Origin of the sequence: Streptomyces sp. Mut1 (genome assembly GCF_030719295.1) — a bacterium.
Classification (GTDB): Bacteria; Actinomycetota; Actinomycetes; order Streptomycetales; family Streptomycetaceae; genus Streptomyces; species Streptomyces castrisilvae.
This window is the reverse complement of the sequence record NZ_CP120997.1, coordinates 3,808,243-3,923,585: the sequence shown is the minus strand read 5'-3', so window position 1 is coordinate 3,923,585 and position 115,343 is coordinate 3,808,243. Positions and strand designations below refer to the sequence as shown.

General features: G+C 69.4%; 104 protein-coding genes, 1 tRNA gene and 3 pseudogenes (1 of these 108 running past the window's edge). 63 read left to right on the top strand and 45 right to left on the bottom strand.

All coding sequences use genetic code 11. The annotated features are described in order from the left end of the window. Positions 1–354, top strand: partial view of a YaaC family protein gene (locus P8A18_RS16985; protein WP_371933681.1) — the end only. It extends 699 nt beyond the left edge of the window; only the last 354 of its 1,053 coding nucleotides appear in the window; its start codon lies beyond the left edge, outside the window; its stop codon occupies positions 352–354. Position 355: 1 nt separating this feature from the next. Here the strand turns inward: P8A18_RS16985 and P8A18_RS16980 are convergent, their stop codons facing one another. Both P8A18_RS16980 and P8A18_RS16975 read right to left on the bottom strand, forming a co-directional pair. Beyond that, positions 356–1,042 carry an HAD family hydrolase gene (locus tag P8A18_RS16980; protein ID WP_306055640.1) on the bottom strand — a complete coding sequence of 229 codons (687 nt, stop codon included), beginning with the start codon at positions 1,040–1,042 and terminating at the stop codon, positions 356–358. Continuing rightward, positions 1,032–1,595, bottom strand: coding sequence for a hypothetical protein (locus tag P8A18_RS16975; protein ID WP_306055638.1), 564 nt, complete (start codon positions 1,593–1,595; stop codon positions 1,032–1,034). Before P8A18_RS16975 ends, P8A18_RS16980 begins: the two co-directional genes overlap by 11 nt. 236 nt (positions 1,596–1,831) lie before the next feature. Between P8A18_RS16975 and P8A18_RS16970 the strand changes: the two genes are divergently transcribed. Next, complete coding sequence (locus P8A18_RS16970; RefSeq protein WP_306055636.1) at positions 1,832–2,335, top strand: site-specific integrase; 504 nt, start codon at positions 1,832–1,834, stop codon at positions 2,333–2,335. Between the two features lie 272 nt (positions 2,336–2,607). On the opposite strand, the gene P8A18_RS16965 is transcribed toward P8A18_RS16970, so the two are convergent. Then, complete coding sequence (locus P8A18_RS16965; RefSeq protein WP_306055634.1) at positions 2,608–3,279, bottom strand: hypothetical protein; 672 nt, start codon at positions 3,277–3,279, stop codon at positions 2,608–2,610. A gap of 266 nt (positions 3,280–3,545) precedes the next feature. On the opposite strand from P8A18_RS16965, the pseudogene P8A18_RS16960 reads away from it, so the two are divergent. The 10 genes and pseudogenes from P8A18_RS16960 to P8A18_RS16915 all read left to right on the top strand — a co-directional run bounded on the left by P8A18_RS16960 (position 3,546) and on the right by P8A18_RS16915 (position 12,358). Further along, positions 3,546–3,900: pseudogene (locus P8A18_RS16960) on the top strand (DUF6251 family protein). 18 nt (positions 3,901–3,918) lie between these two features. Continuing rightward, positions 3,919–4,107 (top strand): hypothetical protein, encoded by a 189-nt coding sequence (locus P8A18_RS16955; protein WP_306055632.1) that lies wholly within the window; start codon positions 3,919–3,921, stop codon positions 4,105–4,107. Positions 4,108–4,185: 78 nt separating this feature from the next. Next, positions 4,186–4,527 (top strand): hypothetical protein, encoded by a 342-nt coding sequence (locus tag P8A18_RS16950; protein WP_306055630.1) that lies wholly within the window; start codon positions 4,186–4,188, stop codon positions 4,525–4,527. Positions 4,528–4,641: 114 nt separating this feature from the next. Beyond that, on the top strand, positions 4,642–6,777 hold the full coding sequence (locus tag P8A18_RS16945; RefSeq protein ID WP_306055628.1) for an FtsK/SpoIIIE domain-containing protein: 2,136 nt from the start codon (positions 4,642–4,644) through the stop codon (positions 6,775–6,777). Between the two features lie 290 nt (positions 6,778–7,067). After that, positions 7,068–7,268 (top strand): hypothetical protein, encoded by a 201-nt coding sequence (locus P8A18_RS16940; protein WP_306055626.1) that lies wholly within the window; start codon positions 7,068–7,070, stop codon positions 7,266–7,268. Further along, positions 7,265–7,954: pseudogene (locus P8A18_RS16935) on the top strand (SAM-dependent methyltransferase). Before P8A18_RS16940 ends, P8A18_RS16935 begins: the two are co-directional and overlap by 4 nt. Next, positions 7,951–8,778 (top strand): bifunctional DNA primase/polymerase, encoded by an 828-nt coding sequence (locus tag P8A18_RS16930; RefSeq protein ID WP_306055624.1) that lies wholly within the window; start codon positions 7,951–7,953, stop codon positions 8,776–8,778. The pseudogene P8A18_RS16935 and the gene P8A18_RS16930 overlap by 4 nt, the downstream one beginning before the upstream one ends. Position 8,779: 1 nt before the next feature. Next, a pseudogene (locus tag P8A18_RS16925) lies at positions 8,780–10,256 on the top strand (AICE element replication initiation protein). 452 nt (positions 10,257–10,708) lie between these two features. After that, on the top strand, positions 10,709–10,894 hold the full coding sequence (locus tag P8A18_RS16920) for a helix-turn-helix transcriptional regulator (RefSeq protein WP_306055622.1): 186 nt from the start codon (positions 10,709–10,711) through the stop codon (positions 10,892–10,894). A gap of 60 nt (positions 10,895–10,954) precedes the next feature. Further along, entirely contained in the window at positions 10,955–12,358 is a 1,404-nt protein-coding gene (locus tag P8A18_RS16915; RefSeq protein WP_306055620.1) for a tyrosine-type recombinase/integrase, read from the top strand. Between the two features lie 136 nt (positions 12,359–12,494). On the opposite strand, the gene P8A18_RS16910 is transcribed toward P8A18_RS16915, so the two are convergent. Continuing rightward, positions 12,495–12,584, bottom strand: a tRNA-Ser gene (locus P8A18_RS16910). A gap of 55 nt (positions 12,585–12,639) precedes the next feature. Further along, entirely contained in the window at positions 12,640–14,211 is a 1,572-nt protein-coding gene (locus P8A18_RS16905) for a S1C family serine protease (protein WP_306055618.1), read from the bottom strand. Positions 14,212–14,401: 190 nt separating this feature from the next. On the opposite strand from P8A18_RS16905, the gene P8A18_RS16900 reads away from it, so the two are divergent. From P8A18_RS16900 to P8A18_RS16890, 3 genes are all read left to right on the top strand, one after another. Next, complete coding sequence (locus P8A18_RS16900) at positions 14,402–15,250, top strand: glycerophosphodiester phosphodiesterase family protein (RefSeq protein WP_306055616.1); 849 nt, start codon at positions 14,402–14,404, stop codon at positions 15,248–15,250. Between the two features lie 328 nt (positions 15,251–15,578). After that, on the top strand, positions 15,579–16,073 hold the full coding sequence (locus tag P8A18_RS16895; protein ID WP_306060957.1) for an ATP-binding protein: 495 nt from the start codon (positions 15,579–15,581) through the stop codon (positions 16,071–16,073). A 118-nt stretch (positions 16,074–16,191) separates the two neighbouring features. Next, positions 16,192–17,157: a DUF5926 family protein gene (locus P8A18_RS16890; protein ID WP_018553978.1), complete on the top strand. Its 966-nt coding sequence runs from the start codon at positions 16,192–16,194 to the stop codon at positions 17,155–17,157. A 694-nt stretch (positions 17,158–17,851) separates the two neighbouring features. On the opposite strand, the gene P8A18_RS16885 is transcribed toward P8A18_RS16890, so the two are convergent. Further along, entirely contained in the window at positions 17,852–18,568 is a 717-nt protein-coding gene (locus P8A18_RS16885; RefSeq protein ID WP_306055614.1) for a bifunctional DNA primase/polymerase, read from the bottom strand. A 479-nt stretch (positions 18,569–19,047) separates the two neighbouring features. On the opposite strand from P8A18_RS16885, the gene P8A18_RS16880 reads away from it, so the two are divergent. Both P8A18_RS16880 and P8A18_RS16875 read left to right on the top strand, forming a co-directional pair. Beyond that, complete coding sequence (locus P8A18_RS16880) at positions 19,048–20,535, top strand: PP2C family protein-serine/threonine phosphatase (protein WP_306055612.1); 1,488 nt, start codon at positions 19,048–19,050, stop codon at positions 20,533–20,535. A 122-nt stretch (positions 20,536–20,657) separates the two neighbouring features. Beyond that, complete coding sequence (locus P8A18_RS16875) at positions 20,658–22,121, top strand: aminopeptidase P family protein (protein ID WP_306055610.1); 1,464 nt, start codon at positions 20,658–20,660, stop codon at positions 22,119–22,121. Between the two features lie 51 nt (positions 22,122–22,172). Here the strand turns inward: P8A18_RS16875 and P8A18_RS16870 are convergent, their stop codons facing one another. Continuing rightward, entirely contained in the window at positions 22,173–22,715 is a 543-nt protein-coding gene (locus P8A18_RS16870) for an ATP-binding protein (protein ID WP_306055608.1), read from the bottom strand. Positions 22,716–22,983: 268 nt separating this feature from the next. Between P8A18_RS16870 and P8A18_RS16865 the strand changes: the two genes are divergently transcribed. The 9 genes from P8A18_RS16865 to P8A18_RS16825 all read left to right on the top strand — a co-directional run bounded on the left by P8A18_RS16865 (position 22,984) and on the right by P8A18_RS16825 (position 32,840). Continuing rightward, on the top strand, positions 22,984–23,802 hold the full coding sequence (locus P8A18_RS16865; protein ID WP_306055606.1) for a hypothetical protein: 819 nt from the start codon (positions 22,984–22,986) through the stop codon (positions 23,800–23,802). 165 nt (positions 23,803–23,967) lie between these two features. Next, positions 23,968–24,714, top strand: a complete 747-nt coding sequence (locus tag P8A18_RS16860; RefSeq protein WP_306055604.1) for a YcnI family copper-binding membrane protein — start codon at positions 23,968–23,970, stop codon at positions 24,712–24,714. A 49-nt stretch (positions 24,715–24,763) separates the two neighbouring features. Continuing rightward, positions 24,764–25,417, top strand: a complete 654-nt coding sequence (locus P8A18_RS16855; protein WP_306055602.1) for an SCO family protein — start codon at positions 24,764–24,766, stop codon at positions 25,415–25,417. Further along, the gene (locus tag P8A18_RS16850; RefSeq protein WP_306055600.1) at positions 25,414–25,863 is read left to right on the top strand and encodes a copper chaperone PCu(A)C; all 450 of its coding nucleotides are present in this window, start codon (positions 25,414–25,416) and stop codon (positions 25,861–25,863) included. The genes P8A18_RS16855 and P8A18_RS16850 overlap by 4 nt, the downstream gene beginning before the upstream one ends. A 14-nt stretch (positions 25,864–25,877) precedes the next feature. After that, on the top strand, positions 25,878–27,815 hold the full coding sequence (locus P8A18_RS16845) for a copper resistance CopC/CopD family protein (RefSeq protein WP_306055598.1): 1,938 nt from the start codon (positions 25,878–25,880) through the stop codon (positions 27,813–27,815). A gap of 7 nt (positions 27,816–27,822) precedes the next feature. Beyond that, positions 27,823–29,130: an iron uptake transporter deferrochelatase/peroxidase subunit gene (gene efeB, locus P8A18_RS16840; protein WP_306055596.1), complete on the top strand. Its 1,308-nt coding sequence runs from the start codon at positions 27,823–27,825 to the stop codon at positions 29,128–29,130. Positions 29,131–29,189: 59 nt separating this feature from the next. Next, positions 29,190–30,125: a prephenate dehydratase gene (gene pheA / locus P8A18_RS16835; protein WP_018553966.1), complete on the top strand. Its 936-nt coding sequence runs from the start codon at positions 29,190–29,192 to the stop codon at positions 30,123–30,125. A 622-nt stretch (positions 30,126–30,747) separates the two neighbouring features. Next, the gene (gene serS, locus P8A18_RS16830; protein WP_306055594.1) at positions 30,748–32,037 is read left to right on the top strand and encodes a serine--tRNA ligase; all 1,290 of its coding nucleotides are present in this window, start codon (positions 30,748–30,750) and stop codon (positions 32,035–32,037) included. Beyond that, complete coding sequence (locus P8A18_RS16825) at positions 32,034–32,840, top strand: HAD family hydrolase (RefSeq protein WP_306055592.1); 807 nt, start codon at positions 32,034–32,036, stop codon at positions 32,838–32,840. The genes serS and P8A18_RS16825 overlap by 4 nt, the downstream gene beginning before the upstream one ends. Positions 32,841–32,932: 92 nt before the next feature. Here the strand turns inward: P8A18_RS16825 and P8A18_RS16820 are convergent, their stop codons facing one another. From P8A18_RS16820 to P8A18_RS16800, 5 genes are all read right to left on the bottom strand, one after another. Beyond that, entirely contained in the window at positions 32,933–33,625 is a 693-nt protein-coding gene (locus tag P8A18_RS16820; protein WP_306055590.1) for a hypothetical protein, read from the bottom strand. A 291-nt stretch (positions 33,626–33,916) separates the two neighbouring features. Beyond that, positions 33,917–34,636, bottom strand: a complete 720-nt coding sequence (locus tag P8A18_RS16815) for an ABC transporter permease (protein WP_306055588.1) — start codon at positions 34,634–34,636, stop codon at positions 33,917–33,919. A gap of 23 nt (positions 34,637–34,659) precedes the next feature. Next, complete coding sequence (locus P8A18_RS16810) at positions 34,660–35,571, bottom strand: ABC transporter ATP-binding protein (RefSeq protein WP_306055586.1); 912 nt, start codon at positions 35,569–35,571, stop codon at positions 34,660–34,662. Continuing rightward, a complete protein-coding gene (locus P8A18_RS16805; protein ID WP_306055584.1) occupies positions 35,568–36,476 on the bottom strand; it encodes an ABC transporter permease in 909 nt (302 codons plus the stop codon). The genes P8A18_RS16810 and P8A18_RS16805 overlap by 4 nt, the downstream gene beginning before the upstream one ends. Then, positions 36,466–37,479, bottom strand: coding sequence for an ABC transporter ATP-binding protein (locus P8A18_RS16800; protein WP_306055582.1), 1,014 nt, complete (start codon positions 37,477–37,479; stop codon positions 36,466–36,468). Before P8A18_RS16800 ends, P8A18_RS16805 begins: the two co-directional genes overlap by 11 nt. Before the next feature lie 368 nt (positions 37,480–37,847). On the opposite strand from P8A18_RS16800, the gene P8A18_RS16795 reads away from it, so the two are divergent. The 3 genes from P8A18_RS16795 (at position 37,848) to P8A18_RS16785 (ending at position 41,383) form a co-directional block, all read left to right on the top strand. Beyond that, positions 37,848–39,626 (top strand): SDR family oxidoreductase, encoded by a 1,779-nt coding sequence (locus P8A18_RS16795; RefSeq protein ID WP_306055580.1) that lies wholly within the window; start codon positions 37,848–37,850, stop codon positions 39,624–39,626. Between the two features lie 68 nt (positions 39,627–39,694). Beyond that, positions 39,695–40,669 (top strand): MerR family transcriptional regulator, encoded by a 975-nt coding sequence (locus P8A18_RS16790; RefSeq protein ID WP_371933680.1) that lies wholly within the window; start codon positions 39,695–39,697, stop codon positions 40,667–40,669. 171 nt (positions 40,670–40,840) lie between these two features. Continuing rightward, the gene (locus tag P8A18_RS16785; protein WP_306055578.1) at positions 40,841–41,383 is read left to right on the top strand and encodes an RNA 2'-phosphotransferase; all 543 of its coding nucleotides are present in this window, start codon (positions 40,841–40,843) and stop codon (positions 41,381–41,383) included. Between the two features lie 46 nt (positions 41,384–41,429). Here the strand turns inward: P8A18_RS16785 and P8A18_RS16780 are convergent, their stop codons facing one another. Further along, a complete protein-coding gene (locus tag P8A18_RS16780; protein WP_306055576.1) occupies positions 41,430–42,377 on the bottom strand; it encodes an LLM class flavin-dependent oxidoreductase in 948 nt (315 codons plus the stop codon). 202 nt (positions 42,378–42,579) lie between these two features. Here P8A18_RS16780 and P8A18_RS16775 point away from each other — a divergent pair, with 202 nt between their 5' ends. The 5 genes from P8A18_RS16775 to P8A18_RS16755 all read left to right on the top strand — a co-directional run bounded on the left by P8A18_RS16775 (position 42,580) and on the right by P8A18_RS16755 (position 46,392). Further along, on the top strand, positions 42,580–43,101 hold the full coding sequence (locus tag P8A18_RS16775; RefSeq protein WP_306055574.1) for a SigE family RNA polymerase sigma factor: 522 nt from the start codon (positions 42,580–42,582) through the stop codon (positions 43,099–43,101). 62 nt (positions 43,102–43,163) lie between these two features. Then, on the top strand, positions 43,164–43,601 hold the full coding sequence (locus tag P8A18_RS16770) for a PASTA domain-containing protein (protein ID WP_306055572.1): 438 nt from the start codon (positions 43,164–43,166) through the stop codon (positions 43,599–43,601). Between the two features lie 183 nt (positions 43,602–43,784). Further along, positions 43,785–44,102 (top strand): hypothetical protein, encoded by a 318-nt coding sequence (locus P8A18_RS16765; protein WP_306055570.1) that lies wholly within the window; start codon positions 43,785–43,787, stop codon positions 44,100–44,102. 178 nt (positions 44,103–44,280) lie between these two features. Next, the gene (locus tag P8A18_RS16760; protein WP_306060953.1) at positions 44,281–45,324 is read left to right on the top strand and encodes a hypothetical protein; all 1,044 of its coding nucleotides are present in this window, start codon (positions 44,281–44,283) and stop codon (positions 45,322–45,324) included. Positions 45,325–45,525: 201 nt separating this feature from the next. Then, positions 45,526–46,392: a Cof-type HAD-IIB family hydrolase gene (locus tag P8A18_RS16755; RefSeq protein WP_306055568.1), complete on the top strand. Its 867-nt coding sequence runs from the start codon at positions 45,526–45,528 to the stop codon at positions 46,390–46,392. A 63-nt stretch (positions 46,393–46,455) separates the two neighbouring features. Here P8A18_RS16755 and P8A18_RS16750 read toward each other — a convergent pair whose 3' ends face one another. From P8A18_RS16750 to hisC, 5 genes are all read right to left on the bottom strand, one after another. After that, a complete protein-coding gene (locus P8A18_RS16750) occupies positions 46,456–48,216 on the bottom strand; it encodes a sensor histidine kinase (RefSeq protein ID WP_306055566.1) in 1,761 nt (586 codons plus the stop codon). 60 nt (positions 48,217–48,276) lie between these two features. Then, positions 48,277–51,798 carry a thiol reductant ABC exporter subunit CydD gene (gene cydD / locus P8A18_RS16745; RefSeq protein WP_306055564.1) on the bottom strand — a complete coding sequence of 1,174 codons (3,522 nt, stop codon included), beginning with the start codon at positions 51,796–51,798 and terminating at the stop codon, positions 48,277–48,279. Between the two features lie 45 nt (positions 51,799–51,843). Continuing rightward, complete coding sequence (cydB, locus tag P8A18_RS16740) at positions 51,844–52,845, bottom strand: cytochrome d ubiquinol oxidase subunit II (protein ID WP_306055562.1); 1,002 nt, start codon at positions 52,843–52,845, stop codon at positions 51,844–51,846. 18 nt (positions 52,846–52,863) lie between these two features. Continuing rightward, positions 52,864–54,372, bottom strand: coding sequence for a cytochrome ubiquinol oxidase subunit I (locus P8A18_RS16735; protein ID WP_306055559.1), 1,509 nt, complete (start codon positions 54,370–54,372; stop codon positions 52,864–52,866). A gap of 240 nt (positions 54,373–54,612) precedes the next feature. Then, positions 54,613–55,692, bottom strand: coding sequence for a histidinol-phosphate transaminase (hisC, locus tag P8A18_RS16730; RefSeq protein ID WP_306055557.1), 1,080 nt, complete (start codon positions 55,690–55,692; stop codon positions 54,613–54,615). 371 nt (positions 55,693–56,063) lie between these two features. Between hisC and P8A18_RS16725 the strand changes: the two genes are divergently transcribed. The 3 genes from P8A18_RS16725 (at position 56,064) to P8A18_RS16715 (ending at position 59,401) form a co-directional block, all read left to right on the top strand. Further along, positions 56,064–57,176 carry a LacI family DNA-binding transcriptional regulator gene (locus P8A18_RS16725; RefSeq protein WP_026250053.1) on the top strand — a complete coding sequence of 371 codons (1,113 nt, stop codon included), beginning with the start codon at positions 56,064–56,066 and terminating at the stop codon, positions 57,174–57,176. 173 nt (positions 57,177–57,349) lie between these two features. Further along, positions 57,350–58,408 carry a metallophosphoesterase gene (locus tag P8A18_RS16720; protein ID WP_306055554.1) on the top strand — a complete coding sequence of 353 codons (1,059 nt, stop codon included), beginning with the start codon at positions 57,350–57,352 and terminating at the stop codon, positions 58,406–58,408. 180 nt (positions 58,409–58,588) lie between these two features. Next, on the top strand, positions 58,589–59,401 hold the full coding sequence (locus tag P8A18_RS16715; protein WP_306055552.1) for a hypothetical protein: 813 nt from the start codon (positions 58,589–58,591) through the stop codon (positions 59,399–59,401). 100 nt (positions 59,402–59,501) lie between these two features. Here the strand turns inward: P8A18_RS16715 and thiC are convergent, their stop codons facing one another. Then, on the bottom strand, positions 59,502–61,295 hold the full coding sequence (thiC, locus tag P8A18_RS16710) for a phosphomethylpyrimidine synthase ThiC (protein WP_306055549.1): 1,794 nt from the start codon (positions 61,293–61,295) through the stop codon (positions 59,502–59,504). 199 nt (positions 61,296–61,494) lie between these two features. Here thiC and P8A18_RS16705 point away from each other — a divergent pair, with 199 nt between their 5' ends. After that, positions 61,495–62,829 carry a YibE/F family protein gene (locus P8A18_RS16705; protein WP_306055547.1) on the top strand — a complete coding sequence of 445 codons (1,335 nt, stop codon included), beginning with the start codon at positions 61,495–61,497 and terminating at the stop codon, positions 62,827–62,829. An 80-nt stretch (positions 62,830–62,909) separates the two neighbouring features. Here the strand turns inward: P8A18_RS16705 and P8A18_RS16700 are convergent, their stop codons facing one another. The 4 genes from P8A18_RS16700 to P8A18_RS16685 all read right to left on the bottom strand — a co-directional run bounded on the left by P8A18_RS16700 (position 62,910) and on the right by P8A18_RS16685 (position 65,133). Continuing rightward, positions 62,910–63,347 (bottom strand): SsgA family sporulation/cell division regulator, encoded by a 438-nt coding sequence (locus tag P8A18_RS16700; protein ID WP_114245561.1) that lies wholly within the window; start codon positions 63,345–63,347, stop codon positions 62,910–62,912. 101 nt (positions 63,348–63,448) lie between these two features. Next, positions 63,449–64,219 (bottom strand): IclR family transcriptional regulator, encoded by a 771-nt coding sequence (locus tag P8A18_RS16695; RefSeq protein WP_306055545.1) that lies wholly within the window; start codon positions 64,217–64,219, stop codon positions 63,449–63,451. A 241-nt stretch (positions 64,220–64,460) separates the two neighbouring features. Continuing rightward, positions 64,461–64,667, bottom strand: a complete 207-nt coding sequence (locus tag P8A18_RS16690; RefSeq protein ID WP_026250050.1) for a DUF5326 family protein — start codon at positions 64,665–64,667, stop codon at positions 64,461–64,463. Positions 64,668–64,815: 148 nt separating this feature from the next. After that, positions 64,816–65,133: a cupin domain-containing protein gene (locus tag P8A18_RS16685; protein WP_306055543.1), complete on the bottom strand. Its 318-nt coding sequence runs from the start codon at positions 65,131–65,133 to the stop codon at positions 64,816–64,818. A 68-nt stretch (positions 65,134–65,201) separates the two neighbouring features. Between P8A18_RS16685 and P8A18_RS16680 the strand changes: the two genes are divergently transcribed. The 5 genes from P8A18_RS16680 to P8A18_RS16660 all read left to right on the top strand — a co-directional run bounded on the left by P8A18_RS16680 (position 65,202) and on the right by P8A18_RS16660 (position 69,603). Further along, complete coding sequence (locus P8A18_RS16680; RefSeq protein WP_306055541.1) at positions 65,202–65,579, top strand: phage holin family protein; 378 nt, start codon at positions 65,202–65,204, stop codon at positions 65,577–65,579. Positions 65,580–65,648: 69 nt separating this feature from the next. Next, positions 65,649–66,779 carry a cystathionine gamma-lyase gene (locus tag P8A18_RS16675; RefSeq protein WP_306055539.1) on the top strand — a complete coding sequence of 377 codons (1,131 nt, stop codon included), beginning with the start codon at positions 65,649–65,651 and terminating at the stop codon, positions 66,777–66,779. 249 nt (positions 66,780–67,028) lie between these two features. Next, positions 67,029–67,925 (top strand): LysR family transcriptional regulator, encoded by an 897-nt coding sequence (locus P8A18_RS16670; protein WP_306055537.1) that lies wholly within the window; start codon positions 67,029–67,031, stop codon positions 67,923–67,925. Positions 67,926–67,988: 63 nt separating this feature from the next. Then, the gene (locus P8A18_RS16665) at positions 67,989–68,468 is read left to right on the top strand and encodes an NUDIX domain-containing protein (protein WP_306055535.1); all 480 of its coding nucleotides are present in this window, start codon (positions 67,989–67,991) and stop codon (positions 68,466–68,468) included. A gap of 232 nt (positions 68,469–68,700) precedes the next feature. Next, a complete protein-coding gene (locus P8A18_RS16660) occupies positions 68,701–69,603 on the top strand; it encodes a GNAT family N-acetyltransferase (RefSeq protein WP_306055533.1) in 903 nt (300 codons plus the stop codon). 63 nt (positions 69,604–69,666) lie between these two features. Here the strand turns inward: P8A18_RS16660 and P8A18_RS16655 are convergent, their stop codons facing one another. Next, positions 69,667–70,878, bottom strand: a complete 1,212-nt coding sequence (locus tag P8A18_RS16655; protein WP_306055531.1) for an MFS transporter — start codon at positions 70,876–70,878, stop codon at positions 69,667–69,669. A 140-nt stretch (positions 70,879–71,018) separates the two neighbouring features. Between P8A18_RS16655 and P8A18_RS16650 the strand changes: the two genes are divergently transcribed. The 3 genes from P8A18_RS16650 to P8A18_RS16640 are packed head-to-tail and all read left to right on the top strand — an operon-like array spanning position 71,019 to position 73,160. Further along, entirely contained in the window at positions 71,019–71,480 is a 462-nt protein-coding gene (locus P8A18_RS16650) for a MarR family winged helix-turn-helix transcriptional regulator (protein ID WP_306055529.1), read from the top strand. 28 nt (positions 71,481–71,508) lie between these two features. Then, positions 71,509–71,961, top strand: coding sequence for a GNAT family N-acetyltransferase (locus tag P8A18_RS16645; RefSeq protein WP_306055527.1), 453 nt, complete (start codon positions 71,509–71,511; stop codon positions 71,959–71,961). 35 nt (positions 71,962–71,996) lie between these two features. Then, on the top strand, positions 71,997–73,160 hold the full coding sequence (locus P8A18_RS16640) for a winged helix DNA-binding domain-containing protein (protein ID WP_306055525.1): 1,164 nt from the start codon (positions 71,997–71,999) through the stop codon (positions 73,158–73,160). A gap of 38 nt (positions 73,161–73,198) precedes the next feature. On the opposite strand, the gene P8A18_RS16635 is transcribed toward P8A18_RS16640, so the two are convergent. The 3 genes from P8A18_RS16635 to P8A18_RS16625 form a co-directional block, all read right to left on the bottom strand. Then, positions 73,199–74,581 (bottom strand): serine hydrolase domain-containing protein, encoded by a 1,383-nt coding sequence (locus tag P8A18_RS16635; RefSeq protein ID WP_306055523.1) that lies wholly within the window; start codon positions 74,579–74,581, stop codon positions 73,199–73,201. 133 nt (positions 74,582–74,714) lie between these two features. Further along, positions 74,715–75,254, bottom strand: a complete 540-nt coding sequence (locus P8A18_RS16630; protein WP_306055520.1) for a GNAT family N-acetyltransferase — start codon at positions 75,252–75,254, stop codon at positions 74,715–74,717. A gap of 68 nt (positions 75,255–75,322) precedes the next feature. Next, the gene (locus P8A18_RS16625) at positions 75,323–76,162 is read right to left on the bottom strand and encodes an SDR family oxidoreductase (RefSeq protein ID WP_306055518.1); all 840 of its coding nucleotides are present in this window, start codon (positions 76,160–76,162) and stop codon (positions 75,323–75,325) included. Between the two features lie 91 nt (positions 76,163–76,253). On the opposite strand from P8A18_RS16625, the gene P8A18_RS16620 reads away from it, so the two are divergent. Next, positions 76,254–76,652, top strand: coding sequence for a winged helix-turn-helix transcriptional regulator (locus P8A18_RS16620; RefSeq protein ID WP_306055516.1), 399 nt, complete (start codon positions 76,254–76,256; stop codon positions 76,650–76,652). 103 nt (positions 76,653–76,755) lie between these two features. After that, positions 76,756–77,322, top strand: coding sequence for a dihydrofolate reductase family protein (locus P8A18_RS16615; RefSeq protein ID WP_306055514.1), 567 nt, complete (start codon positions 76,756–76,758; stop codon positions 77,320–77,322). 72 nt (positions 77,323–77,394) lie between these two features. Here the strand turns inward: P8A18_RS16615 and dnaB are convergent, their stop codons facing one another. After that, positions 77,395–78,855 carry a replicative DNA helicase gene (gene dnaB / locus P8A18_RS16610; RefSeq protein ID WP_306060951.1) on the bottom strand — a complete coding sequence of 487 codons (1,461 nt, stop codon included), beginning with the start codon at positions 78,853–78,855 and terminating at the stop codon, positions 77,395–77,397. Between the two features lie 477 nt (positions 78,856–79,332). Here dnaB and P8A18_RS16605 point away from each other — a divergent pair, with 477 nt between their 5' ends. Next, on the top strand, positions 79,333–80,670 hold the full coding sequence (locus P8A18_RS16605) for an MATE family efflux transporter (RefSeq protein ID WP_306055512.1): 1,338 nt from the start codon (positions 79,333–79,335) through the stop codon (positions 80,668–80,670). 139 nt (positions 80,671–80,809) lie between these two features. Here P8A18_RS16605 and rplI read toward each other — a convergent pair whose 3' ends face one another. From rplI to rpsF, 4 genes are all read right to left on the bottom strand, one after another. After that, on the bottom strand, positions 80,810–81,256 hold the full coding sequence (gene rplI / locus P8A18_RS16600) for a 50S ribosomal protein L9 (RefSeq protein ID WP_306055510.1): 447 nt from the start codon (positions 81,254–81,256) through the stop codon (positions 80,810–80,812). An 18-nt stretch (positions 81,257–81,274) separates the two neighbouring features. Then, positions 81,275–81,511, bottom strand: coding sequence for a 30S ribosomal protein S18 (gene rpsR / locus P8A18_RS16595; protein ID WP_003967857.1), 237 nt, complete (start codon positions 81,509–81,511; stop codon positions 81,275–81,277). A gap of 42 nt (positions 81,512–81,553) precedes the next feature. Continuing rightward, on the bottom strand, positions 81,554–82,162 hold the full coding sequence (locus tag P8A18_RS16590; RefSeq protein ID WP_306055508.1) for a single-stranded DNA-binding protein: 609 nt from the start codon (positions 82,160–82,162) through the stop codon (positions 81,554–81,556). 74 nt (positions 82,163–82,236) lie between these two features. Then, entirely contained in the window at positions 82,237–82,527 is a 291-nt protein-coding gene (gene rpsF / locus P8A18_RS16585; RefSeq protein ID WP_018101872.1) for a 30S ribosomal protein S6, read from the bottom strand. A gap of 278 nt (positions 82,528–82,805) precedes the next feature. Here rpsF and P8A18_RS16580 point away from each other — a divergent pair, with 278 nt between their 5' ends. The 3 genes from P8A18_RS16580 (at position 82,806) to P8A18_RS16570 (ending at position 85,562) form a co-directional block, all read left to right on the top strand. Beyond that, positions 82,806–83,120, top strand: a complete 315-nt coding sequence (locus P8A18_RS16580) for a hypothetical protein (protein WP_306055506.1) — start codon at positions 82,806–82,808, stop codon at positions 83,118–83,120. 185 nt (positions 83,121–83,305) lie between these two features. Continuing rightward, a complete protein-coding gene (locus P8A18_RS16575; RefSeq protein ID WP_306055504.1) occupies positions 83,306–84,424 on the top strand; it encodes a lipid II:glycine glycyltransferase FemX in 1,119 nt (372 codons plus the stop codon). 106 nt (positions 84,425–84,530) lie between these two features. Beyond that, positions 84,531–85,562: an alanine racemase gene (locus P8A18_RS16570; protein WP_018553901.1), complete on the top strand. Its 1,032-nt coding sequence runs from the start codon at positions 84,531–84,533 to the stop codon at positions 85,560–85,562. A 21-nt stretch (positions 85,563–85,583) separates the two neighbouring features. On the opposite strand, the gene P8A18_RS16565 is transcribed toward P8A18_RS16570, so the two are convergent. Continuing rightward, positions 85,584–87,083 carry a glycosyltransferase family 87 protein gene (locus P8A18_RS16565; RefSeq protein ID WP_306055502.1) on the bottom strand — a complete coding sequence of 500 codons (1,500 nt, stop codon included), beginning with the start codon at positions 87,081–87,083 and terminating at the stop codon, positions 85,584–85,586. 136 nt (positions 87,084–87,219) lie between these two features. Next, positions 87,220–89,961: a transglycosylase domain-containing protein gene (locus tag P8A18_RS16560; protein WP_306055500.1), complete on the bottom strand. Its 2,742-nt coding sequence runs from the start codon at positions 89,959–89,961 to the stop codon at positions 87,220–87,222. Between the two features lie 387 nt (positions 89,962–90,348). Here P8A18_RS16560 and P8A18_RS16555 point away from each other — a divergent pair, with 387 nt between their 5' ends. The 3 genes from P8A18_RS16555 (at position 90,349) to P8A18_RS16545 (ending at position 93,581) form a co-directional block, all read left to right on the top strand. Continuing rightward, positions 90,349–91,053 (top strand): PadR family transcriptional regulator, encoded by a 705-nt coding sequence (locus tag P8A18_RS16555; protein WP_306055498.1) that lies wholly within the window; start codon positions 90,349–90,351, stop codon positions 91,051–91,053. A 62-nt stretch (positions 91,054–91,115) separates the two neighbouring features. Then, entirely contained in the window at positions 91,116–92,198 is a 1,083-nt protein-coding gene (locus P8A18_RS16550; RefSeq protein ID WP_306055496.1) for an inositol-3-phosphate synthase, read from the top strand. Between the two features lie 114 nt (positions 92,199–92,312). Further along, positions 92,313–93,581, top strand: a complete 1,269-nt coding sequence (locus P8A18_RS16545) for an MFS transporter (protein ID WP_306055494.1) — start codon at positions 92,313–92,315, stop codon at positions 93,579–93,581. A gap of 274 nt (positions 93,582–93,855) precedes the next feature. On the opposite strand, the gene P8A18_RS16540 is transcribed toward P8A18_RS16545, so the two are convergent. Continuing rightward, positions 93,856–95,298 carry a CCA tRNA nucleotidyltransferase gene (locus P8A18_RS16540; RefSeq protein ID WP_306055492.1) on the bottom strand — a complete coding sequence of 481 codons (1,443 nt, stop codon included), beginning with the start codon at positions 95,296–95,298 and terminating at the stop codon, positions 93,856–93,858. A 181-nt stretch (positions 95,299–95,479) separates the two neighbouring features. Here P8A18_RS16540 and P8A18_RS16535 point away from each other — a divergent pair, with 181 nt between their 5' ends. The 3 genes from P8A18_RS16535 (at position 95,480) to P8A18_RS16525 (ending at position 101,821) form a co-directional block, all read left to right on the top strand. After that, a complete protein-coding gene (locus tag P8A18_RS16535) occupies positions 95,480–97,777 on the top strand; it encodes a DUF6049 family protein (protein WP_306055490.1) in 2,298 nt (765 codons plus the stop codon). A 49-nt stretch (positions 97,778–97,826) separates the two neighbouring features. Further along, positions 97,827–99,989, top strand: a complete 2,163-nt coding sequence (gene murJ, locus P8A18_RS16530; RefSeq protein ID WP_306055488.1) for a murein biosynthesis integral membrane protein MurJ — start codon at positions 97,827–97,829, stop codon at positions 99,987–99,989. Between the two features lie 128 nt (positions 99,990–100,117). Then, on the top strand, positions 100,118–101,821 hold the full coding sequence (locus tag P8A18_RS16525; protein WP_306055486.1) for a protein kinase family protein: 1,704 nt from the start codon (positions 100,118–100,120) through the stop codon (positions 101,819–101,821). An 87-nt stretch (positions 101,822–101,908) separates the two neighbouring features. On the opposite strand, the gene P8A18_RS16520 is transcribed toward P8A18_RS16525, so the two are convergent. Continuing rightward, positions 101,909–102,373 (bottom strand): DUF2690 domain-containing protein, encoded by a 465-nt coding sequence (locus P8A18_RS16520; RefSeq protein WP_018553890.1) that lies wholly within the window; start codon positions 102,371–102,373, stop codon positions 101,909–101,911. 143 nt (positions 102,374–102,516) lie between these two features. Between P8A18_RS16520 and sigM the strand changes: the two genes are divergently transcribed. The 4 genes from sigM (at position 102,517) to trxA (ending at position 105,663) form a co-directional block, all read left to right on the top strand. Further along, positions 102,517–103,251: an RNA polymerase sigma factor SigM gene (sigM, locus tag P8A18_RS16515; RefSeq protein ID WP_306055484.1), complete on the top strand. Its 735-nt coding sequence runs from the start codon at positions 102,517–102,519 to the stop codon at positions 103,249–103,251. Further along, on the top strand, positions 103,248–104,186 hold the full coding sequence (locus tag P8A18_RS16510) for an anti-sigma factor family protein (protein ID WP_306055482.1): 939 nt from the start codon (positions 103,248–103,250) through the stop codon (positions 104,184–104,186). The genes sigM and P8A18_RS16510 overlap by 4 nt, the downstream gene beginning before the upstream one ends. A 132-nt stretch (positions 104,187–104,318) precedes the next feature. Then, positions 104,319–105,284: a thioredoxin-disulfide reductase gene (gene trxB / locus P8A18_RS16505; protein WP_306055480.1), complete on the top strand. Its 966-nt coding sequence runs from the start codon at positions 104,319–104,321 to the stop codon at positions 105,282–105,284. A 55-nt stretch (positions 105,285–105,339) separates the two neighbouring features. Beyond that, positions 105,340–105,663: a thioredoxin gene (gene trxA / locus P8A18_RS16500; protein WP_018553886.1), complete on the top strand. Its 324-nt coding sequence runs from the start codon at positions 105,340–105,342 to the stop codon at positions 105,661–105,663. An 84-nt stretch (positions 105,664–105,747) separates the two neighbouring features. Here the strand turns inward: trxA and P8A18_RS16495 are convergent, their stop codons facing one another. The 9 genes from P8A18_RS16495 to rpmH form a co-directional block, all read right to left on the bottom strand. Next, complete coding sequence (locus tag P8A18_RS16495) at positions 105,748–106,365, bottom strand: GNAT family N-acetyltransferase (RefSeq protein WP_018553885.1); 618 nt, start codon at positions 106,363–106,365, stop codon at positions 105,748–105,750. A 164-nt stretch (positions 106,366–106,529) separates the two neighbouring features. After that, a complete protein-coding gene (locus tag P8A18_RS16490) occupies positions 106,530–107,612 on the bottom strand; it encodes a ParB/RepB/Spo0J family partition protein (RefSeq protein WP_306055477.1) in 1,083 nt (360 codons plus the stop codon). Then, positions 107,609–108,685 carry a ParA family protein gene (locus P8A18_RS16485; protein WP_078622633.1) on the bottom strand — a complete coding sequence of 359 codons (1,077 nt, stop codon included), beginning with the start codon at positions 108,683–108,685 and terminating at the stop codon, positions 107,609–107,611. Before P8A18_RS16485 ends, P8A18_RS16490 begins: the two co-directional genes overlap by 4 nt. Before the next feature lie 289 nt (positions 108,686–108,974). Next, positions 108,975–109,691 (bottom strand): 16S rRNA (guanine(527)-N(7))-methyltransferase RsmG, encoded by a 717-nt coding sequence (gene rsmG, locus P8A18_RS16480; RefSeq protein ID WP_306055475.1) that lies wholly within the window; start codon positions 109,689–109,691, stop codon positions 108,975–108,977. Between the two features lie 108 nt (positions 109,692–109,799). Beyond that, positions 109,800–110,309, bottom strand: a complete 510-nt coding sequence (locus P8A18_RS16475) for a Jag family protein (protein ID WP_306055473.1) — start codon at positions 110,307–110,309, stop codon at positions 109,800–109,802. 15 nt (positions 110,310–110,324) lie between these two features. Further along, positions 110,325–111,587: a membrane protein insertase YidC gene (gene yidC, locus P8A18_RS16470; protein ID WP_306055471.1), complete on the bottom strand. Its 1,263-nt coding sequence runs from the start codon at positions 111,585–111,587 to the stop codon at positions 110,325–110,327. A 3-nt stretch (positions 111,588–111,590) separates the two neighbouring features. Continuing rightward, a complete protein-coding gene (gene yidD, locus P8A18_RS16465; protein ID WP_078622620.1) occupies positions 111,591–111,950 on the bottom strand; it encodes a membrane protein insertion efficiency factor YidD in 360 nt (119 codons plus the stop codon). Next, positions 111,947–112,318 carry a ribonuclease P protein component gene (rnpA, locus tag P8A18_RS16460; RefSeq protein ID WP_078622619.1) on the bottom strand — a complete coding sequence of 124 codons (372 nt, stop codon included), beginning with the start codon at positions 112,316–112,318 and terminating at the stop codon, positions 111,947–111,949. Before rnpA ends, yidD begins: the two co-directional genes overlap by 4 nt. A 21-nt stretch (positions 112,319–112,339) precedes the next feature. Beyond that, the gene (gene rpmH, locus P8A18_RS16455) at positions 112,340–112,477 is read right to left on the bottom strand and encodes a 50S ribosomal protein L34 (protein ID WP_006348049.1); all 138 of its coding nucleotides are present in this window, start codon (positions 112,475–112,477) and stop codon (positions 112,340–112,342) included. Between the two features lie 381 nt (positions 112,478–112,858). Here rpmH and dnaA point away from each other — a divergent pair, with 381 nt between their 5' ends. After that, complete coding sequence (dnaA, locus tag P8A18_RS16450; RefSeq protein WP_306055467.1) at positions 112,859–114,667, top strand: chromosomal replication initiator protein DnaA; 1,809 nt, start codon at positions 112,859–112,861, stop codon at positions 114,665–114,667. Positions 114,668–115,343: the final 676 nt, after the last annotated feature.

Below are 115,343 nucleotides of genomic sequence, written 5' to 3'. Positions count from 1 at the left end.
GGCTTTCAACAAAAGCTCATTATCTATGTCCCAGACGAAAAGGGTGGTCCAGAGGCTAGGGATGGCGGGCGCGCTACGGTAAGAGCGAAGGCAACGGCGTATCGAGGGCCAGATGACTTGTTTCTTTTTCCCTCTATAGGTGCCATGCAGGAGCCGATTCATCCTCTTCTTGTGTGGTGGGCCCTCCTTTTCAGCCTTTCAATGCTGGCTCGTTACGAGCCCGAGCACTGGGCGTCCATCGTCGATATCGATCATTCTTCAGACGCGAATGCAGTGGAGCACCTGCTGGATGAGGCAGTCGCCGTGGTCCCGCACCTAGCATTGCTTGCGATTCAGGAGGTCGCTGGCCCCTAAGCTAGATTTCCAACGCGACTGTAACGCTCATCATGTTGAGGACGACTTCATCGGCCCCAGCGTCCGCGAGCGAAGTCTCCTTCGCTGGCTTGTTAGCGAATCCGATGCTTCGAGTGGCCGCTGCACGGGCCGCCTCGATATCGGTCACCGAGTCCCCGATAAGAACCATTCGCCCCGGAGTTTTACCTAGGCGCGAGGCTGCTTCGAGCAGCGGATACGGCGACGGCTTCATGAGGTCTGGCCTGAGTGTCGGCCGTCCCACGATCTGCTTCACCGCACCGGAGAGCCCGTGCTTCGTCAGGTAGACGCGTACGCATTCGGCGGAGTTGTTGCTCACGACCGCGACGTGGTGCCCGGATACGTACGCAGCCTTCAGCGCCTCTGTGGCGCCGTGGACTGGGGGTCCGGCGACCTTAACGGCGCGGACCTCCGCTTCAGTGAGTGCTGCCTCGACCGCCGCTAGGACGGCCTCTCCACCCTGTGCAGCGAGACGGTGCACCTCCATCGGATCCTCCGTGGCCCGGGCGACCTCTCCAAGGTGCGGAGCGAGGGTTGCGAGTACGTCAGCCAGTTCACGAGCCACACCCGGTGCGGGGAGCCCACGGAAGACGTCGCAGATAGGGCCGTCGAAGTCGAAGAGGACAGCATCGCATTCGGCGAGCAGACCAGCCAGGCCGTCAGAGCGCATCCGGGGTGGATTCCCTTCCGATCGATTCCCACACGCTGTCGAACCACATCTGTGCCTGCTCCACCTGCTGTGGCCCGCTCGACGAGTCGCCGTCGTTGAGGGAGTGGTGGAAGAGGATCGTGTCCTTGCCTACGAGATCAAAGATCTCGATGGCCTCGCCCTGGGCAACCACCTTGTTCGGCCGAATCGGGTAGTAGCCAAAAAACGCGTCTTCCTTATTGACGATGTAGAGCTTGAAGAACTGCGTACCGCTGTGAACATGCACGCTGACGTTGCTCTCTTGGACGAGCCCCAGGTGCTCCAGCTCGCTTATTGAGTCAGAGATGCTGCGGGTGTAGCCGACCATGATGTCGTGCATCCGTGCTCGAAGGCGCGGGTCATCGGCACCGTCCTTGCGGCGCACAGGCGCAGCCTGGGGGACGGCCATGTCCGGGACGAGAATCCGAATCCGGATGTTCGTGGGCGCAAGGCGTCCCGTGCGGATCTTGTCGAGTGGCTCTTGCAAGGCTCCGTGGAGGGTCTCGCTGGAGAATCCGGCGAAGTCGATCGTCACGCTCCGACTCGCGAATGCCTGCTCAACGTAGGGGCGCAGACCGGCCGGCCGCTCGGTCCGATGCCGGACGAAGACCCCGCTGCCCTTGCGTGAGACGACGAGTCCACCAAGGCCCCTACACCGCCAGGCCATTCGTCACCTGGGCTGTCCGCGGCAAGTTCGCCTCCGGCATCAACATCCCAGCCCGACCGCGCCGGATGTTCCAACGCCCCCTCGATGCCGATGAGCGCTGGTCCATGGCCCGCCAGCTCCTCAACGACGACTCCTTGGAGACCAAGGACCGTGTCGCCGGGCTGATGGTCCTTCTCTACGGACAGAACCTCGCCAGAGTCTGCCGCCTGACCACTGCGCACATCACCCACGATGACCAGGGTGTCGCTCTTCAACTCAACAAGACCCCGTTGAGGCTGCCACCGCCCTTGGATCGGCTCGTCCTCCAACTCGTCGACATCGCCCACAGCAACGAACACAGGGTGATGTCGAACGAGCAAAACGCACCCTGGCTCTTCCCGACCCAGCGGCCCGGGAAGCCACTGACCAGCAGACAACTCGCCAATCGGCTACGCACCATCGGTCTTCCCTCCGAAGCTGGCCGCTGCGCGGCACTCCTTGACCTGTGCGCTCAGATGCCCCCGGGCGTCGTCCAGCGACTCCTCGGTGTCAGTTCCTTCGCCGCCGAGCGGTGGGCCGCGGGAGCAGTCAGGGCTGCCTACGCTGCCGAGGTGGCCCGCCGATCATGACTCTATTCCGCGCACACCAGAATCCGAACCTACCGATACTCGCCGCCAAGGCAGGGAAGGGTGGCTACGTCGAGCACTGCACCGTCGTGCGCCACGTGGAGGCGGGCGGCACCGCCAGCACGGAGGACGCAGGACCTGGCACCGGCCGCTTTCGAACTCGATCTTCTCTCCACCAACGGCACGACTCGACTGCGCTCGTTTTTATGTGGTGAACGTGGCCGGGGGTCGCTGGATCTCCAGGACAACTGCCCTGCCTGCCACGGATGACGCTCTCAGTTGTCGCTGTCCTTGACACCTCCTCGCAGGCCCCACTCATCCAGGCCGGAGTAGATCAAAGCGGTTCGGCCTCGCGGAAAGGAGAGAGCCTCGGCCTCCCCTGTATAGACCGCCACAAGTGAGTCGGCTCCTCGCCACCAGGTGTCGGCAACACCCATCACCTCGCGCACCTGCTCGTACCCGTCCAGCACGATGCCATTGACATCGTCACCGGTGACCTTGACGATCTGTTTCGCGCACGTGGACGCGTGGTCCGTCAGCGCGAGCGACTCCACCCAGCCCTCGACGGTGGCATGAAGGGGCACCCACTGATCTGCGTGGATGCCGAACTCGCCAGACGGTCCGATCATGAACGAATAGGGAACCGCGGTCCGCTGCATCCCTGCTTCGAACCACCATCCTTCGGATGCAGAGCCTTCGGGGGAGTCCGCTTCGAGGTACCGCGGGCCGCCGTCGTACTGCGATGCGGGTGGTAGAACCAGACCTCCCCAGCGCTCTTCATAAGCCACCATCCGGTCAAGGACCGCCGCCGGGATGTCTCGCTCAAGCCACCACTGTCTGTGCTCAGCGATGGGCCGGACATCGACCTTAACGCCGTGTGCTTGAACGAACGATCGGGCCCGTCGGGTCAGGCCGTCGGGCACATCGTTGAAGAGGTTGAGATTCACCAGGGAGACGCTACCCAGTGGGCCAGGGACCCCGGCCCCCCGCCCTTTGCGCTTCCCGCAGCACCACGACCGGTCCAGCTGAGGACATCGGTCCCTGCTGCCCTATTCCGCACGCCCGAATATCCGAACCTACCGATATGGATGAACCACACCGGCCAAGCCTCCTGGGCCAAGCACGGCGGGGCCGCGCACGTCGATCAGACCGCTCACATCCTCGCGCTCGTCCTCGCCGCCCTCGCCCTGGCGGCCTGACCGGAAGGACCGTCATGGACCACCTGCCCGAACCCCGCCGGCCGTCCGTCGTGCACCTCCCGGACGGAACCTCCGCCTACACCGACCACCTCCCCGCCACCTACCAGCCCACCAACACGGCACCGCAGGTCACCCACGTTCACCAGGCACCGCCGGACCGGACGGTGCAGCGCCTCGCGCTCGGCTCCGGCGTGGGCGCCGGGGGCCGTCGCCGCCGGCGTCTACTTCGGCCCCCTGTTGGTCGGGGTCCTGACGGCCATCGCCGCCAACCTCGCCCTGCTGGCCCTGGTCGCCGCCGTGTGCGCCTGGGGTGTCGTGACCGTCGTGAAGTCCGTGAGCGACACCAAGACCGCCCGCAAGCGCCGCTGACCCGAAGGGAGGCACGTCGTGTTCCAGGCAGGACAGGAAGTACGGATCGTCGCTTGTGAGGACGACCCGCGTGCGGCTGGTCGTACCGGCCGGATCGTCGACGAGACCCCGCCGGGGCCCCTCACCGAGGGCCGCTGGACCGTGCACCGCGTCGGGCTGCTGATCGGCCCCGTGCTGTGCCAGACCTCCGAGTTGCGGCCCGCCTGACGGCTGCCCGCGCCGCCCTGACTCCCGGGGCGGCAAGGGGAGTCGGACAGTCCGGCCCAGCCCACCTGGGAGGTTCAAGTGCCGAGCAACCCCACCGTCTACAGGTACACCCGAGCCGAGTCCCGCGAGCGGGCCAAGCTCTTCCGCAAGGGTTTCCGCCAGGCCCTCGCGGACTGCGTCGACCCGGACATCAAGCGCAAGATCGAGCGCGTCGACCAGTCCGCCGCCGAGCGCGGTGCTCTGGAGCTGGCCGCTCTGCACAGGGTGCAGGCCGAGGCCCGCCACGACCTCGCCGCCGCCAAGGCCGCCGAACGCACCGCACCGCGCGCCGAGAAGGCCGCCGCCCGCCAGGCCCGCAAGCAGGCTGAGGAGCGCGTGCGCCTCGCTGAGCGGGCCGTGCACAAGGCCGAGCAGAGCTGAGCGGGGGCGGCCGGACCCGGCCAAGGAAACCGGCCGCCCCCTTCACACCCATCCCGTTGCACTGAGCAGGAGAGGCACGTTCATCATGACCGAACCCGCCGGCACGGCCCCGTCATGGGGACCGTGCACCACCTCGACGACCACCGCCCCACCACCCCCGACACCGAGCCGCTGGTGACCCTGGTCAAGGACCCCACCACAGGCCCGACCACCCCCGACGCACCACCGACCGTTCCTCCTGTGTCGCGGGCGGTCTGTGCCGCTCGCGCCTTGCGTACGGCCGCGACGCACGAGCGGACCCGTACGGCGGGCCGGTTCACCGTCCGGCACGGCATGTACGTCGTCGGCGGTGGGCGGATCGTGGCCCGCCGGGCGTGGGAGGGCCGTACCGCCACCCGCTACGAGCGCATGTTGCGCGCGGCGAAAGCCGCGGGGAATCTCGACCTCGCCACGGAGTGGGAGAAGAGCGGTCAGCGGTTCCGCGCAGCCCGCCACCAGCGGCGCATGGACCTCCTGTCCGCCCCGGTGAAGGCGGCCAAGGGGGCGGCGGCCGGGCTCGGCATCACCGCCGGCGGCCTGCTCCTGCTCGGCATCATCCTCGCCGTGGCGAACGAGAACTTCGCCGACCTCGCCACCCCCACTCTCGCCCTGATCGAGCTGGTCCGGTGGATCGTGCTCATCATCACCGTGGTGTGGGGCCCGCTGGTCGCCCTCGGACCATGGGCCGCCCTGCTGGCCCTGTGGGGTGTGGGACGCCACCAGCAGGCCGCCCCCCAGTGGGTTCTTCCGGCTTGTGCTGCGGATGTCGCCGCACCGATCACCCCCTCCGTGGTCGTCACTGCCCTGCGGGACCTGGGGATCGGCCCGCTCCGTACGGCGGTGAAGGAGATGGGGGATGCGGGGGCGGCGATGCTCGGGCCGATCCGGATCGCCGGATGCGGCGTCGAAGTCGACATCACCCTCCCCTCCGGTGTCGCCACCAACGAAGTCCAGAAGCGCCGTCGGAAGTTGGCGGAGAACCTGGCCCGGCACGAGCACGAGGTGTTCATCACGATCCCGCAGGCCGCCCGCACGGTGCGGCTGTGGATCGCGGACAGCGGAGCGCTGGACGAGCCGCTCGGCCCGTCGCCGCTGATGACGGACACCACCCTGACCGCCGACTACGCCAAGGGGAAGGCCCCGTGGGGTCAGGATCTGCGTGGGGACGCTGCCCTGATCAGCCTCTACCAGCGGCACATGCTCATCACCGGTCTGTCCAACCAGGGCAAGACCGCCGCCCTGCGCGCCCTCGCCCTCTGGCTCGCCCTCGACCCCCGCGTCGAGTTCCGGGTGGCGGACCTCAAGGGGGTCGGGGACTGGGGAATGTTCGACGGGCTCGCCACCGTCCTGATCCAGGGGCCGACCGACGACCACGTCATCGAGGCAACTGAGATGCTCGAAGACCTGGTCAAGGAGATGGAACGCCGCATCCAGGCACCCTCGGGCACCGTCTTCACGCCGCTGATCGGCATCGTGGATGAGGCGCAGGTCGCGTTCATGTGCCCCGTGGTCGACGGCGAGAAGCGTCCCTACGGCGGGTCCAAGGCCACGTCCCGGTACTTCATGGCCGCCCGGAAGATCCACAACCAGGGCCGGGCGGTGGACGTGCTGCTCTTCCAGGGCACCCAGGACCCCACCGACCAGAACCTTCCCAAGCTGGTCCGCGAAGGTGCCCACACCCGCGCCTCCCTCGCCCTCGGTACCGAGTCCCAGGCCCGCATGGCCCTCGGGGACAAGGCCGTTGACGGCGGGGCCGCTCCGAACCTGCTGCGGCCGGGGCTGGACAAGGGCACGGTCGTGGTCGCGTCGGACGGGATCAGGATTCCGGCCGGGCAGGCGGCGTTGACGGTGCGGACGCACTACATCAGCACCGACGATGCCGCCGAGATCGCAACCCGGGCCAAGTCCCTGCGCGGCGGTGTCACCACCCTTCACGCGGTCGACCGTGGTGAGGAGCGCGACCCGCTCATGGACGTCATGACCGTGCTGGGAGACGCCTCCCGCGTCCTCACCACCGATGTCCTCAAGCCGCTGACCGCGCTGAGCGAGGACACCTACGGCAAGTGGTCGCACCTGGACCTGAAGCGGGTCCTGGACGGCACCGGAGCCGAGCCCTACAAGTCCCACGGCCGGATGGTCATCGACCGCGAACGGCTGTTCCGCCACCTCGCCAACCGCGACACCGACGGTTCCGCTTCCGCCGCCGAGTAGCGGGGAGGCGGCCCTGTCCGGCCCGGGGAGGCGGGGAGAACTCCCCAACCCCCTCCCCATACCGCCTCCCCCGCTCTGATCAGCAGGAACACTCATCGGGGGAGGCGGGGAGGCACCGCAGGTCAGACCCCCGAAACCCCCTCCACACGCACCCCCGAAGGGGGTGCCCAAGACTCCCCGCCACACCAGGATTCCGGATACCGCCCGGCAAGCCGAAAGCGGCCCCCTCGTCTCGCCAAAGTCGCGGGGCCGCTCTCGTCTGCCAGCACTGAGAACTGGAGACATCCATCATGACGCACCCCACCGTCGTGCGGGAGGCCGCACGCGTCGTCGCGATCGAGGCCGCACGCGCCTACGTCGCGAACATCCGCCCCATCGACCTCACCAACCCCGGCGTTCTCGTCGGTCACCTCATGGCCGCCGAGACCCTGCTCATGGACATCGTCACCGCCCACACCGAGCCCACCGAGAACGAGGGGGCGGAGCGATGACACACCCCACCCCCATCCGGCGAGTGCCTGGCCGGCGGCTCCGGCTCCTGGACCTGTTCTGCTGCCAGGGCGGTGCGTCCATGGGCTACCGGCACGCCGGGTTCGATGTGACGGGCGTCGACCTCGCCCCGCAGCCGCGCTACCCGTTCGCGTTCGTCCAGGGCGACGCGATCGAGTTCGTCCGCGAGCACGGGGCGGAGTTCGACTTCATCCACGCCTCGCCGCCGTGCCAGCGCTACAGCCGCGCGCAGAAGATCCAGCACCGCGACCACCCCGACCTCATCGCCCCCACCCGGGCCGCCCTCGAAGCCACCGGCCGCCCGTGAGTGATCGAGAACGCGGAAGAAGCCGCCCCGGAACTGCGCCACCCGGTAACGCTGTGCGCGGCGGCGTTTGGGATGCGGACCTACCGCCACCGCCTCTTCGAGACCGGCGGCGGCTTCACCCTCCCGCAGCCGCACCACCCCGAACACCTCGCACCGCTGACCAAGATGGGCCGCCCCCGCGCCCAGGGGAACTTCGCCCACTACGTCGGCAACTTCTCCGGCGTCCACGACGCCCGCCTCGACCTGCGAGTGCCCTGGATGAACCGCGACGGCATCCGCGAATGCATCCCCCCGGCCTACACCCACTGGACCGGCACCCACGCCCGCCACAGCCTCCACGCCAAGGCGATCGCCGCATGAACGCCCACCTCGCCACCGCCCTCAACCTCGCCGCCCGGGACGTACCCGCCCTGCCCCTGCGTGCGGGCAAGGTCCCATTCGGGAACTGCCCCGCCTGCCGGGACAACGCCTGTGGCGGCCGGCCGAACATGAAGACCCCCGGCCCCTGCGACTGCCCCCGCCCCTGCCACGCATGGGCCGCAGCCACCACCGACCCCGCCACCCTCACCGGGCCCGCGTGGGCAATGGCATGGAAGCAGGCGGCGGCCGTGGCCTACCACCCCGGCGGTATCGGTCTGACCGTCGTCGACCTCGACCACGCCGAAGCGGTCGCGTGGGCCCGCCGGACGCTGCCTGCCACGCGGACGGTGCCGACGACGCGGGGTGAGCACTGGATCTACCGGGGTGCAATGCCGTCCGCGAACGCGGTACGGGACGGTGTCGACATCAAGTCGACCATGGTCTACGCCCGGTGGCTCGGCCCCGGCACCGGCACCATGACCACCCTCCCCGACACGGTACGGGCCCTGATCGTCAAGAAGCCGTCACCGGTCCGGCCCGTCACTGTGGCCGTGCTGGCCGGGGGCGGGGAGTGCCGCCACCGCAGCCCTGCCTATCTGGAACGGGGCATCGCCATGGCCGAGCAGCGGATCACCGCCGCGACGAGTGCTGTGCACGCGACGGTGTATCGGACTTTCCTCGCCGTGCTGTCCGCGCACGGGCGGTGCGGGTGCCTGGCCGACTCCCACGCCGCCCGGCTGTTCGCCGCCGCGCAGACCAAGGGCGAAACCGTCCGGCACTGCGCGGATGCGTGGTCCAACGCCCGCACCGCATTGGGGATGTGACATGTCCGAGGAGGAGAAGAATCCAGCGCGTGAGGTCATCAGCGACTACGCGCAGTCCCACTTCCGGTACTTCCGCACCGCCGACGGCACCGTCTACGCGCAGAAAAACGGCCATCCCGTGGCCCGGCCGATCCGGTCGCAGGGCACGACGGGCAGCCACCGGCAGGAACTCATGGTCGGCATGTTCAAGGACGGTGTCGGTGTCTTCAACGGCACGGCATTGAGGGAGGCGTTGGATTTGATCGAGGCGTTGGCGATGACCGAGACCACGCAGGCCGTGCGCATCCGCGTCGCCCCCGGCTTCGACGGAGCCACCTGGCTCGACCTCGGCCGCGCCGACGGACAGCCCGTCCGCATCCACCCCACCGGGTGGGAGATCACCGTTCCCGACCCGCGTGAGGTGTGCTGGCGGCGAACCCAGCTCACCGGGGAACTGCCGCTGCCGGCCAAGGACACCGAGGGCAAGGGCATCGACCTGCTGATGCGGCTGTGCAACTTCGCCAACGCCGAAACCGAATGCCTCGCCATCGCGTGGCTGATCGGCTGCCTGGGGCCGGGCGTGCCCGTCGCGGCCCCGTTCCTCACCGGCCCACAAGGGGCGGGGAAGTCGACCGGGGGGCGGATGCTGGTGCGGATCGTGGAGGGCATGAGCGGGGACCTGCGCCGGGCCCCGAAGGACGAGGAGAACCTGATCGCGGCCGTAGCCGCCGGATGGGTCACCGCCCTCGACAACCTGTCCCACATGACCCCGGACCTCTCCGACGCCATGTGCTGCATCGTCACCGGAGCCGAGAGCGTGAAGCGGGCCCCGTTCACGGACGGGGACGTGCACCGGGCCCGCTACCGCCGCCCGCTGCTCCTGACCGGGATCGACGTCGGGGTCATCCGCCCGGACCTCGCGGAACGGCTGCTGCCGCTGCGGCTGGAGCGGCCCACGGTCCGCAGGACCGAAGCGGAGCTGTGGGCCGACTACGAGGAGGGGCTGCCCGTAGTCCTCGGCTCGCTCCTCGACCTCACGGTCAAGGTCCGGGCCGCACAGGCGGAGACACCGACCGATCTGCGGATGGCAGACTTCGCCCACCTCTGCGCCCAACTCGACCTCGCCACCGGGCTCGGGGCGCTGCCCGCGTACCGGGCGAGCCTGAACGACGACGTCATCGAAGGCGACCTGCTCGCGCAGACCGTCCTCCAGCACGCCGAAACCCTCAACCCCGGCGGCGAGCAGCGCATGACGTCCACCGAGTGGCTGCACGCCCTGAGCCGCCTCTACAGCGGCGAGGAGCTACGCCCCCTGCCGAAAAGGGTGGCCGGCCACGGGCAAGGTGCTCTCAGACCGGCTCAAGCGCCTCCAACCCACCCTCGCCGCCCGGGGCGTCCTCATCGACAGCGGACGCACCAAAGCGGGCCACTACCTCGAAATGACCCGCCCGGCAGCATCCCCGCCCACTGAGCAGCCGGAGCAGGCGGCAGCGTTCTGATCGCAACGGTCATCACGGGGGACGAGCAAGAGGAGCACCGCGCGCCATGCCGCCGGGTGCTCCTCTTGCTGTTCGGCGGCAGAGCCGCCCAACAGGCGTGCCCGAAGGGCCCCCCACTTCGCCTGAAGGATCACCGCCCTACTACAGACACCCCCCTTCTCTTCCTAAGTAGGGAAGGTCTGCGTCACCAGGGACGGAAAACGGCCCCCCACCTGCACCGGAAGGGGTGACGCAGACGCCGAATCCTGCGTCACCCCTGCGTCACCCGCGTCACCCCCGCGTCATCCGGTGACGCAGAAGGTGACGCACGGGTGACGCACACCCAATCCGCTGCGTCACCCAAACCCGCAGGTCACAGCCCCGGATGACGCGGGTGACGCGGTGACGCAGAAATCCACACCTCGGACAACCACGCCCCCTCGCACCCTCCAAGCCTCCGAAGGAGTCGCACCGTGGCCCGCCCCAAGATGCTCAAGCTCCCCGAAGTCCTCGACGAACTCAATATGTCTCGCGCCGCCTTCTACCGCCTGCGCGCCCGGGGCCTCGCGCCCAAGCTCATCAAGCTCCCCAACCACCAGGTGCGCGTACGCCGCGCCGACCTTGACGCCTGGCTCGCCAGGTACGAGGAAGCCGCCTGAGTCCGCACCGACAAGATCTGAGGGGGCCCGCCACGGCGGGCCCCCTCTTCATGGAGAGACATGCTCACGTTCGATGTCGTCATCTGGTCCATCCGGCAGCGCAAAGGCCGACCGAAGCCCTGGGAGCTCCGTTGGCGCGTCGGAGCCGAGGGGCACTCGAAGAGCTTCACCGTAAAGCCGCAGGCCGACGGTCGCCGCTCCCAGCTCATGGCTGCCCTACGAGCAGGGCAGCAGTTCGACGAGGAGACCGGGCTCCCCGAGAAGGAGCTTGCCGCCCTGGCGATGCCGACGTGGTTTGAGCACGCGAAGGCGTACGCCCTGATGAAGTGGCCCGGGGCGGCGGCGAAGCATCGAGCGAGCATCGCGGAATCCCTCGCGGTCGTAACGCCAGTTTTCACGACTGGCACCAGCCCCCGACCTGACGCCCGCGTTCTCCGCGCCGCTCTGTACCAGTGGGCCTTCCGAGCCGTGGACGGGCCGAAGAATCAGCTCGTCTCACGCGCCGATGCTCAAGAACTCCCCAACGACCTCCAGAAGGCGCTGGAGTGGGTTGGTCAGCACTCGATGCGGGTGGACGAAGCCGCGAAGCCGGAGCACGTGCGAGCGGCGCTCACGGCCCTTTCCCGGCTCCTGAACGGGAAGCCTGCGGCAGAGAACACCGCCAACCGGAAGCGCACGGTGCTGAGCAACGCCTTCCGTTACGCAGTTGAGGAACGGGCCCTCCTCACCCGGCACCCATTCCTGTCGGTGGACTGGGCCGCTCCGCAGACCTCGGACGAGGTCGATTTCCGGTGGGTGCCCGGCCCTCGACTCGCTCGCGCTCTACTCACCGCCGTGGCCGCGCAGGGAGAACGCGGTGAGCGTCTGGAGGCGTTCTACGGAGCCGTCTACTACGTGGCGACGCGCCCCGGCGAAGCCGCGGCGCTCAAGGAATCGGACTTCATCCTGCCGCCCGAGAGCGAGCCGGAGGCGTGGGGTGAAGTGCTGGTGTCGGAGAGCCACCCGGAAGTCGGGGGCGGCTGGACCGACAGCGGGAAGTCGCACGACGAGAGCGGCCTGAAGCACCGGGCTCGGAAGGCCGTCCGCGCCGTTCCCGTCCCGCCGATATACGTGCGCATGGTCCGCGCCCACATCGCTCGCTTCGGTGTCGCACCGGACGGCCGACTGTTCCCGGCGGTGCGTGGCGGTCGTCTGACGTCGAACGAGTACTCCGAGGTCTGGAGCGAGGCGCGGAAAGCGGTGCTCAGCGAGCAGGAGCTTCGGACCGCGCTGGCGGAGGTCCCGTACTCCCTGCGGCATGCGGCGATCTCTCTGTGGATCAAGTCCGGTATGGACCCGGTGGAGGCCGCCTATCGCGCCGGCCACAGTCTCGCGGTGCTCTACCGGTTCTACGCCAAGCTCCTCAAGGGCGGGTCGGCTGCGGCCAACCGGCTCGTTGAGCTGGGGCTTCGCGCCGAGGAGTAGGGCCGTTCCTGGCCCGCGTATGGCCCACACGCCCTGGTCTGCACCGGGAATCAGGGGCGTGAGGTGAGACAAGGTGAGCGCAGAGGGCGGGCCGCCGTTTCGGAGAACCGCCCTCTGACCTGCTACTTCTCTCACCTGGCGGTGGGTGTGGGATTTGAACCCACGGTGACATCGCTGCCACGACGGTTTTCAAGACCGTTCCCTTAGGCCGCTCGGGCAACCCACCCCGCGCCGGCCGCAGTCCGTGTGGATGTGTCCGGCGCGGGGAACAGCCTAGCCGGTCAGCTGTCGCCCTTGCGCTCCCCCAGGGTCACTTCGGCCGTTGCCGTCTTGCCGTCGCGCTCGTAGGTCAGGGTGACGCGGTCGCCGGGCTTGTGGGTCCAGATCTCGCCGATCAGGGTGGGGCCGCTGTCGACGACGGTGTCGTTGAACTTCGTGATGACGTCGCCCGCGCGGAGGCCGGCCTTGGCCGCCGGGCCGTCCTTGGTGACCGCTTCCGTGCCGCCGGAGCCCTGGTCCGAGATGACCGCGCCGCCGCTCTGGTCGTCCATCGTCACCGTGGCGCCGATGACCGGGTAGACCGGCTGGCCCGTCTTGATCAGCTGCTCCGCGACCGTCTTCGCCTGGTTGATCGGGATCGCGAAGCCGAGGCCGATCGAGCCGGCCTGGCTCTGGCCGGAGCTGCCGGTCGACTGGATCGCCGAGTTGATCCCGATGACGGCGCCGCCCGCGCTCAGCAGCGGGCCGCCGGAGTTGCCCGGGTTGATCGAGGCGTCGGTCTGCAGGGCGCTCATGTACGAGTTGCTGCCACCGTTGCCGTCACCGGAGGCGACCGGGCGGTTCTTCGCGCTGATGATGCCCGTGGTCACCGTGTTGGACAGGCCGAACGGGGCGCCGATCGCGATGGTCGAGTCACCGACCGCCACCTGCTCCGAGTTGCCCAGGGGGAGCGGGGTCAGGGACTGCGGCGGGTTCTTCAGTTTCAGCACGGCCACGTCGTAGCCCTGGGCCCGGCCGACCACCTCGGCGTCGTACTTCTTGCCGTTGGAGAACGTCGCCGTGAGCTGGCCGCTGTCCGCGGCGGAGGCCACCACGTGGTTGTTCGTGAGGATGTGGCCTTCCTTGTCGTACACGAAGCCCGTACCCGTGCCGCCCTCGCCGTCGCCGCCCTTCGCGTCGATCGTGACCACGCTGGGGAGCGCCTTGGCCGCGACCCCAGCGACCGTGCCCGGGTCGCGCTTCAGGTCCTGGGGGTTGGCGGAGGCCGAGACGGTCGTCGAACCGGAGCCGTCGTTGCTGTCCGCCGCCCAGTAGCCGAGGGCGCCGCCGATGCCGCCCGCGACGAGCGCCGCCACGGCCACCGCGGCGACCAGACCGCCCGCGCCCCGCTTGCGCGGCGCTTCGGGGGCGTGCGGTGCGCCGGGCGGACCCCAGACGGGACCGCCGCCACCGGCCTGCGGGTGCGCGTACGCGGGAACGGCGGGCGGCGGCGGGGGCCAGCCGGCATCGGCCGCGGACTGCGGCGGGGCCGGGGGCGCGTACTGCGGCGTCGCCGAAACCGCGGCCAGCTGCGTGGTCGCCTGGTCCTGTACGGGGGAGACCGGCGGCTGCTGCTGCGTGACCGCCGGGTCCTGCGCGTAAGAGGCCGGCGGCTGCTGCTGCGTGACCGCCTGGTCCTGCGCGTGGGAGAACGGCGGCTGCTGCTGCGTGGCCGTCGGGTCGGGGTGGGACACGGCGGGGGGCGCGTTCTCCGAGTGCGCCTGGGGAGCGTCGGCCGGCACGGGAGGTGCGGACGGAACGGACGGGGCGGCCTCGGCCGCGTTGCCCTCGTTGCCCTCGTTCTCTGTGCTCACAGCTCTATACTCCTCGGTTCCACATCATCATTCGGCAAGAGATCCGCTGTGTACGTGTCTGGGACCAGCCTTTCCCACAACACGTCAGGCCACTGTAAGCAGGACCTGTGCATCTGCGCACGGGCCCTTACAACGGACAAAACGGTCCTGCATCGCGAGGTGCGCACACCCATGGTCTCCCGGTGACACCATGACCCGGGTGACCCAAGCACGGCAGCAGCGCCCCGAGCAGCATCCCATCCAGGTCATCGCACACCGGGGCGCGTCCGACGACGCCCCCGAGCACACCCTCGCCGCGTACCGGAAAGCGATCGAGGACGGTGCCGACGCCCTGGAGTGCGACGTACGACTCACGGCCGACGGCCACCTCGTATGCGTACACGACCGCCGGGTGAACCGTACGTCCAACGGGCGTGGCGCGGTCTCCGCCCTGGAGCTGAACGCACTCGCCGCCCTCGACTTCGGCTCCTGGAAGGACCGGGACGAGACCGAGTCACCGGACTGGGACCCGGTGCCGGGCGAGCTCACCTCTGTACTCACCCTGGAACGGCTCCTCGAACTCCTCGTCGAGACACGGGCGGGCGGGCGGCCGCTCCAGTTGGCCATCGAGACCAAGCATCCGACGCGGTGGGCCGGCCAGGTCGAGGAACGGCTCCTGCACCTGCTGAAACGCTTCGAGCTCGACGCGCCCCCGCCCGCCGGCAGCCCCTCGCCGGTACGCGTCATGAGCTTCTCGGCCCGCTCGCTGCACCGCGTCCGCGACGCCGTACCCCATTTGCCCACCGTCTATCTCATGCAGTTCGTCTCCCCCCGCCTGCGTGACGGGCGGCTGCCGGCCGGAGCCCGGATCGCCGGCCCCGGCATGCGGATCGTGCGCAGCCACCCCGGCTACATCGAACGGCTCCACCGGGCCGGGCACCGGGCCCACGTCTGGACGGTCAACGAACCCGAGGACGTCGAGCTGTGCGTCCGGCTCGGCGTCGAGGCCATCATCACCAACCGCCCCAAGCAGGTCCTGGCGCAACTGGGCCGCTCGTAGGGCCGACGCCGCCACCCCACCGACGCACCGGCACGTCAGTAGATCGCATCAGCGCATGAGCCCTTCAGTAGATCAACTACAGGGAGTACACCGGCGCACTCGGACTGTGTCCGATCGTGACGAGTGCGTCACTGCCCGACCATTGGCCGGTTTCCGGCACAGCCCTGGAGGGCATCCACTCCGTGGCGTGGGGACAAAGGAGGTCTCGGGGGTGGCGTTGGTGGTGGCACAGGAAGTGCCCACGTCGTCGAGCATGGCCGTACCTCATGGCCCTGCGGGCGTGGGACAGGCACGGCACCGGATGCGTGAGCAGCTGCGCAGCCACGGGGTGTCGGATTCGGTCGTCGACGATGCGGTGCTGATTCTTTCCGAGCTGCTCAGCAATGCCTGCCGGCACGGCAGGCCGCTGGGCCGGCAGGCAGAGAGAGGAGAGGGCGACGTACGCGCCGCGTGGCGCGTCGACCGGACGGGCGGACTGACGGTCGAGGTGACGGACGGCGGCGGCCCGACCAGGCCGGTTCCGGCCACCCCCTCGGTGACCGCGCGCGGTGGCCGCGGGCTCAACATCATCAGCGCGCTGGCCCAGGAGTGGGGCGTACGTGACGACGCCCCCGGCGAGGTCACCGTCTGGGTGCTCGTCAGCGCGGGCCATGGGGCCCACCGTTCACACGGGCGCCCCGGCGAGCGGCCGGGCGGCCGGAACGGCGGGCGGACGCACGGCGTGACCGGCCTGCCGAGCGCGCCGAAGACCACCGGCGTCCCGGGGTTCGAAGGGCTGGATTTCTCCGGCGCGTTCGACGACGCGTTCGACGACGTGGGCTGAAGGCAACAACCGCGGGCACGAGCCGGGAGCGGGGCGAGGGCGGCTGTGCCCCGGACGGCGGTGGGGCGGCTAGGCTCGCGGGCCAGACCGCACTGTCGCAATCGGGAGAAAGCCCACCATGGCTAAGAAGCGCCCTCAGACCAAGGCCGGGAAGCAGCAGCTCAAGGACGGCGAGATCCCGGTGGTCGGGGCTCGTGAGCCCTGCCCGTGCGGTTCGGGCCGCCGCTACAAGGCCTGTCACGGCCGGGCCGCGGCCCAGGCCGTGACCGAGCTGGTCCAGCGCCCGTTCGAGGGGCTGGCCGGGGAGTGCGACTGGGTCGCGCTGCGCGAGCTGGTCCCGGCGGCCACGGCCGAGCTGACGCTCAAGGGCGGCCTGCCCGAGGGCGTGCCGTCGGTGACGCTCGCGACGGTCCTCCCGATGGCCTGGCCCGCACTGCGCCGCGAGGACGGTTCCGTGCTGCTCGCCCTGCAGAACGACACCTCGTCCGGTGACCTGAGCCGGGACCTCGCGGACACGCTCCAGCGTGCGCTGGAGGCGGAGCCGGGTTCGCCCGTGGCCGCCCGCCGTGTGCCGGCCGACGGCCCCCGGCTGCAGGACCTGCTGGACGCCGACGCGTCCTTCGCGCCGGTCGTCCACTCCGGCTTCGAGTTCTGGGTGCCGGACGCGGAGAACGCCACGGCCGAGGTGAGCGCCTCGCTGGAGCGTGCGAACGACGCGGCGATCCCGACCGTCCTGCTCTCCGGGGTGGACGCCGCCTACTGGTGCGAGACGCCGGAGAAGAACCACCTGCGCTGGGTCATGCCGCACGCCGAGGAGCAGCTGCTCGACGCGCTCGCCCGGCTGCACGCCGCCGGCGAGTCGTCGCTCGGTGACGACACCCGGCTGGTCGGCTCGTTCCGGGCGCACGGGCTGATGGTCCCGGTCTGGGACCTGCCGAGCGCGATGGGCGCGGAGGACTGCGAGAAGCCGGCCGCCGCATTCGCGGAGCGGCTCGCGAAGGCGCTCGCCTCGGACGCGCCGCTCACCGCCGAGGAGCGGCGGGCACGCGGCGGGCTCACCAACCGCCAGGTGACGCTCAGCTGACAGTCACCAGCAAGCGGACCGAACGGTGACCCGCGTCACAACTCCCGGTACTGACAGGTAAATCGCTGTCCGAATACGCGAGATCGAATTTGCGAACGGCAGATCTCTTGTTACCGTTCTAGAAGCCCGGTCGCTGGTGCATCCCCCGTCGCCAGCGACCGGGCATCCTCATTTCCGGGTACGGCGCCGCAGGGCGCGCCCCGCGGCGCACAAGCCGCGTACGGGCCCCCGCACAAGCCGCGCGCAGGCCCGCTGCCTCGCCTCCCGCCCCCGCACCCCTCCTCCCGATGGCCCGGCATCAGTCCTGCGGCCGTGTACGCCGGTTGGGGCCGTGGCGCGGCCGCAGCCGCCCCGGACCAGCGTCCGAAGCGCCATCAGGTACCCCGCCGCCGCCCGGATTTACCCGGCCCGCCGCACCCGGGCGCCGCTTGACGACAGAGCGATCGGACCGTCGCAAACGGGCCGACGTGAACGAGACAGCGCAAACGGGCCGGCGGAAACAGATCGATACGGCGGGTCGGCGGTTTACGCGGAGAATGTGAAACGTGAGGCAAGACGGAAGGGCGGGGAGGAGGTGCGGAAGAACGGAAGGGATTCGCCGGAGACCGAACAGAGAACCGACAGAAATCCGTAATGAATGCCTTCCAAAAGAACACACGCACACCGGAAACGGGCCAACCCGGCTGTCAAACGCTCAGTGAGCCAGTCTGCTTCCGCCGTCGGGGGCACTCGTGCTCGCCGCGACCAGCGCGTCCAGTACCTCCCCCACATCCGGCAGCCACGGCGCGGCGGCGACCGCCCCTCTGGCACGCGGCCCGGAAACCCGCTCCGGCGCACGCTCCCAGCGCACCTGCCCCGTACCGATCTCCGAGGGCGGCAGGACGACGTAGCCCCCCTCGCCGTGGAACCGCAGCGAGCTGGGCACCCAGTCCTGTGCGTACAGCAGCTCACCGAGCCGTTCGAGCGTGTACGGGGCGACCAGCAGCAACCACCGGGTCGGCGTCGCCACGACAGGGCCGAGCCGCACGCCCGCCCGTTCCAGCTCGGCCAGGGCGCGGGCACCGGCCGCGGCGGGCAGGCTCAGGGCGCAGGGCGCCCGTCCGCCCGTGGCGAGCAGCACCGGCGCGGTGGGCCGGTTCGTCCACCACCAGCGCACCATCCGGGCGTCGGTGGTCGCCGCGAGCAGTCCGGGATCGAAGGGGTGCGCGCCGGGCACGGCGCACTCGGGATCGGGGCAGGCGCAGCCGTGCCCACGGTCACCGCGGCCGCCGGCCGCCCGCAGCCCCGCTCCGGGGAGCACGGGCCACTGCCAGGCCGTGGCACAGGTCAGGGCGGCGTCGAGCCGGGCGGAGCCGCCCCTGCGTCCGAGCCTGAACCTGAGCCTGCGTCGCCTTCCGAGGATCTCGCGCATGAGCGCTCGTTCCTTTCCGTTGAACGCCGAGGGTCCGCTCCACATCGTGCGCGGTCACACCATGCGTGCGGATCTTCACTGGGTGTGCATGCTCGTCGAGCCTGCGGTACGGGTCATTCGTCGGTACCGAGCGTGAGCTGTGCTGAGCCGGATCGAGCTGCTTGCAGTCGACATCGTGGCGAGGTGCAGGCCGCGTGGCGCGCCTGCCGTCCGTTCGTACGGCCTCACCACTCGGGGGTGGGGCGCGGCCGTCACAAGGGAGGACGTCCGGACCCGCTGCCAGGTTCCGGGGGCGAGTGCGACCGCCCCTGGCCATCCAAGGATTTACGTACCCAGCATGCCCGGAATGACGCTCCCCGGGGCTTCACCCGGAGGTACACCCCCGTCGGGCAGACCCAGTCGACCCCGAATAGGCGCTACAGGGTGCAGTTTTTGGCCAAGTTGGTCAACGCGGGAACACCGCGTTTCCCAGGGGGACAATGCTGGACATCGCCTTACTTGTGCGTGTACATGTGGATGCACTGGTAGCGGCGCAGAATGACATGGGGGTTTGCGATGCTATTCGACGGAACACACCGCTCGGAAAGCCGACGACCATGAGCGCTCCGCACCTGCCAAAAGTGGCTGGAATCGATCCCACAGTTCCGGTTTCGGCGCACACTGCCGGGCCGATGGACGAGGTCTCCGCAGCGCCCGGCGCCTTCATCCAGGACCGCCTGGCCGGCTGGGTCTCCGACCTCACCACGCTCCACGAACTCACCGAACGGCTGGCCAGAACCAGCACCCTCGACGACGCACTGCACGAGTTCCTCGAAGCCGGAGCCGCCCTGGTCGGCGCCCGTCGGGGACTGGTCGCCTTCGAGCCTTCCGACCGCCGCGGCCCCGTCAGCACCACCGGGCTCGGTCTGGCCCACGCCGAACTCGGCCAGATCGAGACCGTGCCGCGCAGCGCCACCTCCTACGGCCGCATCCTGGAAGGGCTGCCGAACCCTGAAGGCCCGCTGACCACGCCCGACCTGCTCGGCGACCCCGGCGTGGACCCCCGCAGGCGCGAGGTCGCCGCCCGGCTGGGCTACGCCGCCAGCTACGCCCTGCCCCTGTCCACCGGGGCGACCGGACGGCTCGCCGCAGCCGTCTGGCTCTACGACGAACCCGCCGAACCACTGGAACGCCAGCGCCACCTCGTCGGCCTGTACGCCGGATACGCCTCCGAGCACCTGGCCCGCCTGCTGGAACTGGAACGGGCCAGGACGGACGTCGCCACCGTGACCGAGGAGCTCCTGCCCACCCGGCTCCCCCGGATTCCCGGCGTCCAGCTGGCCGTACGCCATCAAGTGGCCCCCCAGGGCGGCACCGACTGGTACGACGCGCTGGCCCTGCCGGAGGGCACACTCGGTCTCGCCGTCGGCTCGGTGGGCGGCTCCGGACCCAGCGCGCTGGCCGCCATGGGACGGCTGCGCGCCGGTCTGCGCGCCTACGCGGTGATGGAGGGCGAGGACCCCGTCGCCGTGCTCTCCGACCTCGAACTGCTGCTGCGGCTGACCGAGCCCGCCCGCTCGGCGACCGCGCTCTTCGCCTACTGCGAACCGGCCCGCCGCAAGATCCTGCTGGCCGGGGCCGGGCACACACCGCCGCTGATCGTCGGTGAGCGCCGCACCTCGTACGTCGAGACCACCCTGTCCGCCCCGCTGGGCATGCTGTCGTGCTGGGAGGCGCCCAGTGTGGACATCACCCCGGCGCCCGGCGAGACGGTCCTGCTCTACACCGACGGGCTGCTGCGCCGGGCCGGCGACTCGATGGACCGGGCCTTCGCGCGGCTGCACTCGGCGGCGGCGAACGTGCCGAGGGCGCTGCGCCAGGACGCCGGGTCCGTGGCCGACCATGTGGTGCGCACCGTGCTGCCCGAGGGAGCCGGGCGCGCGGACAGTGCCGAGGACGTGGTCGTCGTGGCCGCCCGCTTCGACTGACGCGCCCCCCTTTTTCCGCACCGCGCCGGCCTCCCCGTGTAAGAGGTCTTCCGGCCCTGGGCCCCCTTCCGTACGCCCGTACGATGGAGAGGGCCCAGTGTCGTACCAAGGAGAGACAAGTCGTGTCTGAGGAGTTCATTCCGGAGACCCCGGAGACCGAAGAGACAGAGACGGTCAAGCAGCGGAAGAACGGCCTGTACCCGGGCGTATCCGATGAGCTCGCCGCGAGCATGAAGTCCGGTTGGGCCGACACCGAACTGCACGGTCTGGAGCCGATCGCCCAGGCCGGGCACACCGCCGACCGCCGTGCGGCACTCTCCGCGCGCTTTCCCGGTGAGCGTCTGGTCATTCCCGCCGGCCGGCTGAAGACCCGTTCGAATGACACCGATTACGCCTTCCGCGCCTCCACCGAATACGCGTACCTCACCGGCGACCAGACCGAGGACGGCGTCCTCGTCCTGGAGCCGACGGACGAGGGCCACGAGGCGACCGTCTACCTGCTGCCCCGCTCGAACCGGGAGGACGGCGAGTTCTGGCTCGACGGCCAGGGCGAGCTGTGGGTCGGCCGCCGCCACTCCCTCACCGAGGCCGAGCAGCTGCTGGGCATCCCGGCGAAGGACGTGCGCGAGCTGCCCGCCGCCCTGACCGAGGCCACCGGCCCCGTGCGCAACGTGCGCGGCCACGACGCCGAGATCGAGGCCGCGCTGACCGACAAGGTCACCGCCGAGCGCGACGAGGAACTGCGCGTCCACCTCTCCGAGGCCCGGCTGGTCAAGGACGCCTTCGAGATCGCCGAGCTGACGAAGGCCTGCGACATCACCGCGCGCGGCTTCGAGGACGTCGTGAGGGTCCTCGACAAGGCGGAGGCCACGAGCGAGCGCTACATCGAGGGCACCTTCTTCCTGCGCGCCCGCATCGAGGGCAACGACATCGGGTACGGCTCGATCTGCGCCGCCGGCCCGCACGCCACCACCCTGCACTGGGTGCGCAACGACGGCGCGGTCCGCTCGGGCGAGCTGCTGCTGCTCGACGCCGGGGTCGAGACCAACGACCTCTACACGGCCGACGTGACCCGCACCCTGCCCATCAGCGGCACGTTCACACCGCTCCAGCGCAAGATCTACGACGCGGTGTACGAGGCGCAGGAGGCGGGTATCGCCGCGGTCAAGCCCGGCGCCGACTTCCGCGACTTCCACGACGCCGCGCAGCGGGTGCTCACCGAGAAGCTCGTCGAGTGGGGCCTGCTGGGCGACCTGTCGGTGGAGAAGGTCCTGGAGCTGGGCCTCCAGCGCCGCTGGACACTGCACGGCACCGGCCACATGCTCGGCATGGACGTCCACGACTGCGCCGCCGCGCGGACCGAGGCGTACGTCAACGGGACGCTGGAGCCGGGCGTCTGCCTCACCGTCGAGCCCGGTCTCTACTTCCAGGCCGACGACCTGACCGTGCCGGAGGAGTACCGCGGCATCGGCGTCCGGATCGAGGACGACATCCTGGTCACCGAGGACGGCAACCGGAACCTCTCGGACAAGCTGCCGCGGCAGGCCGACGAGATCGAGGCGTGGATGGCCCGGCTGAAGGACTGATTCTTCGCCGGCCCGCACCGGGCCGGGCCCGTGCGCCGGAGGGCGCCCCGCTCAGGACACCATGAGCAGGGCGCCCTCCCGCCACTTCAGGACCTTGTCGAAGCTCACCACCGCTCCCGCGTGCCCCGGGCGGTTCCCGAAGTGCACATGGTCGGCGAGCTGCTCGATCAGGCACAGGCCCCGCCCCTCCTCGGCGGTGACGGGCGGGTACGACGCGCGCTGCGGTTCCGGCGGCCTGCTCCCGGGCTTCCGCTCGGATGTGTGCGGCCCGCCCCGGGTGGGAAAGCCGGGCCCCGAATCGGCGACTTCGATACGGCACTTCTCGCCGTCCAGATACGCGGTGACCCGGTACTGCCCACTGGCCGTGGCGGACGGCTCCTCCCAGGCGTCCCGGGTTTTCCCGGTGCCGCCGGCGGCGTCGTGCTTCCCTCCGTGCTCGACCGCGTTCGCACAGGCTTCGCTGAGCGCGAGGGACAGGTCGAAGGAGATGTCCGGGTCCACGCCCGCGGATTCCATCGTGCCGAGCAGGAACCGGCGGGCGAGCGGCACGCTCGCAGCTTCGCGCCGCAAATGGAGTGACCACCAGATGCTCATGCTCCGGCCTCCTGGATGCGGCTAGACATACCGATACGTATGCCACGCAGGGGCGGTCGTAAGCACGCGCGTGCCGTCTTACCGCTCGATCGGCGGATGGCCGGATGCGTCACACCGGTGTAGCCCCGCCCCACGGGACCCTTTCCGTACCACCCGGGAGGGTGCGGAACCCGCCCGAACGGCCCTGCTCGCGCCCAATCCGCCCGGAAGACGACCTTCCGGACCTGCCGTACGGAGGCGGGGGGCCGGGTGCGATGATGGCCCGGCCATGTCTACATCTGTGGGACGCGCCGGAGCCGGTATGCGGCTACTGAGGGCCGCGGTGTTCGCCGCGGTCTGCGTCGCGTTGTCCGCGGCGGGGCATGCGCTGGCCGCCTGCGCGACCGTCCCCTGGTGGACGCTGCTCGCCGCCTTCCTCGGCGTCCTCGCGGTGGCCGTCCCCCTCGCCGGGCGCGAACGCTCGCTGCCCGGCATCGCGGCGGCCCTGGCCGGCGGACAGCTCGCCCTGCACGTCCTCTTCGGCCTGGGCACGCACACCACGACGCCCCGGGCCACCGGCGGCGAGGACGCGCTCATCCGGTTCGCGGCGAGCCTCGTCTGCGGCGCCGGACCCGGCCAGCTCGACGCCTCGGACGCGCACGACATCGTCACCACCGCGGGCGTCGACCCGGCGGCGGTGACCGCACAGGCCCACCAGCACCTGGCCGCGGCCCCTTCCGACAGCCTCTGGGCCACCGGCACGACCGGCCTCGCCGGAATGCTGCCCGGCCTGCCCATGCTGCTCGGGCACCTGCTGGCCGCGCTGGCCGCCGGCTGGCTACTGCGGCGGGGCGAAGTCGCCCTGTTCCGCCTCGCCCGGCTCTCGGCCCACGGCGCCCAGCAGATCGCGGCAGGGGCCCGGCTCCGGGCGCTGCGGGCCGCGTTCGGCCTCGTCTCCGCCCTGCGCGCGGGCCTGTCCGGCGAACTCACGACCGGGCCGCGCACCCCGCGTACCGCCGTGGACGCGCCGCGCCCGGCGACCGGGGACCCGTTGCAGCACATGGTGATCCGGCGCGGGCCGCCTCCCGTACTCACCCTCGCAGCCTGACGCGACGCCCTCCACGCGATGCGGTCCGGCCCACGCCACGCGCCCTTTCGGCGCGTCCGCGGGTCGTCCGCGCATTCCGCTCGTGCGGAGGAGGTGTCGCGATGCCGGTGCGTACCCGCGCGCCGGAGCACCTTTCCTTCGTGCCTCTGTGGAGTGATCCCTGTCATGAACGTTTCCCGCATCGCCCTCGCCGGCGGCGTCGCCGCGTCGACCGTGCTGCTGCTCGCCGGTACGGCCTCCGCCCACGTCAGCGTCCAGCCGCAGGGCGAGGCCGCCAAGGGCGGTTACGCCGTCATCAACTTCAAGGTGCCCAACGAGCGCGACAACGCCTCGACGACCAAGCTCGAAGTCAGCTTCCCCACCGACCACCCGCTGGCGTCCGTCATGCCGCAGCCGGTGCCCGGCTGGGACATCGAGGTGACGACCAGCAAGCTCGACAAGCCGCTGGAGATGCACGGCAAGACGATCAACGAGGCCGTCTCCAAGGTCACCTGGACCGGCGGCAAGATCGAGCCCGGCCGCTTCCAGCAGTTCCCCCTGTCCGTCGGCCAGCTCCCCGAGGACGCCGACCAGCTGGTGTTCAAGGCCGTCCAGACGTACTCCAACAAGGAGGTCGTCCGCTGGATCGAGGAGCAGAAGGAGGGCGCCGACGAGCCCGACACCCCCGCTCCCGTCCTCAAGCTGACGGCCGCGTCGGGTGACGCGCACGGGGCCGACGCGGCGGCCGGCTCGGACTCCTCCGCCTCATCGGACTCCTCCGCCGCCTCCGACAAGAGCGGGGAGACCACCACCGCCTCGTCGGCCTCCTCCCAGGACAACGCCGCCCGGGTGCTCGGCGTCATCGGCATCGTCATCGGTGTCGCCGGCGTGGCCTTCGGCGTCCTGGCCGGCCGCCGTCGCACCACCACCTGATCCGGCCCAAGCCCCACCCGCTCCATCGACCCACCAGGAAAAGTGCTCCATGGTTAAGAAGATCGTGCCGGCCGCGGCGCTCGTCGTCGCGGCCGCGCTCACCCTGTCCGCCTGTGGCGGCAGTGACAACGACAGCAAGAAGCCCATCGCCGATGTGTCGGTGGAGGCGAAGACCAAGGCCGCGACGGTGCTCGACCAGCCGTTCACCAAGCCGAACCTCGTCCTGACCGACACACACGGCAAGAAGTACGACCTGCGCGAGCAGACCAAGGGCAAGCCGACGCTCATCTACTTCGGCTACACCCACTGCCCCGACGTCTGCCCGCTCATCATGAGCAACATCGCGATCGCCAAGAAGTCCCTCTCCCAGGCGGACCAGGACAAGCTCCAGGTCGTCTTCGTCACCACCGACCCGGAGCGGGACACCCCCGCCTCGCTGGGCACCTGGCTCAAGTCCCAGGACCCGTCCTTCATCGGTCTCACCGGCGACTTCCCGACCATCCAGGCGGGCGCCCGGCAGATCGGCATCGGCATGGACGCGCCGAAGAAGGAGAAGGACGGCACGATCGTCTCGATGCACGGCTCGCAGGTCCTCGCGTTCTCCCCGAAGACCGACCAGGGGTACGTGCTGTACAGCGAGGACACCACGCCCGACGACTACACCAAGGACCTCCCCAAGATCGTCAAGGGGGAGAACCCGTGAACCGCCGTACAGCCCTCGCCGGCGTCCTGACCCTCACCACGGGTCTGGCGCTGGCGGGGTGTTCGTCCTCCTCGGACCGGCCGGAGCTGAAGGTCATCGGCGGGTTCATGCCGCAGCCCGTCAACGACATGGCGGCCGGCTTCCTCGTCGTGCAGAACCACGGCAACGGAGCCGACCGCCTCACCTCGGTCACCAGCCCGCTCTCGGACGACGTCACGATCCACGAGACGAAGAACCAGGTCATGCGCAAGGTGACGTCCTTCGACGTGCCCGCGGGCGGTGAGCTGGACCTCGAACGTGGTGGCAACCACATCATGTTCGCGAAGCTCAAGCAGCAGCCCAAGCAGGGCCAGAAGGTGTCCGTGGAGCTGCACTTCGAGAAGGCCGGCGCAGTCAAGGTCGACCTTCCCGTGAAGGAGACCACCCACAACCCGAAGAAGCAGTGAGGGACTGACAGACCATGACAGCCACCGCCCCGCACTTCGGGCCGCCCCCGTACGCCGCACGACGGCCGCTCGCCGCGGCCGGACTCCTCGCCGCACTCGTCGGCGCGGTGTTCGGTCTGCTGCTGGCCGTCGCGGGTCCCGCGTCGGCCCACGCCGCACTCACCGGGAGCGATCCGCAGGACGGGGCGGTGGTCGCCACCGCGCCCAAGGAGGTCACCCTCACCTTCTCCGAGCAGGTCGCCCTCGGCGCGGACTCCATCCGTATCCTCGACCCCTCGGGCAGGCGCGCCGACACCCAGGCCGCCCCGCGCGACCTGCACAGCGGCTCCACCGTGAAGTACGGCGTCGCCCTGAGCACCGGCCTGCCCGACGGTACGTACACCGTCGCCTGGCAAGCGGTCTCCGCCGACAGCCACCCGGTCTCCGGCGCCTTCACCTTCTCCATCGGCGCGCCTTCCGAGACCACCGTCGCCCTTCCCGACAACGAGGCCGGGGGCGGTCTCGTCGGCACGCTCTACGACATCGCGCGCTACGCCGCGTACGCCGGGTTCATCGTGCTCGCGGGCGGCGCCGCCTTCGTGCTGGCCTGCTGGCGGCGCGGCGCGGGCGCGCGTCCGCTGCAGCGCCTGGTGGTACGCGGCTGGATGACGCTCACCGCGGCCACCATCGCGATGCTGCTCCTGCGCAACCCGTACACCGGGTCCGGGAAGCTCGGGGACGTGTTCGACCTCGACGGCCTGAAGGCGGTCCTCGACACCAAGCCCGGCGCCGCACTCGTCTCGCGGCTCCTGCTGCTCGGTGCCGCCGCGCTGTTCGTCGCGGTGCTGTTCGGCACGTACGCCAAGCGCGAGGACCCGCGCGAGAAGAAGGACCTCACCTTCGGCCTCGCCATCGGCGGCGCGGTCATCGCCGCCGGCATCGCCGGGACCTGGGCGCTGGCCGAACATGCTTCGACCGGCATCCAGCCCGGTATCGCCATGCCCGTGGACGTGCTCCACCTGCTGGCCGTCGCGGCCTGGCTGGGCGGGCTCGTGGCCCTGCTGACCGCGCTGTACCGCACCCCGGACCTCCCCGCGGCGGCGGTACGGCGCTTCTCCGCGATCGCGTTCACCAGTGTGGTCCTCCTCGTCGCGACCGGGGTCTACCAGTCGTGGCGGCAGCTCGGCACCTGGTCGGCGCTGACCGGCACCGGATACGGGCAGCTGCTGATCGCGAAGGTGGCGCTCGTCGCCGGGCTGGTCGGGATCGCGTCCGTGTCCCGCAGGTGGACGGGCCGGCTCGCGGCGGGCGGCGGCACGGAGGAGGCGGCAGCCGCTGCCGGATCCGGTGGCCCTGAGACGGAGGAAGAGGAAGAGGCGGCGGCTGAGCCCGCCACGGACCCCGGCCGGGCAGCCCAGCTCGCCCGGCAGCGGGCCGCTGTGGCCTCCGCCGAGAAGAAGCGGATACGTGACGCCGACCCCGGCCGGGCAGCTCTGCGGCGCTCCGTGCTGGCCGAGGTCGGCGTCGCCGTGGCCCTGCTGGCCGTGACCACCGTCCTGACCTCGACCGAGCCCGGCCGTACGGAGGAGGAGGCGCGCTCGTCGACGGCGGCCGCCGCACCCGCGGCGGAGGGGCCCGTCAACCTCTCCCTGCCCTTCGAGACGGGCGGCGAGAACGGCAAGGGCACAGTACGGATGGACATCGACCCTGGGCGCACCGGAGCCAACGTGATCCACCTGTGGATCGAGGACAGCGGCGGAAAGGCCATGGACGTTCCCGAGGTGAAGGTCGCGTTCACCTTGGAGTCCAAGGACATCGGCCCCCTCCCGGCCGTTCCGGTCCGGCTGACCGAGGGGCACTGGACCGCCACCGGTCTCCAGCTCCCGATCGCGGGCGACTGGAACGTCGCGGTGACCGTGCGGACGTCGGACATCGACCAGACGACGGTCGACAAGAACGTGAAGATCGGCTGAGCAGGACGTGAGCGGAAACAGCGCGAGCAACAAGAGCGACAAGAGCCGTGGCAACGGCAGGGCCGGAGCGATTTCGCGGCGGCGGCTGATCGGCACCGCGGGCACGGCAGGGGCGACCGGGCTGGTGCTCGGAGCGGCCGGCGGCGCCACCGGCTATGCCGCCACGCGCGACGATCCACCGACGGCGCTGACGTCGGTCGGCTCCACCGAGGTGATGTTTCACGGGAAACATCAACCGGGGATCACCACTCCGCTTCAGGCGTGCGGCCACCTCGTCGCCTTCGACCTCGCCGCCGGCGCCGGCCGCAAAGAGGCCGCCGCCCTGATGCGCCGCTGGTCCGCCGCGGCCCAGCGGCTGATGGCCGGCGAACCCGCCACCGGCTCCGCGGCGGACGGCAGTGCGCACGACACCGGCATCGCGCTGGACGCGGGGCCCTCCTCGCTGACCGTCACCTTCGGCTTCGGCGCCACCTTCTTCGAACGCACGGGCCTGGCCTCCCGTCGGCCTCCGGGCCTCGACCCCCTGCCGCCGTTCTCGTCCGACCACCTCGACGCCGGCCGGTCCAACGGGGACCTGTGGGTGCAGATCGGCGCCGACGACGCGCTCGTCGCGTTCCACGCCCTGCGGACCGTGCAGAAGGAGGCCGGTTCGACGGCCACCGTGCGCTGGCAGATGAACGGCTTCAACCGCACGCCCGGTGCCACCGCCAGGCCGATGACGGCCCGCAACCTGATGGGCCAGGTCGACGGCACCGGCAACCCGAAGCCGGCCGACAGCGACTTCGACAAGCGGATCTTCGTCCCCGGCGGCCGGGACGCCGCGTACGACTGGCTCGCGGGCGGCTCGTACGCGGTGGTCCGGCGGATCAGGATGCTGCTCGACGACTGGGAGAAGCTCCCCGTCGGGCAGCAGGAGCGGGTCATCGGCCGACGCAAGTCGGACGGTGCCCCGCTCAGCGGCGGCACGGAGACCACCGCCATGGACCTCGACAAGGTCGGGTCCGACGGCAAGCTCCTGATCCCGGACAACGCGCACGCCCGGATCTCCGCCCCCGAGCGCAACAGCGGTGCCGCGATGCTGCGCCGGCCGTTCTCGTACCACGACGGCATCGCCGCCGACGGCACGCCGGACGCGGGGCTGCTGTTCATCTGCTGGCAGGCAGATCCGCTGCGCGGCTTCGTGCCCGTGCAGCGCAAGCTCGACCGGGGCGACGCGCTCTCCCCCTTCCTGCGCCACGAGGCGAGCGGGCTGTTCGCGGTGCCGGGCGGGGCCGCGGCCGGAGAGTATGTGGGGCAGCGGCTTCTGGAGTCCTGAGCCACCGCGGCTCCGCAGACCTGGACTTCCGAGCCGTCACCGCGCATTAGGGTGACGGTATGTCCGCCACGCGCTACGCCTATCTCGGCCCCGAGGGCACCTTCACCGAGGTCGCCCTCCGTACGCTCCCGGAAGCCGCCACCCGCGAACTGGTCCCGATGGTCTCCGTACCGGCGGCCCTGGACGCGGTGCGCGGCGGTACGGCCGCCGCGGCGCTCGTACCGATCGAGAACTCCGTCGAGGGCGGCATCACCACCACGCTCGACCAGCTCACCAGCGGCGAACCGCTGATGATCTACCGCGAAGTGCTGCTCTCCATCACCTTCGCGCTGCTGGTGCGGCCCGGCACCAAGCTGTCCGACATCAAGACGGTCACCGCCCACCCGGCCGCGCAGCCGCAGGTACGCAACTGGATGGCCGCCCATCTCCCGCAGGCCGTATGGGAGTCGGCGGCGTCCAACGCGGACGGCGCGCGGCTCGTGCAGGAGGGCCGGTACGACGCCGCGTTCGCGGGGGAGTTCGCGGCGGCGACGTACGGGCTCGAACCGCTGGTCACCGAGATCCATGACGCGGAGAACGCGCAGACCCGCTTCGTGCTGGTGGGCCGGCCGGCCCGGCCCGCGGCGCCGACCGGCGCGGACAAGACCTCCGTCGTCATCTGGCTGGGGGACGACCACCCCGGCGCCCTGCTCGAACTGCTCCAGGAGTTCGCGGTGCGCGGGGTGAACCTGATGCTGATCCAGTCGCGGCCGACCGGGGCGGGCATCGGCAACTACTGCTTCGCGGTGGACGCCGAGGGCCACATCTCCGACCGCCGGGTCGGCGAGGCGCTGATGGGGCTGAAGCGGATCTGCCCGAATGTGCGGTTCCTCGGCTCGTACCCGCGGGCCGGTGTGACGCCGGCGGATGTACGCCCGCTGCGCGCGGGGACCTCCGACGCCGAGTTCACCGAGGCCTCGGACTGGCTGGCCCGCAACCAGGACGGACGCGCCTGACAGGTCGGGGCCGGCGGGTAGCCGCTGGGCGGGTAGGGGCAGGCGGTGAGCGGGCTGTCGCCTGCCTGCCCGGCTGGTGGGATCAGCCGATTGCCTTACTGGGAAAAGTTATCCACAGGCGCGCACCCGGGGCTGGGGACAAGTCGACACCGCAATGCGACATGGTCGACAAATCAACACACCACACTCAGACCGGCCCACAGGGCCGCAGGTCACCCGGTGTCAGCTCAATTCCATTGATCAACTCTTTAGAGCGAGCAATTCCCACCCGAACGAGCGTATAAAGCGGGTTTGGACTGTGAATCCCTGCGTTTTCACGGGCCCCCCGGAATGACCTCCTCCGCGTCCACAGACTTCCCCCACAGCCTGTGGATAACTTTGACTGATCACCCATTCCTGTGGACAAGCGGCAACCAACTGCCGCGCCGAGCAAGGTCGATGCACCAGGAGCCCTCACTCCCTCTGTCCTGTTTGGGGGAATAGCGCCCCTTTTCTCGATACACGCCTCGATTCCGGCCCAGCGGCCCGCCCTCAGAATGCCAAATACCGGCAATTCGGGCAAAGCGCCATGCTTGCCCCTATCGGTTCAAGCAGGGGAAGCCGACACCGGTAGCCTGGAGAGGTGATTGACCTTCGCCTGATTCGTGAGGACCCCGACCGTGTTCGCGCCTCCCAGCGCAACCGGGGAGAGGACGTCGCGCTCGTCGATGCCCTGCTCTCCGCCGACGAACGGCGCAGGTCGTCCGGGACCGCCTTCGACGAACTCCGTTCCGAGCAGAAGTCGCTCGGCAAACTCATCCCCAAGGCGTCCCCCGAGGAGCGCGCCGAGCTGCTGAAGAGGGCCGAGCAGCTCAAGGCCGACGTCAAGGCGGCCGACGCGGCACAGGCCGAGGCCGACGCGGAGACCAGGAATCTGCTCCTCCGGCTCGGCAACATCGTCCACCCGGACGTGCCGGTCGGCGGCGAGGAGGACTTCGTCGTCCTGGAGACGCACGGAACGATCCGCGACTTCGGCGCCGAGGGATTCGAGCCCAGGGACCACCTGGAGCTCGGCGAGTCGCTGGGCGCGATCGACATGGAGCGCGGCGCCAAGGTCTCCGGCTCGCGTTTCTACTACCTGACCGGCGTGGGCGCGCTGCTGGAGCTCGCCCTCGTCAACGCGGCGATCGCCCAGGCCACCGAGGCCGGCTTCATCCCGATGCTCACCCCGGCGCTGGTCCGCCCGCGTGCCATGGAGGGCACCGGATTCCTCGGCCAGGCCGCCGAGGACGTCTACCACCTGGAGAAGGACGACCAGTACCTGGTCGGCACCTCCGAGGTACCCCTCGCCGCGTACCACATGGACGAGATCATCGACGCGGAGAAGCTGCCGCTGCGCTACGCGGGCTTCTCGCCCTGTTTCCGCCGCGAGGCCGGCACGTACGGCAAGGACACCCGGGGGATCTTCCGGGTCCACCAGTTCGACAAGGTCGAGATGTTCACGTACGTCGACCCGGCCGACGCGGAGGCGGAGCACCTGCGCCTGCTGGACTGGGAGAAGCAGTGGCTCACCGGCCTTGAGCTGCCCTTCCAGGTGATCGATGTCGCCAGCGGGGACCTGGGGGCTTCGGCCACCAGGAAGTACGACTGCGAGGCGTGGATTCCGACCCAGGGCAAGTACCGCGAGCTCACCTCCGCGTCCAACTGCGGCGAGTTCCAGGCACGCAGGCTCTCCGTGCGGATGCGGGACAACCGGGGCGGCAAGAAGGTCATGCAGCCGCCGGCCACGCTGAACGGCACGCTCTGCGCCGTCCCGCGCACCATCGTGGCGATCCTGGAGAACCACCAGCTGGCCGACGGTTCGGTGCGGGTGCCCGAGGTGCTCCGCCCCTACCTGGGCGGGCGCGAGCTGCTGGAACCGGTCGCCAAGTGACCTTCCCCTACAAGCTCGTCGCGACCGACCTCGACGGCACCCTGCTGCGTGACGACGAGACCGTCTCCGCACGGACGCGCGAGGCGCTGGCCGCCGTCACCGCGGCCGGTGCGGCGCACATCATCGTCACCGGCCGCGCCGTCCCGTGGACCCGGCACGTCCTGGACGACCTCGGCTACGACGGCCTCGCCGTCTGCGGGCAGGGGGCGCAGGTCTACCACGCGGGTGAGCACAGGCTGCTGACCTCGCTGACGCTGGACCGGCAGCTCGCCGGGCTCGCGCTGTCCAAGGTCGAGGCCGAGATCGGGCCCCTGGCGCTGGCCGCCAGCCGCGACGGGCTCGACGGCGAAGTGCTGGTCGGGCCGGGCTACCGCGTACAGGAAGGTCCGCGTCCGGCCGTCTTCGTCCAGGATCCGGCCGAGATGTGGGCCGCCCCTCTGAACAAGGTCTACATACAGCACCCCGATCTGGACGACGACGCACTGGCCAGGGCCGCGCGGGCGGCGGTCGGCAATCTGGTGGACGTGGTCATGGCGGGTCCGGGGGTCGTGGAGATCCTCCCGCTGGGACTCAGCAAGGCCACCGGCCTCTCGCTCGCCGCGCGCCGGCTGGGCGTGAAGGCCGCGGACACGATCGCTTTCGGCGACATGCCGAACGACATCCCCATGTTCGCCTGGGCAGAGCACGGCGTGGCCATGGCCAACGCCCACGAGGACCTGAAGGCCGTCGCTCAGGAGATCACCGCGTCGAACGAGGACGACGGGATCGCCGTGGTACTGGAGCAACTGCTCCGGGAGTCGTAGCAACGGCCGTCCCGCCGTGCGGCTCGGGGACCGGGGCACTGCCTCGGTCCCCGAGCCTTTTCTACGCTGTGCCTGAGCCCGCTGCGGCCGGATCAGCGCTTGTTGCGGCGGTTGAGCTCCTTCAGATTGCGGGCGAGCGCGTCCATGCGGCCGTCGAGCCGGGCCACGTCCTCGGAGACTCCGCCCAGTCGCACGCTCATGGCGCCGACGACCTGGTGGGTGACCTCCAGCCGCCGGTCGAGGCTGTCGAGCCGGTGCGACATCCGGCCGAGGACCGGGCCCAGCTCCTGAAGCGCGGTGCCCACCCCGGCCAGGTGGTTCTCGACCCGGGTGACGCGGTGTTCGAGCGACGCGTATCCCGCGCGCAGGTCCTGTTCGGCATCGAGCAGATACGTACGCACGCACCGGGCAACGTCACTGTCGCGAAGAAGCATGGCGACGTTGAGGACGGTCCTACGGGTGTAGAGACGGAGCTGAGTGGCAGCCTGTGGATAACTTTCGGCACCCTTGCCACCCCATAGCGACAGCATGTCGCTATGGAAGACTCGCAGTTCAGAGCCTCGGAGCACGCGCATGCCGTTTCCCAGAAGCTCGCTTTGATGCCGGTCGGTCAGCCTCCGGACCGCCCTTGTGGATACTTCGAAGTAACGAGCCACGTCATCTGTGCGAACGTGAATACCATCCGGGAGCATGACAAGACACTTCACCTTGTCCAGAACGTCGACGCGCCCCATCTGTTCGTCGCGCAGCGCGCGGGATTCGAGTAGGGCCACTTCTGTCGCCATGAGCGTGCCTTCCGTTCGTGAAAGCTACGGGGGAATGGACAGCCCTCTCCCCGGGCTTCAGGGGCGGAGGACGCTCACGGTTGCCACTCACTCAAGGAACCGACCGGCGGGTGATCCCCCGCCGCATCGGCCATCACATATTTCACGAACGCTACGACGCCACGGATTCCAGTTGCCTCCACGCACCGTGCACAACGCACCGATAACCGTACAGTTACGCGTAAGACTGTCCGACATGCGACAGCCCCCGGCCGAGGACCGGGGGCTGTCGCATGTCGGAGGGGTTCGCGCTCACTCCTCGCCGGCGAGCTTCAGGGCGCGCAGCTTCTGCCCCGCGTACCAGGTCGCCACTACGGTGACCCCGGCGAGCAGGATGGTGGCGAGCGGCAGACCCACGTCCGAGGTGATCGTGCCGTTCCCGCCGGTCTTCTCCGCCAGGGCGAGCGCCCACTGCTGCACACTGAGCGTCCGCGCGCCGGGCACCAGGCTGCCGAAGAAGGCCTCCCACACCAGCGCGTAGACGAGACCGAGGACCACCGCGTGCCGGCTCACGGTCCCCAGCAGCAGGAACAGCGCGCTGTAGGCGATCGAGGCGACCAGGGCGGCGATGGTGTAGGCCACCGCGATCTGCTGGCCGTTGCCGTTGAGGATCAGGCCGGCGAGCAAGGTGGGCACGGCCGAGAACACCATGGTCACCGCGATCGCCACGATCAGCTTGGTGAAGATGATCGTCGGCCGGCTCACCGGCTTGGCCAGCAGGTACACGATCGAACCGTCATCGATCTCCGGCCCGATGGCGCCCGTACCGGCGATGACGCCGATCAGCGGCACCATGGTGGCGATGGCGAATCCGGCGAGCACGTCCGAGGTCATCTGGTCGTCGGCCCCGGCGAACATCCGTACCGCCACCGCGATGACGATCAGGAGCGCGGGCAGGACGAAGAGGATGGCGGCCCGGCGCCGGCCGAGCAGCGCCCGGTAGGTGAGCCGGGCGACTGTGGGGTCGTACATGACGTCACAGCTCCTTGTCGGCCTCAGGCCGCTACGAGATAGGAAAAGACCGATTCGAGGGACTCGTCGGACGGTGAAACGGTCAGCAGACGAATGCCCTGCTCGCGTGCGACCTTGGGCAACAGCGTGGTGAAGCGGCCAAAATCGATCGCCTGGATGCGCAAAGCGTTCTCGCTCAGGTCCACTTCGATCCCAGCCGTCGACGGATCGGCGATGAGCGCGGCGGCCAGGGCCCGGTCGTCGCTGGACCGTACGAGATAGCGGTGCGGGCGGTCCGTCATCAGCCTGCGGATCCTGCGGAAGTCACCGGACGCCGCGTGCCGTCCCGCGACGATCACCTCGATGTGCGAGGCGAGCTGTTCGACCTCTTCGAGGATGTGCGAGGAGAAGAGGACCGTCCGGCCCTCCGCTCCCATCACCCGCAACAGGTCCATCAGCTGCATCCGCTGACGCGGGTCCATCCCGTTGAACGGCTCGTCGAGCAGCAGCACGGACGGGTTGTGGACCAGCGCGGACGCCATCTTCACGCGCTGGCGCATGCCCTTGCTGTACGTCGAGATCTTGCGGTCCTGCGCGTACTCCATCTGGACCGTGGCCAGCGCCGCGGCCGCCTCGGCGTCGCCCAGACCGTGCAGTTCGGCGTTGGCCACCACGAACTCGCGGCCGGTGAGGAAGTCGTACATGCCTTCCCGCTCCGGCACGATGCCAATCTGCCGGTACACCGCCTCATTGCGCCAGATCGGCTTGCCGTCCAGCGTGACCGTACCCGTCGACGGGGCGAGGAATCCGGCCATCATGTTGATCAGCGTCGACTTGCCGGCCCCGTTGGGTCCGAGCAGACCGGTGACGCCAGGCCCCACGGTCATGCTCACGTCGTTGACGGCGACCACGTTGCCGAACCAGCGGGAGGTGTGGTCGATCTCGATGGTGGTCACAGGCCGACCTTCCGGTAGCGGCGCATCAGTACGGCGTACGAGCCGGCGACGAGCGCGAGGACAACGAGCAGATACACGGCTCCGGCGCCGGCACCCGGACCGTACCCTCCGGGGAAGGCCGAGGAGGCACCGAGGAACGCGGTCTGCACACCGTCGATCAGCGTGATCGGGGAGAACAGCCCCAACCACTTCACCGCGCCTTCGGACTCGGTGGACCAGGCGATGCCCTGGACGGTGGAGACCGCCCCGTAGGTGATGGTCAGCAGCGCGATGACGGCGGCGACACCGAAGCCGCGGCGCGGGGTGAACGCGGCCATCACGAGGCCGAGGCCGGCGAAGAGCACGGACAGCAGGGCCACCGAAACCATCCCCTGGGCGAACCACTTGGTCTGGTCCGCGAAGTCGAACTTCCCCAGCAGCGCGCCGATGTAAAGGATCACAAGGGGCGCACCGGTGAGCACGAAGAGCGCCGAGGCCATGGCGGCGAACTTGGCGATGACGTAGTCGCTGCGCTCGATCGGCCGCGAGAAGTACAGCGGCACGGTCTTGAACCGCAGGTCCCTGGAGACGGCCTGCGGCGCCTGGGAGGCGATGAACAGGCCGATGACGGCCTGGAGATAGATCGCGAACGATGTGTACTTGATGGGGAGCTTCGTGGAGTCGGGGGTGGCGATGGCGACGGCCACGATGATCGCCGCCACCAGGCACATCACGCCGAACAGCAGCATCGGAAGCACCTTGGACTTGACCGAGCGGCCGAGTCCGAAGGAGCCCCGCAGGGACTGCGAGTACAGCGAGCGGCGGGCGTAGGCGCGGCCCAGTCGCGGGCCGTCGTAGGCGCGGTAGCCGATGTTGTGGATCCGGGAGGTCTCGCTCCCGGTCGCGGCGCCGGTCTCAGTGCTCATCGCGACCGCTCCCCTTCTGCTGGACGGGTCCGGTCTGCTCTGCGGGACCGCTCTGCGGTACGACTCCGGCCGGGACCGCCGCCGTCCGCGCCGCCGCTGCCTCGCCGGTGCGGAACACCTCGGCGATGTGGTGGCGGCGCTGTTCCATCCGTACGAGACCGAGTCCGAGCCCGGCGACGCTGTCGCGGACCAGGTCGTAGGTCTCCTCGCCGGTCGCCTCGATCAGCAGGATGTGGCCGGCGCCGGGCAGCCCCTGCGTGTCCAGCCCGTCCAGGCCGATGAGTTCGACGCCCGCGTCGGTGAGGGTACGGCGCAGGGCGTCGGTGCCGTCGGGATGGGTGTCGCTGTCGGTGACCTCGATCGCGAGGGTCGTGGTGGTCTGTGTGAAGTCACTGGTGGAGCTGGAGCGAAGGAGCGTTCCGCCGTCGATGACGACGACGTGGTCGCAGGTGCGCTCCAGCTCGCCGAGCAGGTGCGAGGTGACCAGCACCGAGATGCCGAAGTCGGTGTGGATCCGGCGGATCAGGCCGAGCATCTCGTCGCGCCCGACCGGGTCGAGCCCGTTGGTCGGCTCGTCCAGCAGGACCAGCTGTGGGTCGTGGACCAGCGCCTGGGCGAGCTTCACGCGCTGCTTCATGCCCGTCGAGTAGCCGCCGATGGGGCGGTAGCGCTCCTCGTACAGGCCGACGTGGCGCAGTGTGTCCGCGGTGCGCTCGCGGGCAGCGGTCGGTGGCAGCCCGGACATGCGCGCCATGTGGACGACGAACTCGGTGGCCGAGACATCGGGTGGCAGGCAGTCGTGCTCCGGCATGTAGCCGACCCGTTCCCGGATGGCGGCGCCGCTGGTCGACACGTCGAGCCCGAGCACCGCGGCCCGGCCCTCGGTCGCGGGGGACAGACCCAGCAGGATCTTGATCAACGTGGACTTGCCGGCTCCGTTGGCACCCACCAGCCCGGTCACACCCGGTCCGATGTCCAAGGAGAGCCGGTCAAGCGCGGTCACCCGGGGGAACCGCTTACTCAGGCCTTCGGTAGCGATGACATTCACAGGACCGACGGTAGTGGCGCGCACCACAGCAGTCGTCAGACCTGGCGGTTGGTTCGACGTCAGACTCGAGTTGTAGGGAACCCGTAAGGGGCCCTCACGAAGGACTACAGCGGCCACGGGCCGCCGGTCGTGACGGGCGTGCACAGAAAGTTGTCCACAGGCCGCGCACACCCCCTTGACGCAGCCGCCGGACATTGTCACATTCATCAGTGTCACGTTACGGATACGTACCGCACACGGCAGGGAACGGACGGTGGCATGGCCTCGCGAGTGACGTACGAACGGCCTGCGGGCACGGGGGAGTCCGGAAAGAGGGTGGTGTCGTGAATCTGCGCGATGTGCCGGGGGCGCGCGAGCGCCGGGTGGCCACGGGCGGTATCGAGTTGTGCGTGGTCGAGCTGGGGGAGGCTTCGCGCCCGACGATCGTGCTCGTGCACGGTTATCCGGACAGCAAGGAGGTCTGGACCCAGGTCGCCGTGCGGCTCGCGGAGGAATGGCATGTCGTGCTGTACGACGTGCGCGGCCACGGCGAATCGACGGCGCCCAAGCCGCTGCGCGGCGGCTTCACGCTGGAGAAGCTGACCGACGACTTCCTGGCCGTGGCCGACGCCGTGAGCCCGGACCGGCCGGTGCATCTCGTCGGGCACGACTGGGGTTCTGTGCAGTCCTGGGAGTTCGCGACGGTCAGCCGTACGGAGGGCCGGATCGCCTCCTTCACCTCGATGTCCGGCCCGTCCCTGGACCACTTCGGTCACTGGATCAAGCAGCGGATGACCCGGCCCACCCCGCGCCGGGTCGGCCAGCTCCTCGGGCAGGGAGCCAAGTCCTGGTACGTGTACCTCCTGCACACCCCGGTCCTGCCGGAGCTGGCCTGGCGCGGGCCGCTCGGCAAACGGTGGCCGGGCATCCTGGAGCGCCTGGAGAAGGTGCCGCAGGGCGACTACCCGACGCCCTCGCTGCCCCACGACGCGGCGCACGGAGCCTGGCTCTACCGCGACAACGTCCGCTCCCGGCTGCGCAGGCCGCGCGCCGACGCGTACGCGCACGTGCCGGTGCAGCTGATCACACCGACCGGGGACGTGTTCCTCTCCGAGCAGCTCTACGACGGACTCGACGCCTGGGTCCCGCAGTTGACCCGCCGCTCGCTCCCCGCCAAGCACTGGGTACCGCGCACCAGGCCGGACCGGATCGCCTCCTGGGTCGGGGAGTTCGCCACAGCGACCGAATCGGCCCGGGAGACCGGCCTGCCGATGGAAGCCGGTCCGAAGGGACGGTACGCGGAGCGCTTCGGCGGCCAACTCGTGCTGGTGACAGGGGCGGCGGGCGGCATCGGCAGGGCCACGGCGCTGGCCTTCGCCGGGGCGGGTGCCCGGGTGGTGGCCGTCGACCGGGACGCGGAGGGGGCGGAGAGGACCGCCGAGGCGGCCAGGCGGGCAGGCGCCCCGGCGGCCTGGGCCGAGGCGGTGGACGTGGGCGACGAACAGGCCATGGAGAAGCTCGCCGCCCGGGTCGCCGACGCGTACGGCGTGGTGGACGTCCTGGTCAACAACGCGGGCATCGGACTGTCCGGGCCGTTCCTGGACACGACCACAGAGGACTGGAAGAACGTCCTCGACGTGAACCTGTGGGGCGTGATCCACGGCTGCCGGCTCTTCGGCAGGCAGATGGCCGAGCGCGGCCAGGGCGGGCACATCGTCAACACCGCGTCAGCGGCGGCGTTCCAGCCGTCCCGCGCGCTGCCCGCGTACAGCACGTCGAAGGCCGCCGTCCTGATGCTCAGTGAGTGCCTGCGTGCCGAGCTCGCCGAGAAGTCGATCGGGGTCAGCGCGATCTGCCCCGGCATCGTCAACACCGGCATCACCTCGACGGCACGCTTCGTGGGCACGGACGCCGCGGAGGAACAGCGGATGCGGCAGAAGGCCGGCAAGCTGTACGGCGCCCGGAACTACCCGCCGGAGAAGGTCGCCGCCGCGGTGCTCCGGGCGGTCGTACGCAACCAGGCCGTCGTGCCGGTGACGCCGGAGTCCCACGCCGTGCGCTTCCTGTCCCGGGTCGGTCCCGGCGCGCTGCGCGGCCTCGCGCGGCTGAAGCCGCCGCTGTGAGCCGGGCCGGGACGGGGCGGGCCCCGGCGGGCGGGTCATCGGCCGGCGGGACGCCCCCGGATGCGGAAGTGACCTCGGCCGGTGGGGCGTTGCCGGGGGCGGAAGCGGTCTCGGCCGGTGGGTGGGAGGCCGCCGAGTACCGGATCGAGGACTTGGCGCACGCCAGCGGCGCCACGGTACGCACCATCCGTGCCTACCAGGACCGCGGGCTGCTGCCGACCCCGGAGCGGCGGGGCCGGGCCAATGTGTACCGGGGCACCCATCTCGCCCGGCTCCGGCAGATCGCCGATCTGCTGGATCGCGGCTACACCCTGGCCAGTATCAAGGAGTTACTGGACGCATGGGACACGGGCCGGGGCCTCGAAGGGGTGCTCGGGCTCGTCGCCGAGGTCCACGGTCCCTGGACCGACGAACGGGCCGCCCGCACCACCCGTGCCGCACTCGCGGAAAGGTTCGGCGGCGTCGCGGATGAGCAGGCCGTCGCAGAGGCGGTGGAGCTGGGCGTCCTCGAACCAGTCCCCGGACACGACGACGAGTTCCTCGTCCCGAGCCCACAGGAGCTGGCGGTCGCAGCCGAGTTGTACGCGGCCGGCGTGCCTCTCACCGCAATCTCCGGGCAGCTGCGGGAACTTCGAGGGCAGGTCGAGCAGATAGCGAGCCGGTTCCTGGAGTTCACCACCGAGCATGTGTTCGCCCGGTATCTGGGTCACCGTCCGCCAACCGATGCGGACGCGGCCGACGCGGCCTCGATGGTGCGGCGGCTGCGGCCGCTGGCCCAGCAGACCGTGGATGCCGAACTGGCTCGTGCGATGCGGCTGTTCGCGACCCGGCACCTGGATCACCACCTCGCTGCGGACGGCCCCGCACCCTCGGTGCCGGCCGGCCGTCGGCGAGGCGCCGTCTCCTTGCCCGGAGCCACAATCGAGGCGGTGGAGCGCTTGGTTGGGCGGGACCACATCGCCGAGTTCGTCACGGCTGCCACCGAACGGGAGGTGAACAAACGGGCTTTGGACTCCCTCAGCTCATCCACCGCACACACCTGACAAATTGACCAAATACCGCAATTGGAACGCCACTTATCCACAGACTCGCCAATATCCCTGTGGATAACCGCAGTTGGCTGTGGATCAAACCTGTGCACGCAAATCACCTCGCCGAAGCGCCGGCGAAAAATGCGGATGCGTGGGGAGGTACGTCAGGAGCACGCTGAAGGCATGGATGAAAGACGCACCGTCAAGGTGTCCAAGTACCTCTCCAGACACCTGCGACATCAGCCCGAGCGAATCGGAATCACGCTCGACGCCCATGGCTGGGTGCCGATCGACGAGCTGCTGCACGCGGCGGCCCGTCACCACTTCCCCGTCACGCGGGCGGAGCTCGACCATGTCGTCCTCTCGAACGACAAACAGCGCTTCGCCGTCGAAGGCGACCGCATCCGGGCGAGCCAGGGACACACCGTGGACGTGGACCTGGGCCTGCCGCCGGCCGAACCGCCCGCGTATCTCTACCACGGCACGGTCGGCCGGGCCCTGGACGCGATCCGGGCCGAAGGGCTGCGCCCGATGAACCGCACCCATGTCCATCTCTCGCCCGACCGCGAGACCGCCACCCGTGTGGGGGCCCGACGCGGCCGGCCCGTCGTCCTCTCCGTGGACGCGGGCGCCATGCACCGCGCGGGCCATACGTTCCGTGTCAGCGCCAACGGGGTGTGGCTCGCTTCCGCCGTACCCGCCGAGTTCCTGCGCCTGCCCGGCTGAGGCAGGGCAGGCGGCGGTCCCCTCCCCCGGGCCGGTCGCCGGCCCGTCAGCCGGCCAGCTGGGCCGCGCCCCGGGTCGCGATCTCCTCGAACAGCTTCTCGTCCGCCACCGCCGCGTCGAAACCCGGCCCGTCGGCGGGCACCGGGGCGTGGATGACGAGTTCGGTGAAGCCGAGCTCCGCGTGCCGGCCCGCGAAGTCCACGAACGCGTCCACGGAGTCGAACGGCCGGGCCCCGGCACTGGCGAGGGCCGGGTTGAACTCCGGCGTGAACCCCGTGAGCACGATCTTGTCGAGCTCCGCCACGTCCCGCCCGGCCTCCGCACAGGCGCGGCCCAGTCCGGCCATCTGCCGGCGGATGGCGTCGAACGACCCGGCGGCGCTGCCTGCCTCGTACAGCTTCGGGTCCCCCGTGGTCACCCATGCCTGGCCGTAGCGCGCGGCGAGCGCGAGCCCGCGCGGCCCCGTGGCGGCAACGGCGAACGGCAGGCGCGGGAGCTGCACACAGCCGGGCAGGTTCCGTGCCTCGGTGGCGCTGTAGAACTCGCCCTCGTACGACATACCGGCCGGCTCGCGCAGCAGGGCGTCCAGCAGCGGTACGAACTCGCCGAACCGGTCGGCGCGCCGGCGCGGGGTCCACGGCACCTCGTCGCTCCGGAGCAGGGTCGTCGCGTCGAAACCGTTCCCGCCCGCACCGATCCCCAGTGTGACGCGGCCGTTCGAGATGTCGTCGAGCGAGATCAGCTCCTTGGCCAGGGTGACCGGGTGGCGGAAGTTCGGCGAGGTGACGAGGGTACCGATGCGGATACGTTCCGTAGCCCCGGCTGCTGCGGTGAGAGTCGGCACAGCGCCGAACCACGGCTGGTCTCGAAAGCTCCGCCAGGACAGGTGGTCGTAGGTGTACGCGGTGTGGAAGCCGAGTTCCTCGGCACGGCGCCAGACCTTCCGGCCTTCGGCCCAGCGGTGGATAGGCAGGATGACAGTGCTCAGACGCATGCCGTGACCTTAATCCGTGTGGGCGGGCGTATTCCCTTGTGGCGGTCAGCCGAGACGATGGTCCGCAGCTGTCCGCTGGTCTCATCGCTGCCGCCCGGTTGACACCGGCCGGCAGCGATTCCTGTGACCCAGATCTCAGTGCAGCCGTGCAGCAGATGAGGCGGTGCTCACGTCGAGGAAGGGTGACAGGAAGGGGCAGCGCATGGAGACGGACTTCCAGGCTTTCGTCGCCGCGAGGTCGAGCACGCTGTTCCGGGGCGCCTTCGTCCTGACGGGCAACCGTGAGGCAGCGGAGGATCTGGTCCAGGAGACCCTGGAGCGGGTCTGCCGCAAATGGCGCACCATCGCAGGGAAGGACGCTCCGGACCTCTATGTGCGGCGGATCATGGTGAACCTGGCCAACGACCGCTGGCGCAGGTTCCGCCGTCCGGGCCTGACCTCCGATCCGGAAAGCGGCGACAAAGCCGCCCCGGGAGACGAGTTCGGGCAGGTGGACAACCGGGACCAGTTGGTACGCGCCCTGCAACAACTGCCCATGCGGATGCGCACGGTCGTGGTGCTGCGGTACTTCCACGACCTCTCCGACACCGAGATCGCAGCCGACATGGGCATATCGCCCAGCACGGTGCGCTCCCAGCTTGCTCGTGGGATCGAGAAACTCAGAGGTCAGATCCCCGTGCTCTCCGCCCCTTCGCCACGGCAGCACACGGAAGGAATCCGATGACCTCTTACGGCGACGCATGGCCTTCCGGCTGCACACCTTTCGAAGAGGAACTGATGAACGCCATGAACCGATTCGCGAACTCCGCCGAGGCCCCCGACTTCGACGCGTCCCAGATCCTGCGCCGCACCCGGCGCAGGCGCACCCTCGGCGTCGCCGCCGTCGCCGCCGCCCTCATCGCGGCGGGCGGGGGCACCGCCCTGGCCACCTCGGTCGCCGGCAGCAGCAACTCGGCCCCGGCGGCCACCAGCACGGCCACCAACAGCGACGCCACCACCATGCTGTACCTCTTTCCCGACGGCCAGAGCGTCCCGATCGACTTCGCGGGCTGGCGCCTGGACGAGGCCACGGCGTACATGCAGAAGACGCAGACGAAGCTCGGCACCGTCACCGAGAAGGCCGTCAAGGGCTGTAAGCCGGGCTCGGTGCTCGGCGTGTCCCCGCACGCCCCGAAGACCGTCAAGAAGGGCGACACGGTCAACTTCACCGTATGCGTCGGCTGACCAGGTCGTGAGCTGATACGACGCCCGCCCCTGCGTCAATCAGGGGCGGGCGTCCGTCACATCATCACACCGGACCAGGCCCCCGCACGAGAAGGACGGGCACACCAGCAGCGAAGCACAACCGTGCCGGCGGTCTCGTGAAGACGGACGACCGGGCGCGCACAGGCTCGCTAACCTGGCAGCGTGGAAAAGAGGAGCGGCGCCGAACTGGACGTGCTGATCGAAGAGGCGACCGTTGACACGTACGACGAGGTCGAGGCCGTCAACGGATTCCTGGCGATCATCGATGAACACCTGGACGTTCCGTTCACCACGACTGTCCTGGGTGTCGAGGTGAACGTGTCCGAGATCCGCCTCACGAACGACTCCCGCGTCGTCGCCCGTTGCGTTCGAAATGGGCTCCGGCAGGACATCGGCCTGGCGGAACTGCCCCTGCCGCAACCGCCCCCGGCGGGAGCGCACTGGGTCGATGCGTACCGGCGCTGGTCCGGTTGCCGATGAAGAGGAAACGGACAAGAGCCGAAGCGCGTCGGAGCACGACATGAACCCCCTCACAGATCTCGCTCAGGTCCTACGCCGTAGTGCCGAACTGAAGGAAGACCTCGTAGCGTTCGGGGAGAGCCGCTCCTTCGAACGGTTCCTCGATCCACTCCTGTCGGAAGCAGTAGGTCCCGAAGGAGTGTTGGACGAGGCGACCGCCACCAACGTCATCGACTACTTCCTGCTGCAGTACCGCCTTCCTGACGGCAACACGGTCGCCGACCGTTTCGTCACCCGGCGACCGGCCCTGACCGATGCCGACCGGCAGATGGTGCTGGCCTGGCGTGACCCTGTGGAGGGGCTCTTCGAGGTACGGGGCAGGAACGGCGACTCCCTGCTCCTGCTCAACCTGCTGGACGACCTCGAGTACTGCACCTACACCAACGCCGGGCGGACGGCTCTCCGCAGGGTCGCGAAGGGAAGCTTCCTCAGCGCCAGACTGGTAGCGCTGGCACCAGCACCCGGCGCGTGGCTCTTCTCCGGCGTGATGTCCTCCTACCCTCGCAGCGCCATGCCGGAGATCGCCGCCGCGGCCCTTGACCTGGCCGCCGGCCGGCCCGGCCTCGTCTTCCGCAACCCGGAGAAAGTCGAGCAGGGATGGCACTCGATGCGTGAGGACCGAGCCGCCTTCGCCGAGTTCTTCGGCAGCGACGAGCTGATCCTCACGCCCGAGGAAGCCGAGGACCGTATCAATGCCTACTACCGCCATCGGCAGCACGCCGCCGGCGCCGGGCAATGCCCCGGCTCCCCCCGGGGCGGACAACACGCCGCCCCGAACCCGCCCCTCTTCACACTGTCACCCGAACTGGCCGAGGCGGAGACTGTCGGCGTCATCTATGACCGGGTCGACGGACTCAACTTCTACGCGGACTACGGATCATTGCGGGACCTGTTTGCGAACCCCGGCCTCCCGGGCCGCAAACGCCACCAGGACCTGCTCCGCACGTATCTGCGCGAGGAGTCGATCACACCGCTGCCCATCCGCCGGCTGGCCGCCGCACACCCGAAAACCGTCGACACGGTGTTCCGGAAACTCCTGCGGCAGCCCGACTTCACCTGGAACGAGCACGGCGACGCACTCCTGCGCCGACGCAAGCCCTGGTACGTCGAGTCCGAACAGCGCCCCGGAGTGTCCGTCATCGGTGACCGGCTCAGTGAACTGCTCCGCAGCCGGCCACGCTGAGCACGCACGCCATCACGCTCCCCACCAAGCGGATGCCGGACTGCGGCTGCGCCGTCGGCAGAGTGATGGCCCCGTACGCCGTCCCGGACCTGGTCACGACATTGTCATATGCCAGGGGAATGTTCGCCTGGTCAGGGGCGCGTGTACTCAGATGTGCGCCCCTGCGCACGCCCGTGCACCCTCGTACGGGAGAATGGGCGGGTGACCTCAGCTACCGAACAGTCCGCTCCTGTCGCTCCCCGGCTGATCGCCACGGACCTGGACGGCACCCTCCTGCGCGACGACAAGACCGTCTCGGACCGCACGGTCCGGGCGCTCGCCGCTGCCGAGAAGGCCGGGGTCGAGGTCTTCTTCGTCACCGGCCGCCCCGCCCGGTGGATGGATGTCGTCAGCGACCACGTCCACGGTCACGGACTGGCCATCTGCGCCAACGGCGCCGCTGTCGCCGATCTGCACGCGGGCGGCCGCCTGCTGAAGATCCGGGCGCTGGAGCGCGAGGCGGCCCTCGATGTGGTGCACACCCTGCGTGCCGCCGCGCCCGGCACGGCCTTCGCCGTGGAGCTGACCACCGGCATCCACTACGAGCCCGGTTACCCGCCCTTCCACCTCGACCCCGGCGCGACCGTGGCCGTCGCGGAGAAGCTGCTCCACGAGGAGACGCCGGGCGCCGGCGCCCCCGTGCTGAAGCTCCTCGCCCAGCACGGCGAGCTGGCCCCGGACGAGTTCCTCGCGCTGGCCCGTGGAGCCGCCGGGGAGCGGGCGTCCTTCACCCGGTCCAGCCCCACCGCGCTCATCGAGGTCAGCGGCCCCGGCGTCTCCAAGGCCAGCACGCTGGAGCTGTGCTGTGCCGAGCGCGGTATCTCGGCCGCCGAGGTCGTCGCCTTCGGTGACATGCCGAACGACGTGGAGATGCTGAGCTGGGCCGGCGCCTCGTACGCCATGGGCAACGCCCACCCGGCCGCCCTGGCCGCCGCCACCGGCCGTACCGTCACCAACAACGACGACGGGGTGGCCGTCGTCATCGAGCGCATCCTCGCCGACCGCGCGCGCAACCTCGCGGAACGCTGATACGACGGCGTACCGCCGGGGCCATGGGCCACTGAGGCAGCGGGCTGTCCCACGCCTCCCCGCTCACAACGGGGCCTGCCACACCACCGTCGTCCCGCCGCCGTCCTCCCCGATGCCGGGCCCGAACCAGCTGGCCCCGCCCAGCGACTCGGCCCGGCGGGCCAGGTTCCGCAGACCGCTGCGGCGGCCGCCCTCCGGCATGCCCACCCCGTCGTCGGCGACCGAGAGCCGCACCGCCTCCCGCCCGTCCTCCAGCGTGGCGGTCGCGTCGACGACCACCTCGATGCGCGCCGCGCCGGCGTGCCGGAAGGCGTTGGACAGCGCCTCCCGGAGCGCCGCGATCAGGTTCTTTCCCGTCAGCTCGCCGACCACCGAGTCGACCGCCCCCAGGAAGCGGTGGGACGGTTTGAAGCCGAGCGGGACGGCGGCCATGTTGATCTCGCGCAGGACCCGGGTGCACAGCCCGGACGGCGCCTCGGCCGGCTCCTGCTGGAGCGCGAAGATGGCGGTGCGGATCTCCTGGATGGTCACATCCAGCTCGTCGACCGCCCGGCCGACACCGGTCTGTACGTCCGGCACGTCCGAACGCCGCTGAGCGCTCTCCAGCATCATCCCGGTGGCGAACAGCCGCTGGATGACCAGGTCGTGCAGGTCCCGGGCGATCCGGTCGCGGTCCTCGTACACCGCCAGCCGCTCCCGGTCGCGCTGCGCCTCGGCCATCATCAGGGCCAGCGCCGCCTGCGAGGCGAACTGGGTGGCGAGCGTGCGTTCCGTCTCCGTGAACGGCCGGCCGCCCCTGGCCCGGGGCGTGGCGAGCGCGCCCAGCACCCGGCCTCCGCTGTGCAGGGGGAGCAGCATGCTCGGCCCGAACCGGTCCGCCAGCCTGGTGATCATGCGGGGGTCGGTGGCCGAGTCGTCCACAAAGACCGCCTCGCCGCCCAGGAGCATCCCGACCACCGGGCTCCGGGCCGGAATGATCACTCCCAGGGAGTCGGTCGGGTCCTCCGCCGAGACGGCGACGATCTCCAGGCCGCCGTCCTCGGCGGGCAGCATCACGATGCCGGCGGCGGAGCCCGCGAGGCGGCGGGCCTGTTCGGCGACAACCGTGAGCGCGTCGTCGGCGTCCCCGCCGGAGAGCAGGGCGGTCGTCACGGCGACCGAACCGTCGATCCACCGCTCGCGCTGCCGGGCCGCCTCGTACAGCCGGGCATTGCCGATGGCGATCCCGGCCTCCGTGGCCAGCACGCGCACCAGGTGCAGGTCGTAGTCGCTGAACTCGCCGCCGCCGTCCTTCTCGGCCAGGTACAGGTTGCCGAAGATCTCCCCCCGGACCCTGATCGGAACGCCGAGGAACGTGCGCATCAGGGGGTGGCCGCGCGGAAAGCCGGCGAACCTCGGATCGGCGGTCAGGTCGGCCAGCCGGAGTGGGTGCGGGTTGTGGAGGAGGGCGCCCAGCAGGCCCCGGTGGCCGTCCGGCCGGCGGCCGATCTCGTGCGCCACCGGCTCAGGGACGCCGAAGGTGACGAAGTCGGAGAGCCCTTGGCCCTCCTGGTCCACGACTCCGATCGCGGCGTAGCGGGCGTGGGCCAGTTCGGCCGCCGTCTCGCAGATCCGGTCGAGGGTGGAGTGCAGTTCGAGGCCGGTTCCCACGGAACGCATGGCTTCCAGCAGCCGCGGCACCCGGGCGGTGAGTCCGGCGGGCAGGCCCCGCAGGCTCCGGGTCACGTCCGTCGTTTCCGCCGCTTCCGTCGCGTCGCCGCGTGCGTCCTTCGGCTGCTGGAAGCCGGCCGGAGGCTCTGCGTGGTTCGGGTCCTGCTCTGACATACCCAGAGCGTAGTTAGTCCTATTTGCAAGGGAAAGTCGGAATCCTGGTGTGCGGCCCGCTCAGGACCGCGCACCCACCACCGCGCCCGGCTCCCCCACGCTCTCCCTCTCCCGCGCCAGCATGCGGCGCAGCGGCCCGTCCACCGATGCGAGTACGTCGTACGGTCCGCGCTGGACGATCGCGCCGGCGTCCAGGACCACCACCTCGTCGACGGCCTGAAGACCGGCGAGCCGGTGCGTGATCAGGACCGTCGTACGCCCTGCGGTCGCCGCAAGCAGGTCCGCGGTGAGGGCGTCGGCGGTGGGCAGGTCGAGGTGCTCGGCGGGCTCGTCCAGCACGAGGACGGGGAAGTCGGCGAGCAGGGCACGGGCCAGGGCGAGCCGCTGGCGCTGGCCGCCGGAGAGGCGGGCGCCGTGTTCGCCTACCAGGGTGTCCAGCCCGTCCGGCAGCGCCTCCGCCCAGTCGAGCAGGCGGGCCCTCGCGAGGGCGTCGCGCAGTTCCGGCTCGGCGGCGGCCGGGCGGGCGAGCCGCAGGTTCTCCCGGAGCGAGCTGTCGAAGATGTGGGCGTCCTGGGCACACAGCCCGACGAACCGCCGGACGGTGTCCCCTTCCAGGGCGGACGCGTCCACCCCGCCGATCCGGTAGGCCCCCGCCCGCGCGTCCAGGAAGCGGAGCAGGACCTGGGCGAGCGTGGTCTTACCGGACCCCGAGGGGCCCACGACGGCGATGCGGCGGCCCGCCTCCAGCGTGAGGTCGACGGAGTCGAGCGCGTCGTGCCCGGCTCCCGGGTACCGGGCAGAGAGCCCGCGCACCTCCAGCGGCAACGGAGTGGCCGGCGCCGCGACCGGGGCATCGGGCTCGCGGACGGGCACCGGGGCGTCCAGCACCTCGTACACGCGCTCCGCGCTCCGCTTCACCCGCTGCCGGTACTGAACGGCGAGCGGCAGTCCGGTCACGGCCTCGAAGGCGGCCAGCGGGGTCAGGACGACGACGGCGAGTTCCACACCGGCGAGCCGGCCGTCCGCCACCGCGGGCAGGGAGACGAGTGCGGCGGCCACGACGGTGAGGCCGGCGATCAGCGCGGTGAGGCCACTGCCGAGCGCGGTCGCGGTCGCCGCGCGGGAGGCGAGCCGGGTGAGGACGGCGTCGGCCGCGCGCGCCCTGGCCGTGCGTCCGGGGAGGGCACCAGCGACCGTCAGCTCAGCCGTCCCGCCGAGCAGATCGGTGATCCGGGTGGCCAGGTCGGCGCGTGCCGGGGCCAGGCGCCGTTCGGTGCGGCGGGCACAGGCACCGCTGACGAGCGGGACCCCGATCCCGGCCAGCAGCAGACCGGCGGCCAGCACGAGGCCCGCCTGGGGGAGCAGCCAGCCGGTAAACCCGACGGTCGCGGCGCCCACGAGGACGGCTGTCCCGGCGGGCAGCAGCCACCGCAGCCAGTAGTCCTGCAGCGCGTCCACGTCCGCGACCAGCCGCGAGAGCAGGTCACCGCGCCGGGTCCTGCGCAGACCGCCGGGCGCGATGCGCTCCAGGCTGCGGTACACGGCGACGCGCAGCTCGGCGAGCATCCTCAGAACCGCGTCGTGCGAGACGAGCCGCTCGGCGTAGCGGAAGACCGCCCGCCCGATGCCGAAGGCACGGGTCGCTGTGACCGCGACCATCAGATACAGGACGGGGGGCTGTTCGGAGGCGCGGGAGATCAGCCAGCCGGAGACCGCCATGAGTCCGACGGCCGAACCCAGGGCGAGGCTTCCCAGCAGGAGGGCGAGCACCAGTCGGCCGCGCTGTGCGCCCGCGGCCTCCCGGACCCGGGTGAGCACGTGCCCGCGCCGGTCCGTGGTCTCGCGCAGCGCCTCGGGCTCGTGCGCCGGTTCGGTGGACCGGGTGTCATCGGGGGCGCTCGCGGGGCGAGGTGTGGCCCCGATCGCCTCCGGGGCCGACGGTCCGGGCGCCTGGCCCGTCAGGGTCACCACCCGGTCCGCGACCGTCAGCAGCGCCGGCCGGTGCACCACCAGCAGCACGGTCCGGCCGGCGGCCAGCCTCCGTACCGCCTCGACGATGCCGGCCTCCGTCTCGCCGTCCAGGCTCGCGGTCGGCTCGTCCAGCAGCAGTACCGGGCGGTCGGCGAGGAAGGCGCGGGCGAGCGCGAGACGCTGACGCTGGCCGGCGGAGAGCCCCGCCCCGTCCTCCCCGAGAAGGGTGCGGTCGCCGTCCGGGAGTTGCCGCACGAAGTCGTACGCCCCCGCGTCGCGCAGAGCGGCCGTCACCGCGCTGTCGTCGGCGGCGGGGCGGGCGAGCCGCACGTTCTCCGCGATGGTGCCGGCGAAGAGGTGGGGGTGCTGCGGCACCCAGGCGATGTGCCGGCGCCAGTGTTCGAGGGAGAGGTCCGCCAGATCGGTGCCTCCGACCCGTACCCGGCCCTCGTCGGGGACCGTGAACCCCAGCACCGTGTTCAGCAGGGTGGACTTGCCGACCCCGCTCGGACCGACCAGGGCGACGGTCTCCCCCTCGTCCACCACCAGCGAGGTCGCCGCGAGCGAGGGCTCAAAGCGCCCGGCGTGCCGGACGGTCACCCGGTCCAGCTCCAGCCGCAGCGAACCGGGAACCTCCTGCGTACCGCTCGCGGGGGGATCGGTCTCCAGGACGGCGAAGATCTCCTCGGCTGCCGAGAGCCCCTCGGCGGCGGCGTGGAACTGTGCCCCGACCTGCCGGATCGGCAGATAGGCCTCGGGGGCGAGGATCAGGACCAGCAGGCCGGTGTAGAGGTCGAGCTCGCCGTGGACCAGCCGCATGCCGATGGTGACGGCCACAAGGGCCACCGAGAGCGTCGCGAGGAGTTCCAGGGCGAAGGACGACAGGAAGGCGATGCGCAGCGTGCGCAGGGTGGCCTGCCGGTACTCCGAGGTGATCCTGCGGATGGACTCCGCCTGGGCCTTGGCCCGGCCGAACACCTTCAGCGTCGGCAGCCCGGCCACCACGTCGAGGAAGTGCCCGGAGAGCCGGGAGAGCAGCCGCCACTGGCGGTCCATCCGCGACTGGGTCGCCCAGCCGATGAGGATCATGAAGAGGGGAATGAGCGGCAGTGTGACGACGATGATCGCCGCCGAGACCCAGTCCTCGGTGACGACCCTGGCGAGCACCGCCGCAGGCACCACCACCGCGAGCCCGAGCTGTGGCAGGTAGCGGGCGAAATAGTCGTCGAGCGCGTCGATCCCCCGGGTGGCCAGGGTCACCAGCGAGCCGGTGCGCTGCCCGCTCAGCCAGTCCGGGCCCAGCTCCGCCGCCCGGTCCAGCAGACGTCCGCGCAGTTCGGACTTGACCGCCGCGCCGGCCCGGTGGGCGGCCAGCTCGGTGAGCCAGGAGACCAGGCCCCGGCCGAGCGCGACCGCAGCGAGCAGAAGGAGCGGGGTCCGCAGCCCGCCGGCCGCGAGCCCGTTCTGGAAGCCGCCCACCACGATCTCGGCGACGAGCATGGCCTGGGCGATGACCAGCGCCGCCCCGGCCACGCCGAGAACCACCACGGCCACCATGAACAGGCGGGTGGCACGGGCGTGGCGGAGCAGACGCGGGTCGATCGGTTTCACGTGAAACACCCCATGCGGCTCGGCTCGGTCAGGACACTTGCTGCGTCAGTGCGCGTCGGCGATGTGCTGCGTGCCGATCCGCTTGCGGAACACCCAGTACGTCCACCCCTGGTAGAGCAGGACGACCGGAGTGGCGATCCCGGCGCACCAGGTCATGATCTTCAGCGTGTACGGGCTGGACGAGGCGTTGGTGACCGTGAGGCTCCAGGCGTCGTTCAGCGAGGACGGCATGACGTTCGGGAAGAGCGTCAGGAACAACATGGCGACGGCGGCGGCGATGGTCACACCGGAGAGTGCGAAGGACCAGCCCTCGCGCCCCGCCGCGATCATCACGATCGCGCCGACCAGCGCCACCGCGGCGATGACCATCGCGATGAGGCTGTATCCGTCACCGTTGTCGAGCTGGGTCCAGATCAGGAAGGCGAGCGCGACCACCGCCGCGACGGCACCCAGCTTCAGGGCCAGCTTGCGTGCCCTGGCCCGGATGTCCCCGACCGTCTTCAGTCCGGCGAACACCGCGCCGTGGAACGTGAAGAGGGAGAACGTGACCAGGCCGCCCAGGAGCGCGTACGGGTTCAGGAGGTCCCAGAAGTTGCCCACGTACTCCATGTCCGCGTCGATCTTCACGCCGCGCACGATGTTGCCGAAGGCCACACCCCACAGCACGGCGGGGATCAGCGAGGTCCAGAAGATCGCGTTCTCCCAGTTGGTCTGCCACTTCTCCTCCGGCCGCTTCGCCCGGTACTCGAAGGCCACGCCGCGCACGATCAGACAGAGCAGGATGATCAGCAGCGGCAGGTAGAACCCGGAGAACAGCGTGGCGTACCACTCGGGAAACGCGGCGAAGGTCGCGCCGCCGGCGCTGAGCAGCCAGACCTCGTTGCCGTCCCAGACGGGCCCGATCGTGTTGATCAGCACCCGCCGTTCCTTGCGGTTCCTGGCCAGCAGCTTGGTGAGGACCCCGATCCCGAAGTCGAATCCCTCCAGGAAGAAGTAGCCGGTCCAGAGGACGGCGATGAGCACGAACCAGACGTCGTGGAGTTCCATCTCTCGGCTCCTGCGCTCTCAGTAGGAGAAGGCCATGGGCCGGTCGGCGTCTTCGTGGTCGCCGCCGATCCGGGTGGGCGGGTTCAGGTCGTCGTCCGTGAGCTCGGGGGGTCCGGCCTTGATGTACTTCAGGAGCAGCCTGACTTCGATGACCGCGAGCACCGCGTAGAGCGCGGTGAAGACGATCAGCGAGGTGAGCACCTCGCCCTGGGAGACACCGGGGGAGACCGCGTCACGGGTCCGGAGCACGCCGTAGACGACCCAGGGCTGGCGGCCCATCTCGGTGAAGATCCAGCCCCAGGAGTTGGCGATCAGCGGGAAGAGCAGGGTCCACAGGGCGACGATCCAGTAGCACCGGGCCAGCCGTGGGCTGAGGGCCTTGTTCCGGAAGAGGACCAGATTCGGCACCTCGTCCTCACCGGTACGCATCGCCTCGGGCAGCATGAACTTCTTCCGGGTGAGCCACAGCCCGAGGATGCCGAGGCCGAAGGAGGCCATACCGAAGCCGATCATCCACCGGAAGCTCCAGAAGGCGACCGGGATGTTGGGCCGGTAGTCGCCGGGCCCGAAGCGCTCCTGCTCCGCCTTGTTGATGTCGTTGATACCGGGGACGTACGAGTGGAAGTCGTCGTCGGCGAGGAAGGACAGAACGCCGGGGATCGAGATCTCGACGGAGTTGTGTCCCTTGCTGACATCTCCGTAGGCGAAGATCGAGAAGGGTGCGGCGTCCTCCCCGTCCCACAGCGCCTCGGCCGCCGCCATCTTCATCGGCTGCTGCTTGAACATCACCTTGCCGAGCTGGTCACCGCTGACGGCGGTGAGGAGGCCGGAGATCACCACGGTGATCAGGCCCAGCCGCAGCGAGGTCCGCATCACGGGGATGTGCTTCTTGCGCGCCAGGTGGAAGGCGGCGATGCCGACCATGAACGCCCCGCCGACCAGGAAGGCGGCGGTGAGGGTGTGGAAGAACTGGGCGAGCGCCGTGTTCTGGGTGAGCACGTGCCAGAAGTCGGTGAGCTCGGCGCGTCCGCGTTCCTTGTTGATGCGGTAGCCGACCGGGTGCTGCATCCAGGAGTTGGCCGCCAGGATGAAGTACGCGGAGAGGACGGTGCCGATGGACACCAGCCAGATGCAGGCGAGGTGGATCTTCTTCGGGAGCTTGTCCCAGCCGAAGATCCACAGACCGATGAAGGTGGACTCGAAGAAGAAGGCGATCAGCGCCTCGAAGGCGAGCGGCGCCCCGAAGATGTCGCCGACGAACCGCGAGTAGTCGGACCAGTTCATCCCGAACTGGAACTCCTGGACGATGCCGGTGACGACACCCATGGCGATGTTGATCAGGAAGAGCTTTCCCCAGAACTTGGTGGCCCTGAGGTACTTCTCCTTGTTCGTCCGCACCCAGGCGGTCTGCAGGCCGGCTGTGAGCGCCGCGAGAGAGATCGTCAGAGGAACGAAGAGGAAGTGGTAGACGGTCGTCGTACCGAACTGCCATCGCGCCAGGGTCTCCGGCGCCAGAGCTAGCTCCACGTCGTCTTCTCCTTACGTCATCGCCGTCGTGCCGACGATTTGTCCGTGAAATCCAACGGATCACGGGAGGAAGCAGGACACGCTTGTGAACGCGTTCACATTCACAAGCAATTATGGCGCACACCTTGTCGGGATCTTCGCCCGGGGTCCCCCTCTCCTCGCGCACCCCGCGTCGGGCACGCGAAAGGGCCCCGTACCTCGTGCGCGAGGTACGGGGCCCGGCCGGCCGGAAGGCGCCGGCTACAGCTCCTTGCGGTACGACTCCGTCACCTTCAGGAACAGATCGTTCGCCTCGTCCTCGCCGATCGTGACGCGCACGCCCTCACCCGCGAACGGCCTGACCACCACACCCGCCTTCTCGCAGGCGGCCGCGAAGTCGAGGGTGCGGTCCCCCAGCCGCAACCACACGAAGTTCGCCTGCGACTCGGGCACCGTCCACCCCTGCCGCGCCAGCGTCTCCTGCACCCTGCCCCGCTCGCACACCAGCGAGCCGACCCGGCCGAGCAGCTCGTCCTCGGCTCGCAGCGAGGCCACCGCCGCGTCCTGGGCGAGCTGGCTGACCCCGAACGGCACCGCCGTCTTGCGCAGGGCGGCCGCCACCGGCTCGTGCGCCACGGCGAAACCGACCCGCAGCCCGGCCAGCCCGTACGCCTTGGAGAACGTGCGGAGCACCGCCACATTGGGCCGGTCCCGGTAGATCTCGATACCGTCGGGCACCTCGGTGTCGCGGATGAACTCCCTGTACGCCTCGTCCAGCACCACGAGGACATCGCCCGGCACCCGGTCGAGGAATCGTTCCAGCTCGGCCCTGCGCACGACGGTGCCGGTCGGGTTGTTCGGGTTGCAGACGAAGATCATCCGCGTACGGTCGGTGATCGCGTCCGCCATCGCGTCCAGATCGTGCACCTCGCCGTCGGTCAACGGCACCTTCACCGAGGTCGCGCCGCTGACCTGCGTGATGATCGGGTACGCCTCGAAGGAGCGCCAGGCGTAGATCACCTCGTCACCCGGGCCCGACGTCGCCTGGAGCAGCTGCTGCGCCACACCGACCGAGCCGGTGCCGGTGGCCAGGTGCGAGACCGGCACGCCGAAACGGTCCGAGAGCTCGTTCATCAGCCCGGTGCAGGCCATGTCCGGGTAGCGGTTGAAGTGCGCCGCCGCCGCCAGCGCGCTCTCCATCACGCCCGGCAGCGGAGGATACGGATTCTCGTTGGAGGACAGCTTGAACGCGGCCGGTCCGTCCACCGACGCCGGTTTGCCCGGCACATAGGCGGGAACGCCGTCCAGTTCGGCGCGCAGCTTGGGGCTCGTCTCGCTCACCGCAGGTCCTCCTCGACCGTCCGTTCACATCAATACTGCTCACCTTATGAGGATTGAGCCCCGCTGCGAACGGGTGGACAGTGGATTCGTCCGGTGGACCCCGGAATGAGGGGGAGCGCGCCGGGCCGTGGCGTGCGCCGGTGGCTCACTCCGTGGCGCGCGTCCCTCGAAGAGGTGAGTTGAGACCTCTTCGAGACATCGATCGGTCGCCAGGCCTATCAGGCCGGACGCATGACACATGACGGTTCAGCTCAGCAACGCCCTTGCTTCACAAGGCATTTGACGCCTGATGACCATGCAGAAACGTGCCTGTCAATGGGTGCATATGCGACCGGCCCAAGGGTCCTTCCGAGCCCTACTATCGGCTCGCCATGACAGCAGCAGGGAAGCACCAGGTGAGCCGGACGGAGACCCCCCGGCGCGGCGGCAGGCAGGGACGTGCGGGAATCCGCGATGTGGCCGCCGCCGCCGGCGTCTCCATCACGACCGTGTCCGACGCCCTCAACGGCAAGGGCAGGCTCCCGGACGCCACCCGCCGCCATGTCCGCGAGGTCGCCGAGCGTCTGGGCTATCGCCCTTCCGCCGCGGCCCGCACGCTCCGTACCGGGAAATCGGGCCTGATCGGCCTGACCGTGACTACGTATGGGGATGAACCTTTCACCTTCACCGAATTCGCGTACTTCGCCGAGATGGCGCGAGCGGCCACGTCCGCGGCGCTCGCCCGCGGCTACGCCCTCGTCATCCTCCCGGCCACCTCGCGCCACGACGTCTGGTCGAACGTCGCCCTCGACGGCACCGTCGTCATCGACCCCTCCGACCAGGACCCGGTCGTCACCGAGCTGGTGCGCCAGGGACTGCCCGTCGTCTCCGACGGCCGGCCCGCCGGGTCGCTCCCGGTCACCGCTTGGGTGGACAACGACCACCGGGCCGCCGTGCTCGACCTCCTCGACCACCTCGCCGCCGCCGGGGCCCGCCGTATCGGCCTGCTCACCGGCACCACGACCGACACGTACACCCGGCTGTCCACCAGCGCCTACCTCCACTGGTGCGAGCGCGTGGGGCAGGACCCGGTGTACGAGTCCTATCCGGCGCACGACCCGTGCGCGGGCGCCGTGGCCGCCGACCGGCTGCTGGCCCGCCCGGACCGCCCCGACGCCGTCTACGGGCTCTTCGACCCCAACGGCACGGATCTGCTGGCGGCCGCCCGCCGCTACGGGCTGCGTGTCCCCGAGGACCTGCTGCTCGTCTGCTGCAGCGAGTCAACGGTCTACGCGACGACCGAGCCGCCCATCACGACGCTCTCGCTGAAGCCGCGCAGAATCGGCACGGCGGTCGTCCAACTGCTCATCGACGCCATCGAGGGCGTCGACCACGACGGTCCGTTGGAGCGGGTGATACCGACGGAGCTCATCGTCCGGACGTCCTCGCAACGCCGTCCGCCCCGCACCACGGTCAGTGCGCCGCGTTCCCCGGCAGGGGATTGATCAGCCCAATTGGGACCAATCGACCCATGAACCTGGCATGCGGAAGGATTCACCACCCCTGGTGCGTCACAGAGCACGATCCGCATTCCTATGATGGGCGGACGACACCGCGGACCGACCCGACCAGCAGGGCCCGTCAGGTGTACGGCGGCGCGACGGTGGTGGAGGGGTCGATGACACAGGGGGCCGGTCAGGAACCCGTGGTGCGGACGGCGACGTTGCGCGACTTCCGCGTACCGCCCTATGCGCAGTCGCCTGCGCCGCCCGCCTCACCCCACCCGGGAAATGCCTTCCCGGGTGGGGAGCCGCCGGAGGGGTACACGCCGACGGCGCGCGACCTTCCCGTCATCAGCGTCAATCAACCCTCCCAGGTGCAGGCCGTGCCCGAACCGCGCCCCACCTCGGAACCGGGTCTCGGTCCGCTGTACGTGGTGGGCGATGTCCACGGCTATCTGGACGAGCTCGTCGCCGCCCTCGGCGAGCAGGGCCTGATCGACGCCGACGGCCACTGGTCCGCGGGCAACGCCCGGCTCTGGTTCCTCGGTGACTTCACCGACCGGGGGCCCGACGGCATCGGCGTCATCGACCTCGTCATGCGGCTCTCCGCCGAGGCGGCGGCCGCCGGCGGCTACTGCAAGGCCCTCATGGGCAACCACGAGCTGCTGCTCATCGGCGCCAAGCGGTTCGCCGACACCCCGGTGAACTCCGGCGCGGGCACCGCCACCTTCCAGGCCGCCTGGCTGCTCAACGGCGGCCAGAAGACGGACATGGAGCGCCTCCAGGACGTCCACCTCCAGTGGATGTCCCGGCTCGACGCGGTCGTCGAGGAGGACGGCCACCTGCTGATGCACTCCGACACGACGGCGTACCTCGATTACGGCTCCACCATCGAGGACGTCAACGACACGGTCCACGCCATTCTGACGCGCAACGACGCCGACGAGTGCTGGGACCTGTTCCGCAAGCTGACCAAGCGGTTCGCCTTCCGCGACGAGTCGGGCGCGCAGGCCGTCCAGGAGCTGATGTCGGCGTACGGCGGCCGACGCGTCGTCCATGGTCACAGCCCCATTCCGTATCTGACCGGCGAGGTCGGTTCGGAGGACGGCGAGGACGGGACCGGCCCGCAGGTCGACGGTCCGCATGTGTACGCGGACGGGCTCGCCATCGCCATGGACGGCGGGGTGACCATGGCCGGAAAGCTACTGGTCGTCCAACTGCCGCTGCATGACTGACGTGCCCGGGGGAAGGCGCGTCCCGGCCTGACCACACCGAGCACCGGGCTAATTCTGGAAACCCTCTGTCACCCCGCGCGGTGAGCGCTCTACCATCGGCGTACCAGTAGCAGGCTCTCCTCCGTTTCCGCCCAACTGCCCGGCCAGAGCGGGCACACAGGCCCGACGGAGCATCGGGGGATGCACATGAACAGCGCTCCGCACCTGCTGACCGAGGACCGGCCCGAGTACGAACGGCTCCTCGACGACGCACTGCGTCACGCTCATGAACGACCGGAACTGGCCGCACTAGGCGAACGCCTCAACGCGGTCCAGTTGCGCACCATGGCGCTGGCGGCCGTCGCCCTGATCACCGCCACGGCCGCCACCGAGTACGAGCACTACGTGAAGACCCGCGACGAGGTCCGTGCCGCGCTCTGCGACCGGGACGCGGCCCGCGCGCCGGACGATCCCGGCCGGCCCGGCGCCGGCATAGGCGCCGTCGTCACCGTCCTGGCGCCGATGCTGGCCGGCACCGCGGCGCTCATCTTCCTGCTGGTCGGCTACATCCTGAAGATGCTGGAACCACCACCGGAGTTCGCCACCACCATGGTCGGCGCCGGCTGGTTCTTCGCCGCCGTCACCGCTGCCGCCATCTTCGTCGCCGCCGTCGGTCTCCTGGTCGCCGCCCTGCGCAACGGCTCGACGTCACGAGCGGCCCGGGGAGCCGGCGAGGCCCTGCTCGACGACGTGGCCCAGGCCAAGGACGCCTGGCGGCAGGCCCTGCTGGAGCGGGGCATCCTGCCCTTCCTGCGCGACGCGCTCGCCCAGCCCGCGGCCGGCCCCGCCGCCCCGGCCCCGTACCGTCCGGCCGGCCGTCTGCCGAAGATCGGCTACAGCAGGCCGGACTTCGCGGGTCCGGACGACGGCCCGGCCGCGGCACCCCGTCCCACGTTCACCAGTCCGGACTTCAGCAGCCCCGACTTCGGCGGCCCGGAACACGAGCTGGACTGACCGGGCGAGCGCGGGCCGGGGCCTGGGACTGAGGCTGGGGGCCCTGGGGCTGGTCCTGAGGCTGGGGCTGGGCCGGGGCCGTACAGCGCCTCGGGCCGGGTCAGTCGGCCAGCGGCAGGTACACCCGGTTCCCTCCCGCCGCGAACTCACGCGACTTCCGGAGCATCCCCTCGGCGATCTCCTCGGCCGTCGCCTCCGCGTCCGCCGACGCACCGAACTGCTCGGAGATGCTGTGGCTGATCTTCATCGAGCAGAACTTCGGGCCGCACATCGAGCAGAAGTGCGCCGTCTTCGCCGGTTCGGCCGGCAGGGTCTCGTCGTGGAACTCCCGTGCCGTGTCCGGGTCCAGCGCCAGATTGAACTGGTCCTCCCAGCGGAATTCGAACCGGGCGTCCGACAGCGCGTCGTCCCAGTCCTGCGCCCCCGGGTGCCCCTTCGCCAGATCCGCCGCATGGGCCGCGATCTTGTACGTGATGACACCGGTCTTCACATCGTCCCGGTTCGGCAGGCCGAGGTGCTCCTTGGGCGTGACGTAGCAGAGCATCGCCGTCCCCCACCAGGCGATCATCGCGGCGCCGATGCCCGAGGTGATGTGGTCGTACGCCGGCGCGATGTCGGTGGTCAGCGGGCCGAGCGTGTAGAACGGCGCCTCCTCGCAGATCTCCTGCTGGAGGTCGATGTTCTCCTTGATCTTGTGCATCGGGACATGCCCCGGGCCCTCGATCATGGTCTGCGCCCCGAACCGCTTGGCGACCGTGTTCAGTTCGCCGAGCGTGCGCAGTTCGGCGAACTGCGCCTCGTCGTTGGCGTCCGCGATCGATCCGGGGCGCAGCCCGTCGCCCAGGGAGTACGTCACGTCGTACGCCGCGAGGATCTCGCAGAGCTCCTCGAAGTGCTCGTACAGGAACGACTCCTTGTGGTGTGCCAGGCACCACGCCGCCATGATCGAGCCGCCCCGGGAGACGATGCCGGTCTTCCGGCGGGCGGTGAGCGGCACGTACGGCAGGCGTACGCCGGCGTGCACCGTCATGTAGTCGACGCCCTGTTCGGCCTGCTCGATGACGGTGTCCTTGTAGATCTCCCAGGTCAGCTCCTCCGCCAGGCCGTCGACCTTTTCGAGGGCCTGGTAGAGGGGAACGGTGCCGATCGGTACGGGTGAATTGCGAAGTACCCACTCACGGGTGGTGTGGATGTTGCGGCCGGTGGAAAGGTCCATGACCGTGTCGGCGCCCCACCTGGTCGCCCACGTCATCTTGTCCACCTCCTCCTCGATGGAGGACGTCACCGCGGAGTTGCCGATGTTGGCATTGACCTTCACCAGGAACCGCTTCCCGATGATCATCGGCTCGATCTCCGGGTGGTTGACGTTGGCCGGCAGCACCGCGCGACCGGCGGCGATCTCCTCGCGCACCACCTCCGGCGCGACGTTCTCCCGGATCGCGACATACTCCATCTCCGGGGTGATCTCGCCCCGGCGGGCGTACGCGAGCTGCGTGACGGGCCGCCCGTCCCGGCTGCGCCGCGGTCGGCGCGGGCGACCGGGGAAGACCGCGTCCAGATTGCGCAGCCCACCACGCGGCGAGGTGTGCTTGAGCCCGTCGTCCTCCGGGCGTGCGGGGCGGCCCGCGTACTCCTCGGTGTCGCTGCGGGCGATGATCCAGTTCTCCCGCAGGGGTGCGAGTCCGCGGCGGACGTCGGTCCCGATGGCGGGGTCGGTGTACGGCCCCGACGTGTCGTACAGCGTCACGTCGTGGCCGTTGGTGAGGTGCACCTGGCGGACCGGCACCCGGATGTCCGGGCGCGGGCCCTGGACGTATCCCTTGTGCCAGCCGATGGACTTCCCGGCCTCGTCGCTCCGATTGGAGGCAGGCGTGCGTGTGTCCGATGTGGTCATGAGACCTACTCCCTACGCCGGCATTACCCGGTAACAGGTTCGGCGGTCGGCGCAGCATGCCCCGTACGGTCGTCGTACGGCGGTCAGCGCCCTCTCAGCCCGGTGCTCCGAGCTCCCGCGTGTGCAAAGGTGCCACCACGCTAGCGGTCGTCGGGGCGACCTGAACAGGGGGCCTCCTTCTTCTTGCGATGATCGGCCGGTGACGCCCCCTCATCGCGACTCAGAACCGCAGGGCCATCAGCAGCACACCCATACGCACAGCCATGGCCCCGCCGCACCCGTGTCCGCCCATCTGCGCAAGGTGATCGCCGCCGTGCTGATCCCGTTCGCGGCCGCCGTGCTCGTCGGTCTCGTGGCGCTCTGGCCGGGTGGTGCGCCCGCGCACGAACGGACCGGTGTCGGTTTCGACCGGCAGACCCAGCAGGGAAAGGTGGTGAGCGTCGTCAAGGTCGACTGCAAGGACGTGAACGCCGCTCAGCTCCCCGTCAGCGGCGAGACCACCCCGCCCGCCGAGGACCGGTCCACCGGCAAGAACCTCTGCGAGAAGGCCACCGTCGAAGTCACCAGCGGCCCGGACCAGGGGCGCAGATTCATCGAGGTCGTCCAGCCGGACGCTCCCCGGCAGCTACGGAAGGGGCAGGGCGTGGTGGTGGCGTACGCCCCCGACGCACCCCATGACCTCCAGTACTCCGTGACGGACGTGAACCGGAAGTTCCCTCTGGTACTGCTGGCCGGGATCTTCGCCCTCGCGGTGGTGCTCGTGGGCAGGATGCGCGGAGTGATGGCCCTGGTCGCGCTCGCCCTGTCGTTCGCCGTGCTGACCCTGTTCATCCTTCCGGCCATCCTGCAGGGCTCGAACCCGCTCCTGGTGGCGGTCGTCGGGGCAGGCGCGATCATGCTGATCGCGCTCTACATCTGCCACGGGCTGACCGCCCGCACCTCCGTCGCCGTCATCGGCACCCTGATCTCACTGCTGCTGATCGGGCTGCTCGGCTCGCTGTTCATCGGCTGGGCGAGCCTGAGCGGGAACACCGACGACAACACCGGCCTCATCCACGGCCTGTATCCGCACATCGACATGAGCGGCCTGCTGCTGGCCGGCGTCATCATCGGTTCCCTGGGCGTGCTCGACGACGTAACGGTCACCCAGACGTCGGCGGTCTGGGAACTGCGCCAGGCCAACCCCACCATGAGTGCGAAGCAGCTCTACCGGGCAGGCATCAGGATCGGACGCGATCACATCGCCTCGGTGGTCAACACCCTGGTGCTCGCCTATGCGGGCGCCGCGCTTCCCCTCCTGCTGCTGTTCTCGGTCGCACAGAGCAGCGTGGGGACGGTCGCCAACAGCGAGCTGGTGGCGGAGGAGATCGTGCGCACGCTGGTCGGCTCGATCGGACTGGTCGCCTCCGTGCCGGTGACGACCGCGCTCGCGGCGCTGGTCGTCTCCGCGGACCGCACGGGGGTCGGCGCGGAAGCCGGAGCTTCGGCACCCGTGCGGAGCGGAAGGGGACGGCGCCGGCGGGCGAAGCCCTGACCGGAACACGGAGCGTGATTCACCCGTTCGGCAGGTGTCGTGTTCGAGCGGCATGAGGGGCCCTGAGGACACGGCCCTCGTCAGCCGGCGTTCTGCTCTTCGGCCAGAATGCGCCCCAGCGCCTCCTCCAAATTGCCCTCGAAATCACCCAGAGTGCACTCCTGGCCAAGCGGAACCAACTTGTCCGTCCGGTCGAGGAAGGCGACCAGGGGCGCCGTGCCCGCCCGGAAGAGCGCCCGGTCGGCGCCTACCTGCAGCCGGATATGGACATCTGACAACCCTTCGGGCTCGGTCGGCCCGATGTGTACATCGCCGTCTCCGCTGGGGCTGTTGAGGCCGTCGAGCAGCAGCTCACGGCCGAAGGCCCAGGTGACGGGGGCGTCGCCGGGCAGATGGAAGGTCATCCGGATCGCGTACGGATCGCACACTTCGTACCGGAGCTCCACCGGGATACGGAATGAGAGCTCCTCGGAGACGAGGAAGCTCATCATGACCTCAGCTTGAACCGACTCGCGCATCGTTCAACCCCGCAGTAGATGAATCTGGCCAGGAATGATCCCCCATGGCCCTATTGACGCCATCGTGGTGCACGCGATAGCAGATCACAAGGAGTGATTTTTCAGATACTGATAGAGAACACGAACGAACGCAAGAGGCTGGCCACTTCGCCACGTAGTCGTTCGACTGCGGGGAGCAACCGTTCTTCCTGTTCCAGGGGTACCGAAATGGCCATCGCGGCGGCGGTGAATCCGGCTGTGATCGGAATCGCCGCACAGACCGTGCCGAGGGCGTACTCCTGACGTTCGATCACCGGTTCCGTACGCTCCAGCGACCGCAGCCGCGCGAGGAAGGCCGCGCGGTCGCGCACGGAGTACCGGGTCAGCGGACGGACCGGATGCCGGTCCAGATGATCCTCGCGGGCCCGTTCGTCGAGCCGGCTCAGCAGGCACTGGCCGATCGCGTGTGCGTGGCCGGTCTCCCGGAAGGCAGCCCACTCGTCGACCGCGGGCGCCTCGGGGGTGTCCGCCACCGCGAGGAGTTCGATCTCGCCCTCACGGTAGATCGCGCAGTAGACGGGGGCTCCGACGACGTCCCGCCAGCGGCTCAGTGACTGGGCCATCGTGCCGCGACGGCTCGGCAGAGCGCCGTCGCCCACCAGGCGCTCCGCGGCGGCGCCGAAGAGGAAGACGCCGTTCTCCCGGCGCAGATACCCCTCATAGGTCAGGGTCCGCAACAGGTGGTAGGCGGTGGGAAGGGGAAGCCCCGCTTCTCTCGCGAGCTGTTTGGCCGGGGCCCCGTCGCGATGGGTGCCCACAGCCTCCAGCAGTCTCAGCGCCCGCTGCACCGACCCGATCAACGTCGGAACAGCCCTACTCGATGCCGTGGTCAACGGTCACCCCCAGGCGTGGTGACGGGCGGTCAGCCCGCCCGTGGGGGCCTCCCCCACAGGTCTGTCGCAGACCTGGGGGTCCGAAGGCCGGATCCCGTAAAACCACTGGTCAGGGGTGGTGACTAACGGCGCTTTTCCCAGGCGGCGACAGCTGACTGTCACTGTATCGGCAGCATTGCGACCGGGTGCCGATTCGCCTTTCCCTTAGCCCACCTGGGCTAATCGCCCCTCGGGCGTGCGGTCACCAGCCGGAGGACGACATGAACTTCCGTACGAGGAAGACGAGCCCGCCGACCAGGATCACGAAGATCAGGATCTTGAAGAGCAGTCCCACCACGAACGCGACCACGCTGGCGATCAGTCCGCCGAACACGACGATCGCGATCACGGGCACCGCGATCCACTTCACCCACCAGGGCATACCAGCGAATATCTCCCGCACGGCCATCGTCCTTACCTCGTCTCTGTGAGTTCCTGCTTCGATGCTAGAGGCGAAAGGGTGGCCACCGGGGCTCGGGAAGCCCTTGAACTCCCCTGATCGATCCCCTAGGGAACCCCGAAGGAAGACCGGCCGCCCGGAGGACCGGTCTCAGGGGTCAGCCCTCGGGCGGCGAGAAGACCACCATCACGCGCAGGTCCTCGGTGATGTGGTGGAACTTGTGGGCGGTGCCGGCAGGTACATACACGACACTTCCTCTTCCCACCTGTGTGGTTTCCATGCCGACGGTGATCGACGCGCGCCCGCTGACCACGAGGTAGACCTCGTCCTGGCTGTGTGGCTGCTGCGGGTCGAGCTCGCCGGCGTTCAGGGCGTACAGGCCGACCGACATGTTCCGCTCCCGGAGGAACTGCAGGTACGCACCGTCGTTGGCGGCCCGTTCCGCTTCCAGTTCGTCCAGCCTGAATGCCTTCATGGCCCGTCCGCCCCTTGCCTCTGTCCAGCCGGTGTCCGCCACCGATCATGTCTGCCACGATCAGACACATGAAGAATTTCGTAGTCAAGACGATCGCCAACGCGGGTGCTCTGGCCGTGGCCATCTGGCTGCTCCAGGACATCACGCTGGACGGCGGCAGCACCGGCCGCAAGGCCCTGACCCTGATCCTGGTCGCGCTGATCTTCGGCCTGGTCAACTTCGTCGTCAAGCCCATTGTGAAGGTGCTCACCCTTCCCCTCTTCATCCTCACGCTGGGTCTGATCACCCTCGTGGTGAACGCGCTGATGCTGCTGCTCACCTCGTGGCTGGCCGATGTGTTCGATCTGAGCTTCCACGTCCACGGCTTCTGGACAGCCGTACTCGGTGGCCTGATCGTCTCGATCGTGTCCTGGGCGCTGAACGTCGTCCTGCCCGACGAGGACTGATCCGCGACCACCTGCGAAAGTGCGGGCAGGAACCGGTGACCGGCCGGGGGAGAGAAGCGAGGACAAGGTATGAGCACCATGGGCGAAGGAACGCGTGCGGTACGAGCCGGCCTGCCGGAACCGCAGCAGTACGAGCCCACCCTCCCCGGCCCGGTCTTCGCCGCGCACTTCCACCTGTCCGGCGAACCGACCGGCCCCTACACCTACGGCCGGGACACCAACCCGACCTGGACCCATCTGGAACGGGCCATCGGGGAGCTGGAAGCACCGGGGGAGGGCGTGCACACCACGGTCTTCGCCTCCGGCATGGCCGCGATCTCGGCCGTCCTGCTGTCCCAGGTGCGCAGCGGCGACGCCGTCGTCCTGCCCGACGACGGCTACCAGGCGCTGCCGCTGCTTCGGGCCCAGCTGGAGGCGTACGGGGTCGAGGTACGGACCGCCCCGACCAGGGGCGATGCGCAGCTGGCCGTGCTGGAGGGGGCGAAGCTCCTGTGGATCGAGACGCCCTCCAATCCGGGGCTCGACGTCTGCGACGTGCGACGGCTCGTCGAGGCCGCGCACGCGGGCGGCACGCTGGTGGCCGTCGACAACACCCTCGCCACCCCTCTCGGCCAGCGCCCGCTGGAGCTGGGGGCCGATTTCTCGGTGGCCAGTGACACCAAGGGCATGACCGGCCACGGCGACCTCCTGCTCGGCCATGTGACCTGCCGCGATGCCGATCTCGCCGCAGGGGTACGCCGCTGGCGCAAGGTTGTCGGCGCGATCCCCGGCCCGATGGAGGCCTGGCTCGCGCACCGGTCGCTCGCCACGCTGGAACTGCGGATCGAGCGGCAGTGCGCCAATGCCCTCGCCCTCGCCGAAGCACTCCGCGCCCACCCGGACGTGACCGGGCTGCGCTACCCGGGCCTGGCCACCGATGCCTCGTACCCGACTGCGGTCGAGCAGATGCGGCGCTTCGGCTCGGTGGTGTCGTTCGTGCTGGCCGACCGGGAGACCGCGGAACGCTTCCTCTCGGCCCTGCATCTGGCCGAGGACGCCACCAGCTTCGGCGGCGTACGGTCCACCGCCGAGCGGCGGGCCCGCTGGGGTGGCGACGCCGTACCGGAAGGGTTCATCCGCTTCTCCGTCGGCGCCGAGAACGCCTCCGACCTGGTGGCCGATGTCGAGCAGGCGCTGGCCGAGGCCACCGGCGGTAACTGACCGCCCGCCCCGATCCGGTCGCGCGGTGCGGTACGGGCGGTCCGAGCCTCCCCCCTCGTGGCTCGGACCGCCCCGGTCCCCCGCGTCCGCCGGCATGTGCCGCGTTCACCGCGTGAAGAACCGCCTCGACAAGGCTAGTTGACTCTGCGTCAGTGTCCAATCACAGTAGCGGCAGCGACCTATCGACAAATTTATAGTTGTTCGGGTCCAGTCGGATGCGTCACCAGGTGAGGCGGGAGGGGACGGAGCGTGGATCTGGCGCTGCTACGTACCTTCGTCACCGTGCACCGGGCCGGCTCCTTCACCCGCGCCGCCGCGCTCCTCGGCCTCTCTCAGCCCGCCGTGACCTCCCAGATCCGCACCCTGGAACGGCAGCTGGGCCGCCCACTCTTCCTGCGCAGGGCTCGCGGGGTGACCCCGACGACGATCGGCGACGAACTCGCGCACCGGGCCGCTCCCCATCTGGACGCGCTCGTCGAGATCGCCGAGACCGACCTGGACGAGGAGACCGGGGTACGGACGCTGCACCTGGCGGGGCCGCCCGAATTCCTCGCCCTACGGGTCCTGCCCGCGCTCACCCCGCTGATCGCCCAGGGCCTCGCGCTGCGCGGCTCGTTCTCCGCCGATACGGACGAGACCCTGGAGGGCCTGGCCGCCGGCCACCACGACCTGGCTGTCGTGACGGCCCGGCCTCGCGGCGAACTGCTCACCGCCACTCCGCTCTGCGACGAGGAACACGTCCTGATCGCCGCCCCGCGCTGGGCGGGACGGCTGGGCCCGGGAACGCTGAGGCGCAACGGCCCCGTGGTCCTGGAGCAGCTGCCCGTGGTCGAGGTGCACGAGAGCCTGCCACTCGTCTCTCGCTACTGGGCCGCGGTCTTCGACAGTTCGCCCGCGGCCGCCGGGGCCGTCATCGCTCCGGACCTGAGGGCGGTCCTGGAGTGCGCGGCTGCGGGCGCCGGGCTCGCCGTGCTGCCGCGCTATCTGTGCGAGGACGCGCTGGAACGGGGAGAGGTGGTGGCGCTCCTCGACCCGCCGGTCCCGCCCCTGCGCACCTACTTCCTGGCGGCACGGACCGGCACGCTCGCGCTTCCGCATCTCGCCCGAGCGCACGAGTGGCTTCTGCGCGCCGCGGCCGACTGGTGACCTCTGGGGCGCCCGAAAGCCCCGGGGTGTTTCAGAACCGGTCCCGTGGGCCACGCTCTTGCCATGACCGAACGTCCTGTGGTCAAGCGCACCGCACGCGCCATCCTGCTCGACGGCGACGACCTCGTCCTCATCAAGCGCACCAAGCCCGGAGTGGATCCGTACTGGGTCACGCCGGGTGGAGGGGTCGAACCGGAGGACGCCACCGTCGTCGACGCTCTGCATCGCGAGGTCGACGAGGAGCTCGGCGCCAAGATCACCGATGTGGTGCCCTGCTTCGTGGACACCGTGGAACACATCGAGGAGGGCGGGGTGAAGGGTGTCAAGGTCCAGCACTTCTTCGTCTGCCGCCTCGACTCCATGGACCTGACCCTGCGGCACGGTCCCGAGGTCGACAAGCCCTGCGGGGAGTACGACGTCGTACGCGTGCCATTCAGCCGGGTCGGGATCGCCGCGGTGCATCTCGTGCCGCTTTCGCTGCGGCACTACCTGGACGGCAACATCGAGGGGGTCCGCGCCCTGCACGCCCGCGATCTGGGCTGATGCGGCTGCTTCCTCGGTGGCTGCTCGACTTGGTCCGCTCGCCTCGACCGCCCCCCTCGGCCTGAGCCCCTAGCTGCCGTGTTCCGCGCCGCCGGGTTCTGCGCCATCGGGCACCATGTTTCACGTGAAACCGGTCGGGCTCCCGTCCGCCGGGGCGATTTTCGGCTGCGCGTCTCGGCCAGATCCGGTAAAGCGGTGGACGGGCGATCACCGGTCGGACAGCCTGGCCCGTATGTCCAGCTCATTGCCCCGCCCGCTGACCGACCTGCCCATCCGGCGCCTCACCCGGGACGACTTGGTCCCCTGCGCCGACCTCAGCGAGGACCGCGGCTGGCCGCGCGACGAGGAGCGCTGGGCGCTGCTCCTGGCCGCCGGGACGGGCTACGGCATCGACGACCCCGACAGTAAAGGCCTGATGGCGAGCTGTGTGATGGTCTCGTACGGCCCTGAACTGGCGGCCGTCGGCATGCTGCTGGTAGCCGGCCGCCATGCACGGCGGGGCGTGGGCCGGTATCTGATGCAGAGGGTGATCGAGGCGGCCGGGGGCACCCCGCTCAGCCTCTACGCGACATCGTCGGGGCGGCCCCTCTACGAGGACCTCGGTTTCGTCCCGGTGGGGCGGACCGTTCGTTTGAGCGGGACTTTCCGGCCAACCACGGAATCCGGCTCAGCGGGTTCCGGTGGCGCGCAACCGCCCGGCAGTACGGGCCTTGTCGTCCGGCCTGCTTCGGCCGGGGATCTGCGGGCCATGGTGCAACTGGACTCGGGCGCCTTCGGGCTCGACCGCACCCACCTGCTGACCCGGTTGCCGGCCTTCGCCGACCATCTTCGGGTGGCGGAGGTGAACGGGGAGCTGATCGGGTACGCCGCGCTCTCACCCAGCGCGGACAATCACGCGGTCGGGCCGTTGGCCGCAAGGGACACCGCTACGGCCAAGGCGCTCGTGACCTCGCTGGCCGCGGCGACGGACCGGCCACTGCGCGTGGACATCGATGCCCGGCACGACGAGCTGCTCGACTGGGTCGGGGCGTGCGGGCTGCGGCCCCACTCGGAGACCACCGAGATGGTCCTCGGCGGGCGCCGGCACGGGGACCGCGCCCGGTACTTCGGCCCCCTGAGCCTGGCGACGGGCTGACGCCCGGCCCTCGTCCCGGCCTGCTCGCGGGGAGGGTAGGGACCCGTCGCCGCGGTCCCGCCGTCAGCTTCGGACTGCGGGGGCCGCCTCCGGCTCCGGGAGGTGAGTGGCGACGAGGCGGCTCCGGGTGGCCGTACGACGCTCCAGCGTGCCGGAGACGACGGCGAGCACCAGTGCGGAGGCGGCGAGCGCCGCGCCGACCCAGTTGGGCGCGGTGTAGCCGAGACCGGCGGCGATGACGAGCCCGCCCAGCCATGCCGAGAGCGCGTTGCCCAGGTTGAAGGCGCCGATGTTCACGGCCGAGGCCAGGGTCGGGGCTCCCGCTGCCTGATCGAGGACCCGCTTCTGCAACGGGGGCACGGTCGCAAATCCGAGAGCGCCGATCAGGACGATGGTGACGGCTGCCGTGATCTTGTTGTGGGCGGTCAGGGTGAACAGCGCCAGCACCACGGCGAGGCCGCCCAGCGAGACCTGGAGCAGAGGCATGAGGTGGCGGTCGGCGAACCTGCCTCCGACCAGGTTGCCGCCGACCATGCCGAGTCCGAAGAGGACCAGCAGCCAGGTGACGGCGGAGGACGAGTATCCGGCGGTCCCCGTCATCATCGGCGTGATGTAGGTGATCGCGGCGAATACACCGCCGAAGCCGAGCACCGTCATCGCCATGGCCAGAAGGACCTGCACGTTACGGAAGGCGGCGAGCTCCTGGCGCAGCCTGACCCCCTCGGCGCGGGGCTGTTCGGGAATGAGCCGGGCGACCCCGAGCAGACCGACGACACCCAGCGCCGCGACGACGAGGAACGTGGTCCGCCAGCCGGCGTGCTGACCGATGAAGGTGCCCAGCGGCACTCCGACGACATTGGCGACGGTGAGCCCGGTGAACATCAGGGCAATGGCGCCGGCCTTCTTGTGCGGGGCCACCAGACCGGCCGCAACCACTGATCCGATGCCGAAGAAGGCGCCGTGGGCGAGTGAGGCGACCACTCGGCCGGCGAGCATCACTTCGAAGACGGGTGCGGTCGCGGTGACCACGTTGCCGACGACGAAGAGGCCCATAAGGATCATCAGCATCCGTTTGCGGCTGACTTTCGTGCCGAGCACGGTCATCAGGGGTGCGCCCAGGACGACGCCGAGCGCGTACCCCGTGACGAGGAATCCCGCCGCCGGGATCGTGACCTGGAAATCGGCGGCCACCTCGGGCAGCAGGCCCATGATCACGAACTCGGTCGTGCCGATACCGAATGCCCCGATGGCGAGAGCGAGGAGCGCGAGCGGCATGGGTTTCACCTTCCCAAGAGATTGCGACTGCCCCTTACAAGCGTTGACAATAATTGCAGACGCTCATTAATTGCAAGCGCCGACTATTGCGGTCGTCGGCTATTCTGGACGTACGCAGCTCCGGCACGGAGGAGAGACCCATGACAGCGACGGACCCGGCCCTGACCGCCCTCTCCCAGGGCTGGATCGCTCTCTCCCTGCTCCATGGCAAGATCGAGACCCGAGTCGAACGGGCCCTTCAGAGCGGTCACCGCCTCAGCGTGCGGGAGTTCTCCCTGCTGGACGTGCTCAGCCGACAGCACAACGGACCGGGTGGCCACCTGCAGATGAAGCAGGTGGCGGATGCCGTCGGACTGAGCCAGAGCGCCACCACACGCCTGGTCACCCGCCTCGAAGATCGCGGGCTGCTGACCCGATACCTCTGCGACACCGACCGCAGGGGCATCTACACCGATGTCACCGATGACGGGCTCGTCCTGCTCGCCGAGGCCCGGCCGACCAATGACAGTGCCCTCCGCGCCGCGCTCGACGAGGCCGCCCGGAACCCCGAGCTGGCCCCGCTCGTACGGGCGGTCGAGGAACTGAAGGCCATTCCCGCGTAACCGTGCCCGACTGCGTAGGCTGCGGATCATGAGCGATCTGGACATACGCCCTGCGACCGTCGACGACCTGGCCGAGATCGTGGCCCTGCTCGCCGATGATCCGCTGGGAGCCCTGCGCGAGTCGCCGGACGACCTCACCCCCTACCGGGCCGCGCTGCGACGGCTGGCGGACGATCCGAACCAGCGCATGATGGTCGCCGTGCGCGCGGACCGGATCGTCGGGACCCTGCAGCTGACAGTGATCCCCGGCCTCTCCCGGCGCGGCTCGACCCGTTCCGTGATCGAGGGCGTCCGCATCCACGCGGACGAACGCGGAAGCGGCCTCGGCACCCAGCTGATCCAGTGGGCCGTGGACGAATCACGCCGGCAGGGCTGCCAACTGGTTCAGCTCACCTCCGACGTGTCCCGCACCGACGCACACCGCTTCTACGAACGGCTCGGCTTCGTGGCCAGCCATGTGGGCTTCAAGCTGGCTCTCTGACCCCGCCTCTCCGGCCGCATCCCCGAGGAGCCGCCTTGCAACGCATCAGTGAGGAACAACGGCGTATCCGGATCGGCCGCCGCCATCTGCTGGCCTCGGAAGCACGCGCCCAGTCCCCTGTCGCGGTGGCCGACGCTCTCGTCGCCCTCCATGCGACCGATGCGGCCACCGTCTTCCTGTCCGTCTGCGCCCGGCTCTCCGACCCCGGCGTCGCCGCAGTGGAGGGATGCCTCTACGAGGACCTCTCGCTGGTGCGGATGCTCTCCATGCGCAACACCCTCTTCGTCGTATCGGATGAGCTGGCTCCCCGGGTCGAGGCCGCGAACGCACGCGCTGTGGCCGCGAAGGAGCGCCGGACCCTGCTCAAGCACCTGAAGGAGGACGGCAACGGCCTGGACGAGCACTGGCTGGACGAGGCGGAGCGAAGCGCCCTCGCGTTCCTCGACCGCAGCGGCCCGGCATCCGGCAGCGAACTCGCCGCCGGCGTGGCCGCACTCCGCACCAAGATCACGCTGTTTCCCGGGAAGAAGCAGGAGGCGGTCCAGGGAGTCGCCACCCGCGTGATCCGTGTGCTGGCCGCAGAGGGGAAGATCCGCCGGGACCGGCCACGCGGTTCCTGGACCTCCAGCCAGTTCCGCTGGGCACCTGCCCGGCCACGCCCGGTGGAGGAGACGGCCAGGGCCCAGGCGGAACTGGCCCTGCGCTGGCTACGGGCGTACGGACCGGCCACCGAGGCCGACCTCAAGTGGTGGACCGGCTGGGGGACCCGCGATGTCCGCACGGCGCTGGCGAAGGTCGAGGCCGAGGAAGTACGACTCGACGGCGGAGCCGGCGCCTGGGTCGCACCCGGGGACGCGGGGCCGGAGTCGGCGCCCGACCCGTGGGCGGCTCTGCTGCCCGCGCTCGACCCGAGCGCGATGGGCTGGGCGGACCGCGGCTTCCATCTGCCGCCCGAGCACCGGGCGGCCCTCTTCGACCGCTCCGGCAACATCGGCCCCACGGTGTGGTGGGACGGCGGGATCGTCGGTGGCTGGGCGCAGCGTGGCGACGGCGAGCCGGTCTGGCGACTGCTGACGGACGTCGGCCGGGAGGCCTCGACGGCGATCGAGGCCGAGGCCTCCCGGCTGTCGGCATGGGTGGGGGAGGCGCGGGTCACACCGCGCTTCCGGACCCCTCTGGAGCGGGAGTTGACGGCCTGAGCAACCGAGCCGCCTGTTTCACGTGAAACAGGCGGCTCTCAGTCCCCCAGGCCCCGCCACCCCGCCTCGTCCACCCCGCCGGGCACGGCAGCCGCCGGCTCGTACGGCTCACGCGTGAAGACGAACGACCCCACGTCGAGGTGGTTCACGGTGCCGTCGTCGTTCCGCACGATGCGCAGGGTCTCCCCCGCGTAGTAGCCGTCCAGCCCGATCCAGGTGCCGTCGGGACGTGCGGTGAAACGGGCGCCCCGGCCCTGGCCGTTGACCGGACGAAGCTCCAACCCGCGGTCGGCCGCCAGGTGCAGGACATTGGCGCGCGTCGCCCAGTACCACGGACCGGTCAGGGCAAGGAGTTCCGCGTCGATCTCGGGGAGGGGTCGCCACGGTTCAGGGATGCGAGGTTCGGCCTCGGCGACAATGTCCACCAAGTCGGCGGCGACCTCACCGATCGCCGTCCCCGAGGTCGCGTTGACGAGCACAACGGCTGCCACATCGTCCTCGGCACTGACCCAGAGAGCGGCCAGGAAGCCGGGAAGCGAGCCCGTGTGTCCGATGAAGGTGCGGCCCTTCCTCCGGATCACCTGGAGCCCCAGGCCGTAGTACCCGTTCCAGTCCCCCCGCTCCGGAGGCGTCGAAGGCTGCTTCATCTCCTCCACCGACGCGGCGCAGAGCACCCGGTCGTCCCCCTCGGCGAGGAAGGCCGCGAAGCGGAGCAGGTCGGCGGTGGTGGACCAGAGCTGCCCGGCAGGCGCCATCAGGCCCAGGTCCTCCGCCGGTTCGGGCAGCAGGGCATCGGCCCAGGGGTGGACCGCCCAGCCACCCGCGTGCGGAGCCTGCGGCCGGGGAGTCGTGCGGTGCATACCGAGGGGCTCCAGCACCTCACGGCGCAGTACCTCTTCCCAGGACGCCCCTCGTACGGCCGCCACCAGCGCACCGAGCAGGGTGTAGCCCGGGTTGGAATAGTGGTGGCGGCTGCCGGGCGGGTGCATAGCGATCTGCCCACCCAGCACGTCCGCCAGGGTGGGGCGAAGGCTGCCGGGAGTCCGCTCCCACCAGGGCGCCGTCGTCTCGGCTCCGAGACCGGCGCTGTGCCCCAACAGCTGACGAAGGGTGACGTCACCCGTCCCGGTGCCTGGCAGATGCTTCTCCAGCGGGTCGGACAGATCGAGAAGCCCCTCGTCGCGCAGCCGAAGCACCATTACCGCGGTGAACGTCTTGGTGATGGATCCGATCCTGAACTGCGTGTCGGAGTCGGGGGCATGGCCGTCGACACAGCTGCGGGAGCCGTCCCAGACGATCTGCCCCTGCCTCTGGACGGCGGCGGTCAGAGAGGGGGTACGGCCTTCGGCCTGGGCGGTGGCGACGCGGTGCAGCAATGCGCGCCGGGTACCGGGAAGCAGCTGTTCAGCAGGAGAAGTCATCGTCAACAACTACCGTCCGAGCCACCGTATGGCGACTCCGTTTCCTGAGCGCGACGAACCTCGTGGCGTGCCGGCCGCGATACCGCTCCCGTGCGCCCGTGAGGTCGCGACCCACGACGTTTCGATAGCGCACTCAACCGGATGGCGCGCCCGGGGACCACATGCCGAGCCACTGCTCGGCGCCCCAGGCCTCAAACCGTTCCACTTCGGAGAACCCCAGTTTCGCCGCGAGACGCATCGAGCGGGCGTTGGCGGTCTGGGTGGCGAGCACCACTGGTTCACCGGGGAGCACACCGGCGAACCAGTCGAGTGCCGCCGTACACGCCTCGGCGGCGTAACCACGCCCCCACGCCCGCGGCAGGAACAGGTAACCGAGATCAACCCTTCCCGCAGCCGCCGGACGGTGGTGCCCCGGTGCCCTCCTGAGCAGGATCTGCCCGATCATCGCCCCGTCGAGATCGACGGCGAAGCTCCCGGGCCACCGCCCCGGCGCCCCGGGTATCTCGCGCTCCAGTTCGTCACGCGGCCGGGGGCCGCCGAGGTAGGTGTGAACTTCCGGCGAGGCGAGCAGTTCGATGAACGCCTCACGGTCCCGGGTCTCGGGCTCGCGAAGCACGAGCCTGCCGGTTCTGATCGGCTCGGGTGGCCAAGGGACAGCTCCCAGATCTTCCATCCGCGCAAGCTAACAGGTGGTCACACCGCCTCGGTGGCCGCCCGGCACGCGTTCAGCGGAGTCGTGCGTCAGCGGAAAGCGGCGATGTTACGGGCAACCCAGTCGCTGAAGCGACGCGGAGCGCGACCGAGGACTCGTTCCACGTCCGGGCTGATGCGCAGTTCGGCGGGGTTCGGGGCGGAGATGATGTCCAGGGTGTCGTCCGCGAGCTCCAGCGGCACGAACCGGGTCATCGCGGCCTTGGCCTCCTCGCGGGTGAGTTCGTGGAACCGCACCGGCGAGCCGAGCGCGGCGGCGATGACCGCCGCCTGCTGACGTGGCGTGATCACCTCGGGCCCGGTCAGCTCGAAGACTCCACCATTGTGCCGGTCGTCCAGCAGGCAGGCCGCCGCGACCTCGGCGATGTCCGCCGGATCGACGACGGGGACCCCGACATCGCCGAACGGTGCGGCGACCATCCCTTGCGTGCGGACGGACTCCGCCCATGCCAAGGCGTTGGAGGCGAAGCCACCCGGTCGCAGGACGGCCCAGTCCAGGCCGGACTCCCTCAACGCGCCCTCCACCGCGCTCATCGCGACCCGGGACGGGCCGAGCGGCCTGGTCGCCACGCCCTGCGAAGACAGCAGGACGACTCGGCGGACCCCGTGGGAAGCCGCCAGGTCGATGATGTCGGCCGGCCTGGCTCCGGGGGCGTGCAGGTCGCCGGACAGCAGGAGGAACAACGCCTTCGCCCCCTCCAAAGCGGAAGTGAGGCCCTGCGGCTCGGCCAGGTCGGCCGACACGTGCCGGACCCCGTCCGGCACGGCCGCCGCATGCCGTGACACCGCCGTCACCTGCTCGCCCGCGTCGGCCAGGGCCTGCGTCAAAGGCCTGCCCACATTTCCGGTAGCTCCGGTCACCACGATCATGTTCAGCTCCTAGCCGTTGTGCACTGCGGTCATTGACGCTAGGAGGCGGGCTTACTTTTCGTAAGAACATACCCAGAGGTAAGCTCCGGACATGACTGAAGGTGCGCAGCTGACACGGGCCGAGACGGGCAACGGGTATGACGTGTTTCACACCGACTGCCCTGCGCGCGACGTGGTCGACCATGTGACCAGCAGGTGGGGCATCTGGGTGCTGATCTCTTTGCGGAGCACCGATCTCCGGTTCTACGAGCTGCGTGACAGCATCCGGGGCATCAGCGAGAAGATGCTCGCCCAGACACTGCGCGCGCTGGTCCAGGACGACCTGGTCTGGCGGAAGGTCGAGCCGACGACGCCGCCCCAAGTCACCTACGGGCTGACCGAGTTCGGCCAGGACATCGGTGCGCCGCTGACGGACCTGTTCGACCGGATCACACAACGGCTCGCAGCCGACGGTGCGCCCGCCACGGAGGGCCCGAGCACACCCCGCTGAGCCCCGGGCCCGAGGACCACCGGCGAGCCCAGATCGTGCACCGATGAGTTTCCCGAGCCACGCTGGTCTGAACGCCGGACACCCACGGACGGAAGGCTGGGCCATGCGGAAACTGATCTACGGCATGAACCTGACCCTGGACGGCTATATCGCCGCGGCCGGCGACGACATCGGCTGGAGCGGGCCGCCCAGCCAGGAGCTGTTCCAGTGGTGGCTCGACCACGAACAGGCGAGTGGCCCGTCGCTCTACGGGCGCAAGCTGTGGGAGGCGATGAGCTCCTACTGGCCGACCGGCGACCAGCAGCCCGATGCCACCCCGGCGGAGATCGGGTTCGCCCGGACCTGGCGGAACAAGCCAAAGGTGGTGTTCTCCTCGACGATCGACACGGTCGGCTGGAACACCCGCCTGGTCACCGGCGACGCGGTCGCCGAGATCACCCGGCTCAAGTCCGAGGACGGCGCCCCCATGACCATCGGCGGCGCGACGCTCGCCGGGGCGGCCATGCGCGCCGGACTGATCGACGAGTACGTGATCGCCGCCCACCCGGTCCTGGTGGGCAGCGGCACACCGTTCTTCACCGCACTGGACAGCTGGGTGAACCTGAACCTGGTTCAGACGCGGACGTTTCCCGGCGGTGTGGTCCTGACCAGGTACGAGACGAGACGCTGAGCGGCGCCCCGCTGCCCCACGGGCCCGGCCGGGTGTGCCCTATCGGCGTCCGAGCCCCCACGAGCGGTCCGATCAGGTCTGCGCCATGTCCACGAAGCGCGAGTAGTGGCCCTGGAAGGCGACCGTGATCGTCGCCGTCGGCCCGTTTCGGTGCTTGGCCACGATCAGGTCCGCCTCGCCGGCGCGGGGAGACTCCTTCTCGTAGGCGTCCTCACGGTGCAGCAGGATCACCATGTCGGCGTCCTGCTCGATGGAACCGGATTCGCGGAGGTCGGAGACCATCGGCTTCTTGTCGGTGCGCTGCTCGGGGCCACGGTTCAGCTGGGAGAGCGCGATGACCGGCAGTTGCAGTTCCTTGGCCAGCAGCTTGAGGTTTCGCGACATGTCCGAGACTTCCTGCTGGCGGCTCTCGGCGCGCTTGGAGCCGCCGGACTGCATCAGCTGCAGATAGTCGATGACCACGAGCTTGAGGTCGTTGCGCTGCTTGAGGCGGCGGCACTTCGCCCGGATCTCCATCATCGAGAGGTTGGGGGAGTCATCGATGTAGAGCGGGGCCGCGGAGACGTCCGGCATGCGCCGGGCGAGCCGCGTCCAGTCCTCGTCCGTCATCGTGCCGGAACGCATGTGGTGCAGAGCGACCCGCGCCTCGGCGGACAGCAGACGCATCGCGATCTCGTTCCGCCCCATCTCCAGGGAGAAGATCACGCTGGGGAGGTTGCTCTTGATGGAACAGGCGCGTGCGAAGTCCAGCGCGAGCGTGGACTTACCCATGGCGGGACGGGCCGCGATGACCACCATCTGGCCCGGGTGGAGGCCGTTGGTCAGGGCATCGAGATCGGTGAACCCCGTGGGCACACCCGTCATCTCACCGCTGCGGGAACCGATCGCCTCGATCTCGTCGAGAGCGCCCTCCATGATGTCGCCGAGCGGCAGGTAGTCCTCGCTGGTGCGCTGCTCGGTGACGGCGTAGATCTCGGCCTGCGCGGAGTTGACGATGTCGTCGACGTCGCCGTCGGCCGCGTATCCCATCTGCGTGATCTTCGTACCGGCCTCGACGAGCCGTCGCAGAACCGCCCGCTCGTGAACAATCTCCGCGTAGTACGAGGCGTTGGCCGCGGTCGGCACCGACTGGACCAGGGTGTGCAGATACGGAGCCCCGCCCACCTTGGTGATCTCGCCGCGCTTGACCAGTTCGGCGGCCACGGTGATCGGGTCGGCCGGCTCGCCCTTGGCATAGAGGTCGAGGATCGCCTGGTAGACGGTCTCGTGCGCGGGGCGGTAGAAGTCGTGGCCCTTGATGATCTCCACGACATCGGCGATGGCGTCCTTGGACAGGAGCATCCCGCCGAGGACGGATTGCTCGGCGTCGAGATCCTGGGGCGGCACCCGCTCGAATCCCGAGGAGCCACCCTCCCAGTCCTGGCTGTCCCGGCCGCGGTCGTGCCGCTCACCCCGGTCCCGGTCCTCACCCCGGCGCTGACGGGAGACGGGCAGCCGGTCACTGGGGCCGGTGTCGGCCCAAGGGTCGTCCAAGGGTTCGGGAATGCTCACCCGGCCACCTCCTCCCGTCCGCTCCGCGGACCTCACCGTGCCACTCTTTCTTACGGCACGGCACCGACAAACAAGACCCCCGACTCCGGTTCCGGTGTGTCGAGTTCCGCGTGGTAGCAGAGCCGAAACGGGGTGGGGGCGCCGCACTACGGTAGGCGGCTCCGCACCGTCAGCCAATCTGGTTATCCACAGGCCTTGTGGACGACGGACCAGATGCTGTGGAGAACTCCGCAGAACCTGTGCACGGAGCGGGGGACAGCACTGTGGACAAACTCATAGCGGCTCCCCCATCACCGTCGTGACCTGCGATTTCCCCATCCACCGGCTGTGGGGGAGAAAAAGTTGCCGAGCCGCGCCGAGAACGCGGCATGTCACGCACAGAGGACAGCCACCGGTGAGCAAATGTAAGGACCCCAAGAGGATTGCATCTGTTACCTGTGGAAGATTAGATTGGCTGCCATGATCCAGGCACCGGGGACCCCGTCGTCCCGTCGTCGGCGGCACGACCGCGAGATCATCGCGCTCGCCGTCCCGGCCTTCGGCGCACTCGTGGCCGAACCTCTTTTCGTCATGGTCGACAGCGCGATCGTCGGCCACCTCGGCACCCCGCAACTGGCCGGTCTGGCCGTCGCGGCCGCACTGCTGACCACCGCGGTGAGCATCTTCGTCTTCCTTGCCTACGCCACCACGGCAGCCGTCGCCCGCCGCGTCGGCGCCGGTGATCTGGCCTCCGCGATCCGCCAGGGCATGGACGGCATCTGGCTCGCGCTCCTGCTCGGTCTCGGCGTCATCGCCGTGACGCTTCCCCTGGCCCCCTGGCTCGTGGATGTGTTCGGCGCCTCCCACACCGCCGCCCCCTACGCCGTCACCTACCTCCGGATCTCCAGCTTCGGCATCCCCGCGATGCTGGTGGTCATGGCCGCTACCGGCGTGCTCCGGGGCCTCCAGGACACCCGTACCCCGCTCTACGTCGCCATCGGCGGCTTCGCTGCCAACGCCGCCCTCAACGTCGGCCTCGTCTACGGCGCCGGCCTGGGCATCGCCGGTTCAGCCTGGGGCACGGTCATCGCGCAGCTCGCGATGGCCGCCGCCTATCTCTTCGTCGTGGTGCGTGGGGCCCGGCGACACGGCGCGTCCCTGCGCCCCGACGCCGCGGGCATCAGAGCCTGCGCCCAGGCGGGCGTGCCGCTCCTGGTCCGTACACTGTCGCTCCGCGCCGTCCTGCTCATCGCCACCGCGGTCGCCGCCCGGCTCGGCGACACCGACATCGCCGCGCACCAGATCATCCTTTCGCTCTGGAGCCTGATGGCCTTCGCCCTCGATGCCATCGCCATCGCGGGGCAGGCCATCATCGGGCGCTATCTGGGGGCGAACGATGCCCAGGGGGCGCGCGAGGCCTGCCGCCGCATGGTGGAGTGGGGCGTCGCGTCCGGGGTGGTCCTGGGCGTGCTGATCGTTCTGGCCCGCCCGCTGTTCGTGCCTCTGTTCACCAGTGACACCTCGGTGCAGCACGCCCTGCTCCCGGCTCTCCTGGTGGTCGCCGCCACCCAGCCGATCGCCGGTGTCGTCTTCATCCTGGACGGCGTACTGATGGGCGCCGGCGACGGCCCCTATCTGGCCTGGGCCATGATCGTGACCCTCGCCGTCTTCGCCCCGGCGGCGCTCCTGGTCCCCACGCTCGGCGGTGGCCTGGGCACGCTCTGGTGCGCGATGGCGCTGATGATGATCGTGCGGATGGCGACGCTCTGGCTCCGCACCCGCTCGGGCAAATGGCTGGTCACCGGCGCGACCCGCTGACCGCGGGCGAGCGGGCTCATGGCACCGACTCATCCGTCGGCTCACCACGGTCTCTTCCGGTGCGTGTTTCACGTGAAACGGCGAAGGGCCGCACCCCGAGAGGTGCGGCCCTTCACTGTTCTGCTGAGGTGCGGCCCGATCAGGCAGCAACAACCTCGATGCCGAGCTTCGCAGCGACCTCGGGGTGCAGACGCACGGACACCTGGTGTCCGCCGAGCGTCTTGATCGCCGAGCCGAGCTCGACGCGACGCTTGTCGACGTCCGGACCACCGGCGGCCTTGATCGCCGAGGCGATGTCGGCCGGGGTGACGGAGCCGAAGAGACGGCCGGCGTCGCCGGAGCGAACGGCCAGACGGACCTTCACGCCCTCAAGCTTGGCCTTGATCTCGTTCGCCTGCTCGATCGTGGCGATCTCGTGGATCTTGCGGGCGCGGCGGATCTGCGCCACGTCCTTCTCGCCGCCCTTGGTCCAGCGGATGGCAAAGCCACGCGGAACCAGGTAGTTACGGGCGTACCCGTCCTTGACGTCGACGACGTCGCCCGCAGCACCGAGGCCGGAGACCTCGTGGGTGAGGATGATCTTCATGATTCGGTCACCCTTCCCTTATCGCGCGGTGGACGTGTAGGGCAGCAGCGCCATCTCACGGCTGTTCTTGACTGCCGTGGCGACGTCACGCTGGTGCTGCGTGCAGTTGCCGGTGACGCGGCGGGCACGGATCTTGCCGCGGTCGGAAATGAACTTCCGCAGCATGTTCGTGTCCTTGTAGTCCACGTACTGGGTCTTGTCCTTGCAGAACGCGCAGACCTTCTTCTTAGGCTTGCGCACAGGCGGCTTCGCCATGGTGTTTCTCCTGTGTGATCAAGAAGTGGGGGTACGAGCTCCCTAGAAGGGAGGCTCGTCCGAGTAGCCGCCGCCGGAGCCACCGGAGCCGCCGGAGTTTCCACCCCAGCCGCCTCCGCCTTGCTGGCCCCCGCCGCCCTGGCCGCCGGCCGGAGCGCTCGTGGCCCACGGGTCGTCGGCGGGAGCGCCGCCACCACCCTGCTGGCCACCACTGGGACCGCCGCCCCAGTTACCGCCGCCCTGCTGGCCGCCGCCGTATCCACCCTGGCCGCCCTGGCCACCACGACCCGTGGTCTTGGTGACCTTGGCAGTGGCGTTCTTGAGACTGGGGCCGACTTCCTCGACGTCCAGCTCGTAGACCGTGCGCTTGACGCCCTCGCGGTCTTCGTACGACCGCTGCTTCAGCCGACCCTGCACGACAACGCGCATGCCGCGCGTGAGCGACTCGGCGACGTTCTCCGCCGCCTGCCGCCAGACCGAGCAGGTGAGGAACAGGCCTTCGCCGTCCTTCCACTCATTGGTCTGCCGGTCGAAGATGCGGGGAGTGGACGCGACGCGGAACTTCGCGACCGCCGCACCGGACGGGGTGAAGCGCAGCTCGGGGTCGTCGACGAGATTGCCGACGACCGTGATGACGGTCTCGCCTGCCATGGGTGAACCTCTCGGCGGGGATTGCTTCTGGCTGCTTGCTGCTACTCGGACCCGATGACCGCTGAGCTAAAAGCTCAGTGGATCTCGGGACGGAGGACCTTGGTCCGGAGGACCGACTCGTTCAGGTTCATCTGGCGGTCGAGCTCCTTGACGACCGCAGGCTCGGCCTGCAGGTCGATGACCGAGTAGATGCCCTCGGGCTTCTTCTTGATCTCGTAAGCGAGACGACGACGGCCCCAGGTGTCGACCTTCTCAACCTTTCCTTCGCCCTCACGGACGACGGAGAGGAAGTTCTCGATCAGCGGGGAGACTGCTCGCTCCTCGAGATCGGGGTCGAGGATGACCATCACCTCGTAGTGACGCATGTGGAACCCACCTCCTTTGGACTCAGCGGCCACGGTCGTTCCGTGGCAGGAGGGTCGTGATGCGTTGAGCAACGGTGCCCGAATAAAACAGCCGCCACTGACAACACCCTCCGCGAGGAGGGGGCGGACCGCGCTGGCCTGGGCAGACACCGGTGCAGACCCACCAGAGTACCCGTAGACCGGCTTCCGGTTGAAATCCGGTGGTCAAGGGACGCAGTCTGTACACATCGGGTGTGAGCGGCGCCACGAGACGCCGCCTATCGGCCAGGAGGTACTCCATGGCACAGACAACGCGGACCCGCCCCACCGTCTCCCTCTTCGCGACCGACGGCAGGCCGCATCCGCGGCAGAACGCCCTCGTGGTGATCACGCTGATCCTCGGTGCCCTCGCCTTCGTATCGGCGATGTTCCACAACCTGCATCTGCTCAGCTCGTGGGCCGGTCTCATCGGCATCCTGACGGGGGCGTACGGCCAGTACATCTCCGCGACCACGCGGGAGAGGTTCCCGCTGATCATCGGTATGGGTGCGGCCGCCCTCGGGTTCTTTCTGGGCATGGCCCACGGCGGACTGTTCGGCGGCGTGGTCGGCTGACACCGCCGGTCCGGCTCCCCTCGCGGCCAGCGGCTCCGTCGCCCTGACGGAGCCGCTCCCGCACGCCGTACGGAACAGAACGGGTACGACGGGGCCAGACCGCGCGCTTCCCGGCCACAGTAGGCTTCGGCGCGAGAGCCGGAGCCCCTGACCGATGGGGACACACCTGCCGAGGAGCGCCCCGCATGAGCCTGACCCTGAGGACCATCAGCCGAGAGCAGCATCTGGCGTACATCCAGAGTCTGCCCGCGGCCAGTCACATGCAGGTCCCGGCATGGGCGGATGTGAAGGCCGAGTGGCGCTCGGAGAGCCTGGGCTGGTTCGACAAGACCGGCCAGCTCGTCGGCGTGGGCCTGGTCCTCTACCGGCAGCTGCCCAAGATCAAGCGGTACCTGGCCTACCTGCCCGAGGGCCCGGTCATCAACTGGTACGCGCCGAACCTGAACGACTGGCTGGAGCCGATGCTGGCCCATCTCAAGCAGCAGGGCGCCTTCTCGGTGAAGATGGGCCCGCCGGTGGTCATCCGCCGCTGGGACGCCGCCGCCATCAAGGCCGGCATCCAGGACCCCGATGTGAAGCGCCTGCGCGACGTCGAGGCCACGCACATCGAGCCCCGCGCCTTCGAGGTCGCCGACCGGCTGCGGAAGATGGGCTGGCAGCAGGGCGAGGACGGCGGCGCCGGATTCGGTGACGTACAGCCCCGCTACATCTTCCAGGTGCCGCTGGCCAACCGCTCCCTCGAAGACGTTCACAAGGGCTTCAACCAGCTCTGGCGGCGCAACATCAAAAAGGCCGAGAAGGCCGGCGTCGAGGTCGTCCAGGGCAGCTACGCGGAGCTTGCCGAGTGGCAGCGGCTGTACGAGATCACGGCGGAGCGCGACCACTTCCGGCCGCGCCCCCTCGGTTACTTCCAACGCATGTGGACGGCCCTCAACAACGAGGACCCCAACCGGATGCGCCTCTACTTCGCTCGTCACGAGGGCGAGAACGTCGCGGCGGCGACCATGCTGATCGTCGGCGGCCACGTCTGGTACTCCTACGGCGCCTCGGCCAACCACAAGCGCGAGGTCCGCCCCTCGAACGCGATGCAGTGGCGGATGCTGCGCGACGCGTACGCCATGGGGGCCACGGTCTACGACCTGCGCGGCATCTCGGACTCGCTGGACGAGACGGACCACCTCTTCGGTCTGATCCAGTTCAAGGTCGGCACCGGCGGGCAGGCGGCGGAGTACCTCGGCGAGTGGGACTTCCCGCTCAACAAGCTGCTGCACAAGGCGCTCGACATCTACATGTCGCGCCGCTGATCCATGCCCCACAGCTGACGAAACCGGCTTCATTGGTTTCAATGGGGCCTGAACACGCTCCTCACCTCTGATCCACCGCAACCACCAGAAGGGTCCCGGACCGGCCATGGCGCTCTCCCTGTACGTCGACACCGCGCGCTGGCGGGCGCACCAGAAATCCGTCCTCGACCAGTTCCCCGGCATCGTGCCGGTCTGCAAGGGCAACGGGTACGGCTTCGGCCACGAGCGGCTGGCCGACGAGGCGATCCGCTTCGGCTCCGACATCCTCGCGGTGGGCACCACGTACGAGGCGGCCCGCATCAAGGACTGGTTCAGCGGTGACCTGCTGGTGCTCACGCCGTTCCGGCGGGGCGAGGAGCCGGTGCCGCTGCCCGACCGGGTCGTACGGTCCGTCTCGTCCGTCGACGGGGTGCACGCCCTGGTGGGCGCCCGGGTCGTCATCGAGTGCATGAGCTCGATGAAGCGCCACGGCGTCAAGGAGGAGGAACTCGGGCAGCTGCACGCCGCCATCGAGGACGTACGCCTCGAAGGGTTCGCGCTCCACCTGCCGCTGGACCGCACCGACGGCTCGGACGCCGTCGAGGAGGTCATCGCGTGGATGGACCGCCTCCGGGCTGCCCGGCTGCCGCTGCACACGATGTTCGTCAGCCATCTGCGGGCCGAGGAGCTGGCCCGGCTGCAGCAGCAGTTCCCGCAGACGCGTTTCCGTGCCCGTATCGGCACCCGGCTCTGGCTCGGCGACCACGAGGCGACGGAGTACCGCGGCGCGGTCCTCGACGTCACGCGCGTCGTCAAGGGTGACCGGTTCGGCTACCGGCAGCAGAAGGCCGCTTCCGACGGCTGGCTGGTCGTCGTGGCCGGCGGCACCTCGCACGGCGTGGGCCTGGAGGCGCCGAAGGCGCTGCACGGTGTGATGCCGCGCGCCAAGGGCGTCGCCCGCGCGGGCCTGGCCACCGTGAACCGCAATCTGTCGCCGTTCGTCTGGGCCGGCAAGCAGCGCTGGTTCGCCGAACCGCCGCACATGCAGGTGTCGATCCTCTTCGTGCCCTCGGACTCCGAGGAGCCGCGGGTGGGCGACGAACTCGTGGCCCACCTGCGGCACACGACCACGCAGTACGACCGGCTCGTCGAGCGCTGAGCCCGCGCGCCCGCCCCGCGCTCAGTCGGCGGCGGGCGCCCCGGCCGATCCCCACTCCACCCGAGGCCCCTCGGCCTCGGCCGCGTCCCGGCGCGCGGCGCCGGACTCGACGAGGTGGGCCAGTACGAACACGTCCTCGGCCCCGTCGAGGACCCCTCCCGACGGGTCGTCCGAGCCGTCCCGCCGCACCTCGTCGCGCTCGGGCATCAGGATGTCCCGTACGACGACGGCGCACAGGTACAGCGTGCCCAGCAGGTGCAGGACGATCGCCAGCTGGTAGCCCTCCGTGGGCAGCCCCTGATGCTTGTCGCCGCTCGTCGTGTACGCGAGGTACATCCAGATCCCCAGGAAGTACAGGACCTCGCACGCCTGCCAGATCAGGAAGTCCCGCCAGCGGGGCTTGGCCAGCGCGGCGAGGGGAATCAGCCAGAGCACGTACTGCGGTGAGTAGACCTTGTTGACGAGGATGAACACCGCGACGACGAGGAAGGCGAGCTGGGCGAACCGCGGCCTGCGCGGCGCCGTCAGCGTCAGGACACCGATGGCGGCGCACAGCCCGACCGTGACCAGCGTCGAGACGGTGTTGACCGTGCTGACGTCGATCGAGTCACCGGTGCGCTGTGTGATGACCAGCCAGAAGGACCCGAAGTCGATCGAGCGTTCCTGGCTGAACGTGTAGAACTTCTTCCATCCCTCGGGAGCGAAGATCATCACCGGCAGATTGACCACCAGCCAGGAGCCGGCCGCGCCCAGCGCGGCCGCCCCGAACTGCCGCCACCGGCCCGCCCGCCAGCACAGCACGAAAGCGGGCCCCAGCAGCAGGACCGGGTAGAGCTTGGCGGCCGTGGCCAGTCCGATGAGGATGCCGAACGCGAGCGGGCGGCTCCGGGACCACATCAGCATCGCCGCCGCCGTGAGGGCGACGGCCAACAGGTCCCAGTTGATCGTGGCGGTGAGCGCGAAGGCGGGGGCGAGCGCCACCAGGAGGCCGTCCCAGGGGCGCCGCCGGTGTGTACGGGCGACGCATACGGCGATCACGGCGGTGCAGATCATCAGCATGCCCGCGTTGACGAGCCAGTAGGCCTGCTCCTGCTCCTGGAGGGAGCCGCCCGGTGTGAGCCAGGCGGCGACCTGCATGAACACCCCCGTGAGGACGGGGTACTCCAGGAACTGCATGTCGCCCGGCAGCCGGTCGAAGTACGGCACCAGGCCGTCGGCGAAGCCGCGGCCCGAGTACAGGTGCGGGATGTCCGAGTAGCACGCGTGGGTGTACTGGGAGCCGGCGCCCCTGAACCACGCCCAGTTGTAGCAGGGCAGCTTCTGCACCATGCCGAGCGCAAACATCCCGATGGCCACCAGCGCGACGGCCCCCACGGGGGTGAGTACGGTGCTGCCGAGCCGCGCCCAGCGGCCCGACCTGCCGCCGATCAGCTCGCTGCCGGCCGCCGCGACCTCGTCCTGGTGCGTGGGCCGCACGTCGGCCCGTTCCTGGTGCACGCTCGTGTCCTCTGCGCTTGGCATGCCGCACATCCTGCCGTACGGCACTGTGGAAACGGCGAGGGCCGCCGCACCTGGGGTGCCGCGGCCCTCGACTGCTCTGTCCGATCACCTCGCGCCGGGCTGTCCGCCGGGCGCGAGGCGCGCTGTCTGCCGGGCGCTACCCGGCAGGGTCACCGAACCAGGCCCCGTTGGAGTTCCCGTTGCCGTTCCCGTTCCCGTTGCCGTTGCCGCCGGTCCCGGGGTCGGGAGTGGATCCGTTGTCGCCCTCCGTCGTACCGGTGGAGGTTCCGGTATCCGCACCGCCGTCGTTGCCCTGGCTCGTGCCCGTGTTCGTACCGCCGTCGGCCCCGCCCGTGGAGTTGCCGCCACTGTTGTCCTGGCAGTTCCAGCCCCACGTACCGCAGGTGTCGCTCGGGTCGGGGGTCGGGATGTCCGGGGTGGGGGTCGGTGTGGGGGTGGGCGTCGTCGACTCGGACTGGGTCGGCGTGGGGGTGGGGGTCGGCTTGGGCTTCTTGGAAGCACCGCCGCCGTAGACCTTGTCCCCGATCGGCTCCGCCTTCGCGAAGGCCTCGGCCTCCTCGCCCTTCATGGCCTCGGCCATGTAGTCGTGCCAGACCTGCGCGGGGAACGACGCACCGTGGATCTTGTCCTGGCCACCGGTGCCGTACATCTTCTCGAACGCGCGGTTCTTGTTCTTCTCGTCGTCGTCCAGGCGGTACATGCTGATCGCCGTCGAGAGCTGCGGGGTGTAGCCGACGAACCACGCGGACAGGTTGTCGTCGGTCGTACCCGTCTTGCCCGCCACCTCACGGTCCGGGAGCTTGGCCGGCGTACCGGTCCCCTTCTCCACGACGTTCTTGAGCACGTCCGTGACGTTGTCGGCGATGACGTTGTCGAAGGCGCTCTTGGTGACCGCCTTGTGCCGGTAGGCGATCTCGCCGCGCTTCTTCACCTCGGTGACGCAGAAGGGCTCACGCTGCTGGCCCCTGGCCGCGAAGGTGGCGTAGGCGCCGGCCATGCGGGTCGCGCTGGGCGAGGACGTACCGATGGAGAACGACGGGACACTCGCGTCCGCCATGTACTCGTCGTCCTTCAGACCGGCCGCGATGGCCGCTTCCTTCACCTTGTCGGTGCCGACGTCCATACCCAGTTGCACGTAGGGCGAGTTGGCCGACCACTGCATGGCCTCACGAAGGGTGATGTTGCCCCTCGACTCGTGGTCGTCGTTGGTCTGCAACCACTCCTTGCCGTCTTCGTCGGTCCAGATCTCGCCGTTGTACTTCTTGATCTTCAGCTTGTCGTCGGCGTTGTAGATACTCAGTGGCGAGACCTTCGTACGCTGCGACTCGCCCTGCTCCTGACCGCCCGACGGGTCACGCTTGCCGTACTCCATCGCGGCCGCCAGCACGAAGGGCTTGAAGGTGGAGCCCACCGCGGCGCCGGTGGGACCGGCGTTGCTGGTGTAGTGCTTCGTCGCGTCCTCACCGCCATAGATCGCCTGGATGGCCCCCGTCTTGGGATCCACCGACGAGCCGCCGAACTGCACGTGGGTGTCCGTCTCCGGACGCTTCTTGGCGTCGATCTTCTCGTCGTAGACGCGCTTGACGGCCTTGTTGAGCTGGTCGACCTTCTTCTTGTCGAAGGTCGTGTGGATCTCGTAGCCACCTTGGTCGAGCATGTCCTTGGTGACGTCGGTGTTGTTGAGGAACTCGGCCTTCGCGGTGTTGACGAGGTAGCCGATCTGGCCGCCCAGCTGGGCGTTCCGCTTCGGCTTGTCGGGCATCGGGAACTTTGTGTACCTGTCCCGCTCCTTCTGCGACATCCGGCCGTCCTTCACCTCCTCGTCGAGGATCCACTTCCAGCGCTTCTTCGCACGGGCCGTGTTCTTCTCCGCGGTCGCCTGCACCGAGTCGACCTCGGGCGCGCCCGCAGGGTCGTAGTAGCTGGCGCCCTTGAGGAGGGTGGCCAGGAACGCGCACTCGCTCGGAGTCAGGTCCTTGGCGTCCTTGCCGTAGTACGTACGGGCCGCGGCCTGCAGCCCCGAGGCTCCACGGCCGTAGTACGAGACGTTGAGGTACCCGGCCATGACCTCCTTCTTCTTCATCTCGCTGCCGACCTTCAGCGTGATGAAGAGTTCCTCGAACTTGCGGCTCAGGGTCTGCTCCTGGGAGAGCCGCGAGTTCTTCACGTACTGCTGGGTAATCGTCGATCCACCCTGGGTCTCGCCGCCCTTGGCCATGTTGAACAGGGCGCGGGCGATACCCATCGGGTCGATGCCGTGGTCGGTGTCGAAGGACTTGTTCTCCGCGGAGATGACGGCGTTGCGCATCGCCTCGGGGATCTGGGCGTAGTCGATGACCTGGCGGTTGACCTCACCGCCGGTCGCCACCATCTGGGTGCCGTCCTTCCAGAAGTAGACGTTGTTCTCCGCCCTTGCGGCCTCCTTGATGTCCGGCTTGGCGACCATCGCGTACGCGAGGCCGGCGAGGCCCATCAGAAGACCGAGGAAGCCGATGCACAGGCTGGAGACCAGCTTCCACGACGGCACCCAGCGCCGCAGTCCCTGCTTGCCCGCGCGCGGGTAGTCGATGAAGCGCTTCTTGGGGGGGCGGCGTCCTCCGCGTCCACGGCCGGGGCCCTCCTGTCCGCCGTCCCCGCCGCGACGCCGGCCACCGCCGCCGTCCGAACCTCCGCGGCCTCCGCCGCCGCGCTGTGCGGCCCGTCTGGCGGCGGCACGCCCACCGTAGGGGGCCTCCTCGCGGTGCGCATCAGAAGGTGAAGCTGAGGTAACTCCGCGTGACGGTGCTGCGCGGCGTCCTGAGGACTGCTGGGCGGCTCGTCGGGCCGCGGCACGTCCGCCACCTTGCGGTTGCGACGTTTTGCGACGGTGCTCGCTCATCGAACGACTACTCCTCGGGCAGGCGAAACGCCTGGAAGCGGCAGGTGAGATCCGGTCCCCCGAAATCACGGACCAGCCCGGCGAAAGGCTTGCCCGCAGTGCATCCGGCTGGCCCGCGAGCACTGACGCGCCCGCGCGTCTCGCGGTTCCCGGTGGTCTGCATGCCGCACAGACTACGCACGGTCAAAACCCTTCTAGGACCGAACTTCACCCCAAACAACGCAAGTCGGTTCCTACGAATTAGTGATGTGACGCCGCTCACTGAGGCTCCCCTTGTCGCGACGAGCAGTCCGATCTATCGTGCTGATGTATCGAGTCGATACATCAGCTCGGTACATCGACTCGGCACAGGGACCGCGAGAGCACTCGGAGAAGGAGGAGGCGAGGTTGAGCAGACGCTCCGGCATCCTTGAGTTCGCTGTCCTCGGACTGCTCCGCGAATCCCCGATGCACGGCTATGAGCTGCGCAAACGCCTCAACACCTCGTTGGGGATCTTCCGTGCCTTCAGCTACGGAACTCTCTACCCCTGCCTCAAGACGCTGGTCGCCAACGGCTGGTTGATCGAGGAGCCGGGGAACGCTCCGGCAGAAGCGGCACCCGGTTCCGGCCGGGCCGTCGCTCCTGCCTCGTCCCTTACGGGGCGCCGCGCCAAGATCGTCTACCGGTTGACGGCGGAAGGTAAGGAGCACTTCGAGGAACTGCTCTCGCACACCGGCCCCGACTCCTGGGAGGACGAGCACTTCGCGGCTCGTTTCGCCTTCTTCGGACAGACGGAGCACGAGGTGCGGATGCGGGTGCTGGAAGGCCGACGCAGCCGGCTGGAGGAGCGCCTGGAGAAGATGAGCGCCTCTCTGGCCCGCACCCGCGAGCGTCTCGACGACTACACACTTGAGCTGCAGCGACACGGCATGGAGTCCGTGGAGCGCGAAGTGCGCTGGCTGAACGAGCTCATCGAGAGCGAGCGGTCGGGACGGGATCAGCGACGATCCTCGCCCGAGGGCTCAGCTCAGCAGAACACTGCAGGAGAGCCGGACGGCCTGCCCCGGCGGGGGAACAACCCGCCGGATCCGTCCGGCGACACCGCCAAGTGAGCTCACCGCAGATCCGCGGAGAGCTCATCAGAAACATCCATTACACACAGGGAGCAACCGGAATGGGTTCGGTTCGCGTAGCCATCGTCGGCGTGGGCAACTGCGCCGCCTCGCTGGTCCAGGGCGTCGAGTACTACAAGGACGCCGATCCGGCCGGCAAGGTGCCCGGTCTGATGCACGTCCAGTTCGGCGACTACCACGTGCGGGACGTCGAGTTCGTCGCCGCCTTCGACGTCGACGCGAAGAAGGTCGGCCTCGACCTCTCGGACGCCATCGGCGCAAGCGAGAACAACACCATCAAGCTCTGCGACGTGCCGAACGCCGGCATCACCGTCCAGCGCGGCCACACCCACGACGGCCTGGGCAAGTACTACCGCGAGACCATCGAGGAGTCCGACGAGACCCCGGTCGACATCGTCCAGATCCTCAAGGACCGCAAGGTCGACGTCCTCGTCTGCTACCTCCCCGTGGGTTCCGAGGTCGCTGCGAAGTTCTACGCCCAGTGCGCCATCGACGCCAAGGTCGCGTTCGTCAACGCCCTCCCGGTCTTCATCGCCGGCACCAAGGAGTGGGCGGACAAGTTCACCGAGGCCGGTGTCCCGATCGTCGGCGACGACATCAAGTCGCAGGTCGGCGCCACCATCACGCACCGCGTGATGGCGAAGCTCTTCGAGGACCGGGGCGTCATCCTGGACCGCACGATGCAGCTGAACGTCGGCGGCAACATGGACTTCAAGAACATGCTCGAGCGGGAGCGCCTGGAGTCCAAGAAAATCTCCAAGACGCAGGCCGTCACCTCGCAGATCCGTGACCGCGAGCTCGGTGCGGACAACGTCCACATCGGCCCGTCGGACTACGTGGCCTGGCTGGACGACCGCAAGTGGGCGTACGTGCGCCTTGAGGGCCGCGCCTTCGGTGACGTCCCGCTGAACCTGGAGTACAAGCTGGAGGTCTGGGACTCCCCGAACTCGGCCGGTGTCATCATCGACGCCGTCCGTGCCGCGAAGATCGCCAAGGACCGCGGCATCGGTGGCCCCATCCTCTCGGCATCGTCGTACTTCATGAAGTCCCCGCCGGTTCAGTACTTCGACGACGAGGCCCGTGAGAACGTCGAGAAGTTCATCCGCGGTGAGGTCTCCAACTGAATCACGTGATTCGGTTGGGCAGGTGAGGTGCGGCAACGTTCCTCGGCTGCCGCGTCGTTGAGGGTCCCCGGGCAATCCGCCCGGGGACCCTCGGCATATGTGACCCTTGCTCCCATGCCTGTCGTGCATGACCTGCGCGTACTACTGCGCCTACGGAACTTCCGCCGCCTGCTGGCCGTGCGGATCCTGTCCCAGTCGGCCGACGGCGTCTACCAGGTGGCCCTCGCCACCCACGTGGTCTTCTCCCCGGAGAAGCAGGCGTCCGCGGGCGCCATCGCCTCCGCGATGGCCGTACTCCTTCTGCCCTACTCGCTCATCGGGCCGTTCGCCGGTGTGCTGCTGGACCGCTGGCCCCGGCGCCAGGTCTTCCTCTACGGCAATCTGCTGCGTGCCGCCCTCGCCTGCTGCACCGCGCTCCTGATCATCGGAGCGGCTCCCGACTGGCTCTTCTACGCCTCGGCGCTCTGCGTCACCGCGGTCAACCGCTTCGTCCTCGCCGGCCTCTCCGCCGTCCTGCCACGGGTTGTCGACCGGGAGCGCCTGGTGCTGGCCAACTCACTGTCGCCGACCGCGGGCACCCTCGCGGCCACCGCGGGCGGTGGACTGGCCTTCGTCGTGCGGCTGCTGCTGGCCGACTCCGATGCCGTCGTAGTGCTCCTGGGGGCGACGCTCTACCTCACCGCCGCACTGGTTTCGCTGAGCCTTGCCGCGAGCCTCCTGGGGCCGGACCGCGACACCGTCCGGCTGCCGCTGCGGGTGGCGCTCGCCGCTGCCGCCACCGGGCTCCGCGACGGGCTGCGTCATCTGGTGGAACACCGGAGCGCTTCACGGGCGCTGGCCGCGATGACGGTGATCCGCTTCTGTTACGGGGCGCTGACCGTCATGGTCCTGATGCTCTGCCGGTATGCCTGGACGGACAGCGAGGCCGACGGGCTGGCGCTGCTCGGCCTGGCGGTCGGGGTGTCCGGTGCCGGTTTCTTCGCCGCGGCGGTGCTGACTCCCTGGGCTGCGGGGCGGCTTGGCCGGTTCCGCTGGATGGCGGTGTGCGCGGCGGCGGCCGCGGTCCTCGTACCGGCCCTGGGGCTGTGGTTCGCCCCGGCACCGATGCTCGTCGCCGCATTCGTCCTCGGACTCGTCACCCAGGGGGCGAAGATCGCGACAGACACGGTGGTCCAGACGGCCGTGGACGACGCCTACCGCGGCAGGGCCTTCTCGCTCTACGACGTGCTGTTCAACGTGGCATTCGTCGCGGCTGCCGCAGTCGCCGCGCTACTGCTGCCTCCTGACGGGCGGTCGGGCGCGCTGGTGATCGGCGTTGCCGTCCTCTACGCCGCCGCGGCCGCGAGCTTGGCGCGTTGGAGTCGGACAGGGAGGGCCCTATAGCGTGCCCGCATCGAAGCCGGACGCACCACTGACACGGGCCTCTGCGACGCCGAGAAGCACGTCACCCACACCGAGACCCCGGGCAGCCGTATGAGCCGGAGCAGCGTGGTGCTCCGCCTGACGCCACTCAGGACGGCCAACTGATCCCCGTATCGAGCAGACACCGACCGAGGGCGTTGTTTCACGTGAAACAACGCCCTCGGGGTATGCGGCGGCGCTCATGTTTCACGTGAAACATGAGCGCCGCCGCAAGCCGCATCAGCGGTGTGGGTCCTCAGCTCTGCGCGTCCCACCACTTCTTGAGCTCCGCGACGGCCGCGTCGTGCTCCATGGGGCCGTTCTCCAGGCGGAGTTCCAGCAGGAACGCGTATGCCTTGCCGATGACCGGGCCCGGCCCCACCCCGAGGATCTGCATGATCTCGTTACCGTCCAGGTCCGGGCGGATCGCGTCCAGCTCCTCCTGGCTCTGGAGCTGGGCGATGCGCTCTTCCAGAGCGTCGTACGTACGCGAGAGAGCAGCGGCCTTGCGCTTGTTCCTGGTGGTGCAGTCCGAGCGGGTCAGCTTGTGCAGCCGCTCCAGGAGAGGGCCGGCGTCCCGCACATAGCGCCGCACCGCAGAGTCGGTCCACTCGCCGTCGCCGTATCCGTGGAAGCGCAGATGCAGCTCCACCAGCTTCGCGACCTCCTTGACCATGTCATTGGAGTACTTGAGCGCGGTCATGCGCTTCTTGACCATCTTGGCGCCCACCACCTCGTGGTGGTGGAAGGAGACCCGCCCGTCCTTCTCGAAGCGCCGCGTCCTCGGCTTGCCGATGTCGTGCAGAAGGGCGGCAAGGCGCAGAACGAGGTCCGGCCCGTCCTGCTCCAGATCGATGGCCTGCTCCAGGACAGTCAGGGAGTGCTCGTACACGTCCTTGTGACGGTGATGCTCGTCACTCTCCAGCCGGAGCGCCGGCAGCTCCGGCAGGATCTGCTGGGCGAGGCCCGTTTCGACGAGGAGGGACAGCCCCTTGCGGGGATGTGAGGAGAGCAGGAGCTTGTTGAGCTCTTCGCGCACCCTCTCGGCGGAGACGATCTCGATCCGGCCCGCCATCTCCGTCATGGCGGTGACGACCTCGGGTGCGACCTCGAAGTCGAGCTGGGCGGCGAACCGCGCGGCACGCAGCATGCGCAACGGGTCGTCGGAGAAAGACGCCTCGGGCGTCCCGGGGGTCCGCAGCGCCCGCTCGGCGAGGTCCTGGAGACCGCCGTGGGGATCGATGAAGTCCTTCTCCGGCAGCGCGACAGCCATGGCGTTGACCGTGAAGTCGCGCCGCACGAGGTCGTCCTCGATGGAGTCGCCGTAGGACACCTCGGGCTTGCGGGAGGTCCTGTCGTACGCCTCGGACCGATATGTCGTGACTTCGATCTGGTAGCCGCTCTTCTGCGCCCCCACCGTGCCGAAAGCGATTCCGACCTCCCACACGGAGTCGGCCCACGGCCTGACGATCTTCAGCACGTCCTCGGGGCGGGCGTCGGTGGTGAAGTCCAGATCGTTCCCGAGCCTGCCGAGGAGTGCGTCACGGACCGAGCCGCCGACCAGTGCGAGACTGAATCCGGCATCCTTGAATCGGCGGGCGAGATCGTCGGCGACCGGGGAGACCCGTAGCAGTTCACTGACTGCGCGGTGCTGCACCTGGGTCAGGGCGCTGGAGTTGTCTTCATTGGCGTTCGGCACAACAGAAAAGGGTACGTGCCCCTGCCCGTCCGGGCGTCATGCGTTTCCTTCGCCCTGCGAGACTCTCCCGATCATGCAGCGCACTCCCCGGCACTTGGCCCCCACGCATCTCGTTACCATGCGGGGACGCAGCAACGGACGACGATCAGCAGCAGTTGACGATGACGAGGGACGGATACGCGTGGCCGAGGCGGCAGACATCCAGGGGATGAGTCCCTCTCCTGCCCGCCGGTGGCTGCGGCGCACAGCCGCGGTGCTCGCCGGGGCTCCGCTCGTCGCCGCTCTGCTGGTCGGGGTGTCCGCCCCGGAGGCGCAGGCCGGCGGCACGGCGAAAGCTCCGTCCGGCTCCAGCACCGTCGCGGTGTCGCTGGACGAGGTCACCCCCAGCGCCCCCGTGAAGGGGGACACGCTGACGATCTCCGGCACCCTGACCAACAAGGGCAAGGAGACGGTCACCCACGGCCAGGTCGACCTGCGCGTGGGGCCCCGGCTCTACAGCAGGTCCGCCATCGACACGGCCGCCCGTCGCACCGGATATCTGCCTGGTACCGACCCCTATCCGATCGGGGGCAAGTACACGGTCGAGATCAACAAGCTTCGTTCGGGCATCAGCCAGGACTTCACGTTGTCGGTACCGGTCAGCAAGCTGGGCCTCGGCGCCGACGGGGTCTATCAGCTGGGTGTCTCGCTGACGGGCCGCACCTCGCACACCGTTTACGACCAGGTGCTCGGTATCAAGCGGACCTTCCTGCCCTGGCAGGACGGGGACCGCGACTCCAAGCTCGGGATCAGCTACCTGTGGCCGCTGATCGCTTCGGCACACCTCACCGCGGAGACCGGCTCCGACGAGCAGCAGACCCCGGTGTTCGCCGACGACGACCTGGCTGCCGAGATCGCACCGGGCGGCCGCCTCGAACAGATGGTGTCCCTGGGCAGGCAGCTGCCGGTGACCTGGGTCATCGACCCGGATCTGCTGGCCGGCGTCGACGCGATGACCAAGCCCTACCGGGTCAGGTCGGGTGACACCACGGTCGCGGGGACGAACCAGGAGGTGGCCAAGAAATGGCTCACTTCGCTGGAGGCCGCCGTGTCGGAGGGCAAGGTCGTGGCCCTGCCGTTCGGCGACCCGGATCTGGCGTCCATCGCCCACCGCGGCAAGAACGTCTCGGGCACCCTCAGCCACCTTCAGACAGCCAGCGAAGTCGCCGGGATGACGGTGGAGACGATCCTCCACCTGAAGCCGTCGACGGACTTCGCCTGGCCGGTGGACGGCGCGGTGGACCCCTCCATCGTGGATGTCGCCACCTCGGCAGGGGCCCACTACGTGATCGCCCGCAGCGACAGCCTCGAAGAGACCGGGAACCTGTCGTACACGCCCTCAGCGGCCCGCCCGATCGGCGGCGGCACCACGGCGGTGGTCGCGGACGCCAGGCTCTCCACAGCCTTCCAGGGCGACATGGGCAACGCGGGGAACTCCACGCTCGCCGTGCAGAAGTTCCTCGCCCTCACCCTCGCCCTGGCCGAGCAGGACACGGACAAGGACCGCACCGTCGTCGTCGCGCCCCAGCGCATGCCGACGGTCGCCCAGGCCCAGTCGATGGCGCGCGCCCTGCACACGCTGGACGACGACCGCTGGACCGAGCCGCAGGGACTGATCCAGGCGTCCGCGACGAAGCCCGACGCGGACGCGACCACCGAGGTACCGCCGGCCTCCCAGTACCCCAAGAAGCTGCGCGGCCAGGAGCTGCCCACCCAGGCCTTCCAGGACATCAAGTCCATCCAGTCCTCGCTGGACAACTTCCAGGTCATCCTCACCCACCCCGAGCGGGTGGTCACCCCCTTCGGCAACGCGGTCAACCGGTCCATGTCGACGTCGTGGCGAGGCAGGCCCCTGGAGGCCCAGCAGTACCGGGATTCCGTACGCGACTATCTGCAGGGACTCATCGGCGAGGTCCAGCTCGTCTCGAAGTCGGACATCACGCTGTCCGGACGCAGCGCCACGATCCCCGTGACCGTGCAGAACAGGCTGCTGCAGGATGTCGATCACCTGGTGCTGCGGCTGAAGTCGGACAACAGGACCCGGCTCAAGCTGAACGACGGCGGGAGTGTGGCGGAGCAGCCCATCCAGATCGGCGCCGGGCACAGCCAGTCGGTGAAATTCGACGCGGCGGCCAACATCAACGGCCAGGTCCAGATGACGGCCCAGCTCTACACGGAGGACGGAACACCGTACGGCCCGGAGATGGCCTTCACCGTGAAGGTCTCCGAGATCACGCCGACGGTGCTTCTGGTGATCGCCGGCGGGCTGCTGCTGCTGGTCCTCGCCGGCATCAGGATGTATGCACATCGCAAGCGCGCCAACGCGGGCGGCGCGTCGGGCGACGGCGGCAGTGAACCCGAGCAGCCGAGTGACCCGACGCCGGACACCGGTCCCGAAAGCACGGAGCCGTCGGGCACGGGTGAGAAAGTGGACCGTTGAGCGATGTCTGTCGTGGCCGGTCGGCCGGGGACGATGAGGTGGGGTTTCGATGAACGCGCCGTACGACGGTGACCGCGGTCAGGGTACGGGCGGGGCCGGGTACTCCGGGGGCCCTCCGGTGCCCCCTGGGCCGGAGCAGGAACCGGCGCCGGACCCGTATCTGCAGGCCGCGTACGACTACGACCCCTACCGGTCCCAGGATCTCGCCGCCCAGGACCCGGTGGACGAGGCGTTGTACGACCGCGCCGCCCACCCGCCGCCACCCCCCGGTACCTACCAGCAGCCGCAGCCGCTCTACCAGCAGCCGCCGGCGTCCCCGTACGCCCCCGACCCCCGCATCTGGGCGCAGACACCGCCGCCCGAGCCCGACGGACCCTCACGTCACCTCCCGTACGGGGACAACGCGGCGACGACCCAGTTCGTCGGCGTGGACGATCTGGTCACCCAGGCCTCCACGAACCGCGAGGAGCCCGACGCCTTCGCTCATCTCTTCCGGGACCAGGAGGGGCCCTCGGGCCCGGCCGCGTCTCCGGCGCCCGCACAGCCCGAGCCCGCCCCCGCTCCCGCGCCCCCCAGCTCCGGCGGCCGTGCCTCCAGCCTGCTGAAGTCCAGCGCGGTGATGGCGGCGGGCACACTCGTCTCGCGCCTCACCGGCTTCGTCCGCAGTCTCGTGATCACCGCGGCACTCGGCGCGGCCCTGCTCGGTGACAGCTTCACCATCGCCTACACGCTGCCCACGATGATCTACATCCTCACCGTGGGCGGTGGCCTGAACTCCGTCTTCGTCCCCCAGCTCGTCCGCTCCATGAAGGACGACGAGGACGGCGGCGAGGCCTATGCGAACCGGCTGCTGACCCTGGTGATGGTCGCCCTCGGCCTGATCGTCGCCGTGGTGGTCTTCGCCGCGCCCTGGCTCATCCGGCTGATGTCGTCGACGATCGCCGACGACCCGGCGGCCAACAACGTCGCCACCACGTTCGCCCGCTACTGCCTCCCCACCATCTTCTTCATGGGTGTGCACGTCGTGATGGGCCAGATCCTCAACGCCCGCGGCAAGTTCGGCGCGATGATGTGGACCCCGGTCCTCAACAACATCGTCATGATCTTCACCTTCGGCATGTTCATCTGGGTCTACGGCACCTCGCACCAGTCCCACATGGGCGTCCAGACGATCCCGCCGGAGGGCGTGCGGCTGCTGGGCATCGGCACCCTGCTCGGGCTGGTCGTCCAGGCGCTGGCCATGATCCCGTACCTGCGCGAGGCCGGATTCCGTTTCCGCCCGCGGTTCGACTGGAGGGGCCACGGGCTGGGCAAGACGGTCAAGCTCGCCAAGTGGACGGTGCTGTTCGTCTTCGCCAACCAGGCCGGCGTGCTGGTCGTCACGCAGCTCGCCACCTCGGCCGGCAAGGCGTCCGGAAAGAGCGGGGCGGGCTTCCTCGCCTACTCCAACGCCCAGCTGATCTGGGGCATGCCGCAGGCGATCATCACCGTCTCGGTCATGGCCGCCCTGCTGCCCCGGATCTCCCGGGCCGCCCACGACAACGACCCCGGCGCGGTCCGTGACGACATCTCGCAGGGCCTGCGCAACTCCGCCGTGGCCATCGTGCCGGTCGCCTTCGCGTTCCTCGCCCTGGGCGTTCCGATGTGCACCCTGCTCTACGCGTCCAGCGGCCCCGAGGCCGCCCGCTCCATGGGCTTCATCCTGATGGCCTTCGGCCTCGGACTGATCCCGTACTCCGTGCAGTACGTGGTGCTGCGAGGGTTCTACGCGTACGAGGACACACGCACGCCGTTCTACAACACCGTCATCGTCGCCCTGGTCAACGCGGCCGCCTCGGCCCTCTGCTACGCCGTGCTGCCCGCCCAGTGGGCCGTGGTCGGCATGGCGGCCTCGTACGGCCTCGCCTACGCCGTCGGCGTCGGGATCGCCTGGCGCCGGCTGCGCAACCGTCTGGGCGGGGACCTGGACGGTGCCCATGTGGTCCGCACCTACGCCCGGCTGTGCCTTGCCGCCCTTCCCGCCACCGTGGTCGCCGCGGCCGTGGGCTTCGGTCTCCTGCACGTGCTCGGGCAGGGCGCCCTCGGTTCGCTGGCCGCGCTGATCTGCGGTGGGGCCATCCTGCTGGGGGTGTTCTTCGTCGCGGCCAAGAGGATGCGGATCGAAGAGATCAACGGCATGGTCGGCATGGTCCGGGGACGGCTCGGCCGCTGAGGATGAGCGGCCCGCACAACCATCACCGGTCTCCGCGTGTCGTGCATAGCGCCGGAGTGTGGGCACAATTGGCGTGACTGTGCAGAGCTGGCTGGCATCGCGCAACAGATGGGGAGGCAGGAACGACGGTGGCGGAACGTAGCACGGCTGCCGTCGACGTGGCCGACAACAGCGGGGACGAACCGCTGGCCGCCAAGGCGGACGAGGCCACGACCGACGGCACGGCAGAAGCGCAACGCGCGGCGGGGGACGAGGGCGGCGAGCAGGCCGCCTCCAAAGCCTCCGCGGCAACCCCGGAGACCTCCGTAACGGCCCCGGACCTGCACAGCGGTCACAAACTGGCCGGCCGATACCGACTGGAGGAGTGCGTCACCCGTCTGGACGGGTTCAGCAGCTGGCGTGCCGTCGACGAGAAACTCCGTCGTGCGGTGGGCGTCCACCTCCTCCCCGCCGACCATCCACGGGCACGCTCGGTGCTGGCCGCCGCCCGGTCCTCCGCACTGCTCGGTGATCCGCGCTTCGTGCAGGTCCTCGACGCCGTCGAGGAGGACGACCTCGTCTACGTCGTCCACGAGTGGCTCCCCGACGCCACCGAGCTCACGGCCCTGCTGGGCGCCGGTCCGATGGACGCGCACGACGCGTACCAGCTCGTCAGCCAGGTCTCCCAGGCCATGGCGGCCGCACACCGGGAGGGCCTGGCCCATCTCAGGCTCACTCCCGGGGCCGTGCTGCGCAGCTCGTCGGGCCAGTACCGCATCCGCGGTCTCGCGGTGAACGCCGCTCTGCGGGGCATCACGTCGGAGGGCCCCCAGCGTGCCGACACCGAGGCCATCGGCGCCCTGCTGTACGCCGCGCTGACCCAGCGCTGGCCTTACGAGAGCGACGCCTACGGCCTCACCGGGCTGCCCAAGGGAGTGGGGCTGCTGCCGCCCGACCAGGTGCGGGCGGGGGTACACAGAGGGCTCTCCGAGATCGCCATGCGGGCGCTCGCCAACGACGGGGCCACGGCCTCCCGTCAGGAGCAGCCGTGCACCACCCCCGACGAGCTCGCCAAGGCCGTCGCGGCGATGCCGCGCATCCGCCCGCCCGAGCCCACTTTCGCCGCCCCGCCCGAGTATCAGCGGACCACGTACCAGCAGGGCACGTACGGCCGGCCGGGCGCACCCGGCGGCGTGACCCAGCCCGTGGTGCCTGTGCCTCCCGCCCCGCTCCAGAGCCGCACCGGAAAGGCCCTGAAGTGGGCCGTGTCCGCGCTGCTGATCGCCGCACTGGGTCTGGGCAGCTGGCAGCTCGCCGAGACGCTCCTCAACCGCGACAGCAACTCGGGCGGCGACCCCGGCACCACCCAGTCGAACCCGGAGAACGGCGACGCCCCTCCGGTCGAGAAGAGCAAGCCCGTCGCGATCGTCGATGCCAAGGACTTCGACCCGCTCGGCGACGGCACCGAGAAGCCGCAGGAAATAGGCCATGTCTACGACGGGGACCCGAACTCCTACTGGCGCACGGACGGCTATGCCAGCGCCGACTTCGGCCGGCTCAAGGAGGGCGTCGGGCTCGTGCTCGACCTCGGCAAAGTGCAGCGGGTCGGCACGGTGGACGTGACCTTCCTGGACGGCGCCACCTCGGTCGAGTTGCGCACCGTCAGTGGCTCCACGGTGCCGACGATGCCCAACGGCTTCACGAAGGTCGCCGAAGGCTCAGGAACGACGGTGTCGCTCAAGCCGGCCAAGGCCGTGCAGGCGCGGTACCTCCTGGTCTGGCTCACCAGGATCCCGCCGAGCAACGAGGGCAACTTCCGGGGGAAGATCTCGGACATCAAGGTCACCAGCTGACGACCTAAGGGCATACGAATACAGGGTCGTGCCGGATCGAAAGATCCGGCACGACCCTGTTCCCTTTTCGAAGGGATGTTCAAGCAGTCAGTACGACGGCGTCTTCGAATGCAGGCTGACGTTGTCGTACTGGGACCAGCCCTCCGCGTACGAGGAAAGCGGGTCCTTGTCGTAGACCATCGCCGTGTAGCACGTATAACTACCGAGCGACGCATTGTAGGAAAGATTCGTGCAGTTATACGCTTTACCGTCCGTGTTCCGAACGATCTGCGCCTTCCCCCAGACGTCCTCGGAGAGGGTGATCCGCGCCCACGCGGTGTGGCACTTCACGCTGTACCGCAGCTCAATGGCGCCCAGCGTCCAGCTGGACGTACCGATGGAGGCGCGCTTCATGGTGGTGACGTCGCCGGAGCACCCGGCGGAAATCGGGTCCTTTCCGTCCAGCGCGTACGTGGCCGCCTGCGCGCTCCCAGGGCCCATTACCACCAGGACGGGTGCGGCGAGAACCGCCGGCAGAGCCTTACCCAGATACCGCTTCACATGCCTCTTCATTACTGGTCCCCTTCCTGTTCATTCACCAATATACGGACGAAGGGGCCATTCTCGAAGAATTAAGAAAGGGCACTTGACGCCATTCCGATAATCCGCCAGGACTTGGTATTTACTTCTTGGCGCGGATCGGTTTGAATGCACGGATGGCGACCACCGAGGAGGGATACCGCGAGGCCGACGGCGGCGATCCCTCCACGCCAAGCGACTCAGATCTACTCGCCCGTCATGTGGCTGGTGAACCGGACGCATTCGGTGAGCTGGCTCGACGCCATCGCGACCGCCTGTGGGCCGTGGCGCTGCGGACGCTGGGTGACCGCGAGGAAGCGGCTGACGCCGTGCAGGATGCCTTGATCTCCGCCTTCCGCGCCGCCCACACCTTCCGCGGCCAGTCCGCCGTCACCACCTGGCTGCACCGGATCACGGTCAACGCCTGCCTCGACCGGGTGCGCAAAGCCGCCTCCCGGAAGACCTCCCCCGTGGACGACCCGGAGCGGCTCGATCGCCTCCTCGAGCCCCACGAGTCCGCAGAAGCCCCGGCGGAACGCCAGGACCTCCACAGGGAACTGATCGCTGCTCTCGCCACACTCCCCGCCGAACAGCGCGCAGCGCTCGTCCTCGTCGACATGCAGGGATACCCGGTGGCAGAGACGGCTCGCATTCTCGACGTGCCCGTCGGCACCGTGAAAAGTCGTTGCGCGAGAGGCCGTGCCCGGCTGGCACCTCTGCTCGCCCATCTCCGCACCGGGAACGGCGACCGCGGGGCAGCCGGCACGCGAGGGAACCGGACGCCCCCACCATCCGTCCCACCGGCGACGCGGCCACGAGACTCGGAAGCAAGCGATCCCACTGCGATGAAGGGCGGAGGTGGCCACCTATGACATCGACAGCCGACACAACCCGGCACCCGGATGTCTCGGAGATCTCCGACCTGACCGAGGGGCTGCTCTCCGAGTCCCGGGCGGCCGAGGTCCGCCGCCATACCGCCGACTGCGAACTCTGTGCCGATGTCCTCGTCTCGCTGGAAGAGATCCGCGAATTGCTCGGCGGGGTACCCGCCCCCGAGCCGATGCCGACCGATATCGCCGCCCGCATCGATGCGGCACTCGCCGACGAGGCCCGATCCCGCAGCGCGGACGCAGAGGTAGCGGACGATGTTTCACGTGAAACAGAGCCCCGCTCCATAGCCTCGGAGCTTCCGGACCGCCCAGCCGGACATCCGCGCGCGACCACCGGGCCTGGACGTCGCCCCGGACGAAGGCGGCGTCGCACCACCGTGCTCGCCACAGCGCTCGGTGCCGCTGCCATGGTTGGAGTGAGCGTCTTCCTGCTGCAGAACGCCCCGGCTTCGCAGAACAACGCAGACGCAGGCGCGCTGCAAAGGGAAGTTTCCGCGCCCTGGAACGGCGCTCAGACGTTCTCCCAGTCCACCCTCGCGGGCCAGGTACACGACCTGCTGAGCGCTCACCCCGACACGGCTACCCCGCAGGATTCCAGCGGCAAGGAACAGGCTCCGTCCATCGGCGCGAAGTCCTCACCTCGGACCCAGCCTTCGGACACCGTGAAACCTGAGTCCCCCCTTCGCGCCCCGGCCGTCGACGTCCCCTCATGCGTGGAGCAAAGCATCGGGCGGAACACCGCTGCCCTCGCCATCGAAAAGGGCACCTACGAGGGCACCGCCGCCTTCCTCGTCGTCCTGCCGCACCCCACGGATCCCGCCAGCGTTCAGGCATACATCGTGGACGCGGCTTGCGTCGGCGCCGAGCCCCCTGCCAAGGGGGAGCTCCTGCTGACGCACTCCTACACGCGGCCCTGAGAATCAGGCCGCCCGCCGCCCGGCACGTCGGGAATGCATCCCCCGTAGGATCCGTTGGGTGGGGTGAGAGTCGTTGAACCGGCCCCAGTAGGCGTGGACAGTAGGCAGTCTGCAGAGACGAGGAAGAAACCCGTGAGCGACGTGCGTAATGTGATCATCATCGGCTCCGGCCCGGCCGGCTACACAGCCGCCCTTTACACCGCGCGCGCCTCGCTGAAGCCGCTGGTCTTCGAAGGGGCCGTCACCGCCGGTGGCGCACTGATGAACACCACCGACGTGGAGAACTTCCCGGGCTTCCAGGACGGAATCATGGGCCCGGAACTCATGGACAACATGCGCGCCCAGGCCGAGCGCTTCGGTGCCGAGCTCGTCCCCGACGACGTGGTCTCCGTCGACCTCACTGGTGAGATCAAGACGGTCACCGACACCGCCGGCACAGTTCACCGCGCCAAGGCAGTCATCGTGACCACGGGTTCGCAGCACCGCAAGCTCGGCCTCCCCAACGAGGACGCCCTCTCCGGACGAGGCGTCTCCTGGTGCGCGACTTGCGACGGCTTCTTCTTCAAGGACCAGGACATCGCCGTGGTCGGCGGCGGCGACACCGCGATGGAGGAGGCCACCTTCCTCTCACGCTTCGCCAAGTCGGTCACGATCATCCACCGCCGTGACACGCTGCGCGCCTCCAAGACGATGCAGGAGCGTGCCTTCGCGGACCCGAAGATCAAGTTCGCCTGGGACAGCGAGGTCGCGGGGGTCAACGGCGAGCAGAAGCTGTCCGGTGTAACCCTGCGCAACACCAAGACCGGCGAGACGTCCGAGCTGCCCGTCACCGGGCTGTTCATCGCCGTCGGCCACGACCCGCGCACCGAGCTCTTCAAGGGCCAGCTGGACCTCGACGACGAGGGCTACCTGAAGGTGGATGCTCCCTCCACCCGCACCAACCTGGCCGGGGTCTTCGGCGCGGGCGACGTCGTCGACCACACCTACCGCCAGGCGATCACCGCTGCCGGCACCGGCTGCTCCGCCGCCCTCGACGCCGAGCGCTTCCTTGCAGCACTCGCCGACGACGAGAAGGCCGCCCCCGCAGCCGCCGTCTGACACTCGTCTTTTCCCCATCCCCGCGTACACATCCCGCGAAGTTAAGGAGGCCGCCGTGGCCCTGAAGAACGTGACTGACGACTCCTTCGAGGAGGACGTCCTCAAGAGCGACAAGCCTGTACTGGTGGACTTCTGGGCCTCCTGGTGCGGCCCGTGCCGCCAGATCGCCCCGTCGCTGGAGGCCATCGCGGCCGAGCACGGCGAGATCGAGGTCGTGAAGCTCAACATCGACGAGAACCCGGCCACCGCCGCCAAGTACGGCGTCATGTCCATCCCGACGCTGAACGTCTACCAGGGTGGCGAGGTCGCCAAGACCATCGTGGGCGCGAAGCCGAAGGCCGCGATCCTTCGCGACCTCACGGGCTTCATCGCCGAGTAAGACAGACACAGCAGCCACTGTTTCACGTGAAACGGGCCCGTCCTTTCGAGGACGGGCCCGTTTCACGCTCGCGGACAAGGACCGCTACAGCGGCCGCAGCGCAGGCTCCTTCTGTACAGCGCCCAGCAGGCGGTCCAGGGCCATCTCGACGTCCTCCTTCCAGGAGAGCGTCGTACGCAGCTCCAGCCGCAACCGCGGGTGCACCGGGTGCGGCCGCACCGTCTTGAACCCCACCGCCAGCAGGTGGTCGGCCGGCAACAGACAGGCCGGCTCCTTCCACCGGGCATCCCCGAAAGCTTCGATCGCCTTGAAGCCCCGCCGGATCAGGTCCTTGGCAACGGTCTGCACCATGACCCGGCCCAGCCCCTGCCCCTGAAAGCCGGGCATGATCAATGCGGTCATCAGCTGGACCGCGTCGGGGGAGACGGGGCTCGTCGGAAACGCGGTCGCTCGTGGGACGTACGCGGGCGGCGCGTAGAGCACAAAGCCCGCCGGCACGTCATCGACGTAGACCACCCGCCCACAGGAGCCCCATTCCAGCAGCACCGCGGAGATCCAGGCCTCCTTCTCCCGCTCAGCTCTGCCGCTCTTGACCGCGGCTTCCCCGCTGACCGGATCGAGCTCCCAGAACACACAGGAGCGGCAGCGCCGAGGTAGGTCGGGAAGGTTGTCCAGCGTGAGCGGTACGAGCCGACGCCCCATGAAGGCTGTTCCTCACTTCTCTCGCCCACTGCGTCATGGACGGAAATGCCCTGCCAGAACGCATCGTATCCACCCCCGAATCAAGCGGACACCGTGAGAGAGCAAAGGGCGGGCTGTGTTCCGTGACCCACCGGAAACAGCCCGCCCTCATCACTCGGCGTATGTCAGCTCTCGTCGTCCTCGGCCGACTCCTCGGCCGTCCGGTCCAGCACCCGGCCCTCGCCCGGGGCCAGACTTCCGAGGATCCGGTCCAGGTCCTCCATCGAGGCGAACTCGACGACGATCTTGCCCTTCTTCTGCCCGAGGTCGACCTTCACCCGGGTCTCGAACCGGTCGGACAGCCGGGACGCCAAGTCGGTCAGCGCCGGTGCCAGCCGGGCCCCCGCCCGCGGCCCCTTGGCCTTCGAGGCGCTGGTGGGCCTGGAACCCATGAGCGTCACGATCTCCTCCACCGCACGCACCGAGAGCCCCTCGGCAACGATGCGGTGGGCCAGCTTGTCCTGCTCATCGGAGTCGTCCACCGACAGCAGTGCCCGCGCATGGCCCGCCGACAGCACGCCGGCCGCGACCCTTCGCTGCACCGGCGGCGACAACCGCAGCAGACGCAGCGTGTTGGAGACCTGGGGGCGCGAACGCCCGATGCGGTCGGCCAGCTGGTCATGCGTGCACTTGAAGTCCTTGAGCAGCTGGTCGTAGGCCGCTGCCTCCTCCAGCGGGTTCAGCTGAGCCCGGTGAAGGTTCTCCAGGAGGGCGTCCAGGAGCAGCTTCTCGTCGTCGGTGGCGCGGACGATGGCCGGGATGCGTTCCAGGCCCGCCTCCCGGCATGCCCTCCAGCGGCGCTCGCCCATGATGAGCTCGAAGCGGTCGGTCCCCGTCTTCCGCACCACCACGGGCTGGAGAAGACCGACCTCCTTGATCGAGGTGACCAGCTCCGCCAGCGCGTCCTCGTCGAAGACCTCGCGCGGCTGACGCGGGTTCGGCGTGATGGAGTCGATCGGCACCTCGGCGAAGTACGCACCCGCCACGTCCCCAGCGCCCGCCGGCTCGCGCAGCGACACGGGACCGCTTGGCTCCGGCACCACGGGGACGGACCCGATCGTGGTGACCTTCGCGGCGGCCACCCCCCGCTCCGAGGTCAGGACGGGAGAGGAAGACCCCTGCCCGCCGGACGGCAGCTGCTTCTCCTGCGGAGCGGCTGGGATCAAGGCACCGAGCCCTCGCCCCAACCCTCGACGACGCTCACTCACTGGATCCCCTCCGGGTTGCTCTGCTGACTGATCGAACCGCCCGTGTGGGCGTGCTGGCCCTCGTACTGCACCCCGACCCCGCGCAGCGCGATCTCCCGCGCTGCTTCGAGGTACGACAGCGACCCGCTGGAACCGGGGTCGTAGGTGAGCACGGTCTGCCCGTAACTCGGCGCCTCGGAGATGCGGACCGAACGAGGAATGCTGGTCCGCAGCACCTCCTTGCCGAAGTGGCTGCGTACCTCCTCCGCAACCTGCGACGCCAGCCTTGTCCGGCCGTCGTACATGGTGAGCAGGATCGTGGACACATGGAGGTCGGGATTCAGGTGGCCGCGGACCAGATCGACGTTCCGCAGCAGCTGCCCCAGGCCCTCCAGCGCGTAGTACTCGCACTGGATGGGGATCAGCACCTCCGCACCGGCCACCAGTGCGTTGACCGTCAGCAGGCCCAGCGAGGGCGGGCAGTCGATCAGGATGTAATCCAGCGGCTGCTCGTACGCCTGGATGGCCCGCTGGAGTCGACTCTCCCGCGCCACCAGCGACACCAGCTCGATCTCCGCACCGGCGAGATCGATGGTGGCCGGGGCGCAGAAGAGACCTTCGACGTCCGGGACGGGCTGAACCACGTCGGAGAGCGGCTTGCTCTCCACCAGGACGTCATAGATTGAGGGGACTTCGGCGTGGTGATCGATACCCAGAGCCGTGGAGGCGTTGCCCTGCGGGTCGAGGTCGACCACCAGGACCCGCGCACCGTGTAGTGCCAGCGACGCGGCAAGGTTGACCGTCGAGGTGGTTTTTCCCACCCCGCCCTTCTGGTTGGCCACCACCATGACGCGCGTCTGCTCAGGTCGCGGCAGCCCCTCGCCGGCTCGGCCGAGGGCCTCCACCGCCAGCTGGGCCGCGCGCCCGATGGGTGTGTCGTCCATCGGCGGCGGTGTTTCACGTGAAACACCGTCCCCCGCCGATTCGGTTCGGGGACCGGGGACCGGGTCGGTCATCGGTCCCGCGATGTTGGCGTCGGACCGCAAGGATTCACTCTCCTCGGCTTCAGGCTCGCAATGAACAGAGCCTGCCATGGTTTCGGGGTCGTGAACCAGCGAGGCCCGCTCTTCTGTGGAGGAATCCACTTCTGTGGACAACTCCGTAGCCCTAACGGGCCTGCGATGGGAAGGGGTGGCGGCCGCACCGCGGCCGATGATTCCATGCAGCAGAGAACGACGTTTCACGTGAAACACGATGCCTTCGCAGCGTAGCTACAGAGGCACGACACTCCGCGCGGGGCACGTACGGCTCCATGACGGACGGAATCCCGGATGCCTGGACCACATCGCACGTAAGCGCCACTGGCTCGGTGTGACCGGGTGATCAGCGGCGGCGGCGCGTCCGGCTGATCCTGGCGGCCTTGGCCCGCTTCGCGGCGAACCTCACACCTCCGGGGCTCTCGCCGACCATCACGCGCACCACAGTGGACATCGGGTCGACCACACCTTCACCAACGTGCAGCACCTCGGTGTCCACCACCCCGAGCTTGCTGAGCGCCGCCCGAGCACCGTTGATCTCTTCCTCGGCGGTATCGCCCTTGAGCGCGAGCATCTCGCCGTACGGGCGCAGCAGAGGTACCCCCCAGCCGGCCAGCCGGTCCAGTGGGGCCACCGCCCTGGCCGTCACCACGTGCACGGGCTGCAGGCTGCCCAGGACCTCCTCGGCCCGGCCGCGGACGACCGTCACATGGTCCAGCCCCAGCAGCTCCACAACCTCCTGGAGGAAATTCGTCCGCCGCAGCAACGGCTCCAGCAGGGTGATCTTCAGGTCCGGGCGCACCAGCGCCAGCGGGATCCCCGGAAGCCCCGCCCCCGAGCCCACATCGCAGACCGTGACCCCCTCGGGAACGACCTCGGAGAGCACCGCACAGTTCAGCAGATGTCTCTCCCACAGGCGCGGCACCTCACGCGGACCGATCAGCCCGCGCGTGACCCCCGCGTCCACCAGCAGTTCCGCGTACCGGACAGCCTCGGGAAAGCGCTCGCCGAACACCGTCCGAGCCTCGTCGGGGGCCTGGGGAAGTGATACTTCCTCCGTCACGGGGGACCGTCCTTCCATACCGCACTACCGCGCATTGGCGGCTGTCTATCAGGCTGACAAAGATCGGCCCCGTCTGCGAACAGACGGGGCCGACAGGAGAAGGGCCGGTCAGGCCGGCAGGACGACGACGAAGCGCTGGGGCTCCTCGCCTTCCGATTCGCTGCGCAGGCCTGCGGCGGCGACCGCGTCGTGCACGACCTTGCGCTCGAACGGCGTCATCGGGTCCAGCTTCACCGGCTCCCCGGTGCTCTTGACCTCGTCCGCCGCCTTGGCACCCAGCTCGGCGAGCTCCGTGCGCTTCTTGGCCCGGAAGCCGGCGATGTCCAGCATCAGACGGCTCCGGTCACCGGTCTCCCGGTGCACGGCCAGCCGCGTCAGCTCCTGGAGCGCCTCCAGGACCTCGCCCTCGCGCCCTACGAGCTTCTGCAATTCGCGCGCGGATTCGCTGATGATCGAGACCGCGGCCCGGTCCGCCTCGACGTCCATGTCGATGTCGCCGTCGAGGTCGGCGATGTCGAGCAGGCCCTCAAGATAGTCCGCTGCGATCTCACCTTCCTGCTCAAGGCGGGTCAAGGTGTCGCTGCCCTCAGCGGCCGTGGAGGTGATGCCTTCCGTCACGGGATGGACTCCTTCTTACTTCTTGGACGGGTGCTTGGGCCGCTGCGGGCCCTTGCGCTGCCCGGACTTGGCTTGGCGTGAGGAGCCGGACGCGGACTTGCCCGCCGGCTTGGGCTTTTCATCCTGCGGGGTCTTCTTGTTCAGAGAGGTCTTGGGCGCCGACTCGGAGGAGTCGTCGTCCTTGCCCCCGCCCTGATGACCCGTACCGGTCTGGCGCTTCGCCTTGGTCTGCCGCTTGGGCTGCTGGCGCCGCTGTGCGGCTCCGCCATCGGCGTCGGCCACAGCGGTGTCGCTCTTGACCACCGTGCCGTCCTCCTGCGGAGCGAGGCCGAGCTTGGCCAGTCCCGTGACGAACTTCCGCTCGATGTCGTTGCGGTCCGGGCCCTTGGCCACGATCCGCTTGACGGTGTTGCGCCGGGTCCGGCCGCGGACCTCACCGTGCGCGGTGACGCCCTTCAGCAGCCGTCCGAGGTACTGCTCCTGGGCCTTGCTGCCCGGCGTCGGGTTCTGGTTGATCACGTACATCTGCTGACCCATGGTCCAGACGTTGGTGGTCAGCCAGTAGACGAGGACACCGACGGGGAAGTTGATACCCATGACGGCGAAGATCAGCGGGAAGATGTACATCAGCATCTTCTGCTGCTGCATGTACGGCGTCTTGACCGTGAGGTCGACGTTCTTCGTCATGAGCTGGCGCTGCGTGAAGAACTGCGAGGCCGACATCATCACGATCATGATCGCGGTGACGACCCGGACGTCGGTCAGCGAGGCGCCGAGCGCGTCGACCTTGTCCGCGCTGTCCATGAACTTGGCGGCCAGCGGGGCACCGAAGATGTGGGCCTGACGGGCGCTGTCCAGCAGCGACTGGTCGATGACGCCGATCTTCTTGTTCGACGCGATCGCGGACAGCACGTGGTACAGCGCGAAGAAGAAGGGCGACTGCGCGATGATCGGCAGGCACGAGGAGAGCGGGTTGGTACCCGTCTCCTTGTACAGCTTCATCATCTCTTCGGACTGACGCTGCTTGTCGCTCTTGTAGCGCTCCTGGATCGCCTTCATCTTCGGCTGGAGCACCTGCATGTTCCGCGTCGACTTGATCTGCTTGACGAACAGCGGGATCAGGCAGATGCGGATCAGCACCACGAGGGACACGATGGACAGGCCCCAGGCCCATCCCGTGTCAGGGCCGAAGATCGCCCCGTACAACTTGTGGAACTGGACGATGACCCAGGAAACGGGCCATGTGATGAAGCTGAACAGACTGGCAATCGTGTCCACTAATCAGGCTCCTTGAGCATTGGGCGAAGTCTCTGCGGCCGAACTCGGGAGGTCGGTGGCCGAACTCCCGGCAGGCACGTCAGCGGCGGAGTCCCCGCCCTTGCTGCCGCGTAGGGCACTGCGCAGCATTTCGTGCCAACGCGGACGTTTGCGTGGTGGTACGTAATCCACGCCGCCGGGTGACCACGGATTGCATCGCAGGATGCGCCAGGCTGTCAGCGCTGTTCCCTTGATCGCTCCGTGCCGGTCGATCGCCGTATATCCATAGTGGGAACACGACGGGTAGTAACGGCAGACAGGCCCGAGGAGTGGGCTGATCGTCCACTGATACAGCTTGATAAGAGCCAGCAGCGGGTACTTCATCGCGCGCCCCCTCCCAGCAGCCGCCGCAGCGCGGCGTCCAGGTCTCGGGCCAGCTGTTCATGGTCGGCGTCGCCCGCGCCGGGCAACGCTCGTACGACAACCAGGCTACCGGGGGGCAGCAGGGCCAGCCGTTCTCGGACCAAGTGGCGAAGCTTGCGCTTCACCGCTGTGCGGACGACCGCACCACCCACTGCTTTGCTGACAACGAAACCCGCACGCGGCGGGGGAACGGTCTCCCCAGTCACGTGCGGGTCGGTTGCACCGCTGCGTAGATGGACGACGAGGAGCGGGCGACCGGCCCGCCGCCCTCGTCGTACTGCGGTCGCGAAGTCCTCGCGCCGCCTCAGCCGATTCTCGGTAGGCAGCACGTCATGACGACCTGTACGCGATCAGGCGGACAGGCTGGCGCGACCCTTGCTACGGCGGGACGCGAGAATCGCGCGGCCGGCACGGGTACGCATACGCAGCCGGAAGCCGTGGGTCTTCGCGCGACGACGGTTGTTCGGCTGGAAGGTGCGCTTGCTCACTCGGGGGCTCCAGTAATGACTCGTGTGTTGGCGGGACATCGCCTGGCTGTCACCGTGCGCCCACGAGAGACTCGCGTAAACGCCCTAGTGCACCGCTTCACAATCACAGATCGTGATCTTTGCCCATCGGAGGCAGGCGGCAGCAGCCATCGACAACTCGACCTGGTCACGGTACGCGCGGCTGCGCCATCCGGTCAAACCGACCCTGTCGGACCCCCCATTGTGCACAGGCTGTGGACAACGACTTGAACCGCGCGGGTCGGGCTGACTACCGTGGCTGAACTCCGGTTCTTTTTCTTCCCGCCTGCCGGTCCTCACCCACCCCGACCCATACCGTCCCGAGAACCACACATTCGTGGGACCAGCGAGAGAGCGTGCCTTGTGGCTGACGTACCTGCCGATCTTGCCGCAGTGTGGCCGCGAGTGCTGGAGCAACTGCTCGGGGAGGGGCAGCAGGGCATCGAGCCGAAGGACAAGCAGTGGATCGAGCGCTGCCAGCCGCTCGCCCTGGTCGCCGACACCGCGCTGCTGGCCGTCCCCAATGAATGGGGCAAGCGGGTCCTCGAAGGCCGTCTCGCTCCTCTCATCAGCGAGACGCTGAGCCGCGAGTGCGGCCGCCCCATCCGGATCGCGATCACGGTCGACGACTCCGCCGGCGAACCGTCGTCCCCGCCGGCGCCCCCGATGCACCAGTCGCAGCAGCACCGCTACCAGGGACCGCCGCACGACGAGGGGCGGCACGACGACGCGTACGACGGCTACGGGCACCGGCCCTCCGACGACGGGATGCCGACGGCCCGCCCCGCCTACCCGGACTACCAGCAGCAGCGCCCCGAGCCCGGGGCCTGGCCGCGCACCCAGGAGGACCTGTCCTGGCAGCAGCCCCGGCTCGGCGGATTCCAGGACCGTGACCCCTCCGCGGACCAGTGGCGCGAGCCCTATGGCGGCCGCTCCCCGCAGCAGCCGCAGCACGACTACCGGCAGCAGCCGCCGGAGCGCCAGGGTTACGAGCCGCAGCGCTCGGAGCGGCCCCGCCCCGAGCGCCACGAGCTGCCGGAGCCGCAGCACCGGCCGGGGGGCGGCGGCACCGGCCGGCCCGGCGGAGGCCCTGGGCCGATGGGCGCCCAGCCCTCGCCGGCCCCCGGGCCCGGCGAGCCGCACGCCCGGCTGAATCCGAAGTACCTCTTCGACACCTTTGTCATCGGGGCGTCCAACCGCTTCGCGCACGCGGCAGCCGTCGCCGTCGCCGAAGCGCCCGCCAAGGCGTACAACCCCCTTTTCATCTATGGGGAGTCCGGTCTCGGCAAGACCCACCTGCTGCACGCCATCGGGCACTACGCCCGCAGCCTCTACCCGGGGACCCGGGTGCGGTACGTGAGCTCGGAGGAGTTCACCAACGAGTTCATCAACTCGATCCGTGACGGCAAGGGCGACACCTTCCGCAAGCGGTACCGCGACGTCGACATCCTGCTCGTCGACGACATCCAGTTCCTGGCGAGCAAGGAGTCGACGCAGGAGGAGTTCTTCCACACCTTCAATACGCTCCACAACGCCAACAAGCAGATCGTGCTGTCCTCCGACCGGCCGCCCAAGCAGCTGGTCACGCTGGAGGACCGGCTGCGGAATCGTTTCGAGTGGGGGCTGACCACCGATGTGCAGCCACCCGAGCTGGAGACCCGCATCGCGATCCTGCGCAAGAAGGCGGTGCAGGAGCAGCTCAACGCCCCGCCGGAGGTGCTGGAGTTCATCGCGTCCCGCATCTCGCGCAACATCCGTGAGCTGGAGGGCGCTCTCATCCGGGTGACGGCCTTCGCCAGCCTCAACCGCCAGCCCGTGGACCTGGGGCTCACGGAGATCGTGCTGAAGGACCTGATCCCCGGCGGCGAGGACACGGCCCCGGAGATCACGGCGGCGGCCATCATGGCGGCGACGGCGGACTACTTCGGTCTGACGGTGGAAGACCTCTGCGGATCGTCGCGCAGCCGTGTGCTGGTGACGGCCCGCCAGATCGCCATGTATCTGTGCCGCGAGCTGACCGACCTCTCACTGCCGAAGATCGGTGCGCAGTTCGGCGGCCGGGACCACACGACGGTCATGCACGCCGACCGCAAGATCCGGGCGCTGATGGCGGAGCGGCGCTCCATCTACAACCAGGTCACCGAGCTCACCAACCGCATCAAGAACGGCTGACCGCACCCGCACGCCGGAACCCGCACGCACCCGAAGGGCGCTGTGCGGACTCGTCAGGAGTCCGCACAGCGCCCTTACGCGTTCCCCGAAAAGCTCCCGGCAACCCCTGTGCACGGCTCCCGAGACGCACTCCATCGGCGCCGGCGAGGTCTTCACGCCGCCTGGGGCCCGAGGCTGGGACGCCCGCGCTGTTCGAATCCCGGCCAGGACACGGGTGTTCTCCACAGATCCGGGCACTTTTTTCCCTCCACAGCCTGGGGATCCAAAAGTTGTCCATACTGCTTCCACAGGCACGCACGCCCATCCGCCATCAGGCCAGCTCAGGGGCCTGGGGATTTGTGGTCAACCATGATCCACAGGCTGTGGACAAGTTTTCCGTCCACAGCCTGTGGACCTCGTTGTCCACCGGCTGCCCACAGGCCAGCGGGTGTTTTCCCCAGTCGGAGCGGGCTTCTCCACACCGCTGTCCACTGTTCGGCAACACGACACCCGCCGTCACCGCCCCGAGTGAAAGGCGTCACACCAAGAGGGGCGGTTGGGCTGTGGGGAACGCGGGTAAAGCTGGGGACAGACCTGGGGAGAAACCCCCCTGTCCTGTGTACGGGATGTGCACAACTTTCGGGTGTCCACAGAATCCCCGGGTTGTCCACCGAGCCACCCACAGGGCCGGTGGATA

Bases quoted from the DNA above. Each gene is read 5' to 3' on its own strand.
- P8A18_RS16980 (WP_306055640.1), bottom strand. From the start codon at position 1,042: ATGCGCTCTGACGGCCTGGCTGGTCTGCTCGCCGAATGCGATGCTGTC.
- P8A18_RS16970 (WP_306055636.1), top strand. From the start codon at position 1,832: ATGGCCCGCCAGCTCCTCAACGACGACTCCTTGGAGACCAAGGACCGT.
- P8A18_RS16945 (WP_306055628.1), top strand. From the start codon at position 4,642: ATGGGGACCGTGCACCACCTCGACGACCACCGCCCCACCACCCCCGAC.
- P8A18_RS16940 (WP_306055626.1), top strand. From the start codon at position 7,068: ATGACGCACCCCACCGTCGTGCGGGAGGCCGCACGCGTCGTCGCGATC.
- P8A18_RS16930 (WP_306055624.1), top strand. From the start codon at position 7,951: ATGAACGCCCACCTCGCCACCGCCCTCAACCTCGCCGCCCGGGACGTA.
- P8A18_RS16915 (WP_306055620.1), top strand. From the start codon at position 10,955: ATGCTCACGTTCGATGTCGTCATCTGGTCCATCCGGCAGCGCAAAGGC.
- P8A18_RS16900 (WP_306055616.1), top strand. From the start codon at position 14,402: ATGACCCGGGTGACCCAAGCACGGCAGCAGCGCCCCGAGCAGCATCCC.
- P8A18_RS16890 (WP_018553978.1), top strand. From the start codon at position 16,192: ATGGCTAAGAAGCGCCCTCAGACCAAGGCCGGGAAGCAGCAGCTCAAG.
- P8A18_RS16885 (WP_306055614.1), bottom strand. From the start codon at position 18,568: ATGCGCGAGATCCTCGGAAGGCGACGCAGGCTCAGGTTCAGGCTCGGA.
- P8A18_RS16880 (WP_306055612.1), top strand. From the start codon at position 19,048: ATGCTGGACATCGCCTTACTTGTGCGTGTACATGTGGATGCACTGGTA.
- P8A18_RS16870 (WP_306055608.1), bottom strand. From the start codon at position 22,715: ATGAGCATCTGGTGGTCACTCCATTTGCGGCGCGAAGCTGCGAGCGTG.
- P8A18_RS16865 (WP_306055606.1), top strand. From the start codon at position 22,984: ATGTCTACATCTGTGGGACGCGCCGGAGCCGGTATGCGGCTACTGAGG.
- P8A18_RS16860 (WP_306055604.1), top strand. From the start codon at position 23,968: ATGAACGTTTCCCGCATCGCCCTCGCCGGCGGCGTCGCCGCGTCGACC.
- P8A18_RS16855 (WP_306055602.1), top strand. From the start codon at position 24,764: ATGGTTAAGAAGATCGTGCCGGCCGCGGCGCTCGTCGTCGCGGCCGCG.
- P8A18_RS16845 (WP_306055598.1), top strand. From the start codon at position 25,878: ATGACAGCCACCGCCCCGCACTTCGGGCCGCCCCCGTACGCCGCACGA.
- pheA (WP_018553966.1), top strand. From the start codon at position 29,190: ATGTCCGCCACGCGCTACGCCTATCTCGGCCCCGAGGGCACCTTCACC.
- P8A18_RS16820 (WP_306055590.1), bottom strand. From the start codon at position 33,625: ATGGCGACAGAAGTGGCCCTACTCGAATCCCGCGCGCTGCGCGACGAA.
- P8A18_RS16815 (WP_306055588.1), bottom strand. From the start codon at position 34,636: ATGTACGACCCCACAGTCGCCCGGCTCACCTACCGGGCGCTGCTCGGC.
- P8A18_RS16805 (WP_306055584.1), bottom strand. From the start codon at position 36,476: ATGAGCACTGAGACCGGCGCCGCGACCGGGAGCGAGACCTCCCGGATC.
- P8A18_RS16785 (WP_306055578.1), top strand. From the start codon at position 40,841: ATGGATGAAAGACGCACCGTCAAGGTGTCCAAGTACCTCTCCAGACAC.
- P8A18_RS16780 (WP_306055576.1), bottom strand. From the start codon at position 42,377: ATGCGTCTGAGCACTGTCATCCTGCCTATCCACCGCTGGGCCGAAGGC.
- P8A18_RS16775 (WP_306055574.1), top strand. From the start codon at position 42,580: ATGGAGACGGACTTCCAGGCTTTCGTCGCCGCGAGGTCGAGCACGCTG.
- P8A18_RS16770 (WP_306055572.1), top strand. From the start codon at position 43,164: ATGAACCGATTCGCGAACTCCGCCGAGGCCCCCGACTTCGACGCGTCC.
- P8A18_RS16750 (WP_306055566.1), bottom strand. From the start codon at position 48,216: ATGTCAGAGCAGGACCCGAACCACGCAGAGCCTCCGGCCGGCTTCCAG.
- cydB (WP_306055562.1), bottom strand. From the start codon at position 52,845: ATGGAACTCCACGACGTCTGGTTCGTGCTCATCGCCGTCCTCTGGACC.
- P8A18_RS16725 (WP_026250053.1), top strand. From the start codon at position 56,064: ATGACAGCAGCAGGGAAGCACCAGGTGAGCCGGACGGAGACCCCCCGG.
- P8A18_RS16720 (WP_306055554.1), top strand. From the start codon at position 57,350: ATGACACAGGGGGCCGGTCAGGAACCCGTGGTGCGGACGGCGACGTTG.
- P8A18_RS16715 (WP_306055552.1), top strand. From the start codon at position 58,589: ATGCACATGAACAGCGCTCCGCACCTGCTGACCGAGGACCGGCCCGAG.
- thiC (WP_306055549.1), bottom strand. From the start codon at position 61,295: ATGACCACATCGGACACACGCACGCCTGCCTCCAATCGGAGCGACGAG.
- P8A18_RS16700 (WP_114245561.1), bottom strand. From the start codon at position 63,347: ATGCGCGAGTCGGTTCAAGCTGAGGTCATGATGAGCTTCCTCGTCTCC.
- P8A18_RS16690 (WP_026250050.1), bottom strand. From the start codon at position 64,667: ATGGCCGTGCGGGAGATATTCGCTGGTATGCCCTGGTGGGTGAAGTGG.
- P8A18_RS16685 (WP_306055543.1), bottom strand. From the start codon at position 65,133: ATGAAGGCATTCAGGCTGGACGAACTGGAAGCGGAACGGGCCGCCAAC.
- P8A18_RS16680 (WP_306055541.1), top strand. From the start codon at position 65,202: ATGAAGAATTTCGTAGTCAAGACGATCGCCAACGCGGGTGCTCTGGCC.
- P8A18_RS16675 (WP_306055539.1), top strand. From the start codon at position 65,649: ATGAGCACCATGGGCGAAGGAACGCGTGCGGTACGAGCCGGCCTGCCG.
- P8A18_RS16665 (WP_306055535.1), top strand. From the start codon at position 67,989: ATGACCGAACGTCCTGTGGTCAAGCGCACCGCACGCGCCATCCTGCTC.
- P8A18_RS16660 (WP_306055533.1), top strand. From the start codon at position 68,701: ATGTCCAGCTCATTGCCCCGCCCGCTGACCGACCTGCCCATCCGGCGC.
- P8A18_RS16655 (WP_306055531.1), bottom strand. From the start codon at position 70,878: ATGCCGCTCGCGCTCCTCGCTCTCGCCATCGGGGCATTCGGTATCGGC.
- P8A18_RS16650 (WP_306055529.1), top strand. From the start codon at position 71,019: ATGACAGCGACGGACCCGGCCCTGACCGCCCTCTCCCAGGGCTGGATC.
- P8A18_RS16645 (WP_306055527.1), top strand. From the start codon at position 71,509: ATGAGCGATCTGGACATACGCCCTGCGACCGTCGACGACCTGGCCGAG.
- P8A18_RS16635 (WP_306055523.1), bottom strand. From the start codon at position 74,581: ATGACTTCTCCTGCTGAACAGCTGCTTCCCGGTACCCGGCGCGCATTG.
- P8A18_RS16630 (WP_306055520.1), bottom strand. From the start codon at position 75,254: ATGGAAGATCTGGGAGCTGTCCCTTGGCCACCCGAGCCGATCAGAACC.
- P8A18_RS16625 (WP_306055518.1), bottom strand. From the start codon at position 76,162: ATGATCGTGGTGACCGGAGCTACCGGAAATGTGGGCAGGCCTTTGACG.
- P8A18_RS16620 (WP_306055516.1), top strand. From the start codon at position 76,254: ATGACTGAAGGTGCGCAGCTGACACGGGCCGAGACGGGCAACGGGTAT.
- P8A18_RS16615 (WP_306055514.1), top strand. From the start codon at position 76,756: ATGCGGAAACTGATCTACGGCATGAACCTGACCCTGGACGGCTATATC.
- P8A18_RS16605 (WP_306055512.1), top strand. From the start codon at position 79,333: ATGATCCAGGCACCGGGGACCCCGTCGTCCCGTCGTCGGCGGCACGAC.
- rplI (WP_306055510.1), bottom strand. From the start codon at position 81,256: ATGAAGATCATCCTCACCCACGAGGTCTCCGGCCTCGGTGCTGCGGGC.
- rpsR (WP_003967857.1), bottom strand. From the start codon at position 81,511: ATGGCGAAGCCGCCTGTGCGCAAGCCTAAGAAGAAGGTCTGCGCGTTC.
- P8A18_RS16590 (WP_306055508.1), bottom strand. From the start codon at position 82,162: ATGGCAGGCGAGACCGTCATCACGGTCGTCGGCAATCTCGTCGACGAC.
- rpsF (WP_018101872.1), bottom strand. From the start codon at position 82,527: ATGCGTCACTACGAGGTGATGGTCATCCTCGACCCCGATCTCGAGGAG.
- P8A18_RS16580 (WP_306055506.1), top strand. From the start codon at position 82,806: ATGGCACAGACAACGCGGACCCGCCCCACCGTCTCCCTCTTCGCGACC.
- P8A18_RS16575 (WP_306055504.1), top strand. From the start codon at position 83,306: ATGAGCCTGACCCTGAGGACCATCAGCCGAGAGCAGCATCTGGCGTAC.
- P8A18_RS16570 (WP_018553901.1), top strand. From the start codon at position 84,531: ATGGCGCTCTCCCTGTACGTCGACACCGCGCGCTGGCGGGCGCACCAG.
- P8A18_RS16565 (WP_306055502.1), bottom strand. From the start codon at position 87,083: ATGCCAAGCGCAGAGGACACGAGCGTGCACCAGGAACGGGCCGACGTG.
- P8A18_RS16560 (WP_306055500.1), bottom strand. From the start codon at position 89,961: ATGAGCGAGCACCGTCGCAAAACGTCGCAACCGCAAGGTGGCGGACGT.
- P8A18_RS16550 (WP_306055496.1), top strand. From the start codon at position 91,116: ATGGGTTCGGTTCGCGTAGCCATCGTCGGCGTGGGCAACTGCGCCGCC.
- P8A18_RS16545 (WP_306055494.1), top strand. From the start codon at position 92,313: ATGCCTGTCGTGCATGACCTGCGCGTACTACTGCGCCTACGGAACTTC.
- murJ (WP_306055488.1), top strand. From the start codon at position 97,827: ATGAACGCGCCGTACGACGGTGACCGCGGTCAGGGTACGGGCGGGGCC.
- P8A18_RS16520 (WP_018553890.1), bottom strand. From the start codon at position 102,373: ATGAAGAGGCATGTGAAGCGGTATCTGGGTAAGGCTCTGCCGGCGGTT.
- sigM (WP_306055484.1), top strand. From the start codon at position 102,517: ATGGCGACCACCGAGGAGGGATACCGCGAGGCCGACGGCGGCGATCCC.
- P8A18_RS16510 (WP_306055482.1), top strand. From the start codon at position 103,248: ATGACATCGACAGCCGACACAACCCGGCACCCGGATGTCTCGGAGATC.
- P8A18_RS16495 (WP_018553885.1), bottom strand. From the start codon at position 106,365: ATGGGGCGTCGGCTCGTACCGCTCACGCTGGACAACCTTCCCGACCTA.
- P8A18_RS16485 (WP_078622633.1), bottom strand. From the start codon at position 108,685: ATGGCAGGCTCTGTTCATTGCGAGCCTGAAGCCGAGGAGAGTGAATCC.
- yidD (WP_078622620.1), bottom strand. From the start codon at position 111,950: ATGAAGTACCCGCTGCTGGCTCTTATCAAGCTGTATCAGTGGACGATC.